General features: G+C 75.0%; 74 protein-coding genes, 1 tRNA gene, 1 rRNA gene and 3 pseudogenes. 25 read left to right on the forward strand and 54 right to left on the reverse strand.

The window, feature by feature from the left end:
• Positions 1-574: 574 nt before the first annotated feature.
• Positions 575-2,740 (forward strand): RNA polymerase recycling motor ATPase HelR, encoded by a 2,166-nt coding sequence (helR, locus tag ACFYUY_RS34180; protein ID WP_387906475.1) that lies wholly within the window; start codon positions 575-577, stop codon positions 2,738-2,740.
• 30 nt (positions 2,741-2,770) lie between these two features.
• Here helR and ACFYUY_RS34185 read toward each other — a convergent pair whose 3' ends face one another.
• On the reverse strand, positions 2,771-3,313 hold the full coding sequence (locus ACFYUY_RS34185; RefSeq protein WP_387906478.1) for a TetR/AcrR family transcriptional regulator: 543 nt from the start codon (positions 3,311-3,313) through the stop codon (positions 2,771-2,773).
• 106 nt (positions 3,314-3,419) lie between these two features.
• Here ACFYUY_RS34185 and ACFYUY_RS34190 point away from each other — a divergent pair, with 106 nt between their 5' ends.
• Positions 3,420-3,623 carry a hypothetical protein gene (locus ACFYUY_RS34190; RefSeq protein WP_360209792.1) on the forward strand — a complete coding sequence of 68 codons (204 nt, stop codon included), beginning with the start codon at positions 3,420-3,422 and terminating at the stop codon, positions 3,621-3,623.
• Between the two features lie 250 nt (positions 3,624-3,873).
• Here ACFYUY_RS34190 and ACFYUY_RS34195 read toward each other — a convergent pair whose 3' ends face one another.
• From ACFYUY_RS34195 to cseB, 4 genes are all read right to left on the reverse strand, one after another.
• Entirely contained in the window at positions 3,874-6,477 is a 2,604-nt protein-coding gene (locus tag ACFYUY_RS34195) for an FtsX-like permease family protein (protein WP_360209794.1), read from the reverse strand.
• Positions 6,478-6,540: 63 nt separating this feature from the next.
• Entirely contained in the window at positions 6,541-7,293 is a 753-nt protein-coding gene (locus ACFYUY_RS34200) for an ABC transporter ATP-binding protein (RefSeq protein ID WP_387906610.1), read from the reverse strand.
• A 217-nt stretch (positions 7,294-7,510) separates the two neighbouring features.
• Positions 7,511-8,878, reverse strand: a complete 1,368-nt coding sequence (locus ACFYUY_RS34205; RefSeq protein WP_387906480.1) for a sensor histidine kinase — start codon at positions 8,876-8,878, stop codon at positions 7,511-7,513.
• A 3-nt stretch (positions 8,879-8,881) separates the two neighbouring features.
• Entirely contained in the window at positions 8,882-9,574 is a 693-nt protein-coding gene (cseB, locus tag ACFYUY_RS34210) for a two-component system response regulator CseB (protein WP_387906483.1), read from the reverse strand.
• Positions 9,575-9,915: 341 nt separating this feature from the next.
• Here cseB and ACFYUY_RS34215 point away from each other — a divergent pair, with 341 nt between their 5' ends.
• The 3 genes from ACFYUY_RS34215 (at position 9,916) to ACFYUY_RS34225 (ending at position 13,096) form a co-directional block, all read left to right on the forward strand.
• On the forward strand, positions 9,916-10,494 hold the full coding sequence (locus ACFYUY_RS34215) for a TetR/AcrR family transcriptional regulator (protein ID WP_387906486.1): 579 nt from the start codon (positions 9,916-9,918) through the stop codon (positions 10,492-10,494).
• A 253-nt stretch (positions 10,495-10,747) separates the two neighbouring features.
• Positions 10,748-11,785 carry an agmatine/peptidylarginine deiminase gene (locus tag ACFYUY_RS34220; protein ID WP_387906488.1) on the forward strand — a complete coding sequence of 346 codons (1,038 nt, stop codon included), beginning with the start codon at positions 10,748-10,750 and terminating at the stop codon, positions 11,783-11,785.
• 156 nt (positions 11,786-11,941) lie between these two features.
• Entirely contained in the window at positions 11,942-13,096 is a 1,155-nt protein-coding gene (locus ACFYUY_RS34225) for an agmatine/peptidylarginine deiminase (RefSeq protein WP_387906490.1), read from the forward strand.
• Between the two features lie 85 nt (positions 13,097-13,181).
• Here ACFYUY_RS34225 and ACFYUY_RS34230 read toward each other — a convergent pair whose 3' ends face one another.
• Positions 13,182-14,363: an agmatine/peptidylarginine deiminase gene (locus tag ACFYUY_RS34230; protein WP_387906493.1), complete on the reverse strand. Its 1,182-nt coding sequence runs from the start codon at positions 14,361-14,363 to the stop codon at positions 13,182-13,184.
• A gap of 241 nt (positions 14,364-14,604) precedes the next feature.
• Here ACFYUY_RS34230 and ACFYUY_RS34235 point away from each other — a divergent pair, with 241 nt between their 5' ends.
• Positions 14,605-15,243, forward strand: coding sequence for a TetR/AcrR family transcriptional regulator (locus ACFYUY_RS34235; protein ID WP_387906496.1), 639 nt, complete (start codon positions 14,605-14,607; stop codon positions 15,241-15,243).
• Between the two features lie 35 nt (positions 15,244-15,278).
• On the opposite strand, the gene ACFYUY_RS34240 is transcribed toward ACFYUY_RS34235, so the two are convergent.
• The 8 genes from ACFYUY_RS34240 to ACFYUY_RS34275 form a co-directional block, all read right to left on the reverse strand.
• Entirely contained in the window at positions 15,279-16,460 is a 1,182-nt protein-coding gene (locus ACFYUY_RS34240) for an agmatine deiminase family protein (protein ID WP_387906498.1), read from the reverse strand.
• Between the two features lie 200 nt (positions 16,461-16,660).
• The gene (locus ACFYUY_RS34245; protein ID WP_387906501.1) at positions 16,661-17,497 is read right to left on the reverse strand and encodes an ABC transporter ATP-binding protein; all 837 of its coding nucleotides are present in this window, start codon (positions 17,495-17,497) and stop codon (positions 16,661-16,663) included.
• Entirely contained in the window at positions 17,490-18,467 is a 978-nt protein-coding gene (locus ACFYUY_RS34250) for an ABC transporter ATP-binding protein (protein WP_387906503.1), read from the reverse strand. The genes ACFYUY_RS34245 and ACFYUY_RS34250 overlap by 8 nt, the downstream gene beginning before the upstream one ends.
• Positions 18,464-19,318, reverse strand: a complete 855-nt coding sequence (locus ACFYUY_RS34255) for an ABC transporter permease (protein ID WP_360209816.1) — start codon at positions 19,316-19,318, stop codon at positions 18,464-18,466. The genes ACFYUY_RS34250 and ACFYUY_RS34255 overlap by 4 nt, the downstream gene beginning before the upstream one ends.
• Positions 19,315-20,274: an ABC transporter permease gene (locus ACFYUY_RS34260; protein ID WP_387906506.1), complete on the reverse strand. Its 960-nt coding sequence runs from the start codon at positions 20,272-20,274 to the stop codon at positions 19,315-19,317. The genes ACFYUY_RS34255 and ACFYUY_RS34260 overlap by 4 nt, the downstream gene beginning before the upstream one ends.
• The gene (locus ACFYUY_RS34265; protein WP_360209820.1) at positions 20,271-21,938 is read right to left on the reverse strand and encodes an ABC transporter substrate-binding protein; all 1,668 of its coding nucleotides are present in this window, start codon (positions 21,936-21,938) and stop codon (positions 20,271-20,273) included. The genes ACFYUY_RS34260 and ACFYUY_RS34265 overlap by 4 nt, the downstream gene beginning before the upstream one ends.
• A 35-nt stretch (positions 21,939-21,973) precedes the next feature.
• Complete coding sequence (locus tag ACFYUY_RS34270) at positions 21,974-22,978, reverse strand: agmatine/peptidylarginine deiminase (protein WP_387906509.1); 1,005 nt, start codon at positions 22,976-22,978, stop codon at positions 21,974-21,976.
• A gap of 136 nt (positions 22,979-23,114) precedes the next feature.
• The gene (locus ACFYUY_RS34275; RefSeq protein WP_387906512.1) at positions 23,115-24,332 is read right to left on the reverse strand and encodes an agmatine deiminase family protein; all 1,218 of its coding nucleotides are present in this window, start codon (positions 24,330-24,332) and stop codon (positions 23,115-23,117) included.
• A 261-nt stretch (positions 24,333-24,593) separates the two neighbouring features.
• Here ACFYUY_RS34275 and ACFYUY_RS34280 point away from each other — a divergent pair, with 261 nt between their 5' ends.
• Positions 24,594-25,166, forward strand: a complete 573-nt coding sequence (locus ACFYUY_RS34280; protein ID WP_387906514.1) for a TetR/AcrR family transcriptional regulator — start codon at positions 24,594-24,596, stop codon at positions 25,164-25,166.
• A 171-nt stretch (positions 25,167-25,337) separates the two neighbouring features.
• Entirely contained in the window at positions 25,338-27,107 is a 1,770-nt protein-coding gene (locus tag ACFYUY_RS34285; protein WP_387906517.1) for a protein kinase, read from the forward strand.
• A 178-nt stretch (positions 27,108-27,285) separates the two neighbouring features.
• On the opposite strand, the gene tatA is transcribed toward ACFYUY_RS34285, so the two are convergent.
• Entirely contained in the window at positions 27,286-27,594 is a 309-nt protein-coding gene (gene tatA, locus ACFYUY_RS34290) for a Sec-independent protein translocase subunit TatA (RefSeq protein WP_387906520.1), read from the reverse strand.
• Positions 27,595-27,833: 239 nt separating this feature from the next.
• On the opposite strand from tatA, the gene ACFYUY_RS34295 reads away from it, so the two are divergent.
• The 3 genes from ACFYUY_RS34295 (at position 27,834) to ACFYUY_RS34305 (ending at position 31,278) form a co-directional block, all read left to right on the forward strand.
• Complete coding sequence (locus tag ACFYUY_RS34295; protein ID WP_387906523.1) at positions 27,834-29,024, forward strand: agmatine/peptidylarginine deiminase; 1,191 nt, start codon at positions 27,834-27,836, stop codon at positions 29,022-29,024.
• Between the two features lie 215 nt (positions 29,025-29,239).
• Complete coding sequence (locus ACFYUY_RS34300; RefSeq protein ID WP_387906526.1) at positions 29,240-30,529, forward strand: 2-isopropylmalate synthase; 1,290 nt, start codon at positions 29,240-29,242, stop codon at positions 30,527-30,529.
• A complete protein-coding gene (locus tag ACFYUY_RS34305; protein ID WP_387906529.1) occupies positions 30,526-31,278 on the forward strand; it encodes a hypothetical protein in 753 nt (250 codons plus the stop codon). Before ACFYUY_RS34300 ends, ACFYUY_RS34305 begins: the two co-directional genes overlap by 4 nt.
• Here ACFYUY_RS34305 and ACFYUY_RS34310 read toward each other — a convergent pair.
• Complete coding sequence (locus ACFYUY_RS34310; protein ID WP_387906613.1) at positions 31,275-31,826, reverse strand: TetR/AcrR family transcriptional regulator; 552 nt, start codon at positions 31,824-31,826, stop codon at positions 31,275-31,277. The genes ACFYUY_RS34305 and ACFYUY_RS34310 overlap by 4 nt on opposite strands.
• Positions 31,827-32,063: 237 nt before the next feature.
• On the opposite strand from ACFYUY_RS34310, the gene ACFYUY_RS34315 reads away from it, so the two are divergent.
• On the forward strand, positions 32,064-33,377 hold the full coding sequence (locus ACFYUY_RS34315; protein ID WP_387906531.1) for an MFS transporter: 1,314 nt from the start codon (positions 32,064-32,066) through the stop codon (positions 33,375-33,377).
• A 70-nt stretch (positions 33,378-33,447) separates the two neighbouring features.
• Positions 33,448-34,356: an MBL fold metallo-hydrolase gene (locus ACFYUY_RS34320; RefSeq protein WP_387906533.1), complete on the forward strand. Its 909-nt coding sequence runs from the start codon at positions 33,448-33,450 to the stop codon at positions 34,354-34,356.
• Between the two features lie 7 nt (positions 34,357-34,363).
• Here the strand turns inward: ACFYUY_RS34320 and ACFYUY_RS34325 are convergent, their stop codons facing one another.
• The 3 genes from ACFYUY_RS34325 to ACFYUY_RS34335 all read right to left on the reverse strand — a co-directional run bounded on the left by ACFYUY_RS34325 (position 34,364) and on the right by ACFYUY_RS34335 (position 40,083).
• Positions 34,364-36,199: a SulP family inorganic anion transporter gene (locus ACFYUY_RS34325; protein ID WP_387906535.1), complete on the reverse strand. Its 1,836-nt coding sequence runs from the start codon at positions 36,197-36,199 to the stop codon at positions 34,364-34,366.
• A gap of 122 nt (positions 36,200-36,321) precedes the next feature.
• Complete coding sequence (locus tag ACFYUY_RS34330; RefSeq protein WP_387906538.1) at positions 36,322-39,084, reverse strand: cation-translocating P-type ATPase; 2,763 nt, start codon at positions 39,082-39,084, stop codon at positions 36,322-36,324.
• A gap of 51 nt (positions 39,085-39,135) precedes the next feature.
• Positions 39,136-40,083, reverse strand: coding sequence for a polyphosphate kinase 2 family protein (locus tag ACFYUY_RS34335; protein ID WP_387906540.1), 948 nt, complete (start codon positions 40,081-40,083; stop codon positions 39,136-39,138).
• 244 nt (positions 40,084-40,327) lie between these two features.
• Here ACFYUY_RS34335 and ACFYUY_RS34340 point away from each other — a divergent pair, with 244 nt between their 5' ends.
• On the forward strand, positions 40,328-40,819 hold the full coding sequence (locus ACFYUY_RS34340; RefSeq protein WP_360209850.1) for a DUF1269 domain-containing protein: 492 nt from the start codon (positions 40,328-40,330) through the stop codon (positions 40,817-40,819).
• A 24-nt stretch (positions 40,820-40,843) separates the two neighbouring features.
• On the opposite strand, the gene ACFYUY_RS34345 is transcribed toward ACFYUY_RS34340, so the two are convergent.
• Positions 40,844-42,112: a helix-turn-helix domain-containing protein gene (locus ACFYUY_RS34345; protein WP_387906543.1), complete on the reverse strand. Its 1,269-nt coding sequence runs from the start codon at positions 42,110-42,112 to the stop codon at positions 40,844-40,846.
• Between the two features lie 328 nt (positions 42,113-42,440).
• On the opposite strand from ACFYUY_RS34345, the gene ACFYUY_RS34350 reads away from it, so the two are divergent.
• Positions 42,441-43,682, forward strand: a complete 1,242-nt coding sequence (locus ACFYUY_RS34350) for an Ig-like domain-containing protein (RefSeq protein WP_387906546.1) — start codon at positions 42,441-42,443, stop codon at positions 43,680-43,682.
• Between the two features lie 745 nt (positions 43,683-44,427).
• Here the strand turns inward: ACFYUY_RS34350 and ACFYUY_RS34355 are convergent.
• Positions 44,428-44,795 (reverse strand): annotated as a pseudogene (locus ACFYUY_RS34355) (winged helix-turn-helix transcriptional regulator).
• Between the two features lie 52 nt (positions 44,796-44,847).
• On the opposite strand from ACFYUY_RS34355, the gene ACFYUY_RS34360 reads away from it, so the two are divergent.
• Entirely contained in the window at positions 44,848-45,735 is an 888-nt protein-coding gene (locus ACFYUY_RS34360; RefSeq protein ID WP_387906549.1) for an NAD(P)-dependent oxidoreductase, read from the forward strand.
• 85 nt (positions 45,736-45,820) lie between these two features.
• Here ACFYUY_RS34360 and ACFYUY_RS34365 read toward each other — a convergent pair.
• The 7 genes and pseudogenes from ACFYUY_RS34365 to ACFYUY_RS34395 all read right to left on the reverse strand — a co-directional run bounded on the left by ACFYUY_RS34365 (position 45,821) and on the right by ACFYUY_RS34395 (position 52,004).
• Positions 45,821-45,894: transfer RNA gene (locus ACFYUY_RS34365), tRNA-Pro, on the reverse strand.
• A 133-nt stretch (positions 45,895-46,027) separates the two neighbouring features.
• Positions 46,028-47,329, reverse strand: coding sequence for an MFS transporter (locus tag ACFYUY_RS34370; RefSeq protein WP_387906551.1), 1,302 nt, complete (start codon positions 47,327-47,329; stop codon positions 46,028-46,030).
• A gap of 167 nt (positions 47,330-47,496) precedes the next feature.
• The gene (locus ACFYUY_RS34375) at positions 47,497-48,288 is read right to left on the reverse strand and encodes a DUF1684 domain-containing protein (protein WP_387906554.1); all 792 of its coding nucleotides are present in this window, start codon (positions 48,286-48,288) and stop codon (positions 47,497-47,499) included.
• Between the two features lie 197 nt (positions 48,289-48,485).
• Positions 48,486-49,346, reverse strand: a complete 861-nt coding sequence (locus tag ACFYUY_RS34380; RefSeq protein ID WP_360209922.1) for an acyl-CoA thioesterase II — start codon at positions 49,344-49,346, stop codon at positions 48,486-48,488.
• Positions 49,347-49,653: 307 nt separating this feature from the next.
• Positions 49,654-50,334: pseudogene (locus ACFYUY_RS34385) on the reverse strand (alpha-ketoglutarate-dependent dioxygenase AlkB family protein); the annotation flags it as partial.
• A 156-nt stretch (positions 50,335-50,490) separates the two neighbouring features.
• Positions 50,491-50,952 carry a transglycosylase family protein gene (locus ACFYUY_RS34390; RefSeq protein ID WP_387906556.1) on the reverse strand — a complete coding sequence of 154 codons (462 nt, stop codon included), beginning with the start codon at positions 50,950-50,952 and terminating at the stop codon, positions 50,491-50,493.
• A gap of 263 nt (positions 50,953-51,215) precedes the next feature.
• Entirely contained in the window at positions 51,216-52,004 is a 789-nt protein-coding gene (locus ACFYUY_RS34395; protein WP_387906558.1) for a transglycosylase family protein, read from the reverse strand.
• Positions 52,005-52,599: 595 nt separating this feature from the next.
• Between ACFYUY_RS34395 and ACFYUY_RS34400 the strand changes: the two genes are divergently transcribed.
• Complete coding sequence (locus ACFYUY_RS34400; RefSeq protein WP_387906561.1) at positions 52,600-53,421, forward strand: hypothetical protein; 822 nt, start codon at positions 52,600-52,602, stop codon at positions 53,419-53,421.
• 237 nt (positions 53,422-53,658) lie between these two features.
• Positions 53,659-54,546 (forward strand): hypothetical protein, encoded by an 888-nt coding sequence (locus ACFYUY_RS34405; RefSeq protein WP_387906564.1) that lies wholly within the window; start codon positions 53,659-53,661, stop codon positions 54,544-54,546.
• A gap of 272 nt (positions 54,547-54,818) precedes the next feature.
• Here the strand turns inward: ACFYUY_RS34405 and der are convergent, their stop codons facing one another.
• The 4 genes from der to ACFYUY_RS34425 all read right to left on the reverse strand — a co-directional run bounded on the left by der (position 54,819) and on the right by ACFYUY_RS34425 (position 60,139).
• Positions 54,819-56,273 carry a ribosome biogenesis GTPase Der gene (gene der, locus ACFYUY_RS34410; RefSeq protein ID WP_360209930.1) on the reverse strand — a complete coding sequence of 485 codons (1,455 nt, stop codon included), beginning with the start codon at positions 56,271-56,273 and terminating at the stop codon, positions 54,819-54,821.
• Between the two features lie 199 nt (positions 56,274-56,472).
• Positions 56,473-57,210 (reverse strand): (d)CMP kinase, encoded by a 738-nt coding sequence (gene cmk / locus ACFYUY_RS34415; RefSeq protein ID WP_387906566.1) that lies wholly within the window; start codon positions 57,208-57,210, stop codon positions 56,473-56,475.
• A gap of 182 nt (positions 57,211-57,392) precedes the next feature.
• Complete coding sequence (locus tag ACFYUY_RS34420; protein ID WP_387906569.1) at positions 57,393-58,895, reverse strand: DUF4419 domain-containing protein; 1,503 nt, start codon at positions 58,893-58,895, stop codon at positions 57,393-57,395.
• A gap of 158 nt (positions 58,896-59,053) precedes the next feature.
• Entirely contained in the window at positions 59,054-60,139 is a 1,086-nt protein-coding gene (locus tag ACFYUY_RS34425) for a prephenate dehydrogenase (RefSeq protein ID WP_387906571.1), read from the reverse strand.
• Positions 60,140-60,702: 563 nt separating this feature from the next.
• Here ACFYUY_RS34425 and ACFYUY_RS34430 point away from each other — a divergent pair.
• From ACFYUY_RS34430 to ACFYUY_RS34440, 3 genes are all read left to right on the forward strand, one after another.
• Positions 60,703-63,024 (forward strand): DUF4139 domain-containing protein, encoded by a 2,322-nt coding sequence (locus tag ACFYUY_RS34430; RefSeq protein ID WP_387906574.1) that lies wholly within the window; start codon positions 60,703-60,705, stop codon positions 63,022-63,024.
• Positions 63,025-63,026: 2 nt separating this feature from the next.
• Positions 63,027-64,574: a mucoidy inhibitor MuiA family protein gene (locus ACFYUY_RS34435; RefSeq protein WP_387906576.1), complete on the forward strand. Its 1,548-nt coding sequence runs from the start codon at positions 63,027-63,029 to the stop codon at positions 64,572-64,574.
• Between the two features lie 115 nt (positions 64,575-64,689).
• Positions 64,690-65,052: a DUF952 domain-containing protein gene (locus ACFYUY_RS34440; RefSeq protein ID WP_387906579.1), complete on the forward strand. Its 363-nt coding sequence runs from the start codon at positions 64,690-64,692 to the stop codon at positions 65,050-65,052.
• A gap of 117 nt (positions 65,053-65,169) precedes the next feature.
• Here ACFYUY_RS34440 and ACFYUY_RS34445 read toward each other — a convergent pair whose 3' ends face one another.
• The 10 genes from ACFYUY_RS34445 to ACFYUY_RS34490 all read right to left on the reverse strand — a co-directional run bounded on the left by ACFYUY_RS34445 (position 65,170) and on the right by ACFYUY_RS34490 (position 78,459).
• Positions 65,170-66,153, reverse strand: coding sequence for a helix-turn-helix domain-containing protein (locus ACFYUY_RS34445; RefSeq protein WP_387906581.1), 984 nt, complete (start codon positions 66,151-66,153; stop codon positions 65,170-65,172).
• 236 nt (positions 66,154-66,389) lie between these two features.
• On the reverse strand, positions 66,390-67,730 hold the full coding sequence (locus ACFYUY_RS34450) for a pseudouridine synthase (protein ID WP_387906584.1): 1,341 nt from the start codon (positions 67,728-67,730) through the stop codon (positions 66,390-66,392).
• Between the two features lie 62 nt (positions 67,731-67,792).
• Positions 67,793-68,386 (reverse strand): SMC-Scp complex subunit ScpB, encoded by a 594-nt coding sequence (locus ACFYUY_RS34455; RefSeq protein ID WP_387906616.1) that lies wholly within the window; start codon positions 68,384-68,386, stop codon positions 67,793-67,795.
• A 437-nt stretch (positions 68,387-68,823) separates the two neighbouring features.
• Positions 68,824-69,783 (reverse strand): segregation/condensation protein A, encoded by a 960-nt coding sequence (locus ACFYUY_RS34460; protein ID WP_360209948.1) that lies wholly within the window; start codon positions 69,781-69,783, stop codon positions 68,824-68,826.
• A 344-nt stretch (positions 69,784-70,127) separates the two neighbouring features.
• A complete protein-coding gene (locus tag ACFYUY_RS34465; protein WP_387906587.1) occupies positions 70,128-70,766 on the reverse strand; it encodes a hypothetical protein in 639 nt (212 codons plus the stop codon).
• The gene (locus tag ACFYUY_RS34470; protein ID WP_387906619.1) at positions 70,763-71,830 is read right to left on the reverse strand and encodes a ParA family protein; all 1,068 of its coding nucleotides are present in this window, start codon (positions 71,828-71,830) and stop codon (positions 70,763-70,765) included. The genes ACFYUY_RS34465 and ACFYUY_RS34470 overlap by 4 nt, the downstream gene beginning before the upstream one ends.
• A gap of 425 nt (positions 71,831-72,255) precedes the next feature.
• Entirely contained in the window at positions 72,256-73,371 is a 1,116-nt protein-coding gene (gene ald, locus ACFYUY_RS34475) for an alanine dehydrogenase (RefSeq protein WP_387906589.1), read from the reverse strand.
• A 261-nt stretch (positions 73,372-73,632) separates the two neighbouring features.
• Positions 73,633-75,864, reverse strand: coding sequence for a tetratricopeptide repeat protein (locus tag ACFYUY_RS34480; RefSeq protein ID WP_387906591.1), 2,232 nt, complete (start codon positions 75,862-75,864; stop codon positions 73,633-73,635).
• 175 nt (positions 75,865-76,039) lie between these two features.
• A complete protein-coding gene (locus ACFYUY_RS34485; protein ID WP_387906594.1) occupies positions 76,040-76,687 on the reverse strand; it encodes an NUDIX domain-containing protein in 648 nt (215 codons plus the stop codon).
• A gap of 92 nt (positions 76,688-76,779) precedes the next feature.
• On the reverse strand, positions 76,780-78,459 hold the full coding sequence (locus tag ACFYUY_RS34490) for a CTP synthase (RefSeq protein ID WP_360209960.1): 1,680 nt from the start codon (positions 78,457-78,459) through the stop codon (positions 76,780-76,782).
• Positions 78,460-79,181: 722 nt separating this feature from the next.
• Between ACFYUY_RS34490 and ACFYUY_RS34495 the strand changes: the two genes are divergently transcribed.
• Complete coding sequence (locus ACFYUY_RS34495) at positions 79,182-81,167, forward strand: glycoside hydrolase family 15 protein (RefSeq protein ID WP_360209962.1); 1,986 nt, start codon at positions 79,182-79,184, stop codon at positions 81,165-81,167.
• 218 nt (positions 81,168-81,385) lie between these two features.
• On the opposite strand, the gene ACFYUY_RS34500 is transcribed toward ACFYUY_RS34495, so the two are convergent.
• From ACFYUY_RS34500 to ACFYUY_RS34510, 3 genes are all read right to left on the reverse strand, one after another.
• Positions 81,386-82,564, reverse strand: coding sequence for a glycosyltransferase family 4 protein (locus tag ACFYUY_RS34500; protein ID WP_360209964.1), 1,179 nt, complete (start codon positions 82,562-82,564; stop codon positions 81,386-81,388).
• A gap of 167 nt (positions 82,565-82,731) precedes the next feature.
• Positions 82,732-84,465 (reverse strand): DNA repair protein RecN, encoded by a 1,734-nt coding sequence (gene recN / locus ACFYUY_RS34505; protein WP_360209993.1) that lies wholly within the window; start codon positions 84,463-84,465, stop codon positions 82,732-82,734.
• Positions 84,466-84,553: 88 nt separating this feature from the next.
• Positions 84,554-85,174 (reverse strand): YitT family protein, encoded by a 621-nt coding sequence (locus tag ACFYUY_RS34510; protein WP_387906621.1) that lies wholly within the window; start codon positions 85,172-85,174, stop codon positions 84,554-84,556.
• Positions 85,175-85,457: 283 nt separating this feature from the next.
• On the opposite strand from ACFYUY_RS34510, the gene ACFYUY_RS34515 reads away from it, so the two are divergent.
• Positions 85,458-86,975, forward strand: coding sequence for a PLP-dependent aminotransferase family protein (locus tag ACFYUY_RS34515; RefSeq protein ID WP_387906599.1), 1,518 nt, complete (start codon positions 85,458-85,460; stop codon positions 86,973-86,975).
• An 87-nt stretch (positions 86,976-87,062) separates the two neighbouring features.
• Here ACFYUY_RS34515 and ACFYUY_RS34520 read toward each other — a convergent pair whose 3' ends face one another.
• The 4 genes from ACFYUY_RS34520 to ACFYUY_RS34535 all read right to left on the reverse strand — a co-directional run bounded on the left by ACFYUY_RS34520 (position 87,063) and on the right by ACFYUY_RS34535 (position 90,033).
• Positions 87,063-87,971 carry an NAD kinase gene (locus tag ACFYUY_RS34520; protein WP_360209968.1) on the reverse strand — a complete coding sequence of 303 codons (909 nt, stop codon included), beginning with the start codon at positions 87,969-87,971 and terminating at the stop codon, positions 87,063-87,065.
• Positions 87,972-88,064: 93 nt separating this feature from the next.
• Positions 88,065-88,871, reverse strand: a complete 807-nt coding sequence (locus ACFYUY_RS34525; RefSeq protein ID WP_360209997.1) for a TlyA family RNA methyltransferase — start codon at positions 88,869-88,871, stop codon at positions 88,065-88,067.
• A 36-nt stretch (positions 88,872-88,907) separates the two neighbouring features.
• Positions 88,908-89,096, reverse strand: a complete 189-nt coding sequence (locus ACFYUY_RS34530) for a hypothetical protein (RefSeq protein WP_360209970.1) — start codon at positions 89,094-89,096, stop codon at positions 88,908-88,910.
• The gene (locus ACFYUY_RS34535; protein WP_387906602.1) at positions 89,080-90,033 is read right to left on the reverse strand and encodes a hypothetical protein; all 954 of its coding nucleotides are present in this window, start codon (positions 90,031-90,033) and stop codon (positions 89,080-89,082) included. Before ACFYUY_RS34535 ends, ACFYUY_RS34530 begins: the two co-directional genes overlap by 17 nt.
• Before the next feature lie 176 nt (positions 90,034-90,209).
• On the opposite strand from ACFYUY_RS34535, the gene ACFYUY_RS34540 reads away from it, so the two are divergent.
• On the forward strand, positions 90,210-90,557 hold the full coding sequence (locus ACFYUY_RS34540; RefSeq protein WP_387906604.1) for an SCP2 sterol-binding domain-containing protein: 348 nt from the start codon (positions 90,210-90,212) through the stop codon (positions 90,555-90,557).
• A gap of 146 nt (positions 90,558-90,703) precedes the next feature.
• Here ACFYUY_RS34540 and ACFYUY_RS34545 read toward each other — a convergent pair whose 3' ends face one another.
• The gene (locus tag ACFYUY_RS34545; protein WP_387906607.1) at positions 90,704-91,741 is read right to left on the reverse strand and encodes an HAD-IIA family hydrolase; all 1,038 of its coding nucleotides are present in this window, start codon (positions 91,739-91,741) and stop codon (positions 90,704-90,706) included.
• A 62-nt stretch (positions 91,742-91,803) separates the two neighbouring features.
• Positions 91,804-92,403, reverse strand: coding sequence for a tetratricopeptide repeat protein (locus ACFYUY_RS34550; protein WP_360209978.1), 600 nt, complete (start codon positions 92,401-92,403; stop codon positions 91,804-91,806).
• A gap of 92 nt (positions 92,404-92,495) precedes the next feature.
• Between ACFYUY_RS34550 and ACFYUY_RS34555 the strand changes: the two genes are divergently transcribed.
• Entirely contained in the window at positions 92,496-93,866 is a 1,371-nt protein-coding gene (locus ACFYUY_RS34555) for a DUF1015 domain-containing protein (protein ID WP_360209979.1), read from the forward strand.
• 82 nt (positions 93,867-93,948) lie between these two features.
• Here the strand turns inward: ACFYUY_RS34555 and ACFYUY_RS34560 are convergent, their stop codons facing one another.
• From ACFYUY_RS34560 to rrf, 3 genes and pseudogenes are all read right to left on the reverse strand, one after another.
• Positions 93,949-94,821, reverse strand: a complete 873-nt coding sequence (locus ACFYUY_RS34560; RefSeq protein WP_387906624.1) for a hypothetical protein — start codon at positions 94,819-94,821, stop codon at positions 93,949-93,951.
• A gap of 654 nt (positions 94,822-95,475) precedes the next feature.
• Positions 95,476-96,282, reverse strand: a pseudogene (locus ACFYUY_RS34565) (tetratricopeptide repeat protein); the annotation flags it as partial.
• 287 nt (positions 96,283-96,569) lie between these two features.
• Positions 96,570-96,655, reverse strand: a 5S ribosomal RNA gene (gene rrf, locus ACFYUY_RS34570); the annotation flags it as partial.

The raw sequence follows: 96,655 nt of genomic DNA on the forward strand, positions 1-96,655 counted from the left end.
TCTGCCTTCCAGCAGGCCCTCCGGGCGCTTCGTTCTTTCGTGTTTCCAGCTTATCAGATGTTTTCCGCTCCGTTTTCCGGGGCTTCGTCATCCAATTCGCCGGTGTCTTCCGGGGTTTTGCGCCCCGTCCGACGTTTCAAACTCTAGCCGACCTCCGCTCCGAAAAGCGAATCCGGCCGCAATCCGATAAACGCACATGCCGAATACGCACCGAGCCGCGACAGGACGCGACCCGACCCGAGCCGGGAAGTGGTGTTTCAGGGGATTGGCCGCCCCGGGACCGTCCGCGCCGATGCGTGTCCGGTGCTCCCTGTCGAGCGACTAGAGAACACTAGGCCCGCAGCGGGCCGGAGGCAAATCCCGAAGCCCGCCCGGGGTACGGCGGCGGGGAGCGCGAGAACCAGCGCGACGGCGAGGGAGTGAACCCATCCCTTGCCACTCTCAACCTATAGCGCACCGGGGGTCTTGCCGCAAGGCCCCCGTGCTGCCGCACAATCGCAGGCCGAGACCGGAGCCGGCGGCACCGCCGGGTCTCCCGGGATCGACCTCGGAACCCCGGAACGGAGCCGATGCCATGCACCCCCTGACCGCCAGCGCCTTCGACCTGCCCGACCACCTCACCGCCAAGGCCGACCCGGCACTGATCGCCGCCGACGAACGACACTTCGCCGCCATCACGGAGAGCCTGGAACAGACCGTCGCCGAGCTGTCCGAGCAGCTCGACGCCGCACGGAAGGCGCCCGGCGGCATCGGCCGGGCCGCGATGGACCGGGACGCGGAGGTCCACCGGCTGACCGCCCGGCTGCGCGCCCTGCGCCGCTTCGGCCTGGACCTGTGCCTCGGCCGCGTGGTCGGTGCGGACGGCCCCGAGCCGGTGTACATCGGCCGGCTGGGCCTCACCGACAGCGCGGGGCGCCGTCTGCTGATCGACTGGCGCTCCCCCGCGGCCGAGCCGTTCTTCGCCGCCACCCACGCCAACCCGGCGGGCCTGGCGAGCCGGCGCCGCTACCGCTGGACCCGCGGCCGGATCAGCGACTACTGGGACGAGGTGTTCACGGCCGACGGGCTGGAGGGCCACGCCGCCCTGGACGACCAGTCCGCCTTCATCGCCGGCCTCGGCAGCTCCCGCTCGCCCCGGATGCGGGACGTGCTCGCCACCATCCAGGCCGACCAGGACGCCGTGATCCGGGCGGGGTCGCGCGGGGCCCTCGTCGTGGACGGCGGTCCGGGCACCGGCAAGACCGTCGTCGCCCTGCACCGTTCCGCCTATCTGCTGTACTCGGACCCGCGCCTCGGCCACCGCCGCGGCGGCGTGCTCTTCGTCGGCCCCCACCAGCCCTACCTCTCCTACGTCGCCGATGTCCTCCCCAGCCTCGGCGAGGAGGGCGTGCAGACCTGCACCCTGCGCGACCTGGTCGCCGAGGGCGCCCGGGCGGTGGAGGAGAGCGACCCGGAGGTGGCCCGGCTGAAGGCGTCCGCCGCGCTGGTCAAGGCGGTCGAGAAGGCCGTCGCCGTCTACGAGGAGCCGCCCGCCGCGGGGATGACGGTCAGCACCGACTGGTCCGACCTGTGGCTGAGTGCCGGGGACTGGGCCGAGGCGTTCGACGCCGTGGAGCCGGGCACCCCGCACAACGAGGCCCGCGAGCAGATCTGGGCGGAGCTGGTGACGATCCTGCTGGACAAGCACGCCGAGGGGGGCGAGGAGGAGGACGTCCCGCCGGAGCTGTTCCACAAGTCGCTGCTGCGCGACCGCGACCTGGTCACCACCCTCAACCGGGCGTGGCCGCTGCTGGAGGCGGCCGACCTGGTCGGCGACCTCTGGACGGTCCCCGCCTACCTGCGGCTGTGCGCCCCCTGGCTCACCGCCGACGAGGTCCGGGCGCTGCAGCGCCCGGACGCCCAGGCCTGGACGGTCGCCGACCTGCCCCTGCTGGACGCGGCCCGTCAGCGTCTCGGCGACCCGGAGGCCGCCCGCCGGCAGAGCCGGCGGCGGGCCGCCGTCGCCGCCGAGCGCGAACGCATGGCTCAGGTCATCGACCACATCCTCGCGGCCGACGAGGACGGGGAGGGAGCGGTGGCGATGCTGCGCGGGCAGGACCTGCGGGACAGCCTGGTCGACGAGGACGCCGTGCCCGCCGGCGACCCGGAGCCGCTCGCCGGCCCGTTCGCGCACATCGTCGTGGACGAGGCCCAGGAACTCACCGACGCGCAGTGGCAGATGCTGCTGCTGCGCTGCCCCTCCCGCAGCTTCACCATCGTCGGGGACCGCGCCCAGGCCAGGCACGGGTTCACCGAGTCCTGGCGGGAACGGCTCGAACGGGCCGGGCTGGAGCGGGTCACGGTGGCCTCGCTGAGCGTGAACTACCGGACGCCGGAGGAGATCATGGCGGAGGCCGAGCCGGTCATCCGGGCCGCGCTGCCGGACGCCAACGTGCCGACGTCCATCCGCAGCAACGGCGTCCCGGTCCGCCACGGGTCGACGGCGGAGCTGGAGTCGGTGCTCGACGCCTGGCTCGCCGAGCACGCGGAGGGCACCGCCTGCGTCATCGGGGACCCGGCCTTCCGGGCGACGCCGCGGGTCCGCTCGCTGACCCCGGAGCTGTCCAAGGGCCTGGAGTTCGACCTGGTGGTCCTGGTCGACCCGGAGGCGTTCGGCGGGGGCGTCGAGGGGGCCGTCGACCGCTACGTCGCGATGACCAGGGCGACCAGGGAGCTCGTCGTCCTGACCACTCCGCGGTAGCGGCACGGGGGGGGCGCGGCCGGGGCGCGGTCAGGCGGCGAGCAGCGCCTGCGCGATGCCGCGGGCCCGTTCGGCCGCGTCCGGGGCCCCCTCGCGCAGGGCGGTGACGATGGCCCCGTCCATCAGCAGCGCGAACTGCTTGGCGCGGGCCAGGGGTTCGGGGATGTCCGCGTCCCGCATCAGCTGCTCGACCAGGTCGATGACCCGGGTCTTGTGCAGGGCGGCCATCCGGCGGGCCGGGCTGGAGGCGTCCGCGAACTCGGTCATGGTGTTGATCGCGACGCAGCCCCGGAAGTCCTGCGCGGCGAAGCGTTCGGCGAGCGCGTCGAAGATGTTGAGCGGGTGGCCGCCGTGGGCCGCGACCCGCTCGCTGAGCCAGGCGCGCCACCGCTCGTCCCGCCCCTCCAGGACGGCGACCACCAGGGCCTCCTTGCCGGAGAAGTGCCGGTAGAAGGAGGCCCGGCCCACCCCGGACTCGGAGAGGATCCGCTCCACGCCGACCGCGCGGATGCCGTTGGCGTAGAAGAGGGACTCGGCGGTGCTCACTAGGCGCGCCCGTGCGTTTACGGCCATGGCCCCGATCTAACCACCCTTGACGCCAAACGGCACCGGTCGGTACCGTCCTTGCCGTCGGTACCGATCGGTACCGTTTCGGGGGCACCGAACACCGGGGGGCGTCATGGACCAGGACTGGGCCGAGGCAGCGGTCGAACTCAACGCCGGCTACGCCGTGCTCACGGCGGACGGCACGCCGACCGCGTCCGTCCCGCACGCACTGGTGTCCTTCCAGGGCGGCTTCGCCAAGCTGCGCCTGCCGGGCGTCGACACGGTCCAGGTGGTCTCCGCCCCGGCCGTCCGCCTGATCACGCTGCACTCCGCCTGAACCGGCGCGCCACACCCACACCCACACCCAGATCTGCGACTGCCAGGCCGCCCGACCCGGGACGCACCGCAACCACCGTTGCACCGCCGCCCGGGCCGGGACGCCGACCAGTCGCGGCCGCCCGGTTCCGGGCAGCCCGGCCGGCCGGGACCTCCGTGGTCCCGCCGGGCTGCCCGGGTGCGGCCTCACACCACGGCCTCACACCACGGCCGTGCGCCTCGGCCCCGCACCTCGGCCCCGCACCTCGGCCTCACACCTCGGCCACGGCCTCCAGCGGGCTCAGCGCGGCCGCCCGGTGGGCCGGAACGGCGGCGGCGAGGGCACCGACCAGCAGGGCGAGCAGGCAGGTCAGGGCCAGTCGGCCCCAGGGCAGCTCCAACGCGTACCCGGCCATCGCGCCGTTGGCCAGCGCCCCGACCGCCCAGGCGCAGAACAGCCCGCCGGCCAGGCCCAGCCCGGTGCCGAACGCCGCGACGGTCACCGCCTCCAGCCGGATCATCCGCCGGACACCCGCCCGGTCCATGCCCAGGGCGCGCAGCGCACCGATCTCCCGGGTGCGCTCGGCCACGGACACCGCCAGCGTGTTCGCGACGCCGAGCACGGCGATCACCACCCCGATCACGAGCAGCCCGTTCACCAGGGTCAGCAGGTCGCCCACGGTGCCCGCGGCGGCCCGGACGACCGCGGCCCGGTCCCGCACCGTCAGCAGCGGGTTGCCGCCCACCGCGGCCCGCAGCCGGTCCTCCACCGCCGCGGAGACCTCGCCGCCCTCCGTCCGCACCAGGATCCGCTGGACGGAGCCCGGCCGGAAGGCGTGCCGCCGCACCTCGTCTTCGGCGCCGAGCGCGTCGCGGGCGGTGGGATTGTCCTGGTAGACGCCCACGACGGTGTAGGGGGCGGGTTCCCCGCCCGGGCCGATCCGGGCCTCGACCCGGCTGCCGGTGCGCAGACCGTTCTCCCGGGCGACGGTCTCGGAGAGGGCGATGCGGCCCGGCCCGAGGTCCTGCGCGGAGCCGCCGAGGAAGTGCAGCCGCATCACCTCGCCGACCGTGGCCGGGTCCACCCCGGAGACCTCCCGGACGCCGCCGCCGAGGAACAGGGTGGAGTCGGTGACGGCGCTCGCGGTCCGCACACCGCCCGCCCCGGCCACCCGCCGGACGGCGTCCGGGTCGATGCCGGCCGTGGTGCTGCCGGTGCCGATCACGTAGTCGGCGCCGAGCCCGGCCGCGGCCCGACGGTCGAGGGCCTGCCCGGTGGAGTGGCCCACGACGGCGAGGCCGGTGACCAGTGCGGTGCTGACCAGCAGGGTGGCGGCGGTCGCCGCGGTGCGCCGCGGGTCGCGCAGCACGTTCTGCCGGGCGAGGTGACCGGTGATCCCGGTGCCGCCGGTCAGCCGCCGGCCGAGCGCATCGGCCGGCCGGCCGATGGCGCGCACCGCCGGGGCCACCAGCAGCGGCGCCAGCACGACCAGTGCGACGACGAGCAGGCCGCTGCCCAGCAGGGCGTTGCGCAGGTTCGCCTCGGAGGCGTCCTCGGCGGTGGCCGCGAGCGCGACCAGCAGGCCGGCCCCGGCGAGCAGCAGGGCCAGGCCCGCCCCGGCCCGGAGGCCGGCCCGGCCGGCGGGCGGCTGCTGGACGGTGCGCAGCGCCTCGACCGGCGCGACCCGCGCGGCCCTGCGCGAGGGCAGCCACGCGGCGAGCACCGTCACGCCCACCCCCACGCCGAGCGCCGCCGCGACGGGGCGCGGCCCGATCACCAGCGGGCCGTGCGGCAGCGTGTCCCCACCGCCCAGGACCCCGGGCAGCACGGTGGCGACGCCGAGGCCCAGCGCGAACCCGGCCGCCGAGGCGGCGAGGCCGACCAGCAGTGCCTCCGCCAGGACGGTCCGGACGACCTGACGGCGGGAGGCGCCGATCGCCCGCAGCAGCGCGATCTCGCGGCTGCGCCGGGTGACGAGCATGGTGAAGGTGTTGACGACCAGGAACGAACCGATGAACAGCGCGACCCCGGCGAAGACCATCGGCGTCTTCTCGTACCCGCGGGTCAGCACGCCCACGTAGGCGGCCTGCTGAACGGCCAGGGCCGCGCCGGTGACGGCCTCGGCCCGCTCCGCGGGGAGCACCTCGGCGACCCGCCGGGCGAGTTCGGCCTGAGCGGTGCCGGGCACGGCGGACAGGTCGATCGCGGTGTAGTGCCCCGGGGCGGCGAACAGCTCCTGGGCGGTCGCCCGGTCGAACAGGACGAGGGTGCCGCGGGCGGTGACCCGGGTGTCGGCGGTGGTGACGAGGCCGACGAGCCGCTTGGTCATGGCCGGCCCGTCGGTGGCCAGCGTGACCCGGTCGCCCAGGTGCAACCGGCCGGCGGCGGCGGTGCCCACGTCCACGGCGATCTCGTCACCGCCGGCGGGGGCGCGGCCCTCGACCAGGGGGTAGCGGGCGTCCCGGCCGGCCGTCCCGCCGTCCTTCCCACCCGTGGCGGGCACGTAGGCGGCGGCCAGGTTCGCCCCGGGCCGGACCCTCAGCGGGCTGCCGTCCGCGGCGTTCAGCACGGCGGCGCCGTCGACGGAGGGCCGGACGGCGGCGACGCCGGGCAGCTGGGCCAGGGTCCGCGCGAGCGCGTCGGTGAGCACGTCCTCGCGCCGGTCCGCCGGTCCCGCGGTGGGGTCCGCCCGCGCGGTGACGGTGACGGCGGTGTCCGCGAAGTTCCTGGAGGCGGCGGCGCGGTGGGCGGCGGCGGTCGAGTCCGCGAAGACGAGGGTGCCGCAGACGAAGGCGACGCCGAGGCAGACCGCGAGGACGGTCATGGCCAGACGGGCCTTGTGCGCCAGGACGTTGCGCAGGGCTGTTCTCAGCATGGGCGGCTTTCGGGAGGAGTGGAGGGCGGGGGCGGGTGGGCGCGGGCGTCGGCCGGCGACGCGTCAGCTGGTGCGGGAGCGGGCGTCGAAGCCCTTCATGACCCCGAGGACCCGCTCCGGGGTGGGCCGCGTCATCTCGTCGACCAGGCGGCCGTCGGAGAGGAACACCACGCGGTCCGCGTAGCCGGCGGCGACCGGGTCGTGGGTGACCATGACCACCGTCTGTCCCAGCTCGCGCACCGAGGCGTGCAGGAAGCCGAGCACCTCGGCGCCGGCGTGCGAGTCGAGGTTGCCGGTGGGCTCGTCGGCGAAGACGATCGCGGGCCGGGAGGTCAGCGCCCGGGCGACCGCGACGCGCTGCTGCTGGCCGCCGGACAGCTGCGCGGGCCGGTGGTGGAGGCGGCCGGCGAGCCCGACCATGGCGACCACGCGGTCCAGCCACTGCCGGTCCGGCCGGCGCCCGGCGATGGTCAGCGGCAGCGTGATGTTCTCCAGCGCGGTGAGTGTCGGCAGCAGGTTGAACGCCTGGAAGACGAAGCCGATCCGGTCCCGGCGCAGCCGGGTCAGCTGCTGGTCGCCCAGCGTGCCCAGCTCGGTGGTGCCGATCCGCACGGAACCGGAGCTGGGGGTGTCCAGGCCGGCGGCGCAGTGCATCAGGGTCGACTTGCCGCAGCCGGAGGGTCCCATGATCGCGGTGAACTCGGCCTCCCGGAAGGCCACGCTGACCCGGTCCAGGGCGGTGACCCGGGTGTCGCCGGCGCCGTAGACCCTGGTCAGGTCGGTGGTGGCGGCCGCGATCCCGGGTGTGGTGAGCAGGGCGTGGCGGGCAAGGGGGTCGGCGGTCACGGCGGGCTCCTCGTCGGTGCGGAAGGGTGCACGTCGAGGGTGTCCGGGGCGTGTATCGGGGGCCCCGGCCGCGGTGTATCACCGCGCGCTCCACTCCGTATCGGTTCCGTCGCCCGGCTGCGCGCGGGCGGGTCACCGGGCCCGGCGGTGCGCCTCGGTCACCGCGGCCGGCGGTGCGCTTCCGGGGTCAGCCGGGCAGCCGCAGGGTGGCGACGGCGCCGCCGTCCGGGGCGTTGTCCAGCCGCAGGTCGGCCCCGAGCAGCCGGGCCTGCCCGAGGGCGATGGTCAGTCCCAGGCCGTGGCCCGGGCCGCGCTCGGCGGAGCCGGTGTGGAAGCGGCGGGGGCCGTGCCGCAACAGGTCGGGCGGGAAGCCGGGGCCGTGGTCGCGCACGACGACCGTCCGGCCCTCGACGGTGACCCGCACCGGGCCGGCCCCGTGCCGGTGGGCGTTGACCACCAGGTTGCCGACGATCCGCTCCAGCCGGCGCGGGTCGGTCTCCACGGTGCCCGCGGTCTCCACGTCGTCCACGGTGCCCGCGGTCTCCACGTCGTCCACGGTGCCCTCGGTGTCCGGGGCCGCCACGGCCTCTGCGTCCATCCGCCCCGCCCCCGCCCCCGCGCGCGGCGAAGCGCCGGGGACGACGACCTCGGTGCCCCCGAGCCCGGTGCGCTGCACGGCCTCGGTGACGACCGCCCCGAGCGGCACCCGGGCCCGGACGGGCCGCTCCGCGCCGGCGTCCAGGCGGGAGATCTCCAGGAGGTCCTCGACCAGGGCGCGCAGGTCGCGGACCCGGGCCCGGAGCAGGTCCTCGGTCTCGCCGGGCGGCAGCAGGTCGACGGCGGCCAGCAGACCGCCGACCGGGGTGCGCAGCTCGTGCGCCACGTCGGCGGTGAACCGTCGTTCGGTGCGCAGCCGCCGGCCGAGGTCGTCGGCCATCCGGTCGACGGTGGCGGCGATCTCGGCCACCTCGTCCCGGCCCGCGGTGGGCCCGGTCCGGGCGTCGAGGTCCCCGGCGGAGATCCGGCCGGCCGTCTCGGAGACCCGCTGCAGCCGGCGGGCGACCAGGCCGGCCCCGTAGACCGCCAGTGGCGCGGCCGCCGCGAGGGCGAGCAGCGAGGCGAGGGCCATCGTCACGTCGAGCCGGCGCAGGTCGTGCAGCTCCGGGCTCAGGTTGACCCGGACGGCCAGCACCGGGCTGCCGGGCCCGGCGGTCCGCTGGGCAGCCCAGACGCTCGGCCCCAGGTTGCCCTCGACGCGCCCGTCGTAGGCGGTGTGCCGGGCGTCGTCGGCGGGGTGGCGCAGGGCGGCGGGCAGTGCGTCGGGGTCGAGTTCGGCGCCGTCCGCGAGGGTGCCGGTGCGCCGGTAGACGTCGACGGCCGAGTACACGGCGTTGAAGGCCTGTGCCCCGGCCCGGTCGCGGACGTCGTGCGCCGTCCACAGGTGCACCAGCACGCCCACGGCCGCGACGACCAGGCAGGCCGTGGCCGCGGCCAGGGCGGCGATCTTCCAGCGCAGCGAGGTGCGGGCCGGCCGCAGCCGGGAGAACGGGCGCACCGCTCAGCGCCGGAGCTTGTAGCCGAACCCGCGGACCGTCTCGATCCGGTCCCGGCCCAGCTTCCGGCGCAGCCGCTGCACGCAGAGGTCCACCACGCGGCTGTCGCCGTCCCAGCCGTACTCCCAGACCTCGCGCAGCAGGGTGTGCCGTTCCAGCACGACGCCGGGGTGGGCGGCGAACTCCAGCAGCAGTTTGAGCTCGGTCGGGGTCAGCGCGACGGGGCTGCCCGCGACGGTGACGACCATGCCGGCGGTGTCGACGGTGAGGTCGCCGAAGACCAGCACGTCCCCGGTGTCGGGACCGGGCCCCGGGAGCGGCGCGTACGTCGCCCGCCGGAGCAGCGAGCGGATCCGGGCCACCAGGACGTAGGTGTCCACGGGCTTGACCACGTAGTCGTCCGCGCCCGCCTCCAGGCCGGCGACGACGTCGAGTCCGTCCCCGCGCGCGGACATCATCAGCACGGGCACCAGGCTGGTCTCCCGGATCCGGCGGCAGAGCCCGATCCCGTCCAGCCCGGGCAGCATCACGTCGAGGACGAGCAGGTCGAACTCCTCCGCCCGGAAGAGCTCCAGGCCGGTCAGCCCGTCGGCCGCGGCCCGCATCCGGTACCCGTAGCGTTCCAGCGCGACGGTGAACGACCGCCGCATCAGCTCGTCGTCCTCCACCAGCAGCACGCGGACGGGGGGCGGGGACACGGCGGGCGGCTCCTCGGGGCGTGGTGGAGTGGGGTGCGGGACGGGTCCGGCGGCGTCACCGGGCGCCCGCCCGGAAACCCTACGACAGCTCCCGGCCCCCCGCCGCCGGGGCCGAAGGGGCGGCCCGGCCCACCCCGCCGCCGCGAACTCCCAGGTCGGGCCACCTCTCGCGGCCTCCGCCGCGACGACCGAGCCCCCTGGAGCGGCGGCGGACCGACGGCCGGCCGAGCCCCCGCCGATACCCGACGGATACAAACGCGCCCGCGCGTCCGGCCGGTCGCTGACGGACGGGTCAGGCGGTGCCCGGAGGCCGGCGGGGGCGTCCCGGTAAGGTGGCGGCCGTGGCCAGTCGTAAAACGTCGATCTTGGAAGCAGCGGCGCGGGTGATCGCGCGACGCGGGGTGCGCGGCCTGCGGGTCGAGGAGCTCGCCGCCGAGGCGGGGGTTTCCACCGCGCTGATCTACTACCACTTCAAGGACCGCACGGGGATCCTCCGGCAGACCCTGGAGTTCATCAACGACCGGGCGGAGCGGTACACCACCGACCGGCCCGCGGACGCGCCCCCGCTGACGCCGCGCGAGGAGCTGGACCAGACGCTGCTGCTGGAGCTCCAGGACAGCGCCGAGGTGCGGGAGAACAGCACCGCCTGGGGCGAACTGAGGGCCAGTGCGGTGTTCGACGAGACGCTGCGCGAGGATCTGGCGCGGGCCACCCGGGTCTGGGTGCAGGAGATCGCCGAGCTGATCGGCGAGGTGCGGCCGATGTCCTCGGCGGTCGCGCTGGCCGGTGCGGCCGAGCGGCTGACCGCGCTGCTGGAGGGCGTGAGCATGCGCTGGCTCAGCGGCAGCCTGCCGCTGGCGCACGCCCGCGCGCTGATGTCCGAGGCCGTCGAGACCGAGCTGGCGGGTCTCGGCTCCTGACCGGGTGGGGCGGGCGGGCCCGCTCCGGGCCGCCCGCCCCCGTCCGATTCGTCACGCTCCGTGCCCCTTCACCGCTGATCGGGTCAAGGTGTGCCGATAAGTTTGACTGACTTTTCAGTCAATGCGAGTGTGGGACCGCGGGCGGGGTGCACCCACCGGACCGTGCCACCTGGTGCGCCGGTGCGTCGCGGCGCGAACAGTGGACCTGGTGGCCCGCCCCCTCCCGGCACCGTCGCACGATCTGGAGACCCTCATGACCCACCACCGCGATGACCGCTCCACCGGAACCTACTCCTGGGTGCCCGCGGACGACGTCCCGCACGCGCGGACCTGGATGTCCTGGCCCTCCCGCCGGGGCGTGTGGGGGCTGCGCCTGGGCCGGATCCAGGAGGACATCGCCCTGATCGCCCGGACGATCGCCCAGTTCGAGCCGGTGGTCATGTGCGCCCCCGACGACTACACCGCGGACAAGGCCCGCTCCTGGTGCGGGCCGTCGGTCGAGGTGACGACCGCCATCCCCACCGACGACCTGTGGATGCGCGACATCGCCCCGGTGTTCCGCCGGGACGGCCGCGGCGGGCTGGACGCGGTGGTCCTCAACTTCAACGGCTGGGGGAACAAGCAGATCCACGACGACGACGCCCTGGTCGCCGAGCGCCTGGCCGCCCGCCGCGGCCTGCGCCACTCCTACGCGGACTTCGTCGGCGAGGGCGGGGCGATCGAGACCGACGGCGACGGCACCGTCATGGCCACCGAGAGCAGCCTGGTCAACAAGAACCGCAACCGCGGCATGAGCCGGGACGAGATCGAGGACGCCGTCCTGGACGCCTACGGCGCGGACGAGATGATCTGGCTGCCCGGGATCAAGGGCCAGGACATCACCGACGACCACGTCGACGTCACCTCGCGGTTCATCCGGCCCGGCGTCGTGATGGTCCAGCTGCCGCCGGCGGACCGCAACGACGCCTGGGCGCGGGACGCCCGCGAGCAGTTCGCGCTCCTGTCCGCCGCCACCGACGCCCGCGGCCGCCGGCTGCAGGTCATCCCCGTGCACGGCCCGGACACCGTGCGCTCCCGCAGTTCCAAGTTCGTCGACTCCTACCTCAACTTCCACGTCGTCAACGGCGGGGTCGTCACCGCCCAGTTCGGCGACGCGTACAAGGACGCGGCCGCGAAGGAGGCGCTCGCCGCTGCCTTCCCCGGCCGTCACGTCGTCCAGCTCGACGTGGACCGCCTGATGGCCGGCGGCGGCGGCATCCACTGCTCGACCATGCACGAGCCGCTGCCGTAGGGCCCGTCCGGCCCGCACCGCACCACGCGGAACCGCGCGGCTCGGAATCGCGCGGCTCGGAACCGCACGGAACCGCACCGCACGGAACCGCACCGCCGGGCGCCCCGCCCGTGGCACCTCTCCCGAAACCCTCACGACCCCGTCTGGAGATCCCGCATGCCCACCGACCTGTCCCGCCGCACCCTGGTGCGCTCCCTCGCCGGCGCCGGTGTCCTCGCCTTCGGCCTCACCGCCTGCAACGACCTCGACGGCCTCGACCCGGAGGCGACCGCGCTGCCGACGCAGTCCGGCGGCACCGGCTCCGGCCCCCGCCGCTTCGGCGCCGAGTGGGACAAGCACCTGCGCACGGTGATGTCCTGGCCGGCCTCCGAGACGGTCTGGGGCGACCAGCTCCCGGACGTGCGACGGGACGTCGCCGGGCTGGCCCAGGCCATCTCGGCCCGCGAGCCCGTGGTCATGATGGCCCGCCCCGAGCAGAAGGACGCCGCGCAGAAGGCGTGCGGCTCGGCCGTCGAGGTGGTGCCGATCGCGGTGGACGACCTGTGGGCCCGGGACACCCTGCCGGTGTTCGTCGAGGAGGGCGGCAAGGTCAAGGGCGTCGACTTCAACTTCAACGGCTGGGGCGGCAAGCAGCAGCGCGGCAACGACGCCAAGGTCGCCCGGGCGGTGCTGGCGAAGTACGGCGTGGAGCGCGTCGAGACCAAGCTGGTCGCCGAGGGCGGCTCCTTCGAGACCGACGGCCTGGGCACCCTGATGGTCACCGAGAGCTCCGTCGTCAACGACAACCGCAACCCCGGCATGAGCCGCGACCAGGTCGAGGCCGAACTCAAGCGGGTCCTCGGCGTCACCAAGGTGATCTGGCTCGCCGGCGTCAAGGGCAAGGACATCACCGACGCCCACGTCGACTGCCTGACCCGCTTCGCCGCACCCGGCGTCGTCCTGCTCGACCAGGCCTTCCCCGGGACCCCGGCCGACGTCTGGTCCCGCTCCGCCGACCAGGCGCGCTCGGTGTTCAAGACCGCCACCGACGCGCGCGGCCGGAAGCTGGAGGTCGTCGAGCTCCAGCAGCCCGACCCGGACAAGATCACCGGCCGCGGCGACGCCTTCGTCTCCTCGTACATGAACTTCTACATCGGCGACAAGGGCGTCTACCTGCCGAAGTTCGGCGACGCCCGGGCCGACGACCGCGCCCAGCAGATCCTCAAGCAGTACTTCCCCACCCGCGAGATCGTCCCCGTGAAGATCGACGCGATAGCCGCCGGCGGTGGCGGCATCCACTGCGCGACCCACGACATCCCCTCCCTCGGCTGACCCGCCACGGACCGCCCGGCCGCCCCTCCGCACCGGGCCCGGTGCGGTGGGGCGGGCGCCGGCCCGCCCCACCGCACGGCACCCGCTAGGGAACGGGCTGCTGCTGGGTGACGCAGTGGATGCCGCCGCCCCCGGCGCCGAGGTTGTCGATGTTGAGCTGTTCGACCGTCCGGCCGGGGAAGAGCCGGGCGAGCGTGGTCCGGGCGGCCGCGTCGGCCTTGGTGTCGCCGAACTGGGCGGAGATCACCGCGCCGTTGCAGAGGTAGTAGTTGGCGTAGGAGCCGACGAAGGACGGGTTGGTCGAGCGGATCAGGTTGTAGTCGGGGCCCTGGATCCGGCTGACGGAGATCGGGGTGCCCTGCCCGCCGGTGGCGGCGGACAGGATCTGGTACTGCTGGCGCTCGTCGTTGGACCAGACGTCGGTGTCACCGGCCAGCGGCGCCTGCACCACGGCCGTGCCGCCGCCGACGAACCGGGAGGTGGCGTCCACGTGGTCGTCGGTGATGTCCTGGCCGGCGATGCCGGGGAACCAGATCACCTTGGTGGCCCCGTAGGCGGTGCACAGGGCCGCCTCGACCTGGGCCTGCGACATGCCGGGGTTGCGGTTGCCGTTGAGGATGCTGCTCCTGGTCGCCATCAGGGTGCCAGCCGCGTCGGTCTCGACGGCGCCGCCCTCGGTGACGAGCCCGGCGGCGGTGAACGGGACGCCGAGGTAGGCGGCGACGCGGCGGGCCACCAGCGCGTCGTTGGCGTGCGTCTGCCGGTTGCCCCAGCCGTTGAAGTTGAAGCCGACCGCGTCGAACCCGCCCGCGCCGTCGGTGCGGAAGACCGGGCCGGTGTCGCGCATCCAGCAGTCGTCGACCGGGATGTCGCCGATGACCGTGACGGCCGCGCCGCACATCGAGCGCGCCTTGGAGACGCTGGCGGGGTTGGCGAGCATGGTGACCGGCTCGTACTTCGCGATGGTCTTCGCGATGAGCGCGATGTTCGACTGCACGCCGGCGAGCTTGCTGCGCCAGATGGTGCTGCTGTCCGGCCAGGCCATCCAGGTGCGGGCGTGCCGGGCGGTGTCGATCGGCACGACGAGGCCGGTGGCGGTGAGCGTCCGCCCGTCGGTCGCCGTGCCGCGCCGCTGCCCGGCCGAGGCCGGGCCGCCGGTGGCGACGGTCAGCGCGGCCCCGGCCGCGGCCAGTCCCGCGGCCGCGAGGAATCCGCGTCGGCCGACGCCCGCCGTGGCCGCCTGCCCGGATCTGAGCTGGTCGTTCATCTCTGCCTCCATGTCAATGCCGGCTGCATGCACCGCAGTTGACCGGAAAGGTAGAACTGACCAAGCGCTCGGTCAATAGTTTGCGCAGGCATCCGCCCCCGACTTCCCCCGACCGCGCCCGCCCCGGGCCGCCCGGAAGCCGCCAGGGGAACGCCCGCGGACCGTCCGGACCGCCCCGGCGGCCCCACGACCACGGCCGTCTCCCTGCCGCCGCGCCCCGGTCCTGGCTACAGTTGCCGCCATGGCGACGCAGGCGACAGGCACGGCCCCGGCTCCCTCCGCGACACCGGCCGGCGGCGGCCGGACGCGCTCCTCCGCCAAGGGCGAGCAGACCCGGGCCCGGCTGATCGCGGCGGCCCGGACCCTCCTCGCCGGCGCCGGCGCCGGCCGCTTCACCACCCGCAACGTGGCCGCGCTGTGCGAGGTCTCGCACGGGATGTGCCACTACCACTTCGCGGACCGCACCGACCTGATCGTCGCGGTGGTCGCGGACATCCGGCCCGAGTGGATCGCCCCCCTCGAACGGGCGGTGGACGGCCCGGGCGGCTACGCCGAGCGGGCGGAGCGGGTGCTGACCCTGCTGACGCGGCCGGAGAGCCCGGACCTCGCACGGCTGCACGCCGCCCTGCACTGGCTCGCCCTGAACGACGAACGGGTCAGGGTCAGCCTGGAGGCCGAGTACGCGCGGTGGCGGTCCTGCTTCGTCCGCCTCTTCGGGGTGCTGGCCGACGAGCGCGGCTCCGCCGCCGACCCCGTCCCGCTCGGCGAGGCCTTCGCCGCGGCCGTGGACGGGATCGCCGCCATCGGCTCGCTCGACGGCACCGTGGACGCCGCGCAGGTGCTGCGCACCCTGATGGCCTCGCTGTCCGCCACCGTCTGACCGGGCCCCTCGTCGGACAGGCCGACAGACACGCCCTAGGACGGGCTCGCCCCGGGGACGGCGGGCTGCTGCTGGGTGGCGCAGTGGATGCCGCCCCCGCCACCGGCGATGTGGTCGATGGTGACGGGGGTGACCTTCCGCCCCGGGTGGAGGTCGCCGATGATGCCCGCCGCCCGGTCGTCGGCCGCCTGGTCCCCGAAGCGCGGCACGATGACGCCCCCGTTGCAGACGTAGTAGTTGATGTAGGTGGCGAGGAAGTTCTTGCCCGACCCCTGGATCAGGTCGAAGTCGGGCTCCGGGATCTCGACCACCCTGAGCGTGCGCCCGCCGGCGTCGGTGGCGGACTTCAGGACCTGGAGCGCCTGGTCGGAGGCCATGCTCCAGATGTCCGGCGGGGTGTTCGCGGCCGGGCGGTGGAGGACGACGGTGCCGGGTTCGGCGAAGCGGGCGAGCGCGTCGACGTGGCAGTCGGTGATGTCCTGGCCGGCGACCCCCTTGAACCACAGCACCTTCCGGACCCCGAGCAGGTCCTTGAAGGCCGCCTCGATCTGGTCGCGGGACTTGCCGGGGTTGCGGTTGTCGTTGACCCAGGAGCTCTCGGTGGCCATCAGCGTGCCGTCGCCGTCCACCTCGATGCCGCCGCCCTCGCCGGTGACGGGCGCCTGGACGCGGGTGACGCCGTAGTGCTCCAGCAGGTTGCGGGCGACCTGGCTGTCGTCGGCGTGGGTCTGCTTGTTCCCCCAGCCGTTGAAGTTGAAGTCGACCCCGGCGAGCCCCTGCGGGCCGGTGACGAAGGTCGGGCCGGTGTCCCGGGCCCAGAGGTCGTCGACCATCAGCTCGAGCACCTCGACGCTGGAGCCGCAGGCCTGCCGGGCCTGGTCCGCCTGGTCGGGCCGGGCCAGCAGCACGACGGGCTCGAAGCCGGCGATGGTCCGGGCCAGCCCGGCGATGTCCTCGCGGACGCCGGGGAGCTGGTCGCCCCACACCTCCTCCAGGGCCGGCCAGGCCATGAAGGTCCGGGTGTGCGGGGCCGATTCGGCGGGCATCGCCCGGGCCGCGGCGGACGGGGTGTCCGTCGGGGCCGGGGCCGTGGCGGTGCCGCTCGGGGCGGACGGTTCGTCGCCGCCGCCGGAGGAGCAGCCGTCGGTCAGGGCCAGCGCGGCGAGCGCGGCCCCGGAGCGCAGCAGCGTGCGGCGGGACGGCCGGGGGTGAGCCATGGGGGGCCTCGTTCCGGTAGGTGCCTGGGGTCCGGACCCGCACGCTACGGAACGGGCGGCCCGGTCCCGGCCCGACAGGCATCGGCCATCGGGGTGAACCCGGCCGGACGGGTGCCGGCCCGGCTCCGGGCGGCCCGCACCGGCCCGCACCCCTGGTACCGCGGTCCGGCAGGCCCCACCACCTGCCGGACCGCGGCGGCCTACAGCGCCCGGCGCGCGGCGGCGATCCGGTCGGGATCCCAGCCGGGCCGGGGCACGGACTCCAGCAGCAGCCGGGTGTAGCCGTGCTGTGGGTCGTCGAGGACTTCCGCGGTGTGCCCGGCCTCGACGATCCGCCCGTGCCGCATCACGATCACCTCGTCCGTGACGCAGCGGACGACCCCGAGGTCGTGGGTGATGAACAGGTAGCCGATGCCGGTCTGCTCGCGGATGTCGGCGAGCAGGTTGAGGACCTGGGCCTGGACGGAGACGTCGAGCGCGGCGACCGCCTCGTCCAGGACCATGACGGCCGGCTGGACGGCCAGCGCCCGGGCGATGGCGACGCGTTGGCGCTGCCCGCCGGAGAGCTGGCGCGGCAGCGCGTCCGCCGCGCGCGTGCCGAGGCCGACCTGGTCGAGGAGCTCGGTGATCCGGGCCCCGTGGTCGGTGCCGGGGAAGTGCAGGCGCAGGGTCTCCCGCAGCACGGCCTCGACGCTGGTGCGCGGGTCCAGGGAGAGGTACGGGTCCTGGAAGACCATCTGGACCTCGCGGGCGCGGGCCAGCCGCGCCGCCCGGCCCCGGACCGGGCCGGTCCGGGCCCGGCCGCGGACCGCGACCCGCCCCTCGTCGGCCTGTTCGAGGCCGACGACGATGCGGGCGGTGGTGGTCTTGCCGGAGCCGGACTCGCCGACGATGCCGAGCGATCCGCCGGCCGCGAGGGTGAAGGACACGTCGTCGACGGCCCGTACGGTGCCGAAGGTGCGGCGCAGCCCGGTGACCTCCAGCGCGGGCGGGGGCGTCCGGTCCGGGTCGTGCGGGGTGCTTCCGGGCTCAGGCACGGCTGGCGCTCCCTTCGAGGAGGTCGCTGTGGTGGCAGGCGGCCAGGTGCCCGGGCTCCCCCGGGACGGGCCGCGCCGGCGGGGCCTGCTCGCGGCACAGGTCGGTGGCGAGCGGGCAGCGGGCGGCGAACGGGCAGCCGGTCAACTCCTGCCGCAGGTCCGGTGGTTGACCGTCGATCGCGGCGAGCCTGCCGGAGGGGTTGTCCAGCCGGGGGGTGGAGGCCAGCAGGGCGGCCGTGTAGGGGTGGCGGGGATGGTCGAACAGGCGCTCGGCCGGGCCGGTCTCGACGATCCGGCCGGCGTACATCACGTAGACCCGGTCGCTGATCGCGGCGGCGAGGCCGAGGTCGTGGGTGACGAACAGCAGGCCGGTGCCGAAGCGTTCGCGCAGCCCGTCCAGGAGCGCGATGACCTCGGCCTGGCTGGTGACGTCGAGCGCGGTGGTGGGCTCGTCGGCGAGCAGCAGGACCGGGTCGCCCATCAGCGCGGCGGCGATCACGACGCGCTGCAGCATGCCGCCGGACAGCTGGCCGGGGTAGCGGCGCAGCAGGTCCGGCCCGAGGCCGACGGCGTCGAGCAGCTCGACGGCGCGCCGGTCGGCGTCCGCCCTGCTCAGCACCCCGGTGAGGGTGACGCTCTCGGTGAGGAAGTCCCCGATGCGCCGCAGCGGGTTGACCGCCGCGCGCGGGTCCTGGAAGACCATGGCGGCCTTGCCGGTGCGCAGGGTGCGCAGCCGGTCGGCGTCCATGGTGAGGACGTCCTCGCCGTCGACGAGGATCCGGCCCTCCGGGTCGGCCCCGGGCGGCAGCAGGCCGAGGGCGCCGCGCGAGGTGAGGGTCTTGCCGGAGCCGGACTCCCCGACGAGCGCGACGGTCTCGCCGGGGGCGACGGTGAGGTCGACGCCGTCGAGGACGGGGCGGGCGGTGCCGGGCAGCCGCAGCCGCAGCCCCTGGATGTCGAGTGCGTTCACGCGGTCCTCCGGGCGACCTGGTCGGCCCAGCGCTCGCCGACGACGTTGAAGGCGACGACGGTCAGCACGATGACGGCGCAGGGCAGGACTGCGGAGAGCGGGTAGCCGTGCTGGATGGCGGTCTGGCCGTCGAAGACCATGCGGCCCCAGTCGGGGGTGAGTGCGGGGACGCCGAGTCCGAGGAAGGAGAGGCCGGCCAGATCCATGAGGGCGTATCCGAAGTTGATGGTGGACTGGGCGAGGACGGTCGGCGCGATGTTCGGCAGGACGTGCCGCAGGCAGATCTGCAGGGCGGAGTGCCCCTGGACCTGGTACGCGGCGACGTAGGGGCGCGTCCGCTCGGCCAGCACCAGCGAGCGGGTGAGGCGGGAGACGTAGGGCAGGTAGGCGATCGCGAGGGCGGTGACCGGCGCGAGCAGGCCCTCCCCGTAGACCGAGACGATCAGGATGGCGAGCAGCATGCCGGGGAAGGCGAAGACCAGCTCGGTGCTGCGGGACAGCACCGAGTCGAGCCAGCCGCCCCGCCAGCCGGCGGCCAGGCCGACCACGATTCCGGCGACGGTCGAGAACACGACCACGCCGAGCGGGCCGAGCAGTGAGGTCCGGGCGCCGAGCAGCAGCCGCGAGAGGGTGTCGCGGCCGGCGGCGTCGACGCCGAGCAGGTGGTCGGCGGAGGGCCCGGCGAGGGCACCGGACAGGTCGACCTCGTTCGGGTCGTACGGCGACAGCCAGGACGCGAGCAGGGCCGCCGCCACCACCAGCACGACGAAGCCGAGGCAGAACAGGTAGAGCGGGGCGCGGGCGGCCTTGACGCGGGCGAGGCCGGGCCGGCGGGTGAGCACGACACTCATGCGTCGGACCTCCTCGAACCGAGGGTGACCCGGGGATCGACCAGCGGGTGGAGCAGGTCGACGACCAGGTTCACGACCATGAACAGGGCGACGATGATCAGGGAGATGGCCTGGACGGTCGGGAAGTCCTTGGTGCTGGTGGACAGTTCGAGGAGCTGGCCGATGCCGCCGATGCTGAACGCGGACTCCACCAGGATGGTGCAGACCAGCAGGGTGGAGACGATCAGGCCGCCGGTGGTGAGCACGGTGCCCAGCGAGTTGCGGAACACGTGCCGGCGGATCACCTCGCGCTCCGGCACGCCGCGGCTGCGGGCGACGGTGACGTGCTCGCCCTCCAGCGCGTCCAGCATCGCCGAGCGGGTGACCCGGGCGAGCATGCCGATCAGGTAGAGGGCCAGGGCGACGGCGGGCAGCGTGAGGTGCCAGAGCATGTCGCCGAGGCCGTCGCCCGCACCGCTGGTCGGGAACCAGCCCAGCTTCACCGCGAACAGGCCCTGCAGCAGGACGGCCGCGACGAAGGACGGCGTGCCCACCGCGAGGGTGGTGGTGACCAGGATCGTGGCGTCGGTCCGGCCGCCGCGGACGGCGCCGATCCAGCCGAGCGCCAGGCCGATGAGCAGGACCACCACCAGCGCCATGGCCACCAGCAGCAGGGTCGCGGGCAGCCGGTCGGCGAGCAGCGCGGAGACGTCGGTGCGGTAGGTGATGGAGCGTCCGAAGTCGCCCTGCACGATCTGCCCGAGCCAGCGCAGGTAGCGGACCAGGAAGGGGTCGTCGAGGTGGTACTGGGCGTTGAGCGCCTGCAGGGCGGCCGGCGAGGCCGACCGACCCGACAGGAGGAAACTCGCCGGACTGCCCGGCGCCAGGTACATCGCTCCGAAGACCACGAACGAGGCGCCGAGCAGGGTGACGGCCATCTCGACCAGCCGCCGGACGGCGAATCTCAGGAAGTTCACCGTGCGGCCCCCACGTCGGCCGCCCACGGGTAGTACATGTACGAGATGGTGGTCGGGGCGCCGGTGATCCGCTTGTTCATGAAGACGGTGGTCGGCCACTCGGCGACCGGGATCCACAGCAGCTGCTCGGAGGCCGTCTGCTGGAGCTTGGCCTCGATGGCGGCGCGCTTGGCCGGGTCGTACTCCGCGGAGGCCTGGTCGACGAGGTCGTCGTAGGCCTTGTCGCTGAACCCGGAGTAGTTCTGGTAGGCGCCGGTCTTGAAGTTGGTGAGCAGGTCGAGCGGGTCGGTGACGGACTCGTAGTACGTCTCCGGGAACATGTCCAGGCCCTCGCGCGCCTTGGGGTCGGTGAACAGCGAGGTGAAGGCGTTCGGCGCGATCGTCTTCAGCTGGACGTCGAGGCCGATCTTCGCGCCCGCGGCCTGGACGGCGGTGGCGAGCAGCGAGACGTCCTGGCCGATGCTGCTGGTCGCGACGGTCAGCGTCCTGCCCTTGGCGCCGGCCTCCTGGACGAGCGCCTTGGCCTTGTCGATGTCCTGCGCGGTGGGCGTGAGGTTCTCGAAGGCGCTCCGGCGCACGTCCTCCGGGGCGCCGGCCCAGGCCGCCCGGGTGGTGAGGGAGCCGGTGACGGTGCCCGCGCCGGCCAGGCCGGTCCGGACGAATCCGGAGCGGTCGAGGGCGAGGGAGAGCGCCCGGCGCACCCGGACGTCGCCGAGCGGGCCGGCCATGCTGGTGACGTTGAGGTTGACGGTGCTCAGGCCCTCGCCGAAGTAGAGCGTCCCCGCGCCGCTCTTCTTGAGCCGGTCGTAGCTCTCGGTGGGGATCAGGTAGCCGCCGTCGACGTCGCCGGTGAGCATCGCGTTGGTGCGGGCCGACGGGTCGGTGAGGAAGCTGAACACGGCCTTCTTGGACTTGGCCTTGGTGCCCCAGTAGTCGTCGAAGCGCTGCAGCTCGATCGACTGGCCCTTGTTCCAGGTGCCGAGCTTGAACGGGCCGGTGCAGTCCAGGCCGCCCGCGGTGCCGTAGTCCTTGCCCGCGGCCTCGATCCCGGCCTTGGACGCGACCACGCCGGCGGCCGTCGCCATGTACTGCGGGAACTGGGAGTCGGGCTGCTTGAGCTTGACGGTGACCTGCAGCGGCCCGGTCTTGGTGAGGGAGTCCACGTTCTGGAACACCGAGGCCCAGGCCGCCGCGTTGTCCGGGTTGATCTGCCGGCCGAGGCTGTACACGACGTCGTCGGCGGTCATCACCGTGCCGTCGTGGAAGTGCACCCCGGCGCGCAGGTCGTAGACCCAGGTGGTGGGGTCGGGGTTGGACGCCTTCTCCGCCAGGCCGGGGGCCGTGGTGAGCTGGGGCGTCCAGCGCATCAGGCTCTCGCAGACGTTGGAGAGGATGGTGTTCTGCGGGTAGTCGAAGGCCTGGAGGTAGTCGAGCGTGGGCGGCTCGGCGTAGGTGGCCCAGGTGAAGGACTCGAGTTCGCCCTTCGCCTCCGGGGCCGCGGTGGAGAGCTGGACGGCGGACTGGTCGGAGCCGCCGCGCGGCGGGCCCGAGCAGGCCGCGACCAGGGCGAGGGAGGACAGGGCGACCGTGGCGACGGTGCGGCGCCGGCGGGCGGCCGGGCGTCTCACGGGCGCGCCGGCCGGGCTCGCGGGTACGGGTGTCATGAGGGTGGTGTTCCGTTCCGTGCGGGGGGCGGGTGTCAGGCCCGGGCGGCCGGGATCTGCTGGGTGATGCAGTGGACGCCCCCACCGCCGTAGGCGATCACCCGCGCGCGCACGCCGACGACCTTGCGGTCGGGGTACGCGGCCGCGAGCACCGCCAGGGCGCCGTCGTCCTCGGGGTGGCCGGCGACCGGCACGACCACACCGCCGTTGGCCAGGTAGAAGTTCAGGTAGCCGACCTCGACGCGCTGGCCGTCGACCTCGACGAACGCGGCCTGCGGCACGTCGACGATCTCGAAGGGCCGGCCCTGGGCGTCGGTGGAGTGCTCCAGCACGGCGCGGTTGGCCCGCATCCGCGCGTGGTCCGGGTGCGCCGGGTCGGCCGGGAGCTGCACGATCACCTTGCCGGGGGCGACGAAGGCGCACACCCCGTCGACGTGGCCGTCGGTCTCGGTGTCCAGCAGGCCGCCGTACGGCAGCCAGACCACCTTGGTGACGCCGAGGCGGGCCTTCAGCTCGGCCTCGATCTCCTCCCGGCTCATGTCCGGGTTGCGGTTGGGGTGGATCAGGCACTGCTCGGTGGTGATCAGCGTGCCCTCGCCGTCGACGGTGATCGCACCGCCCTCGAGGATCATCTCCGAGCGGATCGCCGGGACGCCGAGGTGGTCCAGCAGCAGGGCGCTGATCCGGTCGTCGGCGTCCCACGGGTGGTGCTTGCGGCCCCAGGCGTTGAAGCGGAAGTCCACGCCGGCCCGGCGGCCCTCCGGGTCCAGGACGAAGATCGGCGCGGAGTCGCGGAACCACGAGTCGTCCATCGGCAGTTCCACCACGGTGACGCCCCCGCCGCACAGCGAGCGCGCCTCGTCGCCGTGGCCGGGCGGCGCCGCCATGGTGACCGGCTCGAACTCGGCGATGGCGCGGGCGACGGCCGCGTACTCCTGCTTCACCTCGTCGAGGGTGCCGCCCCAGAGGTCCTGCCGGACGGGCCAGGCCATCAGGCAGCCCTCGTGCTCGGTCCACTCGGCGGGCATTCGGAACGTCATGGGGAACCTCTTCTGGTCGGTCGGGCACTGGTGCGGTCGGGCGTGCGGCCGGGCGGTCGGGCGGACGGGGGCGGCCCGCGCGGCCCGGGCCCCGGCGGCCCGCCTCCGTGGGGGGTGGGGCGAGCCGCCGGGGTGGTCAGCGGGCCGGCGGTACCGCGGGCTGGGACTGGGTGGCGCAGTGGATGCCGCCGCCGCCGGACGCGATGGTGTCGATGTTGACCTGGACGACGTCGCGGTCGGGGAACTCGGCCTGCAGCACGGCGTAGGCCGTGCCGTCGGCGGCGGTGTCGCCGAACTGCGGGACGAACACGGCCCCGTTGGCGACGTAGAAGTTGGTGTAGCTGGACAGGAAGTCCTTGCCGCGCCCGCGGATCAGGGCGCGGTCCGGCCCGGGGAGCTCGACGACGGTCAGGGCGCGGCCCTGGGCGTCGGTGGCGCCGCGCAGCGCCTGGCGGGCCTGCTCGTAGACGTCGATCCAGACCTGGGAGGTGCCCGGGCCGGGCTTGTCGAGGACGACCCGGCCGGGCGAGGTGAAGCGGGCCAGGCAGTCGATGTGGTCGTCGGTGATGTCCTGGCCGGCCAGACCGGCGAGCCAGATGACCTTGTCCATCCCGAGCGAGCTCTTCAGGGCCTGTTCGACCTGGGCCTGGGACATGCCGGGGTTGCGGTTGGGGTTCACCAGCGAGCTGACGGTGGCCAGCAGGGTGCCCTGGCCGTCGGTCTCCAGGGCACCGCCCTCGCCGACGAAGGGGGCCTGGACGCGGTCGACGCCGTACTGGCCGAGCAGGCTCGCCGCCACGGCGGCGTCCTCGGCGAAGGGCTGGTAGTACGGGGTGCCGGCTTTGCCCCAGCCGTTGAAGTTGGTGTCCAGCCCGGCGATCGCGCCCGGGGCGACGAGGAAGGTCGGGCCGAAGTCGCGGATCCACAGGTCGTCGTTGGGGATCTCGACGACGGTGATGCGGTAGTACGCGCCGCCGCCGCACCGGTACCGCGCGTCGGCGGCCTGGCCGGGGCGGGCGACCACGACGACCGGCTCGTAGCGGGAGATCTCGTAGGCGACCCGGGCGATGTCGTCGCGCACCGCGGAGAGCTGGCGGCCCCAGATCGACGACAGGGCCGGCCAGGCCATGAACGTGCGGTCGTGGCGGTCGCTCTCGGCCGGCATCCGCAGCCTGAGCGTCCCGGGCCCGGCCGCGGGCGCGGCGCCGGGGGCGGCGGCCGGGCCCGGCGGGTCGGCCGGCGAGGCGGTGGCGGCCCGGGCCACGGCCGGGGCGACCGTGCCGAGGGCGAGCAGCGGCAGCGCGGTCGCGCCGATGCGGAGCAGGCTGCGGCGGGAGGGTGTGGGGGTGTGCAAGGAGCGCTCCCTGGAGGTGGTGGGAGGTGGGGGTTGCCCCGCATCCTTCACCGCACTGAAAATTCAGTCAACCCTTTGGGCCACAGAAACCCGGTATCCCCTCCCATCACCCCGGAATCGATCACCCCGCGACACCGCCCCGGAGGGCCTCCCCACCGCCACCACCTGGCGACTCTTCGCACACGTCGTCGGCGATCAATCCTGAAATTACCATCAGGAGACCTCGGCAAACCGACCCCGAGCCGGGTAGAGTGTGCGCCCATGTCGGACCGTCGGACAGGGATACTCAAAGCCGCCACCCGGGTGATCGCCCGCCGTGGCGTACGCGGGCTGCGCATGGGCGAGCTGGCGACCGAGGCCGGGGTGTCCACCTCGCTGATCTACTACCACTTCACCGACCGGGCGGGCATCCTGCGCGAGACGCTGGAGTTCATCAGCGACCGCGCCGACCACTACACCGCTGAGCCGGACCCCTCCGAGCAGGGCTCGACCCCGCGCGCCGGCCTGGAACGGGTCCTGCTCCTGGAACTCCAGGACACCGCCGAGGTCAGGGAGAACAGCACCGCCTGGGGCGAACTGCGGGCCACCGCCGTCTTCGAGACGGAGCTGCGGGACGACCTGGCGAGGACCACCCACACCTGGGTCCACGACATCGCCGAACTCCTCGCCCGCGCCAACCCCACCGGCACCGCCCCCGCCCACGCGGCCGCCGCGGAACGGCTCACGGCCCTCATCGAGGGCCTCAGCGTGCGCTGGCTCAGCGGCTCGCTGCCCCTCGACCACGCCCGGCTGCTCCTGCGCGACGCCATCGACGCGGAGCTGGCGCGCTGCTAGGGCGCGTCTCGTGGATCACTGCCGGAACCGTTCCGGAGGGGGCTGCGACGGGCCGGACTGACGCTACCTCTAAACTTCGCCGTGCCGTCTGTGCCGAACCGCGGTGTGGCCGCCCCCGGGCCCCGTCCCGGCCCGGCGTCCCGTCCCTGTCCGCCGAGAGAGGCAGCCCGCATGTCCGCTGACCGACCCCCCTTCGCCCTGCCGCCGGCCTTCCAGGAGCTGACCGCCGACGACCCGCGCGAGGTCGGCGGCTACCGGCTGTACGCCCGGCTCGGCGCCGGCGGCATGGGCCGGGTCTACCTCTCCTACACCCCGGGCGGGCGGCCGGTGGCGCTCAAGGTGGTGCGCCCCGAGCTGGCCGAGGACCCGGAGTTCCGGGCCCGGTTCGCCCAGGAGGTGGCCAGCGCCCGGCTCATCCACGGGCTGTTCACCGCGCAGGTCGTCGACGCCGGCGTGGAGGCCGCCACGCCCTGGCTGGCCACCACCTACGTGCCCGGCCCCTCGCTCCAGCAGGTCGTCCAGCGCTTCGGCCCCCTCCCGGAACGGACCGTCCTGCTGCTGATGGCCGGCATCGCCGAGGCCCTGCAGGCCATCCACGCCACCGGCGTGGTGCACCGCGACCTCAAGCCCGGCAACGTGCTGATCGCCTCCGACGGCCCCCGGGTGATCGACTTCGGGATCGCCCGCGCGGCCGACGCCGCCGCCCTCACCGGCACCGGACTGCGCATCGGCTCGCCCGCCTACATGGCCCCCGAGCAGGCCACCGGCCGGCCCGCCACCCCCGCCACCGACGTCTACGCCCTCGGCGCCCTGGCCGTCCACGTCGCCGGCGGCACCCCGCCCTTCGGCGACGGACCGGACCCGGCGACGCTCTACCGGGCCGTCCACGAGGACCCCGACCTCAGCCGGGTCCCCGCCGACCTGCACGAACTCCTCCGGCGCTGCCTCGCCAAGCAGCCCGAGGACCGCCCCAGCACCGCCGAGGTGATCGCCGCCGCCCAGGGCCACCCGGCCGTGGGCGGGCACCTGAGGTTCGGCGAGGACTGGCTGCCGCACCCGCTGGCCGGCCAGCTCACCCGGCACGCCGACCTGCCGCAGGTGCCCGCCGAGGCCCGCACCGCCGTGGTGGCCCGCCCCGAATGGGCCACGGCCGCGACGCAGCTCGCCCCCACCGCCCCGGACGGCGGCGCCACCCCGGTCCCGACGCCCACCGTGCTCGCCGCCGCCCCCGCAGCGGTCTCCTCCGCCGCCGGTGCCGCGGCGCCCGCGCCCGCACCGCACCGGGGCTCCCGCGGGAAGGACGACCGGAGCCGGGCCCTCGGCCGGACGGCCCTGACCGCCGCCGTCGCCCTGCTCGTCGGCGCCGCGGCCACGGTGTTCCTGCTCGACGACCCGGACCCGGTGGAGGCGGCGCCCGCCGAGAACCCGGTGGCCGACACCGCCACCCCGGGCGGCCGGGCGCCGGGCGCGGCGACGACCTCACCCACCGCGCCCGGCGCGCCCGCGACGCCCTCCCGCACGGCCTCCGCCCCGCCGACCGCCTCCCCCTCGGCGGTGCCCACCACGGACTTCGCCCCCGTCTACCGCGCGGTCGAACTCGCCTCGACGGACTCCGGCTACGAGTTCGACCTCTCCACCGGCACCGTGGTCCCGGCCGACAGCGCCACCTGGTACGTCAGCCGCAACGAGAGCGAGTTCCTCTACCCGGAGAACGCCGACTCCTTCATCGGCCGGGACGCCGGACTCACCGTGGCCGACTGCCTCAAGGGGCTCGGCAGCCATCCGTCCGCACGGCTGCCGTTCAGCGCGGTCGGGCCGCGCGGGGCCTTCTGCCTCCGCTCGGCCGACGGCCGGGACCTCGCCATCGTCCGGGTGCTGTCCACCGCGGGCGCGGACGGGCCGGTCCGGGTCTCCCTGGACCGCTACCGCCGCAACGGCTGAGCCCGCCACCGGCGAGGCGCGGTGGCCGAACCCGCGGTCGGCCGAACCGCCGTGGCCGAACCGCGGTGGCCGGGCCCGCGACGGCCGAGAGCCGCCGCCCGCCACCCGGGGGTGGCGGACGACGGCTCTCCCCGGGGCGCCGCCACCGCGCACGGCCGGCCCCCGGCAGGGGCACCGGTCAGGGCTGCCGCCGCGCCGGCTCGCCCGGACCGCCGGCCACCGTGCCGCCGGCCGGGGTGCCACCGGCTGCGGTGCCACCGGCCGCCGCACCGGCGACCGGGGCGGCAGCGGCCGGGGCAGCGCCGGCTGCCGCCGCATCGGCGGCGGGCTTCTCCTCCTCCCGCATCGCCGCCGTCTCGGCCTTCAGGATGCGCATCGACTTGCCCAGTCCGCGGGCCATGTCGGGCAGCTTGCGGGAGCCGAAGAGCAGCACCACGACCGCCACCAGCACCAGGAGGTGCCAGGGCTCCAGAGCATTGCGAAGCACGGCTGCCTCACCCGGCCTTTCGTCGTCCGCGACCGGGCCGCCCGCTCGGCGGCCGGTCGTCTCGGGGTGGTTGGGGTGACGCCCACCGTAAGCTTGACTGATTTTTCAGTCAATGCGACAGTTCAGTCCGGTGCCGCCGACCACCCGTGTCCGGCACCGCCGGGCGCCGCCCGGGCCACCACCCCGGCCCGCGCACCGCACCGCACCCGAACCACCCCCCAGCCCCACCGGAGGACAGCGTGCCCCTCTCCCCGCTCGCCCGCCGCACGGTGCTGCGCTCCCTCGCCGGAGCCGGCGTGCTCGCCCTCGGCGCGACCGCCTGCGCAGCCCTCGACGATCCGGCCGATCCGGCCGCGCTGTCCTCCGGCACCGCCGACCGGCCCGCCGACACCCCGTCGGCCGAACCCCCGGCACCCGCCCCGGCGCGCGGGCGCCGGCTCGGCGGCGAGTGGGAGAAGCACGAACGGACGTTCATGGCCTGGCCCGCCTCCGGGAACGTCTGGGGCGACCAGCTCGCGTCCGTCCGCAAGGACATCGCCGAGGTGGCCCGGGCCGTCGCCGAACGCGAACCGCTGATCCTGCTCGTCCGCCCCGGGCAGGAGGCCTCGGCCCGCAACGCCTGCGGAACCGGCGTCGAACTGCACGCCACCCCGGTCGACGACCTGTGGGCCCGGGACACCGTGCCGGTCTTCGTGGAGGAGGACGGCAAGGTCAAGGGCGTCGACTTCAACTTCAGCGGCTGGGGCGGCAAGCAGGAGCACACCAACGACGGCCGCCTCGCCCGGGCGGTGCTCGACGCCTACGGGATCGAGCGCGTCGAGACCAGGCTGGTCGCCGAGGGCGGCTCCTTCGAGACCGACGGCCTGGGCACCCTGATGGTCACCGAGAGCTCCGTCGTCAACGACAACCGCAACCCCGGCATGAGCCGCGACCAGGTCGAGGCCGAACTCAAGCGGGTCCTCGGCGTCACCAAGGTGATCTGGCTCGCCGGCGTCAAGGGCAAGGACATCACCGACGCCCACGTCGACTGCCTGGCCCGCTTCGCCGCACCCGGCGTCGTCTTCCTCGACCGGGCCTTCCCCGGCACCCCCGCCGACGTCTGGTCCCGCTCCGCCGACCAGGCCAGGTCCGTCCTGGCCGAGGCGACCGACGCCACCGGCAAGAGGCTGAAGGTCATCGAGATCGGCCAGCCCGACCCGGACAAGATCACCGGCCGCGGCGACGCCTTCGTCTCCTCGTACATGAACTTCTACATCGGCAACAAGGGCGTCTACCTGCCCCTCTTCGGCGACCCCCGGGCCGACGACCACGCCCAGGAGGTCTTCCGCGACCACTTCCCCGGCCGCGAGATCGTGCCGCTCCAGATCGACGCCATCGCCTCGGGCGGCGGCGGCATCCACTGCTCCACCCACGACCAGCCCGCCGGCTGACGGGGCACCGCTGCGGGGTGGGGCGCCGGCCCATGCCACCGCAACACCCCGCCTGGCAAGGGGAACGGCGGTTTCCGTCGCTCCCGGGGCCGAATCCGCCGACTCTCCGCCGCGCACACCCGGGTGCCGCCTAGAGTCCGGAGCCGGTCGCCCTCCACGGGTGGAGGGCCGACGCGTCGGCCGCCCTACCGGCCGGCGCGATGGGGGGGGTCGCGATGGAACAGGACGTCGTCCGGGAGTCCGCACGGGCGGGGCGGGTGGTGCTCTGGGAGGAGTCGGCACGGGACGGCGCGCAGGCCAAGACCCTGATGTCGCCGGCGTTCCGGGTGCGGCTGGCCCGCGAGCAGGGGCGGATCTTCGGCGCCGACGGCCCGCGGCACGTGGTGTTCGCGGCCGGCTTCCCCGCGGTGTGCGCCGAGGAGTTCGAGGCGGTGCGGCGGGTGGCCGTCGAGGCCGAGGGCGCGGTCAGCGTCGCCGCGGTGTGCCGCGGCCGGGCGGCCGACGTGCGGCAGGCGGTCGCCTCGGTCCGGGGCACCGCCCGTGCCCGGATCATGGTGGTGGTGCCCGCCTCCGAGGCGATGGCCCGCACCATGACCCACCGACCGGCCCGCACGGCCCTGGAGTCGGCGGCGGCCCTGGTCGGGGACGCCCGCGCCCTGGACGAGCGGGTCGCCGTCGACGTCTGCCTGGCGGACGCCTCCCGCGCCGACCACGGCCTGATGGCCGCCCACGCCGCCGCACTGACCGCCGCCGGGGCCGGCACCATCGTGCTGGCGGACACCGTGGGCGTCCAACTCCCCTTCGAGGCGGCCGCGTTGTTCACCCGCGTGCAGGCCGCGGCCGGCCCGGAGGTGGTCCTGGCCTCCCACCTGCACAACGACCTCGGCCTCGGCCTCGCCAACACCCTGGAGGCACTCCGGTCCGGTGTCCGGGTGGTGTCCTCCTCCTGGCTCGGCCTCGCCGAGCGCAGCGGCATGGCCGCCACCGAGCAGCTGCTGTTCCTGCTGGGCCACGATCCGGCGCGGGCCGCCGACCTGCTGGCCACCGGGGCTCCCGCCTGGTGGACCGCCCCCGACCTCACCGCACTGCCGCGGATCGCCCGGCTGGTCGCCGACGAGACCGGCGTCCCGCTGACGGTGACCACCCCCGTGGTGGGCAGCGGGGTCGGCACGATCTCCACCGGTACGCCCTTCGTCCACCCCGAGCTGTTCCAGCCGTTCGACCCCGAGCGGCTGCTCGGGATCGCCCCGCGGGTGGTGCTCACCCACCTGGCCAGCACCCGGGTCGTCCGGGCGGTCGCCGCCCGGCTCGGCCACGAGCTCGACCCGGACCAGGCCGCGGCCGCGACGGCGTGGACGAAGCGGCAGGCCTACCGCACCGGCCGGGCGGTCGTCGAGGACACGACGTTCGCCGCCTACCTCGACGGCCTGCGCGCCACCGGCACCGTCCACGCCTCCGAGGCCCCCGACGACGCCCGCACCTCCCCGGCCGGGGCCTCCGCATGACCGCCGGCCGGACGGCCACGGACCCGGGGCCCGCGGACCGGGGCAGCGTCGACGCCGACGCCGCGGACGCGGCCCTGCGACGCGGCACGGCCGTCGTGCTGCCGAACCCGGCCCCGCTGACCTACGTCGTCGCCGGCACCGACCCGGAGGCCGTCAACGAGGCCAAGGACCGCCCGGCCGGCCAGGCCGTCGCCCTCTGGGCCCACCACCCCGACACGCTCGCCGCGTTGGGCGCCGCCCTCGACCTCGGCGCCGGCCTCGCCGCCGCGGCGCACCGGCTGCTCACCGAGGAGCGCGTGACCCTGCTGGCCCCGCTGCGCCCCGGCGCCCGCCCGCCCGGCTGGCTCTCCCCGGCCACCCGCGACGGCTGGACCATGCTCTTCGGTGCGCGCTGGGCCCCGCTGCTGCCGCTGCTCGCCGGCCACCCGGTGCTGTACGTGAGCAGCGCCAACCGCACCGGGCGCCCGCCCGCGGCGACGGCCGCCGACGCCGTCGCGATGTTCCCGCCCGCCGTCCCCGTCCTCGGCGCCGCCTCGCTCACCGACCCCGGCGACGGCTCCGGCCCCGCCTCCGGGCACGGCTCCGGGCAGCCACCCCGGGCGGCCACCACCACCCTCCGGCTCCACCCGGACGGCCGCGTCGACCTGCACCGCCACGGCGCCCAGGACCGCCGCCACCCGACCCCGGCCGACTACCTCGACCACGTCCGCGCCCACTACCCGGGCCTGCGCCCGTCCGGCTGCCCCTAGGACCTGGCCCCGCCGAGGAGTTCGGCCACCAGCCGCCGCGCGTACGCCGCGTCGAGCCCGGTCGGCCGGAACAGGATGCGGTACATCATCGGGGCGACGACGCGGTCCATGGCGGTCTCCACGTCGGGGACGTCCTCACCGCGGGCGCCCGCCCGGGCGAGGACGACGCCGATGTGCTCGGCCGCGTAGGCCGAGCACTGACCGGCGTTGCTGCCGTCCGGGTCGCCGAGCAGGGCGTCGCGGATGTAGGCGCGGCCGGAGGGGGACGACATCTCGTCGAGGAACTGTTCGGCCCAGGCGGTGAGATCGGTGCGCAGGTCGCCGTGGTCGTCCGGCGCCGTGTCGGGCCGCAGCCGTTCCACCGCGACGTCCGACAGCAGCTCCTGCAGGTCGCCCCAGCGGCGGTAGATCGTCGACGGGGTGACTCCGGCGCGCTGGGCGACCAGCGGCACGGTCAGGGCGTCCCGGTCCACCTCCGCGAGGAGGTCGCGCACGGCCTCGTGCACCGCCGCCTGGACCCGGGCGCTGCGCCCGCCCGGGCGCACCATCTGCCGAGGACTCATGCCACCAGCTTAAAGCACATTCCTTGCGTTTAGCTGGCACTCGGGCCACCCCCCTGGCCGCACCGGACCGCCCTCGCCGCGGCCTCGACGCGGCCTCACCACGCCCTCGCCGCGGCCTCGACGCGCGCTGGGACCGCAAAAGCTAAGGGATTGCGTTAACCGCCCACCCGCCCCTACGGTGTCCTTAACGCAAACAAGTCGCTTTAGCGGGAAGGAGCCCCCATGCCCAGCGCGACGCCCCACGCCCCCGCACTCCCCTCCCTCCGGGCCGGCTGCCCCCGCCGCCCCGACCACACCCGCCCCGGCCACACCCGCCCCGGCCGGCGTGCGGCGTCCTTCGCCCTCGACGCCTCGGCACTGGCCACCCTGCTGGCCGCCTCCAGCGCCCCGACCCCGCTCTACCCCCTCTACCAGGAGCAGTGGGGCCTCTCCCCGCTCGCCGTCACCGCGGTCTTCAGCGCCTACGCACTGGCCCTGCTGGCAGCACTGCTCACCACCGGAGCGCTCTCCGACCACCTCGGACGGCGCCCCGTCCTGGCAGCCGCCCTGGTCGTCGAGGCCGCCGCCATGCTGCTGCTGGCCTCCGCGAACGGCGCGGGCACCCTGCTCGCCGCCCGGGTCCTCCAGGGGCTGGCCACCGGCACGGCCACCGGCGCCGCGGGGGCGGCCCTCCTCGACCTGGAACACCCCCGGCACCCGGGCCGCTCCGCGCTGACCAACAGCATCGCCCCGGTCGCCGGCATGGCCGCCGGCGTCCTCGCCGCCACCCTGCTCGTCCGGTTCGCGCCCGCCCCCACCGTCACCGTCTACGCCCTGCTCGCGGCCGTGTTCACCGCCCAGGCCGTCGCGGTCGCCTTCACCACCGAGACGGCGCGCCGCCGCCCGGGCGCCCTGCGCTCCCTGAGCCCACGGCTCGCCCTCCCGCCCACCGCCCGCCGCACGCTGCTGGCCGTCGGCACCGGAGTCGTCGCGGTGTGGGCCCTGGGAGGCTTCTACTCCTCGCTCGGCCCGGCGCTCGTCCGGCTGGTCGCCCCCGACGCCCCGCAGTCGGCCCGCGGCCTGGTCTTCTTCACCGTCAGTGCCACCGCGGCGCTCACCGTGTGGGCGCTGCGCCGCAGTTCGCCCCTCACCGCCACGGTCGGCGGCTGCCTGGCCGTCCCGCCCGCCACCGCCCTGACCCTGCTCGGGATGCACGGCGCCGGGCTCCCCGCCGTCCACGCCGGCGCGGCCCTCGCCGGCACGGCCTTCGGCGCCGTCTCCCAGGGGGCGCTGCGCCTCCTCCTCGGCTCCCTCGACGTGCCGGACCGCGCCGCGACCCTGGCCGCCTACTACGTCCTCAGCTACCTCGCCATGAGCCTGCCCGCCATCGCCGCGGGCGCCGCCACCCGGTCGTACGGGCTCGGGGCCACCGCGCACGCCTACGGCATCGCCGCCGCCCTGCTCGCCCTCGCCGCCCTTGGCGCACTCGCCGTGTCCCGGCGCCGGGCCGCCCCGGCCCACCCCGCCGCCGCACCGGCCCCCGACCGCCTCCGCTGAAGCGACCCGAACCAGCCGAACCGAACCCCGACCGACCGAACCGCCCGAGCAACCGAAGGACCGACGAACCATGCCGACCACGCCCGCCACCACCACCGCCCCCACCTGGACCGTCGGCGACCTCACCGTCCACCGCGTCGACGAGATCCCCCTGCCGCCCGCCACCGGACAGTGGCTGCTGCCCGACGCCACCCCCGAGCTGGTGACCGCCCAGGACTGGCTGCACCCCCACTTCGCCGGCGCCGACGGCACCCTGCACATCGACAGCCACACCTTCGCCTTCGTCGTCGACGGGCTGCGCGTCCTCGTCGACACCGGCATCGGCAACGGCAAGGAGCGCGCCAACCCGGCCTGGCACGACCTGCGGACCGACTTCCTCGAGCGCCTCACCGCCGCCGGCTTCGCCCCCGACACCGTCGACCTGGTGATCCTCACCCACCTGCACGCCGACCACGTCGGCTGGAACACCCGCCTGGTCGACGGCCAGTGGGTCCCCACCTTCCCCAACGCCCGCTACGTCACCAGCCGCACCGAACGCGAGTTCTGGGCCGCCCACCCCATGGAGGAGGCCCGCCGGCAGATGTTCGAGGACTCCGTGCTCCCGGTCGAGCGGGCCGGACTGCTCGACCCGGTCGACGTCGCCGAGGGCGGCACCGAGGTCCTCCCCGGCCTGCGCCTGCTCCCCACGCCGGGCCACACCCCGGGCCACGTCGCGGTCGAACTGACCAGCCGCGGCGCGACGGCGCTGATCACAGGGGACTGCGTCCACCACCCCGTCCAGTTCGCCCACCCCGCCGTCGGCGCCTGCGTCGACATCGACCCCCGGCAGTCTGAGGCCACCCGCCGCGCCCTCCTGGCCTCCCTCGCCGGCACCGACGCCCTCGTCCTCGGCACCCACTTCGCCCCGCCGACCGCCGGCCACGTCGTCCCCCACGCCGACGGCTACCGCCTCGACGCGGTCCCCGCCCGCACGGCCTGACCTCCGGTCACGAGGGCGACGGCCCACCCGGCGCCCCGTCGCCCGGCCCATCGGCCGGCCCGTCACCCCACGCATCGTCCGCCCCGTCGCCCGGCCCATCGGCCGGCCCGTCACCGTCCGGAGCACCGTCCGTCCCGGCACCCCGCGCCCAGGAGCGGTAGGCGGCCACCGCCGTCGGCAGCGTGGGGAAGATCCGGTCGGCGCCGACGGACGCGCTCAGCCCGTACGCGTCGAGCTCGTCCCGCAGGTCCTGCTTCACCCGGGCCAGGGCGAACACCACCCCGCGGGAGGCCAGTTCGACCCGCAGGGCGTCCACCGAGTCCAGTCCGGTGATGTCCACCTCGACGTTCGCCTCGGTGTTGAGCACGAACCACCGCACCGGCCCCGGCTGTTCGGCCAGGGCCGCCAGCGCGCGGCGCCGGAAGTCCTCCGCGTTGGCGAAGAACAGCGGGGAGTCGTAGCGGTACACCACCAGCCCGGGGAGGGTCCGCGCCGCGGGGTAGTCGTCGACGTCGTGCATCCCGGCCACGCCCGGCACCAGGCCGAGCACGGCGTCGTGCGGCCGGGCGACCCTGCTGAGCAGCTCGACCACCGACAGCCCCACCGCCACCAGCACGCCGTAGAGGATGTCCAGGGTCAGCACGCCCGCCGTGCAGCCGACGGCCAGCAGCAGTTCGCGGCGCCGGAAGGAGGCCAGCCTCCGGAACCCCGCGACGTCGATCATCCGGAGCGCGGCGAAGACCACCAGGGCGCCCAGCACGGCGTCCGGGGTGTCGTGCAGCAGCGGGCCGAGGAACAGCAGGACGGCGACCACCCCGACACCGGCCGTCAGCGCGTACAGCTGGCTCCGCGCTCCCGCCGACTGGGCCAGCGCGGTGCGGCTGGCGCTGCTGCTCACCGGGAAGCCCTGGAAGAAGCCGGCGCCGAGGTTGGCCGCGCCGAGGCCCAGCAGTTCCTGGTTGGCGTCCAGGCGCCGCTCCCCGTCGGGCCCGTCGAAGGCGCGCGCGGTCAGGATGAAGTCGGTGTAGCCGACCAGCAGGATGCCCAGCGCGGGCAGGGCGAGCCGGGACAGGTCGCCCAGGTCCGGCAGCCGGGGGGCGGGCAGCCCCGCCGGGATGCCGCCGATCACCGCGAGGCCGTGCTCCTCGAGCGAGAACGCCGCGGAGACCGCCGTGCCGAGCACGACCGCCAGCAGCGGGCCGGGCAGCCCGGGGCGGAGGCGGGCCACCAGGAGGAGGAAGAGCAGGGTGGCGGCGCTGAAGGCGACGGTCGGCAGGTTGGCCTCGGTGAGGTCGCCCAGGAACGACGCCAGCTGCGGGAAGAACCCCTCGCCGCGCACGTCGACGCCGGTCAGCTTGGACAGCTGGTCCACGATCATGATCAGCGCCACGCCCGTGAGGTAGCCGATCAGCACCGGTCGCGAGAGCAGGTCGGCGACGAAGCCGAGCCTGGCCAGCCACGCCAGCACGCACAGCACGCCGACCACCACGGCGAGACCCGCCGCCAGGACGGCGTAGCGGGCCGGGTCCCCGCCGGCCAGCGGCCCGACCACGGTGGCGGTCATCAGCGCCGTGGTCGACTCGGGCCCGACCGACAACAGCCGGGACGACCCGACCAACGCGTACAGCACGATCGCCGGCAGGATGGCCCACAGCCCGGTGACGGGCGGCAGGCCCGCGACGCTCGCGTACGCCATGACCTGCGGCACCAGGTAGGCGACCACCGTGACGCCGGCCAGCAGGTCGCCCCGCAGCCAGTCCCGCCGGTAGCGGCGGAGCACCGCGAGCCCCGGCAGGGCCGGCACCACCCGGCGCCACCCTCCGCCGGGACCGCCCGCAGCCATCGCTCTCCTTCCGTCACCAGGCCCCCGAGCACCACCCTGCGGTCCCGGACCGCCGCCGCTCACGGACCCACCACCACCGCTCACGGACCCGCCACCACCGCCCGCCCACCGGCCACCACCGCTCACGGACCGGGCTCGGCCCCCGCCCCGGCCCCGGCCCCGGCGGGAGCCCGTCGGCGGGCCGGCAGCTTGCCCAGCTCCCACAGCAGCAGGAGCGCGACCGCGGCCAACAGCGCCCACCCGAACTGCCGGACGTCGATGTCGGTGGTCCCGAGGATCCGGCGGAACGCGTCCATCTGGGTGACCAGCACCGCCAGCACGAACTCCGCCAGGGCCGCCAGGTTCATCTGCCGGCTGTCGAAGGTGGCGACCGTCAGCACCGAACCGCGCTCACTGCGGCACTCGTAGGCCGCGACGATCAGGCAGAGCGCGAAGGCGGTGAACGCGATCGAGTTGCCGACCGCGACGCTGCCGTAGTGCGCCTCGCCCAGCTTGATCAGCAGCAGCAGGGCGACGGTGACGGCCAGCCCGGCGAGACCGACGGTGACCACGACGGGCCCGGTCAGCACCGACTCGCCGCGCGGACGCGGGGTGCGCCGCATCAGTCCGGGGCTCTCCCGGTCGAAGCCCAGCGCGAAGCCGAACGGGGCGTTGACCACGAAGTGCACCCACAGCACCTGCGCCGGGGTGAACGGCTCGCCCGCCGCGATGTTCAGGACCGCCGCGCCGAGGAAGGTCAGCACGAACGTCACCAGCAGCACCAGGACGAACCGGATGTACTTGGTGAGGTTGTCATAGAGCTTCCGCCCCTCCCCCACCGCGTAGACGATGGTGGCGAAGTTGTCGTCGGCGAGGACCATGCGGCTCGCGTTCTTCGCCACGTCGGTGCCGCTGCCCATGGCGATGCCGATGTCGGCGGCCTTGATGGCGGGCGCGTCGTTGACGCCGTCGCCCGTCATCGCGACCACGTCGCCCTTCTTCTTGAGCGTGGCCGCGAGCAGCACCTTGTGCTCCGGCGCGACCCGGCCGACCACCCCGATGTCGTCGATCCGCGCCAGCCGCTCGTGCTCCGGCAGCGCGGCGAAGTCGGCGCCGAGCACGGCCTCGCCCTCGATGCCGAGCTGGCGGGCGATGGCCGCCCCGGTGGTGACGTCGTCACCCGTCACCATCCGGACCCGGATGTGGGCGGCCTGCGCGTCGGCGACCGCGGCCCGCGACTCCTCGCGCGGCGGGTCGACCATGCCCACCAGACTGGTCATCCGCAGGTCGACGACGAGCGCCAGCAGGTCGCCGTCCGGGTCGAAGTCCGCCGGGTCCAGGTCCCGGACGGCCCCGGCCATCACCCGCAGCCCCTCGCCGCCCATCCGCTCGGTCTGCGCCAGGGCGCGGGCGCCGAGGTCGCCGTCCCAGGGCACGACCCGGCCGTCCGCGAGGGCGGTGCCGGCCCGGGCCGTCACCGCGGGCGCAGCGCCCTTGACGAAGCACCGCACCACCGGGCGGCCGTCCGCGTCCTTCGCCTCGTTGAAGGTGGCCATCAGCTTGTAGCCGGGGTCGAACGGCAGGGTGGCGAGCCGGGGGAAGCGCTCCCGGCTGGCCTCGATGTCCAGCCCGGCCTTGTGCGCGAGGACGAGCAGGGCGCCCTCGGTTGGGTCCCCGACGACCTCGCCGCCCACCAGCTTGGCGTCGTTGGCGACCAGGTAGGGCAGGATGGCGTCCTCGATGCCCGCCGCGGACCCGGCGGCGTGGTGGACCCTCCCGTCGAGGCGGTAGCCCGTCCCGGAGACGGTGTAGCGGTCGGTGGGGCTGAGCACCTCGACGACCGTCATCTGGTTCATCGTCAGGGTGCCGGTCTTGTCGGAGTTGATCGCCGACGTGAAGCCGAGCGTCTCGACGGACGGCAGCTCCTTCACGATCGCGTGCCGCTTGGCCAGGTTGAGGCTGCCCACGGAGAGGATCACCTGGCTGACGGTGGGCAGCGCCTCCGGGATGGCCGCGATGGCCAGCGAGACCGCGCTGACGAAGAGCGCGTCCCAGGCCTGGTCGCGGCTGCGGCCGAGGGCGAACATCACGATCATGGTCAGGCCGGCCGCCGCCGCGATCCAGAGCGTCAGGGTGTTGAGCTCCCGGGTCAGCGGCGACTGCTCCTTCTCGGTGGCCGACAGCATCCCGGAGATCTTGCCCAGCTCGGTGTCCACGCCGGTCCCGGTGATGACGAGCAGTCCGCTGCCGTGCGTGACCGGGGTGTTCATGAACGCCGTGTTGGTCCGGTCGCCCGGGCCGAGCGGGCCCGCCGCCAGCGTGCCGGCGTCCTTCACCGCGGGGACGCTCTCACCGGTCAGCGCCGACTCGTCGATCTGCAGCGCGCTGGCCTCGACGATCCGCCCGTCCGCCGGGACCTCGTCGCCCGCCGAGACGAGCACCACGTCGCCCACGACCAGCCGTTCGGCCGGGACCTCCGCCTCCGTCCCGTCCCGCCGCACCCGCGCGGTCGCCCGCATCATCGACTTCAGCGCGTTCATCGCGCTCTCGGCCTTGCCCTCCTGCCGCAGCCCGACCACCGCGTTGAACAGGGTCAGCACGACCAGCAGGATCGCGGTGGCCCACTCCCCGATCGCCATCGACACCACCGCCGCCGCCACCAGGATGATCTGCATGTAGCTGCGGTACTGGTCGAGGAAGCGCAGCCAGCCCGGCCGCGCCTTCTCCTCCGGCAGGGCGTTCGGCCCGTGCGCGGCGAGCAGTTCGGCCGCCCGCGCCGCGGTGAGCCCGGTCGCCGGGTCCACCCCCAGCGCGGCGGCGACCTCCGCCGGCGGGCGCGCGTACCAGGGCGTCGGGGACGCCCCCGCACCCACCGGCGCTCCGGACGGGTCGGCCTGCTCCGCCATCTCCACTCCTCAGGGTCCGGGCGCCCGCGCGGGCGGACGCCCCCGGCGGTGTCAGCCCTTCCGGTGCTCCGCCGCGTACGGATCGCGCGCGGCACCCCGGGGAGCCTCCCGCTCCAGCTGCCGCCTGGCCGCCAGGAGCTCCTTCCTGGCCTGCGCGTCGACCGTGGGGTACTGCGGATCGATCCCGATCAGGGTGTGGGCGAGCACGGCCGCCGCACAGATCCGCGCGAACCACTTGCGGTCCGCCGGCACGACGTACCACGGCGCCCACGGCGTGCTCGTGGCCGACAGCATGTCGGAGAACGCCTCCTGGTAGTCGTCCCACCGCTCGCGCTCGCGGATGTCGGCCGCGGAGAACTTCCAGTTCTTCTCCGGGAGGTCGATCCGCTTCAGGAAGCGGGTGCGCTGCTCCTCCTCGGACAGGTTCAGGAAGACCTTCACCACCCTGATCCCGTTGTCGGTCAGGTAGCGCTCCCAGTCGTTGATCTCCCGGTAGCGGCGGTGCCAGACCTTCCGGCCCTTCGCCTCCTCCGGGAGCTTCTGCCGGTCGAGGTTCTCCGGATGGACCCGCACCACGAGGACCTCCTCGTAGTGCGACCGGTTGAAGATCCCGATCTCCCCGCGCGAGGGCAGCCGCCGCGCGTACCGCCACAGGTAGTCGTGGTCGAGCTCCTCCGCGGACGGCACCTTGAAGCTGCTCACCCGGACGCCCTGCGGGTTCACCCCGCTCATCACGTGCCGGATCGTCCCGTCCTTCCCGCCGGCGTCGATCGCCTGCAGGCAGAACAGCACCCCGTAGGTGTCCTGGGCCGCCAGCCGCGCCTGGTACTCCGACAGCAGCGACACCCCGGTGCGCAGCAGCTCCGCGCCGTCGCGCTTCTTCAGGCCCGCCTTGAACCGGGGGTCGAAGTCCTCCGCGAGGTCCACCCGCGACCCGGGCTCCACCCGCAGCGGCTCGACGAACTTCGCGATGCGTTTGGCCGTCCGACCGTCCGACATCACCGGCACCGTCCTCTCCGCTCCACCGCTCCGGCACGCCAGCACGCCAGCACCTGCCACGCTGTGCTCCCCCGGCCCGCCCGTCAATCCGGAGCCGCCCGTCCGGGGCGCGGCCGTCCCCCGTCCGGGCCCCGCGCGTGGCGGCCCCCGGGCCCGGCCCCGACGATGGGCCTGTCCTCCCCTCCCCCTCCCTCTCCCCTCCCTGCCCTCTCCCCTCCCTCTCCCCCACCGATCGGAGACCACCATGGCGACACTGACGGTCTGGCGGTTCCCCACCGCCACCGGAGCCGACGAAGCCCTCAACACCCTGAAGGACCTGCAGCGCCAGGAGCTCATCAAGGTCCAGGACGGAGCCGTGGTCAGCTGGCCCGTCGGAGCCCGCAAGCCCCGCACCCGCCACCTGAGCGACATGACCGGCATGGGCGCCGTGGGCGGCGCCTTCTGGGGCTTCCTCCTGGGAATGATCTTCTTCGTCCCCCTCCTCGGCGCGGCCGTCGGCGCCGCCGGCGGAGCCCTCGGCGGCCACCTCGCCCACCTCGGCATCGACGAGGACTTCATCAAGAAGCTCCGCGACGAGGTGACCCCCGGCAGCTCCGCCCTCTTCGCCCTCACCTCCGACGCCGTCCTCGACCGCGTCCACTCCGCCTTCGCCGGCCAGCACGCCGTCCTCCTGCAGACCAACCTCTCCGCCGAGCAGGAGGCCCGCCTCCGCGAGGCCTTCACCGAGGGCGAATAGCCCCCGCACCCCCCGCCCCCGCCCTCACCGCGGGGGCGGTGCCGGCTCCCAGGCGTGCCCGTCGGCCGGGTGGACGTACAGCGGCCGGCCCTTCACCGGGCTGGTGCGGAACGGGGTGCCCTGGCCGAGGTCCACGGGCACCATCCCCTTCCGGTTGGCACTGGCCCACTCCAGCTCCAGGTACCAGCTGACGTCGTGGACGGTGGTCTCGGCGGTGACCTCGATGACCACCGGGTCGCTCTCCGTCACCCTGACCGGCAGCCCGCCGCTGCCCTTGGCCACGACCGGCACGGGGCGCGCCGCGTCCAGATCGACGGCGTAGGAGTTGGCGCCCACTCCACTGGGACAGCCCTCGCCCATGGAGTAGGCGTTCCAGGCGAGGGGCGCAGCGACACGGGTGACCCGGACGTTGAGGCCCGTCAGCAGTACGGTGTCCAGGCTCGTGCCCTGGATGGTGAGCTTGACCGACTGGGAGCGGCCCGGCACCGCGCCGACCCGGGAGACCCAGCCCGGCACGTCGGCAACCGCGGGCGGCCGCGGGACCTCGGACGGCGGGCGGTCGACCACGTACTGGTCGCACCCGGTGTTCCAGCCGGACGGGTGGACGGCGACGGTGATCGGGGCGCTGGTGCTCGGGTCCGTCCCCCCGGTCGAGCCTGACGGTCCCGCCCCGGCCCCCGCCCTGGCGACGGACAACGGCGGCGCGGTGGACGCTGCCACCGACGGGGGCCCCGCGAGCGGCCTCACGTCGGCGGCGCGAGCGGGGTCGGTGCTGCCGTCCGGACGGCTCCGCAGACCGATGGCGACGGCCCCCACGGCGAGCAGCACCGCGATGACCGTCACCACAGCGAGGACGCCCCGCCGGCGGGCGCGCCGCCGGGCCGGCGGCACCGCGGGGGCCGCGGGCTCCGGGGCCGCTGCCGGCTCCGGCTCCGGCTCCGGCTCCGAAGCCTCCGCCGGTGCCGGGGACTCTGCCGGCTCCCGGGCCGCCAGGGTCTCCGGGGACTCCTCCCGGCCCGGGAACGCCCCCGGGGCGGAGGTCGTCCTGGTCCCCCGCGTCGCACGGACGACGAGCCACAGCCGGTACAGCTCGACGCGCTCCTGCGGCGTGGCCCCGCACACCCGCGAGAGGTGGTCCAGCGGCGCGAACTCCGTCGGCATCACATCGCCGTTGCAGTAGCGGTGCAGGGCCGACGTGCTCAGGTGCAGCCGCTTCGCCAGCCCGCCGTAGCTGAGCCCCGACCGGCTCTTCAGCTCCTGCAGCAGCTGCGCGACCTCCTCCGTCTCCCTCAACGTCCCGCTTCCCTTCGGCCCTGTTCGCTGGTGACGCCCGCGGTGACCGTGCCCCGCACCCGGCCGCCGTCGGCCGGCGGGCTCGGCGCCGTCCCACGGCTGCCCCGCCCCGCCCCCGACGGCCGGGAGTTCTCGGCGTGAGCTTCCGCTGACAGCACGCGGGACGCCGTCCCGCGGTTCCGCCGTCCCGCTGACGCGTCCCCGGAAGTTTACGTCTTCCCAGGTCACAGCAGGTGTGGGCGTCCCAGCGTCCCTGATCGACCGTCGGCCGTTGTGGCCGGGACGGAGCGGCGGACAAGCTGGCGACGAACACCGAGAGGGAGCAACTGTGAGCACTGTTCGGGCGGCCCGGGCCGCCATACGCACCACCGACCGTCTCCACCGCGGCGCGGTGGCGCTGACGATGGGCGGGGTCCTGCTGATGACCGCGGCCTGCGGGGACGACCAGGGCAAGAGCGGCACGGCGGCCGACCCGGCTCCCACGGCCGCGTCCGCCTCCGCGGCCGCAGCCGCGCCGAAGACGTCGGCCGCGGTGCTGGCGGTCGAGCCGAAGGACGGCACCCAGGGCGCCGCCCCGAACGCGCTCCAGGTGTCCGTCTCGAACGGCAAGCTCACCACCGTCGACGTGACCGACAAGGACGGCAAGCCCGTCCAGGGCGCGATCGCCCCGGACGGCACCGGTTGGAAGCCCGCCGCCGCACTCGCACCCGGCACGGCCTACACGGTGAACGCCCAGGCCAAGGACGCCGACGGCCTGGTGGCCGCCACCACCACCGCCTTCACCACGCTGACGCCCGGTAAGAAGGTCTCCACCAACGACAACATCGCCGACGGCTCCACCTACGGCGTCGGCATGATCGTCAAGGTCGACTTCAGCTCGAAGATCGTCAACAAGGAGGCCGTCGCCAAGGGCATCACCTTCGAGACCGACAACGGCACCGAGGTGAAGGGCCACTGGTTCGGCGACGACCGGCTGGACTTCCGCCCGGCCGACTACTGGAAGCCCGGCACCAAGGTCACCATCCACTACCGGCTGAAGAGCGTCGAGGTCTCCCCCGGCGTCTACGGCGACGTGGACAAGGACGAGCCGTTCACCATCGGCCGCTCCCAGGTCTCCACCGCCGACGCCAGCACGCACCAGCTGACGATCGTCCGGGACGGCAGGACCACCACCGTGCCCGCCACCCTCGGCGACGACAAGCACCCGTCCTGGGGAGGCACCATGGTGATCATGTCGAAGGAGAAGGTCACCCACATGAACTCCCAGACCGTCGGCCTCGGCAGCGAGTACGACATCCCCGCCGTCCCGCACGCGATGCGCCTGACCAGGAGCGGCACCTACCTCCACGGCAACTACTGGTACAAGGGCGACCTGTTCGGCAAGGCCAACACCAGCCACGGCTGCATCGCCCTCAAGGACACCGAGGGCGGCAGCGACACCTCCCCCGCGGGGGCGCTCTTCAACGACTCCCTGATCGGCGACGTCGTCAAGATCGTGAACACCAAGGAGAAGCCCGTCGCCCCCGACAACGGCCTGGGCGGCTGGAACCTCCCCTGGACCACCTGGTAACCCCCGACACCCGCCCCGCCGCCGCGCCACCCCACCCGGCGGCGGGCCACCGGAAGGCCCCACCCACGGCGCGGGCCGGCACTCAGCCGCCGGCCCGCACCGCGCCGCCCGTCGGCTCTGACGCCGACATCCTCGCCCCCACCCCCCGGGTGCGCTGCTTCGCCCCGCCTCGGCCGGCCTCCCGTCGCGCTCCGATGTGTCCGAGACGATCGGGTCGCCGAGGCCCAGATCGCCGGAGGCGAGCGGCTGGCCGATTCAGCGGGGCCGGTGCCGCCGCCTGGAGTCGAAGCCGCTCGACGTACACCGCGCGGGCCGGTGGCCGCGAGTCGCCCCGACGACCGCCACCTGCCGCTGCGCGCAGTCACGAAGGGCGGGATCGACCGCGCCGTGGAAACGTCGACGCGCCGCCGGCACCCCAGGACAGCCGGAGGCGCTCGAGCCCACCCAGCTGCGCCCTGCGCTCCTCCCCGGCGAACGACACGGAGGAACCCGGGGTCGTCGGAGTGACGGCGCCGGCCGCGTTCGTCAGGACCCGCGGCTCAGTCGGGACGCCCCGGCCACAGCAGCGCACCACAGTCCGGGCGAAGGCCGCGAAGGCCGCGACGCCCCCGGATCGGGACAGATGTGGGCCCGCCTCTCCTGTCGGCGGGTCCGTACCGAGTAGCCACCTTTTTGTGCGTACTGGGCACCGACGCGCGGTGCGGCGAGACTGGTGCCCAGAAGCGAGAAGGGAGATGACAGCGAGTCAGGAGCTCGCTGACCCGAGCTGCCCGGCGCGCCCCGCCGCCATGCGGTCGAGGCGCTCGTGTCCGAGGTCGGAGACCGGACCGAGGGCGACGGAGAGGCGGCGGCCGAAGTCGGTCAGGGAATAGACCGTCTTCAGCGGAAGGACGTCGTACACCTCGCGGTGCACCAGGCCGTCGGACTCCATCTCACGCAGCGCCTGGTCAGGACCTTCTCGCTGAGACCCGGCAGCCGTCGGCGGAGTTCGGCGGGGCGCCACGGGCCGGCCTCCAGCAGCCAGAGCAGGGACGTCTTCCACTTGCCGTCGATCACGGCGATCACGGCGGTCACTCCGCACACGTTCGGGTCCACGGCCTGACTGCGCGTCATCCCTCACCCCCGGGTGGTCGTTGTCCACCACCATGTCTACAGGAGACGAATCATGCCTACCAACCACACCCGGCCCACCGTCACCGTGCTCGGCCTCGGGCCGATGGGACGCGCCCTGGCCGGTGCCTTCGTGGACGCCGGCGTCCGAACCACGGTCTGGAACCGCACCCCGGGCCGGGACACCGCGCTGGTCGCCCGGGGCGCGGTGAGCGCGGCCACGGCGGAGGAGGCCGTGGCCGCGAGCGAGCTGACCGTCATCTGCGTGGTGAACCACGACGCCTCGGACGCCGTGCTGCGCCGCGACGAGGTCGAGGCCGCACTCAAGGGCCGGGCCCTCGTCAACCTGACCGCCGACGCGCCGGACCGGGCCCGGTCCACGGCCGCCTGGGCCGCGGAGCACGGCGTCGAGTACCTGGACGGCGCCATCATGACGCCGGCCCCGAGCATCGGTACTCCGGAGGCGGTCCTCATCCTCAGCGGGCCGGCCGACCTCTACGAGCGGCACGCGCCGGTACTGGCGGCACTCGGCGGCACCCGCACCCACCTCGGCGAGGAGATCGGCCGGGCGGCCGGCTTCGACATCGCGCTGCTGGACGTCTTCTGGACGGCGATGGCCGGGTACGTGCACGCGCTCGCGCTGGCCAAGGCGGAGGGGATCAGCGGCCGCGAGCTGGCGCCGTTCGCCCAGGGGATCGGCGCGATCCTGCCCCCGCTCTTCGCCGAGTTCGCCGAGGACTTCGACAGCGGCAGCTACTCGGGCGCGATCAACCCGCTCACCTCCGGAGTCTCCACCATGGCCCACGTCGTGCACACCGCCGAGTCGCACGGCATCGAGTCCGGCGTGATGCGCGCAGCCGAAGGCCTGCTCCGCCGAACCATCGCCCTCGGCCACGGCGAGGACGGAGTAAGCCGCCTCGCCGAGGTCCTCAGCCGCCACTGAACCCGACACCGACCCCCTGCCGGACCATCAACAAAAAGGCCGTTGACCTGGGATTCCTCCCAGCCAACGGCCTTCCGACATACTGTCGGGACGACAGGATTTGAACCTGCGACCCCTTGACCCCCAGTCAAGTGCGCTACCAAGCTGCGCCACGTCCCGTGGTCTCGCTGCCGTTGGTGGAGCCTGGGGGGCTCTGCCGTGGGCTTCTCGACCTTGTCCCCGGTTGTCCCGGCGACGTGGAAAACAATACAGCACGTGGAGGGGTGCTCGCTGCCGGGTCGGGGTGGGTGGGTCAGGGGGTGGGGTGGCGGGCGTCGTACTTGAGGAAGGCGGGGCGGCGGGCGGCGAGGAGGAGGACGGCGGCGACGCAGGCGAGGCCGCCGGTGATGACGGAGGTGGCCGGGTTGGTGAGGGAGGCGACGGCGCCGGACTCGAAGTCGCCGAGGCGGGGGCCGCCGGCGACGACGACGATGAAGATGCCCTGGAGGCGGCCGCGCATCTCGTCGGGGGCGGCGACCTGCATCATCGTGTTGCGGAAGATCATGCTGACGGTGTCGGCGCAGCCGGCGACGGCGAGCAGGAGGAGGCCGAGCCAGAGGTTGTGGAGCGCGCCGAAGGCGGCGATGGCGAGGCCCCAGGCGGCGACGGAGGCGAGGACGGCGGCGCCCTGGCGGTTGATGCGGCCGACCCAGCCGGAGAAGAGGGCGCCGGCCAGGGCGCCGACGGCGGGGGCGGAGACCAGGAGCCCGACGGTGCGGGCGTCGCCGCCGTAGAAGGTGACCGCGATGGCGGGGAAGAGGGCGCGTGGCATGCCGAAGATCATCGCGGCGAGGTCGGCGAGGAAGCTGGTGCGCAGGTTGGGCTGCTCGCGCAGGAAGCGGAGGCCGTCGAGGACGGAGGCGCGGCCCTTGCGGTCGCCGAGGGGGCGCATGGCGGGCAGGCGCCACATCGCGTAGAGGGTGCCGGCGAAGGCGACGGTGTCGACGAGGTAGGCGGCCTGGGCGCCGTAGGTGCCGATGAGGACGCCGCCGAGCATGGGGCCGACGGTGAGGCCGAGGTTCATGCTGACGGTGTTCAGCGCATTGGCCGCGGGGAGCTGGTGGGCGGGGACCAGCCGGGGGATCATGGCGGACCTGGCGGGCGAGCTGAGCGCGAAGAAGCCGGCCTGGGCGGCGACCGCGGCGTAGAGGACGGCGACCTGGTCGAGGCCGGCGAGGGCCTGGACGGCGAGGACGGCGGAGACGGCGGCGAGCCCGGCCGAGCCGATCAGGCCGAGCCTGCGCCGGTCGACGCTGTCGGCGATCGCGCCGCCGTAGAGGCCGAAGGCGACGAGCGGGACGAGCGAGAAGAGGCCGACCAGGCCGGTGGCGAAGGCGGAACCGGTCTGGTCGTAGACCTGGACGGAGACGGCGACGGCCGTCATCTGCTGGCCGATTGAGGAGACGGCCTGGCCGAGCCAGACCCGGCGGTAGTCGGCGTGGTCGCGCAGCGGGCTGACGTCGGCGAGGGCGCGCCGGTACCAGGGGCGGGACTCGGGGCCGGGCGCGGGGTCGGCCGGCAGGGCGGCATCGGGGACCGGTGCGTCGGTGGGCACTGCGGAGGACCCGGGCACCGGGACGGCGCCCGATACCGGGGCGGCGCCCGGTTCCGGGGTGGGGTCGGACGGCGGGGCTGAATTGGCAGGATGATTGGTCGACACAACCCCCCATCGTGCGCCCCGCCCGCCGCGCGCCCCGCACCGGGGCCCGGCTCCGGGCCGTCCTACCTGGTCAGGACCTGCTTCTCACCGGCCTCGACCGCGAAGTCGAGCCGGTTGCCCGGCGGCGGGAAGGGGCAGATGAAGTGGTCCGCGAACGCGCAGGGCGGCAGGTAGGCCCGGTTGAGGTCGAGGACGGTGTGCCCGTCCGCGTCCGGGGTGGGCAGGGTGATGAAGCGGAACCGGTAGGTGTCGATGCCGCTGGTGGCGTCGGCGATGACGCCGCTGAGACGGTCGCCGGAGCCGCTGACGGTCAGCGTGCGGTGCTCGCCGGCCACGGTGAAGGCGATCTGCCCGGCGACGGCGAGCGGCCGTTCCTTCCCGTCCGCGTTGGGGACGAGGACGGACTGGTCGCCGGTGTCCTCGAACGGGGTGAAGACCGCGGGGACGGCCCACTCGGGCGAGTAGGGGTACGCGGAGATCCCCGCGAAGGCGGTCCGGGTCGGCGCGGCCGGGTCGAAGACCCGCAGGGCGAGCTCGCCCTCCCGCTCGATCGGGACGAGCAGCAGGTCACCGAGGGTGGCGCGGTCGGCGGCCGGGTCGGTGTCGGGGCGGAGCAGTACCTCGCCGTCCACCGGCCCGTCGACGCCGTGGACGGTGATGCCCTCGGCCGCCTCCGCCCGGAGCCGGACGCCCTCGGCGTCGGTCCACCACTGCCCGGGCAGACCGGGGATCCGGGCGGGCTCGGGCTCCAGCCAGTGCGTGCCGGTGAGCGCCAGCTGGCCGTGCGGCGCGCTCACGGCCGCCGCCCGGTTGTCGCTCCAGTGCTTCCAGTCCTCCGCGGCCGTCGCCGTCATCGGTGAACCCTCCCACTTCGGTCCTCGGACGGCCCGCGGTTCGGGCCGCCCAGCTCGGTCAACCAGCACAACGCCGCGCGTCGGGACGGTTCATCCCGGGCCGCCACAACCGCAACACGGCGGCAACACCGGGCCGGGCCCCCGGCGCCGCAGGCCGCCCGCTCCCCGGAGGCCCCCGAACCCGGACAGGGGCCGGATCAGCCGTTCAGCGGCCGGAACAGCCCCTCCTGGACCACGGACACCACGAGCTGCCCGCTCCGGTCGTAGATCTGCCCGCGAGCGAGCCCGCGCGCACCGTGCGCGATCGGGGACTCCTGCTGGTAGAGCAGCCAGTCGTCCGTCCGGAAGGGGCGGTGGAACCACATGGCGTGGTCGAGCGAGGCCATGTCGAAGTGCCGGGTGCCCCAGAGCGGCTCGACGGGGGCGCGAACGGCGTCCAGCAGGGTCATGTCGCTGGCGTAGGTGAGGGCGCAGACGTGGATCAGCGGGTCGTCGGGCAGCTGCCCGTTGGTGCGCAGCCAGACGCCGCTGCGCGCCTCGACGCCGGCCAGCTCCTCCTTGGTCCAGCGCAGCCGGTCGACGTAGCGGATGTCGAAGGGCTGGCGGCGGCTGATGAACGGGGGGAGTTCGCCGAGCCGGGATCCGACCTCCTCGAGTGCGCTGGGCAGGTCCTCGGGGGCGGGGACGTCCGGTATCGGGTGCTGGTGCTCGATCCCGCCCGCCTCGGGGAGGTGGAAGTCGGCGGTGAGGGCGAAGATCGACCGGCCGCCCTGGATCGCGAGCACCCGGCGGGTGGTGAAGGAGCGGCCGTCGCGGATCCGGTCGACCTGGTAGACGATCGGGACCCCGGGCACGCCGGGGCGCAGGAAGTAGGCGTGCAGCGAGTGGACCGGGCGGTCGCCGTCCACGGTGCGCCCCGCCGCGACCAGGGCCTGTCCGGCGACCTGGCCGCCGAACGTCCGTTGCAGCGCCTCCTCGGGGCTGCGCCCGCGGAAGATGTTCAGTTCGATCTGCTCCAGGTCGAGCAGGTCGACCAGGTCGTCAACGGGGGTACCCATGGGTGCGTTTCCTCTCCGGGCCCTCGGCCGGGGCGGAGGTCTTCCGTCCGGTTGCCGGTGCCCGTCCTGATCGAATTCTCCAACCCACTCGAATTCTCCGGCGACCGGGGTCATTCCCGCCCGGCGGGCCCGAGGGGCCGGTTCACTCGAACGAGGCCTCGAACGACGAACCCGAACCCGCGCCCGAACCGGAGCCCGTCCCCGAGCCGGAGCGCGCACCCGCACCCGTCCCCGAATCGGAGCGCGAACCCGCACCCGCACCCGTCCCCGAGCCGGAACCGGACAGGGCCCCGGGGGTGCGCGGCGCCAGCCCCGACTGCCGCACCGTGATGTTGAGCCGCCCGGCCAGGCCCAGCTCCGGATCCGCCGTCCCGGGCAGCGTGCGCACCACGCCGTGGTACGCGAACCTGGCCGGCCCCCCGAACACCAGCAGGTCCCCGCTGCGCAGCTCCAGGTCCGTCCACGGGCGGGTCCGGGTCTCGGTGTTGCCGAGCCGGAAGACGCAGGTGTCACCGAGCGAGAGGGAGACCACGGGGGCGTCGGCCCGCTCGTCGCGGTCCTGGTGGAGCCCCATCTTCGCGCCGTGCGGGTAGTGGTTGACGATCGCGGTGTCGGGCTCGTACCCGGCTGCGCCCGGGATGCCCGCGGGGTCCGGGCCGTAGGCGTCGGCGACGGCCTGACGGGCGAGGCGGCCGAGCTCGGGCGGGAAGGGCTTGACGGGCGCGCCGTCCTCGGCGACGTCGCGGTAGCCGTACGGGTACCAGTGCCAGCCCAGGCTCACCATCCGTACGGACATCGTCCCGCCGGTCGGCATGCGGACCGTGTGCAGGCCGGCCGGCGGGCGGGCCCACTCCCGGCAGGCGGCGACCAGGCGCAGCCTCGCCGCGGCGTCGAGCCAGCCGGGGAGGAGGACGGCGCCGGGGGCGGGCTCGGAGCGCCCGCGCGCGGCGGAGGTCGCCGAAGGGTCACCGAACAGCTCACCCTGGATCACCCCACCATCCTCCCGCACGCACCGACCACAGTCAGGGTCACGGTCGGCGGAAACCGGTCACGGTCGGCGGAAGCCGGTAGCGGTCGGCGGAGACCGGCCGACGGCAAGAGACCACAGCCCCCCGACGGCCGGGAAACCGCCCCGCCAGGGCGGTCAGTCGCCCCCGGTCGCGTCGACGATCAGTCCGAGGTCCCGCGCACAGCTCGGCCAGGCCTCCCAGCCCTGCCGCCGGAGGATCTCCTCGGCGACGCTCGTCTGCTGGCGCCGCGTCGCGTGGTCCGGCCGGTCGGCGAACCGCAGGCCGTCGGCATCCACCCAGGTGGGCAGCCAGATCTGGAGGCCGCCGTAGTAGCCGTTGCCGGTGTCCGCCTGCCAGTCGCCGCCGCTCTCGCAGTCGGCGAGCCCGTCCCAGATCAGGTCCGCGACGCGGTTCGCCGCACCGGCCGAGCCGCCGGGAACCGTCAGCAGCGCCAGGACCAGCGCCGGCACCACGAACGGAACGACGAACGGAACGACGAACGGACCAACACGCCGACCGACGAACCGACCCAACACCGGACCGACGACCGGACCGCCGCCCGAAAGCGCGGCCGGCTCAGCCGGCACGACCGGCACCCCGCCCCCACCCCCGTCACGCGAATGCCGCATAGCGCCCGACGATAGGCCCGCCGCCGCCCGCCCCTCCCCGACACGCCGGGAACGCCGACGGCCGCTCCCCCGCGCAGCGGAGGAGCGGCCGTGGTGTCGGCGCGTGGCCGGGCCGGAGGCCCTTGAACGAGCGTCAGACGCCCGCCATCCATCAGGTCACCGGAACGAGCCGCCGGGACGCATCACCGGGACGCATCACCGGACGAACCACCGAGACCGGGTGACCGGACTCAGATGCTCAGGGCCTGGCCCGGGAGGATCAGGTCGGGGTTGCCACCGATGACCTTGGCGTTGTTCTTGTACAGGTCGTGCCAGTCCAGGCCCTTCGCCGCGGCGATGGAGCTCAGGGTGTCACCGGACTTGACGGTGTAGCTGTCGCCCTTGGCCGGCTTGGCGTCGTTCGAGCCGGTCCAGGCGCCCTTGGCGGCGTCGTTCTTCGGCGCGGCCTTCGGGGCGTCGCTCTTCGGGGCGTCGCTCTTCGGGGCGGCGGCCTTGGGGGCGGCGGCCTTCGGGGCGACCTCGGCCTTGGCGGCCGGGGCGGGGGTCTGCGCCGGCTTGGCGGCCGGGGCGGCCGGCTTGGCGGCGGTCGCACCGGCGGAGGTGTCGACGGCGGCGGGGGCGCCGCCCTTGGTCAGGCCGGCCTTGACGGAGCACACGGGCCAGGCGCCCGGGCCCTGCGAGGCGAGGACCTTCTCGGCGACGGAGATCTGCTGCGCCTTGGTGGCCAGGTTGGCCTGGGAGGCGTAGGCGGTGCCACCGAAGGCGGCCCAGGTGCTGGAGGTGAACTGCAGCCCGCCGTAGAAGCCGTTGCCGGTGTTGATGGCCCAGTTGCCGCCGCTCTCGCACTGGGCGACGGCGTCCCAGGTGGAGACGGAGGCGGCGGAGGCCGAGGTGGCCGTGACGAGGCCGGCCACCGGCAGGGCCGCGACAGCGGCGCCCGCCACGACGGCCATCCGAACGCGGTTGCGCTTGGTGGCGGCGGTGGTGGTGGCAGCGGCGGTCTCGTTACGGAAGGTCATGGGGTTCCTCTCGACAGCCCCGGGCGGGCATGCGGAACCAGACCCTGGAGAGGGCCGCGTTCGCTTGCCGCGTCCGTCGGACGGCCGTGCACGTGTCGGACGTGCCGCTGCCGCCCTGGCCACCCAGCCGCTCGCCGGGCGACCTGTTCGAGCGATCGCGTCGGCGGACACCTGCCGCGCCCGGCGGGGCCGGGGAGGGGCAGGGCGTCGGGGGTGAACCCGGGTGGCGCTCGTTGCGCCGCCAATGAAGCTACGAGCCGGTCGACGGGGAAACCAAACTTCCACCGGTCTGCCCAGCTCAGCGAAGGGTTACCGGCGGTAATGACCAAGCAATCATGCCCGAATTGTCCGCTTTGGCCGTCAATTCGTAGATCAAACATCGAGGCCGCGTGACCCACCTCACCGTTTCAATCCGGCAGGCCTGCCACCGACATCGACACATTGCGACCACGAGAACACTCCTCGCGGTCGGATCCGAGGCAATTCCCGTCAGCCTCGACGGCCACCCGTGACGCCTGACACAAGGGCCCGTTGGTCATGGCGACCTCCCCGTCACCCGCCCCCGACCCCAACCGCACCCACCCGAGGAGACCCTGTGCCGCGCATGCTCGACGTCAGCGACGAGGTCCGGTCCGAGATCGGCGACGACGAGGCGGACCGCCTCCTCGGCGGCGACCGCGCACCGGACAGCTACGAGTGCACCTCCTGCCGCACTCCCGGCGACACCCACGTGGAGCCCACCAGCACCGTGCTGTTCGTGGGCGAGGAGACGGCCGTCCTCGCCTTCGCCCACGCACGCTGCATCCCGTCCCAGGTGGTGCCGGTGGCCGAGGAGCAGCTGGTCGGCGCCGTCCGCAGCATCCACCAGGCGCAGACCGGCGCCCCGGCCGCGGATCCCGCCTTGGCCCAGGCTCCCGCCCCCGCCGCGCAGCAGACCGCGCCGGGCCAGGCCGCCATCCTCGGCATCACCTGCGGGCTGGTCCTGCACGGCAAGGTCGGGCACGCCTCACTGGTGGTCGAGCCGACGGGGCCGGTCGGCCGCCCGGGCAGCACCTCCGGCGAGGACGAGTTCCTCGACCTGCTCCAGGACGCCGGCTTCCAGCGCATCACGGACCTCGACGAGACCCCGGACCAGCTCTCCGGCTGGTCGGTCCTGGTGGCGATGGGCAAGCTGCACGCGATCCTGCAGCCCGCGGCGGCCGGCGGCAGCACCGGCTGGTGGCAGGCCCACCAGCCGCTCCAGGTCACCGACGCCTGGCGGCTGGCGGCGAGCCAGCTCTCCGAGGTGACGATGTACGCCGTCCCGGCGGGGATGGTCGGCCGCCAGCCCCGCGAGGACCTGCTCCGCCAGGCCCTCGAGCGGGCGGTGGCGCTCGGCCAGGTGGTCGCCGCCTCCCTCCCGCTCGCCGGCACCTGAGCCCCGCCCCTCGGCGCACCTGGTCGGCGCCGGGGCGCACGAGCCGAGCCCCCGCACCGGCCGGGCCCCACGGCAGCAACGCTCCCGCCCGCCACCGCTCCGCACCCACGCCCCGCCACCGCTCCGCGCCACGCCCGGCCACCCGGCCGGAAGGCGGCCTCCCCCCGAGGCCGACCCGCCTTCCGGCCGGGCCCCGGCACCCCGCATCCCCCCGCCCCCTCACTCGTTGGCCCCTGTGTGTACAGCTACGACGTCTCCTCGTCCCCCGGCCTGACCACCACCGCCCCCCGCTCCATCCCGGGCATGCGCCCGTCGTACGACGCGGAGCACCCCCACTCGACGACGCCGATCTACGACGAGCTGTACTCCGAGTACCGGCGGCTGTTCCGCGCACTGCCGGGTGACCGCTCCGGCGAGGAGGACCTGAAGTTCACCGGCTTCGCGGTCCGCGACGCCTACTCCGGGCTGGGCGGCGCGTACCCGCAGCAGCAGTCCTTCCACACCTACGGGGGTCAGACGGCCGGCCTCCCGCAGTTCATGCCGAACCAGCAGGCCGCGCACTCCACCGCACACACCACCGCACACAGCGCGGGCCACGGCACCGGGCACAGCACGGGCCACGGCGCCGGCCACGGCACCCACCACCACCTCGCCCACGGCACCGCCCACCACACCGGACACTCCGGGCACGCGGGACACACCGGCCCTGCCGGACACACCGGGCACGCGGGACACACCGCGGGCCACACGGCCGTCCCTGCCGGACACACGGGCCACACCGCGGGCCACACCGCAGGACACACCGGCCACCACCCGTCGCACCACACCGGCCACAGCCCCGCCCACCCCGGGCCCGCCGCCCCCACCAGCGACGGCTTCGGTCAGACCGCCACCGCCACGGACCCCGCCCCGGCCCAGTCCACCGCCCCCCAGTTCACCAACGGCCAGGGCTGGGTGGCCGCGGGCTACCTCGGCCCGATCCCGCACACGGTGCCGGCACCGCCCCCCGCGCCCGCCCCGATGATGGGGACGGCCTCCGGCGTGGCCACCGCTCCGCCGCCGGCCGGCGGACGGCACCGCCAGATGCTCTCCCTCCCCCCGGGCCGCAACGGCGACCACCACTGACCGGAGAGTGGCCCCGGCCCGCCTCCGCCCCTCCCGTTCCTCCCCTGCCGCGCCGCCGCTCCCCCTCCCTCCCCTCCCTCGCCTGCCGCGCCGCCCCTCCCGCACCGCGCCGCGCCGAGCACCCCGGCCACCCCGTAACAACCGGCGAGGGCCCCGCCACCAAGGTGACAGGGCCCTCGCACACGGCCGCCCCGACAAGGGCGACCGCTCGTACCGAAGCGGTGCCGGCACCGGGTATCAGCTACCCGGCACCGCCACCCCTCCTCCTACTTCTACTTCTTCTTGCGCTTCTCCCGCACGCGCACCGAGATCGAGATCGGCGTCCCGACGAAGCCGAACTCCTCGCGCAGCCGGCGCTCGACGAAGCGGCGGTAACCCGCCTCGAGGAAGCCCGAGGCGAACAGCACGAAGCGCGGCGGGCGCACGCCCGCCTGGGTGCCGAACAGGATGCGCGGCTGCTTGCCACCGCGGATCGGGTGCGGGTGGGCGGCGACCAGCTCGCCGAGGAAGGCGTTCAGCCGCGCGGTCGGGATGCGGGTCTCCCAGCCCTCCAGCGCGGTCTCGATCGCCGGGACGAGCTTCTCCATGTGGCGGCCGGTCTTCGCCGAGACGTTGACCCGGGGGGCCCACTGCACCTGGACGAGGTCGCGCTCGATCTCGCGCTCCAGGTAGTAGCGGCGCTCCTCGTCGAGCTGGTCCCACTTGTTGTAGGCGATGACGACGGCGCGCCCGGCCTCGACGGCCATCGAGATGATCCGGGTGTCCTGCTCGGCGAGGGTCTCGCTGGCGTCGATCAGGACGACCGCGACCTCGGCCTTCTCCAGGGCGGAGGAGGTGCGCAGCGAGGCGTAGAAGTCGGCGCCGGCCGTCAGGTGGACCCGGCGGCGGATACCGGCGGTGTCGACGAACTTCCAGGTCTTGCCGCCGAGTTCGATCATCTCGTCGACCGGGTCGCGGGTGGTGCCGGCCAGCTCGTTGACGACCACCCGCTCCTCGCCGGCGACCTTGTTCAGCAGGCTGGACTTGCCGACGTTGGGCCGGCCGATCAGCGCGACGCGGCGCGGGCCGCCGGGGGCGGCGTCGCCGAAGGTCTGCGGCGGGGCCTCGGGCAGCGCGTCCATGACGGCGTCGAGCAGGTCGCCCGAGCCGCGGCCGTGCAGCGCGGACACGGGGAACGGCTCGCCCAGGCCGAGCGACCACAGGTAGGCGGCCTCGGCCTCGGTGGACGGGCCGTCGACCTTGTTGGCGCACAGCACCGTCGGCTTGCCGGCGCGACGGATGAGCTTGATCAGGGCCTCGTCGGTGTCGGTGGCGCCGACGGTGGCGTCGACCACGAACAGCACCGCGTCGGCCTGCTCGATGCCCAGCTCGGCCTGCGCGGCGACCATCGCGTCGATGCCGAGGACGTCGATCTCCCAGCCGCCGGTGTCGACGACCTTGAAGCGGCGGCCGTTCCAGCTGGCCTCGTAGGTGACCCGGTCGCGGGTGACGCCCGGCTTGTCCTCGACGACGGCCTCGCGGCGGCCGATGATGCGGTTCACCAGGGTCGACTTGCCGACGTTCGGGCGGCCGACGACGGCCAGCACCGGCAGCGGGACGTGCTCGGCGCCGTCGAAGCCGTCCACGCCGTCGATGTCGTAGCCCTCCTCGGCGGCGAGGGCCATGAACTCGGCGTAGTCGGCGGCGTCCAGGCCGCCGTGATCGGCGGTGGAGTGCTCTGCGGTCATGTTCGTCTGTTCCGTTTCCCGGCCCGGCCCTTCCCAGGGGCGTGCCGTGCGTACCTGCCCCGGTCGGGGCAGCGCGAATCACTTCTCACGTCGCGCCTCGGCGGCGCGATCGCGTCCTACGTGCCGCCGGGGCGGCACCGCGGTGCGGTCGAGGGTTCCGGGCGTTCACGCCCCCGGGGCGTTGGAAGTCCCGGCCCGGTCAGACCGAGGACAGTCCGGCCCGCTCCTCCACCAGCGCGGCGATCCGGCCGATCACCTGCTCCAGGGTGAGGTCGCTGGTGTCGACCAGGACCGCGTCCGCGGCCTGGGTCAGCGGCGCCGTCTTCCGGGAGGAGTCGGCGGCGTCCCGGCGGGCCAGGTCGGCGGCCATCGCGGTGATGGTCGCCTCGTCGACGCCCTTGGCGCGCAGCTCGGCCGCGCGGCGCTCGGCCCGGGCCTGCTCGGAGGCGGTCAGGAAGACCTTGACGGTGGCGTTCGGGAACACCACCGTCCCCATGTCCCGGCCCTCGGCGACGATGCCGCGCTCGGCGACCTCGGCGCAGCCGCGCTGCAGCTCCACCAGTCGGGTCCGCACCGCCGGCACCGCGGACACGGCGCTGACCTGCGCCGTCACCTCGGGGCCGCGGATCGGTCCGGAGACGTCCTGGCCGTCCACCGTGATGGTGGGGCCGTCGGCGTCGGTGCCCGACACGATGACCGGCTTGCCGCACGCGACGGCCACCGCCTCCGGGTCGGTCACGTCGACGTCGTTGGCCAGCATCCACCAGGTCATCGCCCGGTACATGGCGCCGGTGTCCAGGAAGCTCAGGCCCAGTCGGGCGGCGACCGCCCGCGAGACGGTCGACTTCCCGGAGCCGGAGGGTCCGTCGATGGCGACGACGACCGGGGCGTGCGCTCGGTCGGCAGTGTCCACGGGGCCGAACCTCTCTCTGAGCATGGGAGCCGGAGCCTGGGCGGGCAGACGGCAGGGGATTGTCTTCCTCAAGGTTAATGGACCGGCGCCGGACCCCGGTCCGGCCCGGGTCACGTCCCGGATCACGGCCCGGACCACGTCCCGGATCACGGCCCGGGACACGTCCCGGATCACGGCCCGGGACACGTCCCGGATCACGGCCCGGGTCAGTACCCGTGCATCCGCTCCAGGGCGCTCGTCAGGTCGGGCCCGACCGAGTTCTCCCTGCCGAGGACGCCGCGACGCGGGTCGAACAGTCCGACGTACCAGTCCTCGTCGTCCGCGACCCGGAACAGGCAGGCCCACGTGAAGCGGATCACGGCGACCGGCCGGGCCTGCTCGGGATCGCCCCCGAGGTCGTCGACGACGAGCCCCTCCGTGGCCAGCAGGGCGGCCTCGTCCACCCGGCTGACCTGCCGCACCCGCTCGACCGTCCACCCGGCGGGCAGCTGTGCGGCGGCCAGCGCGGCCTGCTCGGCGGCCGGGTCCCCGCCCTCCCGGAGGGCCTCCAGCACGGCGTGCCCGAGCCGGGGCCGCAGGTAGTCGCCGTCCCGTTCGACGCCGAGCACCCCGGCGACGAAGGCCATCCGGCGTGCCCCGGCGGGCTGCCGCCACTCGAACCGCACCTGCGAGACGTGCGAGGGGAAGGCGTTCTCCGTGAACACGTGCTCACGCCCCCACCAGCGGAAGTCCGTCCGCGGCCGGGGGCCGGTGCTCCGCCGGGTGTGCGCGAAGAAGGCGGTGATCCAGCCGGACACGTACGGCCCGCCGGACTCGGACTCCCACTTGTACAGCGAGCGCCAGAAGTCCTCGTCGACGGGCCCGCCGGCCGCGGTGGCGGCGATCTCGTCGAGCACCGGGAGCAGCTCGGCGAACCACGGGTCCAGCAGCGTGAACCTCCGGGCCAGCCCGCCGGCCCGCTCCGCCAGCAGCGCCCAGTCCGCCGCCGTGCCCTCCAGCCGGACCCGCGGGATGCCGCACAGGGAGAGCCACTGGAAGTCGCAGTAGGGGCTCACCGCGTCCATCAGCGCGACCAGCGCCGAGGAGACGTCGTCCGGCGTGGTCGTCGAGAAGCTCGGCTGGAACAGGTCCACCAGTTCGGCCCCGATCGCCTCGGCCAGCGGCTCCCGGACCAGCCGGATCGACCGGGACCAGTCGGGATCCGGCCCCAGCAGGGAGTCGTCGTGGACCACGATCGGCCGCCGGGTGCCGGGGACGGGCCCCGGCGCGGCGTCCGCGGCGGTCGTCGGAGCGGCCCCGAAGGTCCCCGCGTACGCCTCGGCGTTCAGCCGGACGTGCACCGCCACCTCGTGCACCACCGCGTACCAGAGCACGTCCGGTGACAGGCTCAGCGGCAGGTGCGCACAGAACGCCTGGTGGACGGCGCGCAGCAACAGGCTCCAGGTCGGCTCGTCCTCACCCTCGCCCTCACCCTCACCCCCGCCCCCGCCCCCGTCCCCGTCCCCTGCCGTGTCCGTATCCCCGCTCCCGGCCGCGCCCGCCGCCCGGCGCTCCCCCGGCAGGGCGAGCAGCGAGGCGGTGCTGCGGTGGTGGACGGTGAACTCGCCGCCGACCACCGCCGCCAGGAAGCCCTCGTTCCCGACGGCTTCCAACTCCCCCACGTCGCCCGGGCGTTCATCCGCTCCGAGCGGGATGTCGATGATCCTCATGCCGTCCTCCCCCCGAGCCGGAAGCAGCGGCTGCTCCTCGGCCTCCTCCACGTACGCATCCGCCCCCGGACGGCCAACCGACCAGCCGGCCAACCGACCGGCCGCTCGGACGCCCCGCCGACCCCGCCGGGCGCCCCACGACCACCGGCTCAGTCCCGTCAGTCCCGGACGCTCCAACCGCTGTGCCGCAGGGCCGCCGTGAGCGGCTTGACCGCCGCCGGAGCCACCGCCAGCTGGACGAAACCCACCTGCTGGCCGGTCGAGTGCTCGATGACGACGTCCTCGATGTTGACCCCGGCCGCGCCGACCTCGCCGAACAGCCGGCCCAGCTCGCCGGGCTGGTCGCCGAGCACCACCGACACCGTCTCGTACCGGGTGGGCGGAGCGCCGTGCTTGCCGGGGATGCGGGCCTGCCCGGTGTTCCCGCGCCGCATGACCGCCTCGATCCCGGCCGCACCCGCCCGGCGCTCGCCCTCCTCGGCGGCCTCCAGGGCGCGCAGCGCGGTGACGGTGTCACCGAGGTCCGCGGCGACCTCCTCGAGGATGTCGGCGACGGCGCCCGCGTTGGCGGAGAGGATGTCGACCCACATGCCCGGGTTGGAGGCGGCGATCCTGGTGACGTCCCGGACGCCCTGGCCGGAGAGCCTTATGGCGGTCTCGTCGGCGTGCTCCAAGCGGGCGGCGACCAGCGAGGACACCAGCTGCGGGGCGTGCGAGACCAGGGCGACGGCCCGGTCGTGGGCCGCGGCGTCCATCACGATCGGCATCGCACCGCAGAGGGCGACCAGCTCCAGGGCGGCGTTGAGCGTCTCGGTGTCGGTGTCCGCGGTCGGGGTGAGCACCCACGGGCGGCCCTCGAAGAGGTCGGCGCGGGCGGCCAGCGGGCCGGAGCGTTCCCGGCCGGCCATCGGGTGACTGCCGATGTAGTGCACGGTGTCGCAGCCGAGCGCGGCGACCTCGCTGCGCGGTCCGGCCTTCACGCTGGCCACGTCGGTGTACCAGCGGGCCAGGTTGCGGCGCTGGCAGTCGGCGAGCACCTTGCCGACCAGCGCGGGCGGGACGGCGATGATCGCCAGGTCGACCGGGCCGTCGGCCGGCTCGGTGGTGCCGGCGCCGAGCGAGGCGGCGGTCCGGGCGGCGTCGGGGTCGGCGTCCTCCAGGTGGACGGTCAACCCGCGACCGGCCAGCGCGAGTGCGGCGGAGGTGCCGATCAGTCCGGTACCGACGACGACGGCAGTGCGCATGGCGGGTCGCGCTCCTTCTCGAACTCTCGAAACTCTCGGACTCATCGAACCCTCGGGGTCCCGCCATCCTCTCGCATCCGCTCCACGCCCGCCGCCACCGCCCGTCCCCCGGACGGACGCCCCCGCCACCACGGGACCGACCCGGCGGCCCGGCCGGATCCCCGGAGGGGCAACCGCCCGCCCCGCGCCCCCGTCCCAGTGAGTGCGGACGGCCGTCGGCCGCACACGCCGCCTCGGGGAAATCCGGCGACGCCCGCCCCGCAGCGGGGCAGACTGGCCGCCGGGGGCGGCACGGACGCCGCGCCCGCACCACGGGGCCGGGCCACGAGGCACCGAGCGCGGGACACCGGGCCCGAGTCACGAGGCCCGAACGACGAAGGACAGGAGCAGCGCAGGACACGGCCGACCCAGGACACGGCCGACCCGGGACATGAACGGCCCGGGACAACGACGCAGGACACGAACGACGCAGGACGCCAGTACGCAGGGCACGCGCACGCGGGGCGCCCGACCACGGGGCCCGCGCGAGCGCACGCAGGGGCACGCGAACGAAGGGGTTGCGCATGGACGATCAGCACAGCGGCGGGGCGGGGCAACCGGAACCGCCCGCGGTACCGGCCCATCCGTCGGTCCTGGACTCGGTCGTGGTCCACGCCGAGGGCGCGGTGTGCCGCCGCCGGGCCACCGTCCCGGTGCCGGCCGACGGCCGACTGCGGCTGACCGGCCTCCCGCCCTCCCTGGACGGCGGCTCGCTGCGCGCCCGGGTGATCGGCGGCCCGGCCGGGGCGGCGGTCACCGAGGCCCGGCTGGAGTGGCTCGCCGAGTTCCACGAGCCTGACGAACTCCCCCGGCTCCGAAGCGAGTTGGACGATGCCCTGGAACGCCTGGGCGCGCTCAACGAGCGCCACCGGCTGGTCCTGACCGCGATCGACGAGACCACCGCCCTGCGCGCGGTGCCGCCGCAGCGCCGCGAGGACGAGCCGCTGCGCCGGACGCCCGCGGAGGCCTGGCTGGAGCTCGCCGACTTCGTCGACGAGCGGCTGGCCACGCTCCACGAGCGCGCCGAGGAGCTCACCCGGGAGATCGGACTCGCCGACCACGAGCGCCGGTTGGCCTCCGACCGGCTGGACCGCGCGTCCACCGCCGGCCCCGCCGGGCCGGTCGGGACCGCCGTCACCGCGCTGCTCACCCTCACCACCGCAGCCTCCGCCAACACCACGGACGCCAACACCACGGACGCCGCCTCCCCGGACGCCATCCCTGGCATCACCCCCACCCCGCTCGAGCTCGAGATCGAGCTGGAGTACGGCGTCCCCGCCGCCCGCTGGGTGCCCGCCTACCGGCTCTCCTACCGCCAGGGCGAGGACACCGGCCGGCTGGTCCTGCGCGCCTCGGTCGCCCAGCAGACCGGCGAGGACTGGACCGGCGTCCGGCTGGCGCTCTCCACCGCCGACCTCCAGCGCCGCACCGACCTGCCCCGGCTCGGTTCGCTGCGGATCGGCCGCAGCCAGCCCGCGCCGCCGCCGTCCGGCTGGCGCGAGCCCCCGGCCGGCCTGACCGACCTGTTCACCGGCTACGACGCGGCCGCCGAGGGCCGACCGTCCCCGCGCCACGGCGGCCCGCGCCCCGCCGCGGGCCCGTCCGGCGCCGGCGGGGCGGGCCGCCCGGGCCCCCGCCCGTCCGGCCGCCGACCGGCCGCAGCGCACCCGGCCGTCGCCGACCTGGTGGAGGCCGACTTCCTGTCCGCCCGCAGCCCGCGTGGCGGCACCCTGGACGTCGACGAGCCGTTCCCGGCTCCCCCGCCGCCGACCGCCCCGGCCGCCCCGGCCGCCTTCGCCGGTTACGGCGCCGCGCCCGTCGCCGCACCGGTGCCGCAGATGTCCGCGCCGCCGCCCGCCCCGGTGGCCCCGGGCGGACCGCCCCCGGGTGCGCGACCCGAGGCCCGTCGGGCCCGCAAGTCGGGCGGCGGCGGCCTCGCCGAGGCCCTGGAGGCCCCGGAGGCCGCGCCCGCCGCACTCGCCCCGGACGCCGCCCTGCTCGACTACCCCGCCCTCGTCCTGGCCGGCCCCGACGCGCCCGCCGCCCAGCGCGGCACCCTGCGCCCCGGGGCCGGTCGGCCGGGCGGGGCGGACGGGGCCGGCGGCACGGACCCGTTCGGGTACGGGGGCCCGGCCGCCGCCGCCCCGGCCGCCGCCCGGGTGCGCCGGCTGACGCTCCCCCGCCACGCCGTCCCGCCCCGCGAGTCGGCCGGCTCCTTCGACCACCGCTTCGACGCCGCGGCCCCCGCCGACATCCCCTCCGACGGCACCTGGCACACCGTCACGATCGACGAGATCCCGCTGTCCGTCCGCCCCGAGTACGTCACCGTCCCCGCGGTCGAGGAGAAGGTGTACGCCACGCTGGTGCTGGCCAACCGGACCGACCGCGCCGTGCTGGCCGGCCCGGTCGAGGTCACCCTCGACGACGAGTTCCTGCTCACCGCGGCCCTGCCCACCCTCGCCCCCGGCGGGGAGCGGCGCCTCGGTGTCGGCGTCACCGAGAGCATCGAGGTGGCGCGCCGCACCGAGCTGCAGGAGTCCACCGCGGGCATGCTGAACACCAGCACCGTGCTCGACCACCGGGTGCACGTCCGGCTGGCGAACCGGCTCGGCCGCCCCGTCACGGTGGAGGTCCGCGAACGGGTGCCGGTCTCCTCCGACGCCGAGGTCCGGATCGAGGAGCGGGCCGACTGGCACGCCCCGGCCGTCCCGACACCCGAGTGCCCGCCCAGCACCCGGCTCTGGCGGGTCGACCTGCCGCCCGGCGGCCGCGCCGAGCTGGACGGCGGCTACCAGATCAAGATCCCGGCCGGAAAGGCCATCGTCGGCGGAAACCGGAGGAACTGAAGATGCCCGGAGCGACCGTCCCCCTCCCCGTCACCGCCGTCACCTGCCTGGAGGACCGCGGCCAGGTCGAGCGCACGGCGACCGTCGAGCTGACCGCCGGGATCCAGCGGCTGCGCCTCGGCCCGCTCACCGCGCTCGCCGTCGACCGCACCCTGCGTGCCGAGAGCGCCGCCCCCGGCACCCGGGTGCTGGACGCCCGGATCGTCCGGGCCTGGACCCCGCGCGCCCCGCTGCCGCCGGGGCCCGAGGACTCCCGGCTGCGCCACCGGCTGCACGAGCTGGAGGGCGAGAGCCGGCTCGCCGAGCAGACCCGCACCCGGCTGGAGGCCCGGCTGGCCCTGCTCGCGCAGCTCTCGGCCGACCTGCTGCGCGAGGTCGGCGAGGGCGCCGGGGTCGGCGAGATCGAGCGCACCCGCTGGGCCCGCGAGCTGGACCGGGTGGACGCCGAACGCGAGCGCCGCGGCGAGGAGCTGCGTGCCACCCACTCCCGGCTGCGCCGCCTGGAGGAGGAGCGCTCGCAGGCGCTGACCGCCCTCGACCGGGCCGAGGAGGAGCCGGCCGAACTGGTCGCCCACCTGGAGCTCACCGTCGAGGCGGCGCAGCCCGGCCCGAGCGCGCTGACCGTCACCCACCTGGTGCCGTGCGCGCTCTGGCGCCCCTCCTACCGGGCCGCCCTGGACGGCGGGGAGCTGCGGCTGGAGTCGGAGGCGGTGGTCTGGCAGCGCACCGGCGAGGACTGGACGGGCGTCCGGCTCACCTTCTCCACCGCCCGGTCGGCCCTCGCCACCGACCCGCCGGCCGTCGCCGAGGACGTCCTGGTGCTGCGCGAGCGCACCGCGGAGGAGCGCCGCACGGTCGAGGTCGAACTGCGCGAGGAGACGATCAGCGAACTCGGTCCGGCCGCCGGGGTGCCGGGCGTGGACGACGGCGGGGAGGTCCGGGTGCTGCCCGCACCCGCCGCGGCCACCGTGCCGTCCGACGGCCGGGCGCACCGGGTACCGCTGGGCTCGTTCACCGTGCCGGCCACCAGCGAGTACGCCTGCGCGCCGGAGCTGTCCCCGCTGGTCACCCAGGTCGTCCGGTTCCGCAACGCGGCCGGGCACCCGTTGCTGGCCGGGCCCGTGGAGCTGGTGCGCGGCAGCGGCTTCACCGGCCGGGGCGAACTGCGCTTCACCGCGGCCGGAGCCGGGGCCGAGCTGGCGTTCGGCAGCTCGGACGGCTACCGGGTGGTCCGCGAGAGCGAGAGCCGCCAGGCCGCGGCCGGGCTCACCGGCCGCCAGACGACCACCCGGACGGTGCGGCTGCACCTGTCCCGGTTCTCCGGCCCGGAGGAGCGGGACGAGCAGGTCGTCACGGTCCGCGAGCGGGTGCCGGTCTCCGAGGTGGCGGCGGTCGAGGTCCGGCTGCGCAAGGAGGAGTGCTCCCCGTCGCCGGACTCCTTCGACGCCGAGGGCATCCTCCGCTGGGACGTGCCGCTCGGGCCGGGCGCCCGCCGGACGGTCACGCTGGTGTACGAGGTCTCCGCCGCCGGCAGGGTCGCCGGGCTCTGACCGCACCGGACGCCGGCGCCCGGGCCGCACCGGGCGCCGGCCCGGCCCGGAGACCCCACCGGACACCGGGCCCCTCGTGACGACCGCTCAGGACCAAACCGGGTACAACAGGAACATGATCCTCCACCTCGCACCCCTGGACGACTGGCTGGCCGACCCCGGTCGGCCGTACGCCACCGCGTCGCTGCTCACCGACGGGTTCATCCACTGCTCGGCGGACGAGCAGACGGCGCTCGCGGTGGCCAACGCCTTCTTCGCCGACACTCCCGACCCGCTGATGGTGCTGCTGATCGAGGAGTCGCTGGTGGAGCCGATGGTCAAGTGGGAGGCCCCGGACGGCGCACCGCCGCCCGGGGCCACCCCCGACGTGCTCTTCCCGCACATCTACGGACGGCTGAACCGCTCGGCCGTCCAGGGCCTGCTGAAGGTCGAGCGCGGCCCGGACCACCGCTGGGCCACCCTCACCCCCTGGAGCTGACACCCGGCCCCGCACCCGGCGCCGGCCCGGCATCCGGACCAGACCCCGCACCCGGCGCCTGCCCCGGCTCTGCACCCGCACCCGCACCCGGCTCCGCACCCGGCGCCGGCCCCGCCCTCAGAGCCAGCCCCGCTCCCGGGCCGCCATCCCGGCCTGGAAGCGGGTGGTGGCGCCCAGCGAGCGCATCAGGCTCTGCAGCCGCCGCTGGGTGGTCCGGGCGCTCCAGCCGAGCGACCGCGCGATCGACTCGTCGGTGAGGCCGGCCGCCAGCAGGCCCAGCAGCTTGCGGTGGTCGGCCTCCGGCTCCAGCCCGGCGTCGCCGGTGCCGATCGCGGCCTGCAGCTGCACGGCCCGCTCCCACTCGGCTTCGAACAGCGTGTCCAGCGCCTGGAGCAGCGCGGAGGGGTGGATGACGTACGCGGCGTCGAGGACGCTGTCGCCCACGCTGATCGGGATGATCGCCATCCGGTCGTCCGACATGATCATCTTCATCGGCAGGGACGGCCGGACCCTCGCCTCCTCGCCGTCCGCCACCCCGGCCAGGATGTTCCGCTCCAGTCGCCCGGGCCAGGCCACCGCGTCCCGGTCGTAGATCGTCCGCAGTCGCAGGCCCTCGCGCAGCCGCCGGCGCTGCAGCGGGATCGGCGCCACCGGGTCCTGGATGTACGGCGGGCGGTCGAAGCCGCGGACCTGGTACTGGCTGGTCTCGGTGATGTGCTCCAGGCGCTGCGCGATCGCCTCGCCGCCGGTCAGCACCTCCACCGAGTGCGCCGGGTCGGTGTACCGCGAGGCCTCCCGGAAGGCGTCCATCAGACGGTGCATCTCGGCCCGGGCGTGCCGCAGTTCGGACTCCCGGTGGCCTATCAGGGTGCCGATCGCGACGTCGGGGGCGACCGGCAGGAAGCGGTGCCGGTCCACCGGGGCCCGGGTCGCCATGCCCTGCTGCGCGAGCCGGTCCAGGGCCCGCGCGCTCTGCTGGAGCGTCAGGCCGCAGCTCGCGGCCAGCTCCTCCGCGGTGGACTGCGGATTGGCCACCAGCGCCGCGTAGACCTGCCCGTCCGGCTCGGCGAGTCCCAGTGCGCTGAGTGGTGCATCCGACACGACGCCGTCTCCCCCGTTCGCCCCCCACCGGCGCACGACCTGGCGCAGTCCCGCCACGGGGCGGGCGGTGGTCCGGTGGCCATCCTCTGCCACGGATCATGACGCTGACAAGGCCGTGACCAGGGGTGCGGCCCGGCTCACAGCCCACCCCCGACGAACGGCCGAGGGCCTCCCCGCCACTCGGCGGGGAGGCCCTCGGAGGAGACCGCGGTGGAGACCGCGGGCACGGCTGCGGTCTACAGACCGACCTCGCGCATCAGCTGACCGACCTCGGGGTTGGTCAGGCGGCGCAGCCAGCCCGACTTCTGGTCGCCCAGGGCGATCGGGCCGAAGTGGGTGCGCACCAGCTTCTCGACCGGGAAGCCGGCCTCGGCCAGCATCCGGCGGACGATGTGCTTGCGGCCCTCGTGCAGGGTCACCTCGACCAGGTAGTTCTTGCCGACGTTGGAGACCACCTTGAAGCTGTCGGCGCGCGCGTAGCCGTCCTCCAGCTCGATGCCCTGGGCCAGCTGCTTGCCCAGGTCACGCGGGATCGGCCCCTGGATGGCGGCCAGGTAGGTCTTGGTCACGCCGTACCGCGGGTGGGTGAGGCGGTGGGCCAGCTCACCGTGGTTGGTGAGCAGGATGATGCCCTCGGTCTCGGTGTCCAGGCGGCCGACGTGGAACAGCCGGGTCTCCCGGTTGGTCACGTAGTCGCCGAGGCACTGGCGCCCGTCCGGGTCCTCCATGGTGGAGACCACGCCGGCCGGCTTGTTGAGCGCGAAGAAGAGGTACGACTGGGTGGCGACGGTCAGGCCGTCCACCTTGATCTCGTCGTTCTGCGGGTCGACCCGCTTGCCCTGCTCGGTGACGAGCCGGCCGTTGACCTCGACGCGGCCCTGCTCGATCAGCTCCTCGCAGGCGCGGCGGCTGCCGATGCCGGCCCGGGCCAGCACCTTCTGCAGACGCTCGCCCTCGGGCTCGCCGAAGGTCTTCGGCAGCTTGACCGCGGGCTTGTCGTGGCGGGCGAGGACGGCGTCCTCGATCTTCGCCTGCAGCTCGCGCGAGCGCTGCGGCTGACGGCGCGGGTCGCCCGGGGCGCCCTGGCCCTCGCGGCGCGGGCGCGGGGCCGGGCCGGGACGCCGGCCGGCGAAGCCGCCGCGGGCGGGGGTGGCGTTGGGGCCGCCGCCGTACTCGGGGCGGTCGTAGCGCCGCTCCTCGGGCCGCAGCGGGCGGTCCGGGTACCGGCGGTCGTCGCGGCGGTCGTCCCTGCGGTCGTCGCGGCGCCCGTCGCGCCCGGACGCACCGGAACCGCCCCGCGAACCGGAGCCGCCTCCGTACGAGCCGCCCCGCGAACCGGAGCCGCCACCGTACGAAGCGCCGCCGTACGAACCGCCCCGCGAACCGGACGCGGACCCGCCGCGACCGCCGCCACCGCCACCGCCGTACGAACCTCCGCGCGAGCCCGACCCCGAGCCCGAGCCGCCGCGGCCGCCGCCGCTGCCGCCTCCGTAGGAGCCGCCGCCCCGGCCCCCGCCCTGTCCGCCGCGACCGCTGCCGCCGCCGCTGCTGTTCCTGCCGTTGCCACTGCTACGCATCAAAGTGTCCGTACGTCGTTCCGTCTGGGATGTGCGGTCGTTTCGGCCGACCTCACCGCCCCCTACCGATCAGGCGCAGCCCGACCGGCCTCGCCACTGCCGTCCACGGCCTGCACGGCAGCGGCGGCGACCGCCTCCGCGATCATCGTGCCCTCCAGGGACTCCGCTTCCACGTCGTCGACCTCGGGCAGGAAGGGAGCGAGCTCCGGCAGCTCATCCAGGCCGCGGAGCCCCATCCGTTCCAGGAAGTAGTTCGTCGTCCGATACAGGATCGCACCTGTTTCGGGCTCGGATCCGGCCTCTTCCACCAGTCCTCGCTGTACCAGGGTACGCATCACGCCGTCACAGTTCACACCACGGACGGCGGAAACCCGGGATCTGGACACCGGCTGCCGGTAGGCGACGACCGCCAGGGTCTCCAGCGCGGCCTGCGTCAGACGGGCCTGCTGGCCGTCCAGCAGGAAGCGGTCGACGGCCGGGGCGCAGGTGTCACGGCTGTAGAACCGCCACCCGCCGGCGACCAGCCGCAGGTCGAACCCCCGGCCCTGGGCGGTGTACTCGGCGGACAGCTCGCGCAGCGCCGCGGCCACCGCCGCCCGGGGGCGCGCCAGCACCCCGGCCAGCCGGTCCTCGGTGGCCGGCTCGTCGACGACCATCAGGATCGCCTCCAGCTCGGCCCTGAGCCCGGCCGTGGTGAGCCCCTCGTCCGCGGCGGCCGGGGCCTGCGCCACGGCCGGTCCGGCGCTCCGGCCCGCCGCCGACGCACCGGAAGTCGACGGAGCCGACTTCTGGTGCACGACCTGCTGCCCGGCCTGGCCACCGGCCCGGGGCACCACCCGCACCCCGCCGTCCGGCACCACCGCGCCCGACTCCGCCGCACCCGGCCCCACCAGCCGCGCCGCCGCCCCGCCCGACTCCGCCACCGGACCCGGCTCCGGCTCAGGAGCCGCCACCGGCTCCGGCAGCAGCTCGAAGGCCGGCTCCAGCCACTCCTGCGCCCGCGGCCGCCCCGGCAGCCCGAGCGGGCGCCGCGCCGGCCGCCGGCCGCCCTCGTTCCCGCCCGTACCCGTGCCCGTGCCCGTACCCGAACCCATCAGCGCCCGTCCTCCTCGCCCCGGCCCGCGGCCGCGGCCCGTTCCGCCGCCGCGGCCTCGCCCGCCGGCCGGTCGAACTCGTCCGTCACCGCCACCTCACCCCGGTCCGCCCCGGCCACCCAGCGCACCAGCAGCTCGCCCAGCGCCTCCGGCTGCTCGAAGGCCAGCACCCGTTCCCGGTACAGCTCCAGCAGCGCCAGGAACCGGGCGACCACCACCAGGGTGTCCGGCGCGTCCGCGACGAGCCGCTGGAAGGACGCCTCGCCGAGCTCGGTGAGCAGCGCCACCACCAGCCCGGCCTGCTCCCGCACGCTGACCGGCGGGGTGTGGATGTGGTCGACGTACACCACCGGCTCCGGCCTGGGCTCCATGGCCTTGGCCGCCAGCTGCGCGAGCCGCTCCGGCCCGATGCCGAGGACCACCTCGGGCAGCAGCTCGGCGTGCCGGGGCTCCAGCCCGACGGTGCGCGGGCGCCGCGCCAGCTCGGCGGCCCAGCGCTCGCCGAACAGGGCCGCCGCCCGCTTGTACGCCCGGTACTGCAGCAGCCGGGCGAACAGCAGGTCGCGGGCCTCGAGCAGGGCGAGGTCCTCCTCGTCCTCGACCTCGGCGGCGGGCAGCAGCCGGGCGGCCTTGAGGTCGAGCAGGGTGGCGGCGACGACCAGGAACTCGGTCGCCGCGTCCAGGTCCCAGTCCGGGCCCATCGCCCGGATGTGCGCCATGAAGTCGTCCGTGACGGTGGCCAGCGCCACCTCGGTCACGTCGAGCCGGTGCTTGGCGATGAGGCTGAGCAGCAGGTCGAAGGGGCCCTCGAAGTTGTCCAGCCGCACCCGGAAGCCGCCCCGCGGGGCCTCCTCGGAGGCGTTCCCCGACCTCCTCGGGGGCACGTCCGGGGACGGCTCCGGGGGCACGCCCGCAGGCGCGTCCACGGGGGTGGCGGGTGGTTCGGCGGTGCTCGGCATGGCGGTCCATCTTCACCCGCGCCGCCCGCCCGGCCGGCCCAGGGGGCGCCGACACGCCGCGGCGGCGGGCCCGCCGCCGGACCGGGCGCGGGGCACCACCCGCGCGAGCTCGTACGAACGCGGCGGGCGGCCGACCCGGCGGACAGCACCCACCGGACAACGAGCAGAGCGGAACGGAGCGGAGCGGACGGCGGCCGCACCGCCGACTGCGCGCCCCGAGCACCGCGGACCGCGGGCCGCACCACCGAACCGCCGGAACGCCCGGCAGCGGGCCTTCAGGGGCCGGAGGGCGGGCGGACCGGCCCGGGAGGCCGGGGCGGGGCCCCGAGGGCCCTCAGGGGCGGCTACCGCCCGCGCAGCCGCCGCACCAGGATGGAGGCCTCGCCGCGCTGCTCCAGGTCCGCCAGGACGACCGCGATGGCCTCCCGGACGATCCGCCCGCGGTCCACGGCCAGGCCGTGCTCGCCGCGCAGCACCAGCCGGGTGTGCTCCAGGTCCATGAGCTCCTCGGCGGACACGTACACGGTGATCTTCTCGTCGTGCCGCTCGCGCCCGCTGGGGCGGCGCGGCGCGCGGCCGCGCGGCCGGGCGCGCCCGGCGGTGCCCGGCGCCTCCTCGGCGGTGCCGGCGTGCTGGCGGCCGCCCGGCGCGGGGGCTGCTGCGCGGCCGCCGGCGGCGGCCTGCGCGGCCCCCGGGGAGCCCGCCGGTGCGGCGGACCGCTGGACGGGCGGCTGCGCGGGTGCCGGCACGGAGGCCGGCTGCTGGTCCTGGGACGGCCTGCGCCCGGCCCCGCCGGCGCGCTGGGCGTCCTGCGTGCCGTTGGCGTCATGGGTGCCCTCGGCGCCGTCCTGCCCGTCCGTGCCACCGGCGTTCCGCGCGGTCTCCGGTCTGGATGCCTCGGCGGCCGGACGCGGCGCGAGGGACGGCGACAGCGCCATCCCGCCGGTGGTCCGGAACAGCTCGTCGGCACCCGGGAGACTCACTCGGCGGGGCGGCACCGGTCGAGCACCTCCCTGGCGAGCTGGCGGTAGGCGGCGGCGCCGACCGAGTTGGTCGCGTACGTCGTGATCGGCTCGCCGGCGACGGTGGTCTCGGGGAAGCGCACGGTCCGCCCGATGACGGTGTGGAAGACGTGCTCGCCGAACGCCTCGACGACGCGCGCCAGCACCTCACGGCTGTGCACGGTGCGCGAGTCGTACATGGTGGCGAGGATGCCGTCCAGGCGCAGCTCGGGGTTGAGCCGCTCGCACACCTTCTCGATGGTCTCGGTCAGCAGCGCGACGCCGCGCAGCGCGAAGAACTCGCACTCGAGCGGGACGATGACGCTGTGAGCGGCCGTCAGCGCATTGACCGTCAGCAGGCCCAGCGAGGGCTGGCAGTCGATGATGACGTAGTCGTAGTCGGGCAGCAGCGGCTTCAGGGCGCGCGCCAGCGCGGACTCCCGGGCCACCTCGCTGACCAGCTGCACCTCGGCCGCGGAGAGGTCGATGTTGGACGGCAGCAGGTCCATGCCCGGCACGGCCGTCTTGAGCAGCACCTCATCGGCCGTCAGGCCCCGCTCCATGAGCAGGTTGTAGACGGTGACGTCGAGCTCCATCGGGTTGACGCCCAGTCCGACGGAGAGCGCGCCCTGCGGGTCGAAGTCGACGAGCAGCACCCGGCGGCCGTACTCGGCGAGCGCGGCACCCAGGTTGATGGTCGACGTGGTCTTGCCGACGCCGCCCTTCTGGTTGCACATCGCGATGATCTGGGCGGGGCCGTGCTCGGCGACCGGCGCGGGGATCGGGAAGTACGGCAGCGGGCGGCCGGTCGGGCCGACCCGCTCGCGGCGCTGGCGGGCGGCGTCCGGGGCCAGCGTGGCGGCGTACTCCGGATCCGGCTCGTACTCGGCGTCCGGGTCGTCGTAGGCGCCGTAGGCGAAGTCGCCGTAGCCCACTCCGTAGGCCGCCAAGTCGGTGTCGTGTTCGGTCACCGTGGTCACCTGTGCTGTGTTCTGGCGTGCTTCGAAGGTACGGAGTGCGACCGAGCCGACCTCGGCCGAGCCCACGGTGGCCTGCCGGGCCCCGGGCTCCTCACTCGGCTGGCCGGCGGTGCGCTCCGCCAGTCCTGGCTGACCACCCCCGGGAGCAAATGTCGACTCATTCACAAGTCGTCTTACCTCCTTGGGCATCCAGGACTCTATGTCGATTCGTCAGCGTGGCAGCATGCCGACGGTTTGCGACTCTAGGCCGTTCCAGGCGTTCGCAGCAACACAATCCACGGTAGTGGGCAGGATGTGTCGACTATCAGGCGGGCCGATGTCAAGGGATGAGTGGGCCGTTGACCCTAACGTTTCTGCGGTCGGGTGACGCGACCCACGGAAATTGACGACAGAGCGACCCGCCCGCTCCCCCGCCCGTTCACGGGCACGGCGAAGCCCCCGGCCCGGGGGGAGAGGGTCGGGGGCGAAGGACCGCCGGGCGGTCTGGTGGATCAGGCGAGCACGCTCTCCAGGGAGACCGACTCCAGGCCGAAGGCCTCGGCCACGGCGGGGAAGGTGATCTGGCCCTCGTGGACGTTCAGGCCCTTGGCGAGCGCCGGGTCGCGGCGCAGCGCCTCCTTCCAACCGCGGTTGGCCAGCTCGACGACGTAGGGCATCGTCGCGTTGGTCAGCGCGTAGGTGGAGGTGTTCGGGACGGCGCCCGGCATGTTGGCCACGCAGTAGAAGACCGAGTTGTGGACCTGGAAGGTCGGCTCGGCGTGCGTGGTCGGGTGCGAGTCCTCGAAGCAGCCGCCCTGGTCGATGGCGATGTCGACGAGCACGGAGCCCGGCTTCATGCGGGAGACCAGCTCGTTGGTGACGAGCTTCGGGGCCTTGGCGCCCGGGATCAGCACCGCGCCGATGACCAGGTCGGCCTCGATGACGGCCTTCTCCAGCTCGAAGGTGTTGGAGACGATGGCCTTGATCTTCGTGCCGAAGATGCGGTCGGCCTCGCGCAGCTTGTTGATGTCGCGGTCGAGCAGGGTCACGTCGTAGCCCATGCCGATGGCGATGGTGGCCGCGTGCCAGCCGGAGACGCCACCGCCGATGACGACGGCCTTCGCCGGGTGGGTGCCGGGCACGCCGCCGGGCAGCACGCCGCGGCCGCCGGCCGGGCGCATCAGGTGGTACGAGCCGACCTGCGGGGCCAGCCGGCCCGCGACCTCGGACATCGGGGCGAGCAGCGGCAGGGCGCCGTTGCCGAGCTGCACGGTCTCGTACGCGATGGCGGTGGTGCCGGAGGCGACCAGCGCGTCGGTGCCGGCACGGTCGGCCGCGAGGTGCAGGTACGTGAAGAGGGTCTGGCCCTTCCGCAGCCGGTGGTACTCGGAGGCGATGGGCTCCTTGACCTTCAGCAGCAGGTCGGCGGTGGCCCACACCTCGTCGGCGATGGGGAGGATGGTGGCGCCGGCGGCCACGTACTCCTCGTTGGGGATCGAGGAGCCGACACCGGCGTTGTCCTCGATGTAGACCTCGTGTCCGTTGCGGACCAGCTCATGCACGCCGGCGGGCGTGATGGCCACGCGGTACTCGTGGTTCTTGACCTCGCGGGGGATGCCGACCTTCACGGCTAAACACGTCCTCTTGCCATGGGGGTCCCTACCGGAGAAGACCGGCGGGCGACGCGCACGTGGGGAAGCCTCCGGGGCAGCCCGGGGCATGGATCGCTGCGCGACTGAGTTCGAGTGTAATGAAGCCCAGTCGGCGTGTCAGCCTTCCAAAGTGAATAAATCTGCCGAACACATTGGCAGGTTCGTAGGCTTCCCCTGCGATCTTCCCGCCAAAAGCGTATGAACCGGGCATCTTCGACAATACCCCCGAAAGGCCTCTCACCACCCGGCGTCGACGCGTTCCCGCAGGTCCGCCAGGGCAGCGCCGACGGCCTCCCGGCCGCGTTCGTCGCCGAGGCGGCGCAGCACCGACAGGGCCGCCCGGTACTCCCGGTCCGCCTCGTCGAACCTGCGCTGCGCGGTGTGCGCCTCGGCCACCCGGGCGAGCAGCCTCGCCTCCGCGGCGTGGTCGCCCAGCGACTGCCGCAGGCCGAGCGCCCGCCCGTACCAGTCGGCGGCGCGCACGGCGTCGCCGAGCGCCCGGTGGCAGCCGGCCGCGCCCTCCAGGGCCCGCGCGCACAGCGGCTCGTCGTCGGCCGTCCGGGCGTGCTCCAGGGCGGCCCGGTAGTGCGCACCGGCCTGCTCCCAGCGGCCCGCCGCCACCTGGAGGTCCCCCAGGTTGAGCAGCGCCGCCGAGGCCCGGCGCGGCTTGCCGTGCCGTTCGGCGACGGTCAGCACCAGCTCGTGCAGCCGGTAGAGGTCCGCGGGGGCCGCGGCGCCGGTCAGCGGCAGGGCCCTCAGCAGGGCCGTGACCAGCCGGCCGGCCGAGCCGTCCAGGTCGCCCTGGCCGATCGCGTCGGCGACCGCGCCGAGCAGCAGGTCCCGCTCCCCGAGCAGCCACTCCCGGGCGTGCCCGGCCGAGCCGAGCCGCAGCGGGGCGGGCAGCGGGTCGGGGCCGGGGCCGCCCGCCGGGTCCAGCAGGGCGCGCGCCGACTCGGTGAGGCGCACCAGCCGCTCCAGCAGCCGGGCCCGGGCGAGTTCGGTCTCGGCCGGCCGGTCCTCCCGCTCCCGCAGCCGGACGAGCCGCGGGTAGAGCCGGCCGGGCACCCGGTAGCGCGGGCTGCCGTCGGCGGCCGGGGCCTCTTTCCCGAGCAGCTCGTGCTCGGCCAGCGCCGCCAGCGTCGCGGCCGCCTCCGGCGCCGGGCAGCCGACCAGGGCCGAGGCGGTGCGCGGGTCGGCGGTCTGCGCCGGGGCGAGGGTGAGGGCGCGCAGCATCCGCGCCTGGGCCGCCGGGAGCGTGCCGTACAGCAGGGTGAACGCGCCGATCAGCGGGTCGTTGTCGGGAACGGGCACCGGCTCGGCCGGCTCCGGCCCGGGCTTGACCCAGGACGCCTGGTCCCCGGCGGCGGTACCGGCCAAGGGCTCCTCCGCCGGCCGGGCGGCGCCCGCGGGCTTCTCCGGCTCCCGGGCCTGGGGCTGCTTGCGGCGGTCCCCGGCCTTCCGGGGCTGCCCGGACCGCTCGGTCTTCCCCGGCCTCCCGGACTCCCCCGGGGCACCCACGGCGCCCTCAGCACCCTCGGTGCCCGCGATTCCCCCGGTTCCGGGAGCCGGCGCGGCCCCCTCGGCCGCCACCGCCCCGTTCCCCGCCGCCGTCTCCTTCCCCGCGGCCGTCCCCCCGGCCGCCCCGCCCTTGCGCCCGCCCTTCCGCTTCGGCGCCGCCCCCCGCTCCGACTCCTCGCCGACCACCCGGGTGAGCTCGGCCGCCGCCTCGGTGACCGCCGCCTTCGGGTTGCCGCGCAGCCACCCGGCCATCAGCCGCAGCGCGGCCGGGCGCGCCGCGCAGGCCTCCGCCAGATCGGCCCCGCCGACCGGGTCGCAGGAGATCCTGGTACCGCCGACCAGGTCGGCGAGCAGCTCGCCGGAGGCCTGCCGGTCGAGCCCGCCGAGGATCACCGGGTCGATGTCCTCGATCCCGGTGAGCGGTCCGGCGGTGGTGGCGAGCACCAGGCAGCCCGGTTCGTCCGCGAGCAGCGGCCACAGCTGTCCGGCGTCGCGGACGTCGTCCAGGACCACCAGCACCCGGCGGCCGGCCAGCGCCTCGCGCAGCGCCACGCAGGCCGGTTCGTCCCGCCCGTCCCCGACGGCCCCGGGCAGCGGCACCGGGGCCTCGGGGTCGAGCTGCTCCAGCAGCAGCCGGGCGGCCCGGGCGGGCGGCACCCGGCCGCCGTCGGCCGCGGACAGGCGCGCGAAGAGCACGCCGTCGGGGTGGTCGGCGGCGACGGTGCGGGCGAAGCGGGCCGCCAGCGCGGTGCGTCCGGAGCCGGGGCGCCCGGCCAGCACCAGCACCGTGCTGCGGCCGCTGGCCGGGCGGGCCGCGGCCGCCCGCAGTGCGGCCAGTTCGGCCCGCCGCCCGACGAACAGCGCGGGCCCGGCCGGCAGCCGGTCCAGGCCGGGGACGGCCCCGGGGGGCGCGTCGGGGCCGGGGTCCATCGTCGCCGTCTTCCTCGCCACCCGTGCCACTCCCGACGTCATCCGGCGCTCCGCGGGGGCGGCCCGGGACGGGCGCCCTGTCTGCGAAGCGTAGTTCGACCGTCCGGCTCAGCCGAGGTGACATCCGGTCGTACGAACCGGTAAATCACCCCCGTGGATCAACCGCGGCGCGGCCGCGGGCGGCCGGGCCGTTCGCTCACGCCTCGAAGGGCCGGGCCGGCCAGGGCGAGTCCGCCGGGCGCAGCGCGTCCAGTCCGTCCGCCCCGGTGAGGGCGGCGTGCAGGGCGAGGGTGCCGGTGATCAGGGTCGGGTTGTGCAGCAGCCCGGCCTGGATCATCCGGATCAGCTCCGGCACCGGCACCCAGGCGACCTCGATCTCCTGCTCCTCGCCGTGCGCCTCGTAGCGCTCGCCCTCGGCGGCCGAGAGGTCGGTGGCGAGGAACATCCGCAGCGCCTCGTCGGTGCCGCCCGGGGAGGTGTAGAAGTCCACCAGGACGCGCCAGGTCTCGGCACGGCAGTGCGCCTCCTCGAACAGCTCGCGCCGGGCGGCGTGCCACGGGTTCTCGCCGGGCACGTCCAGCAGCCCGGCCGGCAGCTCCCAGAGGCGGTGGCGGACGGGGTGGCGGTACTGCCGCAGGACGAGCACCCGCTCCTTGTCGTCCAGGGCGAGCACGGAGACCGAGCCCGGGTGGGTCTGGTAGTCGCGGCGGGCCCAGCTGCCGTCGGGCATCCGGACCTCCTCGCTGCGCACTCCGGTGACCTTGCCCTGGAACGGCGTCCGGCTCTCCCGGACCTCCCACTCCTCGGCCGCGTCGGCGATCACCAGGTCGCTCTGCTCGTCCATCGCTCTCCCCTTTTCGTCAGTACGACACAATCTAACGCCGGACGGCGGCCCCGCGGGAATCGCGGGGCCGCCGTCCGGTGAACGACCGACGATTACTCGGCAGTGGCGGTCTTGATCTCGATGGCGGCCTTGACCAGGCCCGCGAACAGCGGGTGCGGGCGGGTCGGGCGGGACTTCAGCTCCGGGTGGGCCTGGGTGGCGACCAGGTACGGGTGCACCTCGCGGGGGTACTCGACGTACTCCACCAGGTCGCCCTTGGGCGAGAGGCCGGAGAACTGCAGACCGGTCTTCTCGAGGTCCGCGCGGTACGCGTTGTTGACCTCGTAGCGGTGGCGGTGGCGCTCCTCGACGTACTGCTCGCCGGCGTAGACCTCGCGCACGATGGAGCCCTCGGCGAGCTTGGCCGGGTACAGGCCCAGGCGCATGGTGCCGCCCAGGTCGCCCTTGCCGTCGACGATGGCCAGCTGCTCGGCCATGGTGGAGACGACCGGGTGCTTGGCCGCGGCGTCGAACTCGGTGGAGTTCGCCTCGGGCAGGCCGGCCAGGTTGCGGGCCGCCTCGATCACGACGCACTGCAGGCCCAGGCAGAGGCCGAGCAGCGGGACCTTGTTCTCGCGGGCGTAGGTGATGGCGCCGACCTTGCCGTTGACGCCGCGGTCGCCGAAGCCGCCGGGGATGCAGATCGCGTCCACGTCGCCGAGCTGCTCCCGGGCGCCCTCGGGGGTCTCGCAGTCGTCCGAGGTGACCCACTTGATCTCGACCCGGGCGTTGTTGGCGAAGCCGCCGGCGCGCAGCGCCTCGGTCACCGACAGGTAGGCGTCCGGGAGGTCGATGTACTTGCCGACCAGCGCGACCTTGACGATGTGCTGCGGCTCGTGGACGCGGCGCAGCAGGTCGTCCCAGGTGGTCCAGTCCACGTCGCGGAACGGCAGGTCGAGCCGGCGCACCACGTAGGCGTCCAGGCCCTCGCCGTGCAGGACCTTGGGGATGTCGTAGATCGACTTGGCGTCGATGGCCGCGACCACGGCCTCCTCGTCCACGTCGCACATCAGCGAGATCTTGCGCTTGATGGCCTGCGGGACCTCGCGGTCGGCGCGCAGCACGACGGCGTCGGGCTGGATGCCGATGTTGCGCAGCGCGGCGACGGAGTGCTGGGTGGGCTTGGTCTTCAGCTCGCCCGAGGGGCCGATGTACGGCAGCAGGGAGACGTGCACGAAGAACACGTTGTCCCGGCCGACCTCGTGGCGGACCTGGCGGACGGCCTCCAGGAACGGCAGCGACTCGATGTCGCCGACGGTGCCGCCGACCTCGGTGATCACCACGTCGACGTCCTCGGTCGCCATCCGGCGGATCCGGGACTTGATCTCGTTGGTGATGTGCGGGATGACCTGGACGGTGTCGCCCAGGTACTCGCCGCGGCGCTCCTTGGCGATGACCGTGGAGTACACCTGGCCGGTGGTGACGTTGGCCGAGCCGTGCAGGTTCGTGTCGAGGAACCGCTCGTAGTGGCCGATGTCCAGGTCGGTCTCGGCGCCGTCGTCGGTGACGAAGACCTCACCGTGCTGGAACGGGTTCATGGTGCCCGGGTCCACGTTGAGGTACGGGTCGAGCTTCTGCATCGTCACGCGCAGGCCGCGGGCCTTGAGCAGCGCGCCGAGGCTGGAGGCGGTGAGGCCCTTGCCGAGCGACGAGGCGACACCCCCGGTGACGAAGAGGTGCTTGGTCGTCACGGCGCGGCCGTTCGCTGCCTTGCCGGAATGGGGCTGTGCCAAGAGGGGGCTCCCGTGGGTCGCGTGTCGAAGGTGACGTGGTGGGAGGCTCGCGGCTCGCCTGGCGACGGGAGGCCGGTGCGGAGCACGGCGCTCGGAGGGTCGTCGATTCGGCTGGTCCGGGGCGTTTGATCCCACCGGTCCACGGGATACCAGGGTATCAGTGACCCGGACGGGACGCCTTCCGGCCCGCTCGCGGCACCCCGGGGGCGTACGCGGGGCGCACCACCGGCGCACCATACGGCCCAGCAGTCACACCGGTCGCACCACGGCCGGACCGGGCCACCCCGGGGCACCCCGTTCGGGCCATGACAGCCCCTCCACCGGGACCAGCCGGGGCTGATCCGTCCGGACCATCCTGGGCGACACCCTCGCGATGCACGGCATTTCCGCCGAATTGTGGCGCCACACGAGGCTGCGCCCGCGTGCTTCGCCCCTTTCGTCCGTCGTAAGCTGCACGGACGCATCGCCGACAGCACGAGCACGCGGAGGGCGTGGGAGCGTCAGGACACTCCCGGTCCCCGATGCGCGACCGGACCTCCCCGTAATCCAGTTCCTCCCCACCCACTCCAGGGGCTCGACCGGGCCCCGCACGGACACTCCAGCAAGGCCCGCCACCACCCCCCGGCGGGCCGGACGTCCCGGGGTGGACCTCCGGCCCCGCAGACCGCTCGCTCCCCCGGATCGCCGTTGCGTCCTGACCACATTGCGAACTGGAGATCCACGTGGCCGGCCGTATCGAGGACTACGCACTCATCGGGGACATGCAGACCGCTGCCCTGGTCAGCAGGGACGGGGCGGTGGACTGGCTCTGCCTGCCCCGCTTCGACTCGCCGGCCGTGTTCGCCGGCCTGCTCGGCACCGATGAACACGGCTTCTGGCGGATCGGGCCGGCCGAAGCCGTCGTGAGCGAGGTCCCCGCCCCCGCCGCACCGGCCGTCGCCGCCCGCTTCACCGACACCGGCGACCTGCGGGTCCCGCCGCCCACCGCCGCCGCCCCGGCCGTCCCCGCCGACCGCCGCCGCTACCGGGGCGACTCGCTGATCCTGGAGCAGGAGTGGGACGCCCAGGGCGGCACCGTCCGGGTGATCGACTTCATGCCGCCGCGCCCGCTCGCCGGCCGCGACGCCGTCCCGCAGGTGATCCGGATCGTCGAGGGCGTCGCCGGCACCGTCCGGATGCGCTCGGCCGTGCGGATGCGCTTCTCCTACGGCCGGGTGGTCCCCTGGGTGCACCGGGTCGAGCAGGCCGACGGCGGGCACCGCACCGTCGCCGTCGCCGGGCCCGACTCGGTCTGGCTGGACGGCGAGGCCGAGACCTACGGCCGCGACCTCACCACCTACGCCGACTTCACCGTCACCGCCGGCGAGCGGATCGCCTTCGCCCTCACCTGGCAGGCCTCCCACCTGGACCCGCCCACGCCCCCGGACGCCGAGGAGATGCTCGACGCCACCGCCGACTTCTGGCACGAGTGGGCCGGCCAGTGCACCTACCAGGGCCCGTACCGCGAGGCCGTGATCCGCTCCCTGATCACCCTCAAGGGCCTCACCTACGCCCCCACCGGCGGCATCGTCGCGGCCCCCACCACCTCGCTGCCGGAGGACATCGGCGGCGAGCGCAACTGGGACTACCGCTACACCTGGCTCCGCGACGCGGCCATCACGCTCTCCTCGCTACTGCGCACCGGTTACCGCGACGAGGCCCGCGCCTGGCGCGAGTGGCTGCTGCGGGCGGTCGCCGGCGACCCGGAGAACCTGCAGATCATGTACGGCATCGCCGGCGAGCGCGAGCTCACCGAGTCCTCGCTGGACTGGCTGCCCGGCTACGAGGGCTCCCAGCCCGTCCGGGTCGGCAACGGCGCCGCCGGCCAGCTCCAGCTCGACGTCTACGGCGAGGTCGTCGAGGCGCTACACCTGGCCCACATGACCGGCCTGGTCCGCAACGACCACGCCCACCACCTCCAGCTGCGCCTGATCGAGTACCTGGAGGACCACTGGCAGGAGCCGGACGAGGGCATCTGGGAGGTCCGCGGCCCCCGCCGGCACTTCGTCCACTCCAAGGTGATGGCCTGGGTCGCCGTCGACCGGACGATCAAGCTGCTGGAGCAGACGCCCGAGGACGCCCCGTCCGACGAGCACCTGGAGCGCTGGCGCGGCCTGCGGGAGACCATCCACCGGGACGTCTGCGAGCGGGGCTACGACCCGGAGCGCAACACCTTCACCCAGTACTACGGGGGCAAGGAGCTGGACGCCTCGCTGCTGCTCATCCCGCAGGTCGGCTTCCTGCCGCCGGACGACAAGCGGGTGATCGGCACCATCGAGGCGATCCAGCGTGAACTGTCCACCGAGGACGGCTTCGTGCTGCGCTACCCGACCCACGACGAGAGCGGCAACAACGTCGACGGCCTCTCCGGGCACGAAGGGGCCTTCCTGGCCTGCTCGTTCTGGCTCGCCGACGACCTCGCCATGATCGGCCGGGTGCAGGAGGCCCGCGAGCTGTTCGACCGGCTGCTCGGGCTGCGCAACGACATCGGGCTGCTCGCCGAGGAGTGGGACCCGCGGCTCAAGCGGCAGGTCGGCAACTTCCCGCAGGCCTTCAGCCACGTGCCGCTGATCGACACCGCGCTGCGGCTGACCGCCTGCGGGGGCGCCTACCTGTCCGCCCAGCCGGACGGCCTGGCGGCCGACCGGGTGGAACAGGCGACCGTCTAGGGCGTGTCTTGTGGATCTTGTCGGATAGGTCGCGGCGTCAGGGTGCGTGCATCGCAAGGCGGAGGAGGGAGTCCATGCGGAGCATCGGCGACCGACGACAACGCGGCGAGGTGCGTGCCCTGGCGTCGCGACCCCGGCAGTGATCCACAAGACACGCCCTAGGACGGCTGGCTGCGGTCCGGCCGGCCGGGGCGGCGGCCGTCAGGGCCGGCCGGGGCTCAGGCCCGCTGGACCAGCTCGTCGTAGGTGCTCAGCACCTGGGCCACGGTGGCGGCCTCGTCCGGCCAGGTCTCGGCCTGCTGCCGGCCGGCCGCCGCCAGCCGCCCGCGGCGCGCCGGGTCGGACAGCAGCTCGGCCACCGCCCGGCCGAGCGCGGCCGGGTCCCCTGCGGGCACCAGCACGGCCGCGTCGCCGACCAGTTCGGGGATCCCGCCGACGGCGGTGGCGACCACCGGCACGCCGGCCCGCATCGCCTCCTGCACGACCAGCGAGCGGGCCTCCCAGCGGCTGGAGACGACCACCGCGTCGGCGGCGGCCAGCAGGTCGGGGACGTCGGTGCGGTAGCCGAGCAGCCGTACCGGCAACTTCTCGGCGGCCACCCGCTCGCGCAGTCCGGCCGCCTCCGGGCCGTCCCCGGCGAGCAGCAGCAGCGGCTCCGGGTCGAGTGCGGACAGTTCGCGGGTGGCGTCCAGCAGCTGCCCGAAGGCCTTCTGCGGGACGAGCCGGCCGACCGCGAGCACCAGCGGCCGGTCCGGTCCGTCACCGAGCAGGGCGGCCCGGGCGGCGGCCCGGTCCAGCCGGCCCTCGGGCATCGGCGGGGCGGCCACCGGGCCGAGCCGGGCGTCGGTGGCCCCCAGTTCACGGGCCCGGGCGACGAGGTCGGAGGAGGCGCCGAGGACGAGGTCGGCGGCACGCGCCACCCGGCGCTCCATCAGCCGCTGCAGCCGGCGCTCCATGCCGGTGGCCAGCAGCGCGTGGTGCGAGGTGACCACCAGCGGGGTCTCCGGGCGCAGGCCGGGGAAGCGGCCGGCGGTGCGCAGCGCGAGGTCGGAGAGCAGCCCGGCGCGCAGCCCGTGCGCGTGGACGACGTCGGCACCGGTGAAGGCCCGGCGCAGTTCGCCGATCGCGGTGGCGTCGCTGCGGGCGCCGGCGGTGGGGGTGATGTCGACGGTGTGGAACCTGGCGCCGGTGCGGGAGAAGCCGAACAGGGCGTCCGTGCCGGCCGGGGCGCAGACCGTGACGGTCACGCCGTGCGCGACCAGGCCCTGGGCGAGGGAGCGCACGTGCGCACCGATGCCGCCGGTGCTGGCGGCCAGGACGAGTACCACGTGCAGCTGCCCCGGTTCGGGGGTGGCCGCGGCGGCCCGGGCGGCGGAATGGTCCACGTTCTCTCGCATCCGACTCGATCAGGTTCGCGCGCCGCTTCCGCGAGGATTGCCCGCCGACGGCGCTCGGGACTGGAAAGCCAATGTCCAGCCGCCACCATGCCAGGTCGGCGGCCCTCTTGGACAGTCGGCCGCACCCGGGGCGCGTCGCCGTCCGTCCGCGGGGCCGCCGCGCCCGGCTAGCGGTGGCGCGGGGCCCGGGCCGCTGCCAGCAGTTCCTCCGCGTGGGCGCGGCCCAGCTCGGAGTCCTCCAGGCCGGCCAGCATCCGCGAGAGTTCGCGCACCCGCTCCTCGTCGTTCAGCACCTTGACGCCGCTGCGGGTCACGGTGCCGTCGTGGGTCTTCTCCACGACCAGGTGCCGGTCCGCGAAGGCGGCGACCTGCGGGAGGTGGGTGACCACCACGACCTGGGCGGACTCGGCCAGCTTCGCCAGCCGGCGCCCGATCTCCACCGCGGCCTTGCCGCCGACGCCCGCGTCCACCTCGTCGAACAGGTAGGTGGGGACGGGGTCGGCGCCCGCGAAGACCACCTCGACGGCGAGCATCACCCGCGACAGTTCACCGCCGGAGGCGCCCTTGGCGATCGGCCGGGGCTGGGCCCCGGGGTGCGGGGCGAGCAGCACCTCGACCTCGTCCACACCGTGCGGCCCGTAGGCGACGGTGCGGCCCTCGAGCTCGATGCCGGACAGGTCGTCGACCCGGGTGATCGAGAAGGTCACCCGGGCGTGCGGCATGGCCAGTTCGGCGAGCTCGGCGGAGACGGCCTCGGCGAAGCGCCCGGCGGCGGCGTGGCGGGCGGCCGACACCTCCGCGGCCAGCTCGGCCAACTCGGCCCGCAGCTCCGTCTCGCGGGCGCCGAGCTGGTCGATCCGGTCGTCGTCGCCGTCGAGTTCGGCGAGCCGGGCGGCGCCGGCCTCGGCCCAGGCGATCACCTCGGCGAGGGTGTTCTCGGGGCCGCCGTACTTGCGCAGCAGCTGGGCCAGCACGGACCGGCGGTCCTCGACGGCGGCGAGCCGGACGGGGTCGGCGTCGAGGTCGTCCGCGTACCCGGCCAGGTCGCCGGCCACGTCGGCGAGCAGGTAGCCGACCTCGTTGACGCGGTCGGCGAGCGCGGCCAGGCGCTCGTCGTGGTGGCGCACGGCGTCCAGGGCGCGGCGGGACTGCGCGAGCAGGGTGCCGGCGTCCAGCGCCTCCGGGTCCGCCGGGTCGCCGGCCAGCGCGGCGTGGGCGAGGGTGGCGGCGGAGGAGAGCGCGTCGGCGTGGCCGAGCCGCTCGGCCTCGGCGGCCAGCTCGACGTCCTCGCCGGCCACCGGCTCGGCGGCGGCGATCTCGTCCAGGCCGAACCGGAGCAGGTCGGCCTCCTGGGCGCGCTCGCGCGCCTGGGTGGTGAGCTCCTCCAGCGTGGCGGAGACCTCGCGCAGGCTGCGGTAGGTCTCCCGGTAGCGGGCCAGCGGCCCGGCCACGGTCTCGCCCGCGTACCGGTCCAGCGCGCCGCGCTGGCGGGCCGGGCGCAACAGCCGCTGCTGGTCGGTCTGGCCGTGCACGGCGATCAGGTCCTCGCCGAGCTCGGCGAGCAGGCCGACCGGGACGGCCCGGCCGCCCACGTAGGCCCGGGAGCGGCCCTCGGCGGAGACGGTGCGGCTGATCAGCAACGCGCCGTCGTCCAGCTCGGCCCCGGCTTCCACCGCCCGGGCCGCCACCGGAGAGTCGGCGGGCAGCTCGAGCCGGCCCTCGACGACCGCGCGCCCGGTGCCGTTGCGCACCAGGCCCGGGTCGGCGCGGCCGCCGAGCAGCAGGCCGAGGCTCGTCACGACCATGGTCTTCCCGGCGCCGGTCTCACCGGTCACGGCGGTGAAGCCGGGCGCGAGTTCGACCACCGCGTCGTCGATGACCCCAAGATCCCGTATCCGCATCTCGTCCAACACGGAGACGACCTTACGAGGTTCCACCCCCGGCGCGCGACGAGCGGCAACGGCGCGCGGCAACTCCGTGCCCGGAAGTTCACCCCTTCCGGGAGGTTTGCCCGGGGCCCGGCACCGTGCACCACGGCAGGAAGAACTGCACCAGCGGGCCGATGGCCAGCGCGTACGCGACCGTGCCGACCCCGGCGGTGCCGCCGAGCAGCACGCCGGCGACCAGGACGGTGACCTCGATGCCGGTGCGGATCAGCCGCAGCGAGCGCCCGGTGCGCCGGTGCAGGCCGGTCATCAGGCCGTCGCGCGGGCCGGGGCCGAAGCGGGCACCGATGTAGAGGCCGGTGGCCAGGCCGTTCAGCGTGATCGCGGCGGCCATCAGCGCGATCCGGGCGGGCAGCCCGGCCGGGCCGTCGACCAGCCGCAGGGTGAGGTCCATCGACGCGCCCAGCACCAGGACGTTCGCCACCGTGCCGACGCCCGGGCGCTGGCGGATCGGGATCCACAGCAGCAGGACCAGGGCGCCGCAGATGGTCACCCAGGCGCCCACCGAGAGGCCCGCGGCACGCTGCAGGCCCTGGTGGAAGACGTCCCACGGGTCGAGGCCGAGGCCGGAGCGGAGCATCAGCGCCATGCTCGCGCCGTACAGGTAGAGGCCGACCGCGAGCTGCGGGATCCGGCGGCCCAGCGCGTGGGTGTCGCCGAGCAGGCGGGCGGCACGGGACGGCCGGGCGGTCCCCGACCGGCCGGCGGGCCCGGCCGGCTGGACGGTCGGCGCGGCGGCGGGCGGGGCGGCCGGCGCGGCGGCGGGCGGGGCCTCGGAGGGCCGGTCGGGCGTGGTCGGGTGCGTGGTGGCCAACGGGAGCTCCTGCGGGTGGTGCTGCACCGCCCGGCTGCCCCGGCGGTGGCGGACTCGATGGCCGCCCTGCCATGATGGCCAGGCCAAAGCGACCCCCTCCAGGGCCAATTCCGAGCAAGTGGACTGATCCCCCATGGCCGACTGGCACACCACCGTCACCCCGCCCGCGCTGGCCCGGCTGCTCGCCACCGCCCGGCTGCCCGAAGCCCCCGGCCCCCGCCGGCCCGCCTACCGGACCCTCGCCGGGCAGATCCGGCTGCTGGTCACCGAGGGCCGCCTGCCGGTCGGCGCCCGGCTGCCCGCCGAACGCGAACTCGCCACCGCCCTGGAGCTCAGCCGCACCACCGTCGCCACCGCCTACGAGACCCTGCGCGCCGAGGGCTACCTGCGCAGCCGCCGCGGCGCCGGCAGCTGGACCGCGCTGCCCGAGGGCGCCCCGCCGCCCGGCGACGCCCTGCACCCCGTCCCGCCGGACGAGCTCGGCCGCACCCTGGACCTCGGCGTCGCCGCCCTGCCCGCCCCGCAGCCCTTCCTCGGCGCGGCCGCCGCCCGCGCCGTCGAGCAACTGCCCCACTACGCCGCCGGACACGGCCACTACCCCACCGGCGTCCCGGTGCTGCGCGAGGCCGTCGCCCGGCGGTACACCGAGCGCGGGCTGCCCACCACCCCGGACCAGATCCTCGTCACCACCGGCGCGATGGGCGCCCTGCACCTCGTCCAGCGGGCACTGATCGGCCGCGGCGACCGGGTCGCCGTCGAGGCGCCCAGCTACGCCCACACCCTGCAGGCGCTACGGATCGCCGGCGCCCGCCTGGTGCCCGTGCCGTACGCCCCCGGCCCGCTCCCCGGGCCGAGCGGCCCGGCCCCGTGGGACCTCGCCGAGTGGCGCCGGGTGCTGCGCGGCGCGGCGCCCAAGGTCGCCTACGTGATCCCGGACTTCCACAACCCGACCGGCGCCCTGGTCGGCGAGGAGCAGCGGCGCGAGCTGCTGGCCGCCGCCCGGGCCGCCGGCAGCGTCGTCCTGGTCGACGAGACCACCGCCGAACTCGGTTGGGGCGTCCCGGAGTCCGAGCCCCTGCCGCGCCCGGCGGCGGCGCTGGACCGGGCCGCCCAGGTGGTCACCGTCGGCTCCGCGGGCAAGCTGCTCTGGGGCGGGCTGCGGATCGGCTGGGTGCGGGCCGCGCCCGCGCTGGTGCGCCGGCTGGCCGCCGACCGGGTCTACAGCGACGTCGGCACCCCGGTGCTCGACCAGCTGATCGCCGCCGACCTGCTGGGCGAGCCGCTGGCGGCCGTGCGCACGCACCAGCTGGACCGGCTGCGGGCCACCGCGCACGCCTTCGCGGCCGCACTGGCCGAGCGGCTGCCGGACTGGACCTTCCCGCCACCGCCCGGCGGGCTCTCGTTCTGGGTGTCCACCGGTGCTCTCTCCGGCGCGGCGCTGGCGCGGGCCGGGGAGCGCGACGGCATCCGGATCGCCGCGGGCAACCGGTTCGGCTCGGACGGCGCCTTCGAGCACCACGTCCGGATCCCGCTCACCGTGCCCGCCCCGGCCGTCCCCGACGCCGTGCGACGGCTCACCGCGCTGGCCGCCCGGGCGGCGGCGGGCGGCCGGTACGGACCGGCCGACCAGGACCAACCCCTGGCCGTCTGACGGCCGGCGGCCGTCCGGCGGGTTGCCGGGCGGCCCACGGCGCGCGCCCGTCCGCCGGGGCCGCAGGATCCGCCGGACGGCCCGCGGTCAGCAGCCGGTGTCCGCCCGGCCGCGCCAACCCGTCACCGGCAGCGCGAACTTGGCCACCAGCCGGTCGGTGAACGGCGCCCGGTGCAGTCGGGCCAGCCGCACCGGCGTCTGGCCCCGGCGGACCTCCACCCGGGCGCCCGCGGGCAGTTCGACCGAGCGCCGGCCGTCGCACCAGAGCACGCCGTGCGGGGTCTTGGGCTGCACCTCCACGGCCAGCACGGAGTGCGGAGAGGTCACCAGCGGGCGGGCGAACAGCGCGTGCGCGGAGATCGGCACCATCAGCAGCGCCTCCACCTCCGGCCAGACCACCGGCCCGCCGCCGGAGAACGCGTACGCGGTGGAGCCGGTCGGCGTCGCGCAGACCACCCCGTCACAGCCGAAGTTGGAGACCGGACGGCCGTCCACCTCGGTCACCACCTCCAGCATCCGCTCCCGGGACGCCTTCTCGATCGACGCCTCGTTCAACGCCCAGTCCTGGTGCAGCACATCGCCGTTGGTGCGGACGATGACGTCGATCGTCATCCGCTCCTCGACCGTGTAGTCGGCGTCCACCACCCGCTCGACCACCACGGCCAGGTCGTCCCGCTCGGCCTCGGCGAGGAAGCCCACCCGGCCCAGGTTGATCCCGAGCATCGGCAGCCCGTGCTCGCGCGCCAGCTCCGCCCCGCGCAGCAGCGTCCCGTCCCCGCCGGCGACCAGGATCAGCTCGCAGCCGTCCGCCGCCCCCGGGCCACCGGCGACCTTCTCCACCCCGTCCGGCAGGTCCAGGCCCACCGCCTCGGAGGCGAGCAGTCTGATCCGGATGCCCGCCTTCAGCAGCCCGTGCACCAGGCCCTCGACGCTGCGCAGCGCCGCCTCCCGGCCGGTGTGCGCGATCAGGAAGACCGTACGCTCGTCATCGCTCATGCCGCTGCCCTCTCCCTCACGCCTGCCGGGCCGCCCTCCGCCCCGGTGCGGTCGCGTCACACAGCATGACGGACCGGACGCCCGCAGAGCACCCTATCGGGGCCCCTCGGCGACGGCCCGGTCCGCCTCCGCGGGGTTCAACTGCGGGGCGTCGCGGCGCAGCCAGAGGAAGTACTCGACGTTCCCGGACGGGCCCGGCAGCGGGCTCGCGGTGACGGCACGCACGCCCAGGCCCAGCTCCCACGCCTGCCCGGCGACCTGGCGCACCATCTCCGCGCGCAGCTCCGGACTGCGCACCACCCCACCGCTGCCCAGCCGCTCCTTGCCGATCTCGAACTGCGGCTTGACCATCAGCACCAGGTCCGCGTCCTCGGCCGCGCAGCCGGCCAGCGCGGGCAGCACCAGGCCCAGCGAGATGAACGACAGGTCGCCGACCACCAGGTCGACCGGGGTGCCGCCGATCAGCTCCAGGCTGAGCTCGCGGACGTTGGTGCGGTCCATCACCGTCACCCGCTCGTCGCTCTGCAGCGACCACGCGAGCTGCCCGTAGCCGACGTCCACGGCGAGCACGCCGGAGGCACCGGCCCGCAGCAGGACGTCGGTGAACCCGCCGGTGGAGGCGCCCGCGTCCAGCGCCCGGCGGCCCTCCACCACCAGACCCTGCGGGACGAAGGCGGCGAACGCCCCGGCCAGCTTGTGCCCGCCGCGCGAGACGTAGTCGGGGTCGTTCTCGTCCTTGGCCACCACGACCGCCGCCGAGGTCTCCACCTGGGTGGCCGGCTTGGTCGCGGTCGTGCCGCCGACGGTCACCCGGCCGGCTGCGATCAGCTCGGACGCGTGCTCGCGCGACCGGGCCAGCTTGCGGCGGACCAGCTCCGCGTCGAGTCGGCGTCGTGCCACTGCCACTGGTGCTTCAGCTCCTACGGGTCCTACGGATCATTCCTGGTCGAGCGCGGCCAGCGTGTCGGCGAGCCGCTGGTGAACATCTTCGTACACCGCGACGTGCGCCTCGGCGGGGACCCCGTCCAGGGCCTCCAGCCGGGCCAGGCCGGCGTCCACGCCGGGGTGGCCGGTGGGGGCGAGTCCGACGCCGAGCGGCGCCGTCGGGTCAGCCGCTCCGGTCATCGGAGCGCTTCGTGCTGGTGGCCTTGCGGACGGTGGTCTTCTTCGTCGCCGTGCGCTTCGCGGGCGTCCCGGGCGACCCGGCCGACTCGGCGGCGGACTGCTTCGCGGTGGCGGTCTTCTTCACGGCCGTCTTGCGGACCGCCGTCTTCTTCGCCGCCTTCTTCGCCGCCGCCTTCTTCGCCCCGGGCGGCTCGGCGCCGCCCGACTTCGCACCGGGCGCCTTCGCTCCGGACGGCGCATCGGCCGGGGCCTTCTTCGCGGTGCCCTTGCGCGCCGCCGGCCGCTCAGGCTCGACGGGCTCGACGGGCTCCGCGGGCCCGGACGGACGCGCGGACCCGCTCGCCGGCTTCCGCCCCTGCGAGGCCCGCGGCGTCGGCGCCGCCCGCGGGACGGGCGGGACCGGCGGGTCGACCTCGACCGGCTCGTCCACCTCCACCCGCTCCGCCACTATCGGCTCCCCGGCCGCCCGGGCCTCCGGCCGCGCCTGCTCGTCCTCCCAGCCGCGCCCGAACAGGTCGTCCGCCCGGGGCGCCGGCACCGGCTGCTCCGAACGGTGGGCGTCGGCCGCCGGGCCGGGGCGCTCCGGCCCGCCCTCGTCCTCCTCGACCTCCCGCAGCTTGCTCTCCAGGTAGGCCAGCACCACGCCGACCTTGGTGACCTGATCACCGACCTTCTCGAAGGCCTTCTCCACCTCGCCCCGGGCCACCCCGACGGCCAGGTCCACCCCGGCCCGCCCGGCGGTGACCGCCTCGCCCGCCAGGGTCTGCAGGGTCTGCACCGACGGCGGGAACTGCCCGCCCAGCCGGCGCTCCACGTCCGCGACGTCGACCCCGGTCCGCTCCAGGATCGCGGCCGCCGTCCCGACGACCCGCTTGCCGACCTCCTCCACCAGCCCGGCGGCGACCTCCGCCACTCCCCGCACCGTCCTCGGCAGCATCCGGGTGCCTCCTAAGCGCCTGCGCGCATCGCTCCGTCGCCGTCGGTGCCCGGGCCGATCCGGGCACCCCACGGACGACGCTACCGCCAAAACCCGCCTGCGGTACCGTGGCCCGGCAGTGACCACCGCCGTCACCCGCCCGAATCCACCGGGAGCCCAGAGAGGGAGGCACCGCGATGGCCGACGCCGAGGAGTGCCGCGAGGCGCTGGAGCAGCTCAGCCGGAACATGGCGAAGTCCACCGGCGACGTCCGCAAGGCGGCCGCCCTGGACCGCTCGCTCAGCTGCCGGATCACCGACCTCGACCTGACCTTCACCGGTCAGCTGCGCGACGGCCGGATCCAGGGCCTCGCCTCGGCGCCCGGTGCGCCCACCGAGAAGGCCGCGATCCGGCTCACCATGAGCAGCGACGACCTGGTGGCCGTGGTCGGCGGCGGGCTCAACTTCGCCTCCGCCTGGGCCTCCGGCCGGATCCGGCTGGAGGCCGGCTTCCGCGACCTGCTGCGGCTGCGCACCCTGCTCTGACCCGGCTCCCGGCGGCCCGGGCCGTGCTGCACCCGGGGCACGGCGGTCCGGCGGTCCGGATGCCGCCGACCGCCGGGGCACACGCACCGCCGAAGCACCGCTCGCCGGGGCACTCGCACCGCCGAGCCCGGCCGCGGCCGGCCGGGTCAGAACCCCAGCTCGGCCAGCGCCTTGCGCCCGTCGGCCGCCGTCCCGTCCGCGTCCAGCGCCGCCCACGCCGCCGCGCACAGCGCCCGCAGGCCGTCCCAGCGGTCCCCGCCGCCGGACAGCCGCAGCACGCCGTCCCCGGCCGTGGCGACCCAGCCGCCGCAGCCGGCCCCGCCGTCCTCCCGGCCCACCGCGGGGTGCGGCTCCAGCAGCCCGCGCAGGTCCGCCGCCAGGTAGGTCGGCCGGTGCTCGACCGGGGCCGCCAGCAGCTGCGCCGGGGTGGTCACCCCGGTGAACACCAGCAGGCTGTCCACCCCGCCGTTGAAGGCGCCCTCGATGTCGGTGTCCAGCCGGTCGCCGACCACCAGCGGCCGCCGCGCCCCGGTCCGCAGCACGGTCTCCCGGTGCATCGGCGGCAGCGGCTTGCCCGCCACCTCCGGGTCCACCCCGGCGGCGGCCCGCACGGCCGCCACCAGGGTGCCGTTGCCGGGGGCGATGCCGCGCGCGGTCGGGACCGTCAGATCGGTGTTGGAGGCCACCCACGGCAGCCCCTGCTGCACCGCGTAGGAGGCCTCCGCCAGCTGCGCCCAGCCGACCGACGGGTCGTAGCCCTGCACCACCGCGAGCGGCTGCTCGTCCAGCGAGCGGACGGCGACCAGCCCGCGCTCGGCCAGCGCCTCCTCCAGCCCCGCGCCGCCCACCACGAGCACCTTCGCCCCGGCCGGCACCTTCTCCGCGACCAGCCGGGCGGCCGCCTGGGCCGAGTTGATCACGTCGCCCGGCTCGGCCGGCACCCCCAGCTCGGTCAGGTGCGCCGCCACCACGCGCGGCGGGCGGGAGGCGTTGTTGGTCACGTACGCGAGCCGCATCCCGGCCGTCCGGGCGGCGTCCAGCGCCTCCACGGCGTGCTCGACGGCGTTCGGGCCCGCGTAGACCACGCCGTCCAGGTCCAGCAGCGCCGTGTCGTACGCCTCGGTCAGCGGCCGGTCGCTGCCGCCGGGGGCGGTCCGTCGCACGGTGGGGGCCGTCTCGGTCATGGCTGCGCTACCTCATTCACTGCGTCGTTCGCTTCGTCGGGCGGCGCCTCGGGCCGGACCGGTCAGACCTCGTCGTCCGCACCGTCCTCGCCCGCCGGCCGCCCGTCCGGGCCGGGAGGGGGCGCCAGGTACCCGGGCGCCCCGGGCAGCAGCGGGCCGTAGGCCCCGGCGCGGGCCGCCAGGGTCGCCCTGGTCTGCCGCAGCGCCGCCCGGTAGTGCTCGGTGCCCGGCCGCATCGCCACGGCCAGCGCCAGGTGCTCGGCGGACGTCTCGAAGTCGCCCAGCCGGGCCGCCGCGACGCCCCACCCGAACTGAGCGTAGTCGTCCGAGGGATCGGCCAGCGCGACGGCCCGGAAGTTCTCCAGCGCCGCGGCGTACGACCCGGTGTCGAACTGGGCGCGTGCCAGCGTCTCCCGGATGCTGCGCGAGTGCGGCTCGGCCACCGCCGCCCGGGCCAGCAGCTGTTCGGCGGCCGCCGGATGGCCCTGGGCGAGCAGCTGCGCACCGCGCCGGAACCAGTCGTACACGTCCCCGGTCGGCTCGCCGGAGCGCGACTGGGCCGGCACGCCGCCGTCCGCCGGAGCGCCCCCGCCGGGGGCGCCGCCGGTGCCGCGCGGCTCGACCCGGCCGCCGCCGTCCACCCGTTCCTGCCCGTCGTCCATGCCGTACCTCGCCCTCGGTCTCACACCCGTCCCACGAGACGGCACGGGCATTCCGATCTCTCAACAACGCGTACCCGGTTACGATGCCCAGAATGAGCACACCCAGTGCAGAACACGGAGTCGAGACTCCGGAGGGCGGCCCCGGCGATCCCGGGCACGTCGCCACCGCAGGCCTGTCCCTGTCCCCCTTCCGCGGCCTGCGCTACGTCCCCGACCGGGTCGGCGCCCTCGCCGCGGTCATGTCACCCCCGTACGACGTCGTCGACCCGGGCCGCCGGCTCGACCTGGAGACCGCGGACCCGCACAACGTGGTGCGGCTGATCCTGCCCCGGCCCGAGCCCGAGGACGCCGGCGACCGGCCCGACCGCGACACCAAGTACCGGCACGCGGCCCGGCTGCTGGCCGACTGGCAGCGCGAGGGCGTCCTCGCCGCCGACCGGGAGCCCGGACTCTACGTCTACGAGCAACGCGTGCCCGCCACCGCCGACTCGCCCGAACTGCTCCAACGCGGGCTGATCGGCGCGCTCGCGGTCAGCGGCCGGGAGGCCGGCGTGGTCCTCCCGCACGAGGACGTCATGCCGCGGCCGGTCGCCGACCGGGTCGGCCTGATGCGCACCACCCGGGCCAACCTCGAACCCCTGCTCCTCACCTACCGGGGCAACGGCGGCGCCGCCGGCGTCGTCGAGCGCGCCGTCGAGGGCGAGCCGCTGCTCTCCACCGCCACCAGCGACGGCACCCACCACCGCCTGTGGGCGGTCACCGACCCGGCCGACATCGCCGAGATCGGCCGCGACCTGGCCACCTGCCGGGCCCTGATCGCCGACGGCCACCACCGCTGGGAGATGTACCTGCGCCTCCAGCGCGAACACCGCCACCTGCCGCGCAGCCCCTGGGACCGCGGTCTGGTGCTCCTGGTGGACACCGCCCGCTACCCGCTGCGGGTCCGGGCCATCCACCGCGTCCTGTACCGGCTGCCGGTGGCCGAGGCGCTGGAGAAGCTCGGCGACCAGTGGAAGGTCAAGGAGGTCCCCGGCCCGCTGAGCGCCGCCCTCCAGGCGCTCGCGGAGCAGAAACGTCACGGCGGCAACGGCTTCGTGCTGACCGGCGGCGACGGCGTCTACTGGCTGCTCGGCGAACCCGAGGAGTCCCTGCTCGACGCCACCGTGCCGCACGACCGGCCCCAGGAGTGGCGCCACCTGGACGCCACCGTCCTGCACGCCACCCTGCTCGACCACACCTGGCGCGTCCCCGACGGCCCGGACGACATCGGCTACCTGCACACCGCGGTGGCCGCCGAGCAGGAGGCCGCCCGGACCGGCGGCACCGCGGTACTGCTGCACCCGGTCCGGGAGAGCGTGGTCCGAAGACTCGCCGAACAGGGCGTCACCATGCCGCGCAAGTCCACCTCCTTCGGTCCGAAGCCGGCCACCGGGCTGGTGCTGCGCAACCTCGAACTGGGCTAGCGCCCGCGAGCCGGAAAGCCGTGAGGCCCTGCCCTTCCCCGGACATCCGGGGAAGGGCAGGGCCTCAGTCGTTCGGTCGGGCTCAGCCCTGCGCGTCGGCCTTGTCCTCGGCCTTCGCCTCGGTGCCGGCCTCGGCCCCGTCCTCACCGGAACGCCCGGGCACCACGCCGTCGAAGTCCTCGTCGATCTCGAGGTCGTCCTCGTCGTAGTACTCCTCGACGTCCTCCTCGTCCTCGTAGATCACGCGGTCGTCGGAGACGTCGCCGCCGCGCTTCTTCACCGGGGCGTCGGCCTGCTCGGCCTCCTCCTCGGCCGCCTCGGGGTCGAGCGCGTCCACGAACTCGACGCCGTCGATCTCGGCCAGCCGCTCCGAGGCGTTGGTCGTGCCGTCGGTGTCGGCCTCGGCCGCCTTGGCGAACCACTCGCGGGCCTCCTCGGCCCGGCCGGCCGCGATCAGCGCCTCGGCGTAGGCGTACCGCAGACGGGCGGTCCACGAGTGCACCGCGCTGGACGCCAGCTCCGGGCTCTGCAGGGTCACGACGGCCGCGTCGAACTGCTCCATGTCGGTGCGGGCGCCCGCGGCGACCAGGCGCATCTCGACCTGACCGGCCTTGTCCAGCTGCTTCACCTCGGGCTCGCCGGCCATCGCCAGCGCGCGCTCCGGGCGGCCCAGACCGCGCTCGCAGTCGGCCATCACCGGCCACAGGTCCGCGCGACCGGTCATCCGACGGGCGGCACGGAACTCGGTCAGCGCCTCGGAGTAGCGCTGCGTCATGTACGAGGCGAAGCCGGCGGCCTCACGGACGGCGGCGACGCGGGAGGCCAGCCGGAGCGCGATGCGCGAGTACTGGTAGGCCTCCTCCGGCTCGCTGTCGAGCATGCGGGCCACCATCACCAGGTTGCGGGCGACGTCGTCGGCGAGCGTCTTGGGCAGGCTCTTGAGCTCCTGGCGCACGTCCGCGTCCAGCTCGAAGCCGGTGACGTCCTCCGGGATCGGCAGGCGCCGGACGGGCTCGTAGTTGCCGCGGCGGTCGTCGTAGTCACGACGGGGGCCACGGTCGTCGTAGTCGCGGCGGGGGCCGCGGTCGCCGCCGCCCTGGCGGTCGTCGCGGCGGTAGCCGCCACCGGACGGGCGGTCGTCACGGCGGAAGCCGCCGCGGTCGCCACCACGGTCGTCACGGTTGAAGCCACCCGAGGGGCGGTCGTCACGACGGAACCCACCGCCGGAGGGGCGGTCGCCACGGTCGCGGTTGAAACCGGACGGGCGGTCGTCGCGACGGAAGCCACCGCCGGAGGGGCGGTCGCCACGGTCGCGGTTGTAACCGCCACCGGACGGGCGGTCGCCACCGCGGTAACCGCCGCGGTCGCCACCACGGTCGTCACGGTTGAAGCCGCCCGAGGGGCGGTCGCCGCGGTCGCGGTTGTAGCCGCCACCGGACGGGCGGTCGTCGCGGCGGAAGCCACCACGGTCGCCACCACGGTCATCGCGGTTGAAACCGCCCGAGGGGCGGTCGTCACGGCGGAAGCCGCCACGGTCGCCACCACGGTCGTCACGGTTGAAGCCGCCCGAGGGGCGGTCGCCGCGGTCGCGGTTGTAGCCGCCACCGGAGGGGCGGTCGTCACGGCGGAAGCCGCCACGGTCGCCACCACGGTCGTCACGGTTGAAACCACCGGACGGGCGGTCGTCGCGGCGGAAGCCGCCACCGGACGGGCGGTCGTCACGGTTGAAACCACCGGACGGGCGGTCGTCACGACGCGGACGGTCGTCACGGTCGTCACGACGGAACCCGCTCGGACGGTCGTCACGGCGGAAGCCACCGCCGGAGGGGCGGTCGTCACGGCGGAAACCGCCACCGGACGGGCGGTCGCCACCACGGTAGCCGCCACCACTGGACGGACGGTCGCCACCGCGGTAACCGCCGCGGTCGCCACCACGGTCGTCGCGGTTGAAACCACCCGAGGGGCGGTCGTCGCGGCGGAAGCCACCACGGTCGCCACCACGGTCGTCACGGTTGAAACCACCGGACGGGCGGTCGTCACGGCGGAAGCCGCCACGGTCGCCACCACGGTCATCGCGGTTGAAGCCGCCGGACGGACGGTCGCCGCGGTCGCGGTTGTAGCCGCCACCGGACGGACGGTCGCCACCGCGGTAACCGCCGCGGTCGCCACTGCGGTCGTCACGGTTGAAGCCACCCGAGGGGCGGTCGCCGCGGTCGCGGTTGTAGCCGCCACCGGACGGACGGTCGCCACCGCGGTAACCGCCGCGGTCGCCACCACGGTCATCGCGGTTGAAACCGCCGGACGGGCGGTCGTCACGACGCGGACGGTCGTCACGGTCGTCACGACGGTAACCGCCGGACGGACGGTCGTCCCGACGGGAGCCGCCACGGTCGTTGGACCAGCCCCCACGCGACCGGGGCTCGTGGCCGCGGCCGTCGTCCGATCGACGCTCGGGACGGTCCTGGGGGTTCGACATCGTGGTGACTCCTTCTGCTGCTTCAGCTCCACCGCGGACCGAGCAACTCCGCTGCCGTCACGCGGTTTCGGCGCCGGCCTCCTGGCCGGGCACCATCTCCATTGTCCGGCATCCCGGAACACTCCGCGCCTGGGCGAAGGTCCCGGCCTGCCGGCCTCCTGCACGTTCGCAAAACACAAAAAGGCCGCGGCCCCAGCGAATCGCTGGGGCCGCGGCCTTGAATGATTGTTCGGCGGCGTCCTACTCTCCCACAGGGTCCCCCCTGCAGTACCATCGGCGCTGTGAGGCTTAGCTTCCGGGTTCGGAATGTAAC

This window comes from Kitasatospora sp. NPDC004745 (genome assembly GCF_042873275.1).
GTDB lineage: Bacteria > Actinomycetota > Actinomycetes > Streptomycetales > Streptomycetaceae > Kitasatospora.

Coding starts and splice junctions, on each gene's coding strand:
- ACFYUY_RS34425 (WP_387906571.1), bottom strand. CDS start 60,139: ATGCGCACTGCCGTCGTCGTCGGTACCGGACTGATCGGCACCTCCGCC.
- cmk (WP_387906566.1), bottom strand. CDS start 57,210: ATGCTCAGAGAGAGGTTCGGCCCCGTGGACACTGCCGACCGAGCGCAC.
- ACFYUY_RS34450 (WP_387906584.1), bottom strand. CDS start 67,730: ATGCGTAGCAGTGGCAACGGCAGGAACAGCAGCGGCGGCGGCAGCGGT.
- ACFYUY_RS34380 (WP_360209922.1), bottom strand. CDS start 49,346: ATGGGTACCCCCGTTGACGACCTGGTCGACCTGCTCGACCTGGAGCAG.
- ACFYUY_RS34230 (WP_387906493.1), bottom strand. CDS start 14,363: ATGAACGACCAGCTCAGATCCGGGCAGGCGGCCACGGCGGGCGTCGGC.
- ACFYUY_RS34520 (WP_360209968.1), bottom strand. CDS start 87,971: ATGAGCGATGACGAGCGTACGGTCTTCCTGATCGCGCACACCGGCCGG.
- ACFYUY_RS34335 (WP_387906540.1), bottom strand. CDS start 40,083: ATGTCGGACGGTCGGACGGCCAAACGCATCGCGAAGTTCGTCGAGCCG.
- ACFYUY_RS34430 (WP_387906574.1), top strand. CDS start 60,703: ATGGACGATCAGCACAGCGGCGGGGCGGGGCAACCGGAACCGCCCGCG.
- ACFYUY_RS34220 (WP_387906488.1), top strand. CDS start 10,748: ATGACCCACCACCGCGATGACCGCTCCACCGGAACCTACTCCTGGGTG.
- ACFYUY_RS34270 (WP_387906509.1), bottom strand. CDS start 22,978: ATGACGTTCCGAATGCCCGCCGAGTGGACCGAGCACGAGGGCTGCCTG.
- ACFYUY_RS34455 (WP_387906616.1), bottom strand. CDS start 68,386: ATGGTCGTCGACGAGCCGGCCACCGAGGACCGGCTGGCCGGGGTGCTG.
- ACFYUY_RS34545 (WP_387906607.1), bottom strand. CDS start 91,741: ATGACCGAGACGGCCCCCACCGTGCGACGGACCGCCCCCGGCGGCAGC.
- ACFYUY_RS34300 (WP_387906526.1), top strand. CDS start 29,240: ATGGAACAGGACGTCGTCCGGGAGTCCGCACGGGCGGGGCGGGTGGTG.
- ACFYUY_RS34435 (WP_387906576.1), top strand. CDS start 63,027: ATGCCCGGAGCGACCGTCCCCCTCCCCGTCACCGCCGTCACCTGCCTG.
- helR (WP_387906475.1), top strand. CDS start 575: ATGCACCCCCTGACCGCCAGCGCCTTCGACCTGCCCGACCACCTCACC.
- ACFYUY_RS34280 (WP_387906514.1), top strand. CDS start 24,594: ATGTCGGACCGTCGGACAGGGATACTCAAAGCCGCCACCCGGGTGATC.
- ACFYUY_RS34195 (WP_360209794.1), bottom strand. CDS start 6,477: ATGCTGAGAACAGCCCTGCGCAACGTCCTGGCGCACAAGGCCCGTCTG.
- ACFYUY_RS34310 (WP_387906613.1), bottom strand. CDS start 31,826: ATGGTGCGCCCGGGCGGGCGCAGCGCCCGGGTCCAGGCGGCGGTGCAC.
- ACFYUY_RS34285 (WP_387906517.1), top strand. CDS start 25,338: ATGTCCGCTGACCGACCCCCCTTCGCCCTGCCGCCGGCCTTCCAGGAG.
- der (WP_360209930.1), bottom strand. CDS start 56,273: ATGACCGCAGAGCACTCCACCGCCGATCACGGCGGCCTGGACGCCGCC.
- ACFYUY_RS34485 (WP_387906594.1), bottom strand. CDS start 76,687: ATGGACGAGCAGAGCGACCTGGTGATCGCCGACGCGGCCGAGGAGTGG.
- ACFYUY_RS34255 (WP_360209816.1), bottom strand. CDS start 19,318: ATGAGTGTCGTGCTCACCCGCCGGCCCGGCCTCGCCCGCGTCAAGGCC.
- ACFYUY_RS34375 (WP_387906554.1), bottom strand. CDS start 48,288: ATGACGGCGACGGCCGCGGAGGACTGGAAGCACTGGAGCGACAACCGG.
- ACFYUY_RS34235 (WP_387906496.1), top strand. CDS start 14,605: ATGGCGACGCAGGCGACAGGCACGGCCCCGGCTCCCTCCGCGACACCG.
- ACFYUY_RS34320 (WP_387906533.1), top strand. CDS start 33,448: ATGCCGACCACGCCCGCCACCACCACCGCCCCCACCTGGACCGTCGGC.
- ACFYUY_RS34190 (WP_360209792.1), top strand. CDS start 3,420: ATGGACCAGGACTGGGCCGAGGCAGCGGTCGAACTCAACGCCGGCTAC.
- ACFYUY_RS34360 (WP_387906549.1), top strand. CDS start 44,848: ATGCCTACCAACCACACCCGGCCCACCGTCACCGTGCTCGGCCTCGGG.
- recN (WP_360209993.1), bottom strand. CDS start 84,465: ATGCGGATACGGGATCTTGGGGTCATCGACGACGCGGTGGTCGAACTC.
- ACFYUY_RS34440 (WP_387906579.1), top strand. CDS start 64,690: ATGATCCTCCACCTCGCACCCCTGGACGACTGGCTGGCCGACCCCGGT.
- ACFYUY_RS34225 (WP_387906490.1), top strand. CDS start 11,942: ATGCCCACCGACCTGTCCCGCCGCACCCTGGTGCGCTCCCTCGCCGGC.
- ACFYUY_RS34535 (WP_387906602.1), bottom strand. CDS start 90,033: ATGCTGCCGAGGACGGTGCGGGGAGTGGCGGAGGTCGCCGCCGGGCTG.
- ACFYUY_RS34395 (WP_387906558.1), bottom strand. CDS start 52,004: ATGACCTTCCGTAACGAGACCGCCGCTGCCACCACCACCGCCGCCACC.
- ACFYUY_RS34550 (WP_360209978.1), bottom strand. CDS start 92,403: ATGGACGACGGGCAGGAACGGGTGGACGGCGGCGGCCGGGTCGAGCCG.
- ACFYUY_RS34265 (WP_360209820.1), bottom strand. CDS start 21,938: ATGACACCCGTACCCGCGAGCCCGGCCGGCGCGCCCGTGAGACGCCCG.
- ACFYUY_RS34325 (WP_387906535.1), bottom strand. CDS start 36,199: ATGGCTGCGGGCGGTCCCGGCGGAGGGTGGCGCCGGGTGGTGCCGGCC.
- ACFYUY_RS34555 (WP_360209979.1), top strand. CDS start 92,496: ATGAGCACACCCAGTGCAGAACACGGAGTCGAGACTCCGGAGGGCGGC.
- ACFYUY_RS34540 (WP_387906604.1), top strand. CDS start 90,210: ATGGCCGACGCCGAGGAGTGCCGCGAGGCGCTGGAGCAGCTCAGCCGG.
- ACFYUY_RS34420 (WP_387906569.1), bottom strand. CDS start 58,895: ATGAGGATCATCGACATCCCGCTCGGAGCGGATGAACGCCCGGGCGAC.
- ACFYUY_RS34330 (WP_387906538.1), bottom strand. CDS start 39,084: ATGGCGGAGCAGGCCGACCCGTCCGGAGCGCCGGTGGGTGCGGGGGCG.
- ACFYUY_RS34315 (WP_387906531.1), top strand. CDS start 32,064: ATGCCCAGCGCGACGCCCCACGCCCCCGCACTCCCCTCCCTCCGGGCC.
- ACFYUY_RS34530 (WP_360209970.1), bottom strand. CDS start 89,096: ATGACCGGAGCGGCTGACCCGACGGCGCCGCTCGGCGTCGGACTCGCC.
- ACFYUY_RS34240 (WP_387906498.1), bottom strand. CDS start 16,460: ATGGCTCACCCCCGGCCGTCCCGCCGCACGCTGCTGCGCTCCGGGGCC.
- ACFYUY_RS34305 (WP_387906529.1), top strand. CDS start 30,526: ATGACCGCCGGCCGGACGGCCACGGACCCGGGGCCCGCGGACCGGGGC.
- ACFYUY_RS34500 (WP_360209964.1), bottom strand. CDS start 82,564: ATGCGAGAGAACGTGGACCATTCCGCCGCCCGGGCCGCCGCGGCCACC.
- ACFYUY_RS34340 (WP_360209850.1), top strand. CDS start 40,328: ATGGCGACACTGACGGTCTGGCGGTTCCCCACCGCCACCGGAGCCGAC.
- ACFYUY_RS34460 (WP_360209948.1), bottom strand. CDS start 69,783: ATGCCGAGCACCGCCGAACCACCCGCCACCCCCGTGGACGCGCCTGCG.
- ACFYUY_RS34185 (WP_387906478.1), bottom strand. CDS start 3,313: ATGGCCGTAAACGCACGGGCGCGCCTAGTGAGCACCGCCGAGTCCCTC.
- ACFYUY_RS34515 (WP_387906599.1), top strand. CDS start 85,458: ATGGCCGACTGGCACACCACCGTCACCCCGCCCGCGCTGGCCCGGCTG.